The 110,891-nt window shown below is 57.0% G+C and carries 115 protein-coding genes, 2 other RNA genes and 3 pseudogenes (1 of these 120 running past the window's edge); 47 read left to right on the top strand and 73 right to left on the bottom strand.

The window, feature by feature from the left end; genetic code table 11:
- Window positions 1-410, bottom strand: partial view of an MFS transporter gene (locus AAEZ03_RS00595; RefSeq protein WP_350574975.1) — the beginning only. Its footprint begins 922 nt before the window's first position; 410 of the gene's 1,332 nt are visible here — the first part of the coding sequence; the start codon lies at window positions 408-410; its stop codon lies off the left edge, out of view.
- 548 nt (window positions 411-958) lie between these two features.
- Here AAEZ03_RS00595 and AAEZ03_RS00590 point away from each other — a divergent pair.
- The gene (locus AAEZ03_RS00590) at window positions 959-2,170 is read left to right on the top strand and encodes an MFS transporter (protein WP_123748946.1); all 1,212 of its coding nucleotides are present in this window, start codon (window positions 959-961) and stop codon (window positions 2,168-2,170) included.
- 7 nt (window positions 2,171-2,177) lie between these two features.
- Here the strand turns inward: AAEZ03_RS00590 and nikR are convergent, their stop codons facing one another.
- Window positions 2,178-2,594: a nickel-responsive transcriptional regulator NikR gene (gene nikR, locus AAEZ03_RS00585; RefSeq protein ID WP_048370204.1), complete on the bottom strand. Its 417-nt coding sequence runs from the start codon at window positions 2,592-2,594 to the stop codon at window positions 2,178-2,180.
- 91 nt (window positions 2,595-2,685) lie between these two features.
- On the opposite strand from nikR, the gene nikA reads away from it, so the two are divergent.
- From nikA to AAEZ03_RS00555, 6 genes are all read left to right on the top strand, one after another.
- On the top strand, window positions 2,686-4,260 hold the full coding sequence (gene nikA / locus AAEZ03_RS00580) for a nickel ABC transporter substrate-binding protein (protein WP_350574970.1): 1,575 nt from the start codon (window positions 2,686-2,688) through the stop codon (window positions 4,258-4,260).
- 3 nt (window positions 4,261-4,263) lie between these two features.
- Complete coding sequence (gene nikB, locus AAEZ03_RS00575) at window positions 4,264-5,205, top strand: nickel ABC transporter permease subunit NikB (protein WP_350574967.1); 942 nt, start codon at window positions 4,264-4,266, stop codon at window positions 5,203-5,205.
- Window positions 5,202-6,047: a nickel ABC transporter permease subunit NikC gene (nikC, locus tag AAEZ03_RS00570; protein WP_350574964.1), complete on the top strand. Its 846-nt coding sequence runs from the start codon at window positions 5,202-5,204 to the stop codon at window positions 6,045-6,047. Before nikB ends, nikC begins: the two co-directional genes overlap by 4 nt.
- The gene (locus tag AAEZ03_RS00565) at window positions 6,044-6,817 is read left to right on the top strand and encodes an ATP-binding cassette domain-containing protein (RefSeq protein ID WP_350574961.1); all 774 of its coding nucleotides are present in this window, start codon (window positions 6,044-6,046) and stop codon (window positions 6,815-6,817) included. The genes nikC and AAEZ03_RS00565 overlap by 4 nt, the downstream gene beginning before the upstream one ends.
- Complete coding sequence (gene nikE, locus AAEZ03_RS00560) at window positions 6,814-7,602, top strand: nickel import ATP-binding protein NikE (protein WP_350574958.1); 789 nt, start codon at window positions 6,814-6,816, stop codon at window positions 7,600-7,602. The genes AAEZ03_RS00565 and nikE overlap by 4 nt, the downstream gene beginning before the upstream one ends.
- Before the next feature lie 108 nt (window positions 7,603-7,710).
- Window positions 7,711-9,825 carry a TonB-dependent siderophore receptor gene (locus tag AAEZ03_RS00555; RefSeq protein ID WP_350574955.1) on the top strand — a complete coding sequence of 705 codons (2,115 nt, stop codon included), beginning with the start codon at window positions 7,711-7,713 and terminating at the stop codon, window positions 9,823-9,825.
- A 50-nt stretch (window positions 9,826-9,875) separates the two neighbouring features.
- Here the strand turns inward: AAEZ03_RS00555 and AAEZ03_RS00550 are convergent, their stop codons facing one another.
- Complete coding sequence (locus AAEZ03_RS00550; RefSeq protein WP_350574952.1) at window positions 9,876-10,748, bottom strand: alpha/beta fold hydrolase; 873 nt, start codon at window positions 10,746-10,748, stop codon at window positions 9,876-9,878.
- A gap of 173 nt (window positions 10,749-10,921) precedes the next feature.
- Here AAEZ03_RS00550 and AAEZ03_RS00545 point away from each other — a divergent pair, with 173 nt between their 5' ends.
- Window positions 10,922-11,512, top strand: a complete 591-nt coding sequence (locus AAEZ03_RS00545; protein ID WP_350574949.1) for a CGNR zinc finger domain-containing protein — start codon at window positions 10,922-10,924, stop codon at window positions 11,510-11,512.
- Window positions 11,513-11,546: 34 nt separating this feature from the next.
- Here the strand turns inward: AAEZ03_RS00545 and AAEZ03_RS00540 are convergent, their stop codons facing one another.
- Window positions 11,547-11,999, bottom strand: a complete 453-nt coding sequence (locus AAEZ03_RS00540) for a carboxymuconolactone decarboxylase family protein (protein ID WP_153330971.1) — start codon at window positions 11,997-11,999, stop codon at window positions 11,547-11,549.
- A gap of 122 nt (window positions 12,000-12,121) precedes the next feature.
- Between AAEZ03_RS00540 and pdxR the strand changes: the two genes are divergently transcribed.
- Complete coding sequence (pdxR, locus tag AAEZ03_RS00535; protein ID WP_350574945.1) at window positions 12,122-13,540, top strand: MocR-like pyridoxine biosynthesis transcription factor PdxR; 1,419 nt, start codon at window positions 12,122-12,124, stop codon at window positions 13,538-13,540.
- 25 nt (window positions 13,541-13,565) lie between these two features.
- Here pdxR and AAEZ03_RS00530 read toward each other — a convergent pair whose 3' ends face one another.
- The 47 genes from AAEZ03_RS00530 to AAEZ03_RS00300 form a co-directional block, all read right to left on the bottom strand.
- Window positions 13,566-14,255 carry an HAD-IA family hydrolase gene (locus tag AAEZ03_RS00530; RefSeq protein ID WP_350574943.1) on the bottom strand — a complete coding sequence of 230 codons (690 nt, stop codon included), beginning with the start codon at window positions 14,253-14,255 and terminating at the stop codon, window positions 13,566-13,568.
- A gap of 423 nt (window positions 14,256-14,678) precedes the next feature.
- Window positions 14,679-15,464, bottom strand: coding sequence for a hypothetical protein (locus AAEZ03_RS00525; RefSeq protein WP_350574940.1), 786 nt, complete (start codon window positions 15,462-15,464; stop codon window positions 14,679-14,681).
- On the bottom strand, window positions 15,461-17,350 hold the full coding sequence (locus AAEZ03_RS00520; protein WP_350574938.1) for a hypothetical protein: 1,890 nt from the start codon (window positions 17,348-17,350) through the stop codon (window positions 15,461-15,463). The genes AAEZ03_RS00525 and AAEZ03_RS00520 overlap by 4 nt, the downstream gene beginning before the upstream one ends.
- 83 nt (window positions 17,351-17,433) lie before the next feature.
- Window positions 17,434-18,201, bottom strand: coding sequence for a gp53-like domain-containing protein (locus AAEZ03_RS00515; protein WP_350574936.1), 768 nt, complete (start codon window positions 18,199-18,201; stop codon window positions 17,434-17,436).
- 1 nt (window position 18,202) lies between these two features.
- A complete protein-coding gene (locus AAEZ03_RS00510) occupies window positions 18,203-18,811 on the bottom strand; it encodes a putative phage tail protein (protein ID WP_350574934.1) in 609 nt (202 codons plus the stop codon).
- Window positions 18,804-19,874, bottom strand: a complete 1,071-nt coding sequence (locus AAEZ03_RS00505; RefSeq protein WP_350574931.1) for a baseplate J/gp47 family protein — start codon at window positions 19,872-19,874, stop codon at window positions 18,804-18,806. Before AAEZ03_RS00505 ends, AAEZ03_RS00510 begins: the two co-directional genes overlap by 8 nt.
- Window positions 19,874-20,152, bottom strand: coding sequence for a phage GP46 family protein (locus AAEZ03_RS00500; RefSeq protein WP_323369713.1), 279 nt, complete (start codon window positions 20,150-20,152; stop codon window positions 19,874-19,876). The genes AAEZ03_RS00505 and AAEZ03_RS00500 overlap by 1 nt, the downstream gene beginning before the upstream one ends.
- A 141-nt stretch (window positions 20,153-20,293) precedes the next feature.
- Entirely contained in the window at window positions 20,294-20,854 is a 561-nt protein-coding gene (locus AAEZ03_RS00495; protein WP_153350673.1) for a phage baseplate assembly protein domain-containing protein, read from the bottom strand.
- The gene (locus AAEZ03_RS00490; RefSeq protein ID WP_350574927.1) at window positions 20,851-21,966 is read right to left on the bottom strand and encodes a phage baseplate assembly protein; all 1,116 of its coding nucleotides are present in this window, start codon (window positions 21,964-21,966) and stop codon (window positions 20,851-20,853) included. The genes AAEZ03_RS00495 and AAEZ03_RS00490 overlap by 4 nt, the downstream gene beginning before the upstream one ends.
- Window positions 21,956-23,281, bottom strand: a complete 1,326-nt coding sequence (locus AAEZ03_RS00485) for a DNA circularization protein (RefSeq protein ID WP_350574924.1) — start codon at window positions 23,279-23,281, stop codon at window positions 21,956-21,958. The genes AAEZ03_RS00490 and AAEZ03_RS00485 overlap by 11 nt, the downstream gene beginning before the upstream one ends.
- The gene (locus AAEZ03_RS00480) at window positions 23,278-25,515 is read right to left on the bottom strand and encodes a phage tail tape measure protein (RefSeq protein WP_153426078.1); all 2,238 of its coding nucleotides are present in this window, start codon (window positions 25,513-25,515) and stop codon (window positions 23,278-23,280) included. Before AAEZ03_RS00480 ends, AAEZ03_RS00485 begins: the two co-directional genes overlap by 4 nt.
- 177 nt (window positions 25,516-25,692) lie before the next feature.
- Window positions 25,693-26,076 (bottom strand): hypothetical protein, encoded by a 384-nt coding sequence (locus tag AAEZ03_RS00475; protein WP_153426079.1) that lies wholly within the window; start codon window positions 26,074-26,076, stop codon window positions 25,693-25,695.
- Window positions 26,077-26,080: 4 nt separating this feature from the next.
- Entirely contained in the window at window positions 26,081-26,452 is a 372-nt protein-coding gene (locus AAEZ03_RS00470; protein ID WP_019407766.1) for a hypothetical protein, read from the bottom strand.
- 13 nt (window positions 26,453-26,465) lie between these two features.
- Window positions 26,466-27,563: a phage tail sheath C-terminal domain-containing protein gene (locus AAEZ03_RS00465; protein ID WP_153350678.1), complete on the bottom strand. Its 1,098-nt coding sequence runs from the start codon at window positions 27,561-27,563 to the stop codon at window positions 26,466-26,468.
- The gene (locus AAEZ03_RS00460; RefSeq protein ID WP_153350679.1) at window positions 27,560-27,751 is read right to left on the bottom strand and encodes a DUF2635 domain-containing protein; all 192 of its coding nucleotides are present in this window, start codon (window positions 27,749-27,751) and stop codon (window positions 27,560-27,562) included. Before AAEZ03_RS00460 ends, AAEZ03_RS00465 begins: the two co-directional genes overlap by 4 nt.
- Window positions 27,751-28,314, bottom strand: coding sequence for a phage protein Gp37 (locus tag AAEZ03_RS00455; protein WP_153350680.1), 564 nt, complete (start codon window positions 28,312-28,314; stop codon window positions 27,751-27,753). Before AAEZ03_RS00455 ends, AAEZ03_RS00460 begins: the two co-directional genes overlap by 1 nt.
- Window positions 28,314-28,805, bottom strand: coding sequence for a phage protein Gp36 family protein (locus AAEZ03_RS00450; protein WP_323369712.1), 492 nt, complete (start codon window positions 28,803-28,805; stop codon window positions 28,314-28,316). Before AAEZ03_RS00450 ends, AAEZ03_RS00455 begins: the two co-directional genes overlap by 1 nt.
- The gene (locus AAEZ03_RS00445; RefSeq protein WP_350574917.1) at window positions 28,802-29,407 is read right to left on the bottom strand and encodes an HI1506-related protein; all 606 of its coding nucleotides are present in this window, start codon (window positions 29,405-29,407) and stop codon (window positions 28,802-28,804) included. The genes AAEZ03_RS00450 and AAEZ03_RS00445 overlap by 4 nt, the downstream gene beginning before the upstream one ends.
- Window positions 29,408-29,417: 10 nt before the next feature.
- Window positions 29,418-30,311 carry a Mu-like prophage major head subunit gpT family protein gene (locus AAEZ03_RS00440; protein WP_019407772.1) on the bottom strand — a complete coding sequence of 298 codons (894 nt, stop codon included), beginning with the start codon at window positions 30,309-30,311 and terminating at the stop codon, window positions 29,418-29,420.
- Window positions 30,312-30,337: 26 nt separating this feature from the next.
- Window positions 30,338-31,306: a phage protease gene (locus AAEZ03_RS00435; protein WP_350574914.1), complete on the bottom strand. Its 969-nt coding sequence runs from the start codon at window positions 31,304-31,306 to the stop codon at window positions 30,338-30,340.
- Window positions 31,307-31,523: 217 nt separating this feature from the next.
- Window positions 31,524-32,087 carry a phage virion morphogenesis protein gene (locus AAEZ03_RS00430; RefSeq protein WP_019407774.1) on the bottom strand — a complete coding sequence of 188 codons (564 nt, stop codon included), beginning with the start codon at window positions 32,085-32,087 and terminating at the stop codon, window positions 31,524-31,526.
- A 10-nt stretch (window positions 32,088-32,097) separates the two neighbouring features.
- Window positions 32,098-33,366: a PBECR2 nuclease fold domain-containing protein gene (locus AAEZ03_RS00425; protein WP_350574911.1), complete on the bottom strand. Its 1,269-nt coding sequence runs from the start codon at window positions 33,364-33,366 to the stop codon at window positions 32,098-32,100.
- Entirely contained in the window at window positions 33,366-34,922 is a 1,557-nt protein-coding gene (locus AAEZ03_RS00420) for a DUF935 domain-containing protein (protein ID WP_019407776.1), read from the bottom strand. The genes AAEZ03_RS00425 and AAEZ03_RS00420 overlap by 1 nt, the downstream gene beginning before the upstream one ends.
- Window positions 34,922-36,475: a hypothetical protein gene (locus AAEZ03_RS00415; protein WP_153355339.1), complete on the bottom strand. Its 1,554-nt coding sequence runs from the start codon at window positions 36,473-36,475 to the stop codon at window positions 34,922-34,924. Before AAEZ03_RS00415 ends, AAEZ03_RS00420 begins: the two co-directional genes overlap by 1 nt.
- 142 nt (window positions 36,476-36,617) lie before the next feature.
- On the bottom strand, window positions 36,618-37,130 hold the full coding sequence (locus tag AAEZ03_RS00410; protein WP_153426124.1) for a DUF3486 family protein: 513 nt from the start codon (window positions 37,128-37,130) through the stop codon (window positions 36,618-36,620).
- Between the two features lie 6 nt (window positions 37,131-37,136).
- A complete protein-coding gene (locus AAEZ03_RS00405; RefSeq protein ID WP_019407779.1) occupies window positions 37,137-37,445 on the bottom strand; it encodes a hypothetical protein in 309 nt (102 codons plus the stop codon).
- On the bottom strand, window positions 37,442-37,774 hold the full coding sequence (locus tag AAEZ03_RS00400; protein WP_153355343.1) for a hypothetical protein: 333 nt from the start codon (window positions 37,772-37,774) through the stop codon (window positions 37,442-37,444). Before AAEZ03_RS00400 ends, AAEZ03_RS00405 begins: the two co-directional genes overlap by 4 nt.
- Window positions 37,765-37,992, bottom strand: a complete 228-nt coding sequence (locus tag AAEZ03_RS00395) for a TraR/DksA C4-type zinc finger protein (protein ID WP_026013911.1) — start codon at window positions 37,990-37,992, stop codon at window positions 37,765-37,767. Before AAEZ03_RS00395 ends, AAEZ03_RS00400 begins: the two co-directional genes overlap by 10 nt.
- On the bottom strand, window positions 37,979-38,623 hold the full coding sequence (locus AAEZ03_RS00390) for a DNA-packaging protein (protein WP_153355347.1): 645 nt from the start codon (window positions 38,621-38,623) through the stop codon (window positions 37,979-37,981). The genes AAEZ03_RS00395 and AAEZ03_RS00390 overlap by 14 nt, the downstream gene beginning before the upstream one ends.
- A complete protein-coding gene (locus AAEZ03_RS00385) occupies window positions 38,620-39,216 on the bottom strand; it encodes a transglycosylase SLT domain-containing protein (protein ID WP_153350686.1) in 597 nt (198 codons plus the stop codon). The genes AAEZ03_RS00390 and AAEZ03_RS00385 overlap by 4 nt, the downstream gene beginning before the upstream one ends.
- A gap of 38 nt (window positions 39,217-39,254) precedes the next feature.
- Window positions 39,255-39,506, bottom strand: coding sequence for a putative holin (locus tag AAEZ03_RS00380; RefSeq protein WP_228390150.1), 252 nt, complete (start codon window positions 39,504-39,506; stop codon window positions 39,255-39,257).
- A gap of 498 nt (window positions 39,507-40,004) precedes the next feature.
- Window positions 40,005-40,475 (bottom strand): hypothetical protein, encoded by a 471-nt coding sequence (locus tag AAEZ03_RS00375; protein ID WP_153367420.1) that lies wholly within the window; start codon window positions 40,473-40,475, stop codon window positions 40,005-40,007.
- Complete coding sequence (locus AAEZ03_RS00370; protein WP_153367419.1) at window positions 40,475-40,912, bottom strand: Mor transcription activator family protein; 438 nt, start codon at window positions 40,910-40,912, stop codon at window positions 40,475-40,477. The genes AAEZ03_RS00375 and AAEZ03_RS00370 overlap by 1 nt, the downstream gene beginning before the upstream one ends.
- Window positions 40,909-41,325, bottom strand: a complete 417-nt coding sequence (locus AAEZ03_RS00365) for a phage protein GemA/Gp16 family protein (RefSeq protein ID WP_323369710.1) — start codon at window positions 41,323-41,325, stop codon at window positions 40,909-40,911. Before AAEZ03_RS00365 ends, AAEZ03_RS00370 begins: the two co-directional genes overlap by 4 nt.
- A complete protein-coding gene (locus AAEZ03_RS00360) occupies window positions 41,322-41,600 on the bottom strand; it encodes a hypothetical protein (RefSeq protein ID WP_019407788.1) in 279 nt (92 codons plus the stop codon). The genes AAEZ03_RS00365 and AAEZ03_RS00360 overlap by 4 nt, the downstream gene beginning before the upstream one ends.
- Window position 41,601: 1 nt before the next feature.
- Window positions 41,602-41,672, bottom strand: an RNA gene (locus AAEZ03_RS00355) — hammerhead ribozyme type II.
- The gene (locus AAEZ03_RS00350; RefSeq protein WP_350574901.1) at window positions 41,671-42,342 is read right to left on the bottom strand and encodes a DUF2786 domain-containing protein; all 672 of its coding nucleotides are present in this window, start codon (window positions 42,340-42,342) and stop codon (window positions 41,671-41,673) included. Before AAEZ03_RS00350 ends, AAEZ03_RS00355 begins: the two co-directional genes overlap by 2 nt.
- A gap of 4 nt (window positions 42,343-42,346) precedes the next feature.
- Window positions 42,347-42,763 (bottom strand): hypothetical protein, encoded by a 417-nt coding sequence (locus AAEZ03_RS00345; RefSeq protein ID WP_019407790.1) that lies wholly within the window; start codon window positions 42,761-42,763, stop codon window positions 42,347-42,349.
- 5 nt (window positions 42,764-42,768) lie between these two features.
- Window positions 42,769-42,839: hammerhead ribozyme type II (locus tag AAEZ03_RS00340), an RNA gene on the bottom strand.
- A gap of 496 nt (window positions 42,840-43,335) precedes the next feature.
- Window positions 43,336-43,956, bottom strand: a complete 621-nt coding sequence (locus AAEZ03_RS00335; RefSeq protein WP_019407792.1) for a DUF3164 family protein — start codon at window positions 43,954-43,956, stop codon at window positions 43,336-43,338.
- Window positions 43,957-43,967: 11 nt separating this feature from the next.
- Window positions 43,968-44,291: a hypothetical protein gene (locus tag AAEZ03_RS00330; protein WP_019407793.1), complete on the bottom strand. Its 324-nt coding sequence runs from the start codon at window positions 44,289-44,291 to the stop codon at window positions 43,968-43,970.
- Window positions 44,275-44,655, bottom strand: a complete 381-nt coding sequence (locus AAEZ03_RS00325; protein ID WP_350574897.1) for a hypothetical protein — start codon at window positions 44,653-44,655, stop codon at window positions 44,275-44,277. Before AAEZ03_RS00325 ends, AAEZ03_RS00330 begins: the two co-directional genes overlap by 17 nt.
- Window positions 44,652-45,266, bottom strand: coding sequence for a MarR family transcriptional regulator (locus AAEZ03_RS00320; protein ID WP_228394067.1), 615 nt, complete (start codon window positions 45,264-45,266; stop codon window positions 44,652-44,654). Before AAEZ03_RS00320 ends, AAEZ03_RS00325 begins: the two co-directional genes overlap by 4 nt.
- Before the next feature lie 3 nt (window positions 45,267-45,269).
- Window positions 45,270-45,989: an AAA family ATPase gene (locus AAEZ03_RS00315; protein ID WP_019407796.1), complete on the bottom strand. Its 720-nt coding sequence runs from the start codon at window positions 45,987-45,989 to the stop codon at window positions 45,270-45,272.
- A gap of 22 nt (window positions 45,990-46,011) precedes the next feature.
- Window positions 46,012-48,063: a Mu transposase C-terminal domain-containing protein gene (locus tag AAEZ03_RS00310; RefSeq protein WP_350574894.1), complete on the bottom strand. Its 2,052-nt coding sequence runs from the start codon at window positions 48,061-48,063 to the stop codon at window positions 46,012-46,014.
- A complete protein-coding gene (locus tag AAEZ03_RS00305) occupies window positions 48,056-48,496 on the bottom strand; it encodes a hypothetical protein (protein ID WP_019407798.1) in 441 nt (146 codons plus the stop codon). The genes AAEZ03_RS00310 and AAEZ03_RS00305 overlap by 8 nt, the downstream gene beginning before the upstream one ends.
- Before the next feature lie 2 nt (window positions 48,497-48,498).
- Complete coding sequence (locus tag AAEZ03_RS00300) at window positions 48,499-48,819, bottom strand: helix-turn-helix domain-containing protein (RefSeq protein WP_228394066.1); 321 nt, start codon at window positions 48,817-48,819, stop codon at window positions 48,499-48,501.
- A 195-nt stretch (window positions 48,820-49,014) separates the two neighbouring features.
- On the opposite strand from AAEZ03_RS00300, the gene AAEZ03_RS00295 reads away from it, so the two are divergent.
- From AAEZ03_RS00295 to AAEZ03_RS00255, 9 genes are all read left to right on the top strand, one after another.
- Window positions 49,015-49,734, top strand: coding sequence for a LexA family transcriptional regulator (locus tag AAEZ03_RS00295; protein WP_019407799.1), 720 nt, complete (start codon window positions 49,015-49,017; stop codon window positions 49,732-49,734).
- Window positions 49,735-50,426: 692 nt separating this feature from the next.
- Window positions 50,427-50,966, top strand: coding sequence for a sigma-70 family RNA polymerase sigma factor (locus AAEZ03_RS00290; protein ID WP_350574890.1), 540 nt, complete (start codon window positions 50,427-50,429; stop codon window positions 50,964-50,966).
- Window positions 50,959-51,918, top strand: a complete 960-nt coding sequence (locus AAEZ03_RS00285) for a FecR family protein (protein ID WP_350574887.1) — start codon at window positions 50,959-50,961, stop codon at window positions 51,916-51,918. Before AAEZ03_RS00290 ends, AAEZ03_RS00285 begins: the two co-directional genes overlap by 8 nt.
- A gap of 102 nt (window positions 51,919-52,020) precedes the next feature.
- Window positions 52,021-54,951 (top strand): TonB-dependent receptor, encoded by a 2,931-nt coding sequence (locus tag AAEZ03_RS00280; RefSeq protein WP_350574884.1) that lies wholly within the window; start codon window positions 52,021-52,023, stop codon window positions 54,949-54,951.
- Window positions 54,952-55,020: 69 nt separating this feature from the next.
- Window positions 55,021-55,797: an energy transducer TonB gene (locus tag AAEZ03_RS00275; RefSeq protein WP_350574881.1), complete on the top strand. Its 777-nt coding sequence runs from the start codon at window positions 55,021-55,023 to the stop codon at window positions 55,795-55,797.
- Window positions 55,798-55,986: 189 nt separating this feature from the next.
- A complete protein-coding gene (locus AAEZ03_RS00270; RefSeq protein ID WP_350574878.1) occupies window positions 55,987-56,517 on the top strand; it encodes an RNA polymerase sigma factor in 531 nt (176 codons plus the stop codon).
- Window positions 56,510-57,472 carry a FecR family protein gene (locus tag AAEZ03_RS00265; protein WP_350574876.1) on the top strand — a complete coding sequence of 321 codons (963 nt, stop codon included), beginning with the start codon at window positions 56,510-56,512 and terminating at the stop codon, window positions 57,470-57,472. The genes AAEZ03_RS00270 and AAEZ03_RS00265 overlap by 8 nt, the downstream gene beginning before the upstream one ends.
- A gap of 69 nt (window positions 57,473-57,541) precedes the next feature.
- Entirely contained in the window at window positions 57,542-59,920 is a 2,379-nt protein-coding gene (locus AAEZ03_RS00260) for a TonB-dependent siderophore receptor (RefSeq protein ID WP_350574873.1), read from the top strand.
- Window positions 59,921-59,927: 7 nt separating this feature from the next.
- Window positions 59,928-61,544: an alpha/beta hydrolase gene (locus AAEZ03_RS00255; RefSeq protein WP_350574870.1), complete on the top strand. Its 1,617-nt coding sequence runs from the start codon at window positions 59,928-59,930 to the stop codon at window positions 61,542-61,544.
- 58 nt (window positions 61,545-61,602) lie between these two features.
- On the opposite strand, the gene hemB is transcribed toward AAEZ03_RS00255, so the two are convergent.
- Entirely contained in the window at window positions 61,603-62,577 is a 975-nt protein-coding gene (gene hemB / locus AAEZ03_RS00250) for a porphobilinogen synthase (protein WP_153372681.1), read from the bottom strand.
- A 183-nt stretch (window positions 62,578-62,760) separates the two neighbouring features.
- Here hemB and AAEZ03_RS00245 point away from each other — a divergent pair, with 183 nt between their 5' ends.
- The 3 genes from AAEZ03_RS00245 to AAEZ03_RS00235 all read left to right on the top strand — a co-directional run bounded on the left by AAEZ03_RS00245 (window position 62,761) and on the right by AAEZ03_RS00235 (window position 64,685).
- Entirely contained in the window at window positions 62,761-63,057 is a 297-nt protein-coding gene (locus AAEZ03_RS00245) for an ArsR/SmtB family transcription factor (RefSeq protein WP_048387864.1), read from the top strand.
- A 54-nt stretch (window positions 63,058-63,111) separates the two neighbouring features.
- Complete coding sequence (locus AAEZ03_RS00240) at window positions 63,112-64,122, top strand: zinc-dependent alcohol dehydrogenase family protein (RefSeq protein ID WP_048387862.1); 1,011 nt, start codon at window positions 63,112-63,114, stop codon at window positions 64,120-64,122.
- A gap of 80 nt (window positions 64,123-64,202) precedes the next feature.
- On the top strand, window positions 64,203-64,685 hold the full coding sequence (locus AAEZ03_RS00235; RefSeq protein WP_048370150.1) for a YbaK/EbsC family protein: 483 nt from the start codon (window positions 64,203-64,205) through the stop codon (window positions 64,683-64,685).
- 73 nt (window positions 64,686-64,758) lie between these two features.
- Here AAEZ03_RS00235 and pgm read toward each other — a convergent pair whose 3' ends face one another.
- A complete protein-coding gene (pgm, locus tag AAEZ03_RS00230; RefSeq protein ID WP_350574865.1) occupies window positions 64,759-66,399 on the bottom strand; it encodes a phosphoglucomutase (alpha-D-glucose-1,6-bisphosphate-dependent) in 1,641 nt (546 codons plus the stop codon).
- A 235-nt stretch (window positions 66,400-66,634) separates the two neighbouring features.
- On the opposite strand from pgm, the gene eco reads away from it, so the two are divergent.
- Window positions 66,635-67,117, top strand: a complete 483-nt coding sequence (gene eco, locus AAEZ03_RS00225) for a serine protease inhibitor ecotin (RefSeq protein WP_350574862.1) — start codon at window positions 66,635-66,637, stop codon at window positions 67,115-67,117.
- 55 nt (window positions 67,118-67,172) lie between these two features.
- On the opposite strand, the gene AAEZ03_RS00220 is transcribed toward eco, so the two are convergent.
- The 6 genes and pseudogenes from AAEZ03_RS00220 to AAEZ03_RS00195 all read right to left on the bottom strand — a co-directional run bounded on the left by AAEZ03_RS00220 (window position 67,173) and on the right by AAEZ03_RS00195 (window position 70,496).
- The gene (locus AAEZ03_RS00220) at window positions 67,173-68,321 is read right to left on the bottom strand and encodes a PQQ-dependent sugar dehydrogenase (RefSeq protein ID WP_350574859.1); all 1,149 of its coding nucleotides are present in this window, start codon (window positions 68,319-68,321) and stop codon (window positions 67,173-67,175) included.
- 18 nt (window positions 68,322-68,339) lie between these two features.
- Window positions 68,340-68,714 carry a hypothetical protein gene (locus AAEZ03_RS00215; RefSeq protein ID WP_350574856.1) on the bottom strand — a complete coding sequence of 125 codons (375 nt, stop codon included), beginning with the start codon at window positions 68,712-68,714 and terminating at the stop codon, window positions 68,340-68,342.
- A 134-nt stretch (window positions 68,715-68,848) separates the two neighbouring features.
- Window positions 68,849-69,307, bottom strand: a complete 459-nt coding sequence (locus AAEZ03_RS00210; protein WP_227024732.1) for a hypothetical protein — start codon at window positions 69,305-69,307, stop codon at window positions 68,849-68,851.
- A gap of 248 nt (window positions 69,308-69,555) precedes the next feature.
- Window positions 69,556-69,870, bottom strand: a complete 315-nt coding sequence (gene hdeA, locus AAEZ03_RS00205; RefSeq protein ID WP_048370138.1) for an acid-activated periplasmic chaperone HdeA — start codon at window positions 69,868-69,870, stop codon at window positions 69,556-69,558.
- 291 nt (window positions 69,871-70,161) lie between these two features.
- Window positions 70,162-70,377, bottom strand: a pseudogene (locus AAEZ03_RS00200) (alcohol dehydrogenase); the annotation flags it as partial.
- A complete protein-coding gene (locus AAEZ03_RS00195; protein WP_185059559.1) occupies window positions 70,326-70,496 on the bottom strand; it encodes a hypothetical protein in 171 nt (56 codons plus the stop codon). The gene AAEZ03_RS00195 and the pseudogene AAEZ03_RS00200, both read right to left, overlap by 52 nt.
- Before the next feature lie 330 nt (window positions 70,497-70,826).
- On the opposite strand from AAEZ03_RS00195, the gene AAEZ03_RS00190 reads away from it, so the two are divergent.
- Window positions 70,827-75,149: a dermonecrotic toxin domain-containing protein gene (locus tag AAEZ03_RS00190; RefSeq protein ID WP_350574852.1), complete on the top strand. Its 4,323-nt coding sequence runs from the start codon at window positions 70,827-70,829 to the stop codon at window positions 75,147-75,149.
- 139 nt (window positions 75,150-75,288) lie between these two features.
- On the opposite strand, the gene AAEZ03_RS00185 is transcribed toward AAEZ03_RS00190, so the two are convergent.
- Window positions 75,289-75,666 carry a hypothetical protein gene (locus tag AAEZ03_RS00185; RefSeq protein ID WP_350574849.1) on the bottom strand — a complete coding sequence of 126 codons (378 nt, stop codon included), beginning with the start codon at window positions 75,664-75,666 and terminating at the stop codon, window positions 75,289-75,291.
- A gap of 25 nt (window positions 75,667-75,691) precedes the next feature.
- Window positions 75,692-76,249 (bottom strand): TetR/AcrR family transcriptional regulator, encoded by a 558-nt coding sequence (locus AAEZ03_RS00180; protein WP_350574846.1) that lies wholly within the window; start codon window positions 76,247-76,249, stop codon window positions 75,692-75,694.
- A 105-nt stretch (window positions 76,250-76,354) separates the two neighbouring features.
- Here AAEZ03_RS00180 and AAEZ03_RS00175 point away from each other — a divergent pair, with 105 nt between their 5' ends.
- Complete coding sequence (locus tag AAEZ03_RS00175) at window positions 76,355-76,855, top strand: HPP family protein (RefSeq protein ID WP_350574843.1); 501 nt, start codon at window positions 76,355-76,357, stop codon at window positions 76,853-76,855.
- 12 nt (window positions 76,856-76,867) lie between these two features.
- On the opposite strand, the gene AAEZ03_RS00170 is transcribed toward AAEZ03_RS00175, so the two are convergent.
- Entirely contained in the window at window positions 76,868-77,143 is a 276-nt protein-coding gene (locus AAEZ03_RS00170; RefSeq protein ID WP_153329891.1) for a DUF2798 domain-containing protein, read from the bottom strand.
- Between the two features lie 130 nt (window positions 77,144-77,273).
- Here AAEZ03_RS00170 and AAEZ03_RS00165 point away from each other — a divergent pair, with 130 nt between their 5' ends.
- Both AAEZ03_RS00165 and AAEZ03_RS00160 read left to right on the top strand, forming a co-directional pair.
- Window positions 77,274-78,215, top strand: coding sequence for a LysR family transcriptional regulator (locus tag AAEZ03_RS00165; protein WP_153329893.1), 942 nt, complete (start codon window positions 77,274-77,276; stop codon window positions 78,213-78,215).
- A 751-nt stretch (window positions 78,216-78,966) separates the two neighbouring features.
- A complete protein-coding gene (locus AAEZ03_RS00160; RefSeq protein ID WP_048370123.1) occupies window positions 78,967-79,713 on the top strand; it encodes an outer membrane beta-barrel protein in 747 nt (248 codons plus the stop codon).
- Between the two features lie 52 nt (window positions 79,714-79,765).
- Here AAEZ03_RS00160 and AAEZ03_RS00155 read toward each other — a convergent pair whose 3' ends face one another.
- Window positions 79,766-80,302, bottom strand: a complete 537-nt coding sequence (locus tag AAEZ03_RS00155; protein ID WP_048370122.1) for a hypothetical protein — start codon at window positions 80,300-80,302, stop codon at window positions 79,766-79,768.
- A 172-nt stretch (window positions 80,303-80,474) separates the two neighbouring features.
- Between AAEZ03_RS00155 and AAEZ03_RS00150 the strand changes: the two are divergent.
- Together AAEZ03_RS00150 and AAEZ03_RS00145 are read left to right on the top strand one after the other, a co-directional pair.
- A pseudogene (locus tag AAEZ03_RS00150) lies at window positions 80,475-80,687 on the top strand (site-specific integrase); the annotation flags it as partial.
- Between the two features lie 20 nt (window positions 80,688-80,707).
- The gene (locus AAEZ03_RS00145) at window positions 80,708-82,294 is read left to right on the top strand and encodes an ABC-F family ATPase (protein WP_082158156.1); all 1,587 of its coding nucleotides are present in this window, start codon (window positions 80,708-80,710) and stop codon (window positions 82,292-82,294) included.
- 58 nt (window positions 82,295-82,352) lie between these two features.
- Here AAEZ03_RS00145 and AAEZ03_RS00140 read toward each other — a convergent pair whose 3' ends face one another.
- Window positions 82,353-83,330: a LysR substrate-binding domain-containing protein gene (locus AAEZ03_RS00140; protein ID WP_350574837.1), complete on the bottom strand. Its 978-nt coding sequence runs from the start codon at window positions 83,328-83,330 to the stop codon at window positions 82,353-82,355.
- Between the two features lie 168 nt (window positions 83,331-83,498).
- Between AAEZ03_RS00140 and AAEZ03_RS00135 the strand changes: the two genes are divergently transcribed.
- From AAEZ03_RS00135 to AAEZ03_RS00100, 8 genes are all read left to right on the top strand, one after another.
- Complete coding sequence (locus tag AAEZ03_RS00135; protein WP_350574834.1) at window positions 83,499-85,040, top strand: HAL/PAL/TAL family ammonia-lyase; 1,542 nt, start codon at window positions 83,499-83,501, stop codon at window positions 85,038-85,040.
- Between the two features lie 356 nt (window positions 85,041-85,396).
- Window positions 85,397-85,582, top strand: coding sequence for a hypothetical protein (locus AAEZ03_RS00130; protein ID WP_273223563.1), 186 nt, complete (start codon window positions 85,397-85,399; stop codon window positions 85,580-85,582).
- 19 nt (window positions 85,583-85,601) lie between these two features.
- Window positions 85,602-86,459 (top strand): transporter substrate-binding domain-containing protein, encoded by an 858-nt coding sequence (locus tag AAEZ03_RS00125; protein WP_350574831.1) that lies wholly within the window; start codon window positions 85,602-85,604, stop codon window positions 86,457-86,459.
- 65 nt (window positions 86,460-86,524) lie between these two features.
- Entirely contained in the window at window positions 86,525-87,241 is a 717-nt protein-coding gene (locus AAEZ03_RS00120; protein ID WP_350574828.1) for an ABC transporter permease, read from the top strand.
- A gap of 21 nt (window positions 87,242-87,262) precedes the next feature.
- Window positions 87,263-88,000: an ABC transporter permease gene (locus AAEZ03_RS00115; protein WP_350574825.1), complete on the top strand. Its 738-nt coding sequence runs from the start codon at window positions 87,263-87,265 to the stop codon at window positions 87,998-88,000.
- A gap of 18 nt (window positions 88,001-88,018) precedes the next feature.
- The gene (locus AAEZ03_RS00110) at window positions 88,019-88,810 is read left to right on the top strand and encodes an ABC transporter ATP-binding protein (protein WP_123748913.1); all 792 of its coding nucleotides are present in this window, start codon (window positions 88,019-88,021) and stop codon (window positions 88,808-88,810) included.
- 342 nt (window positions 88,811-89,152) lie between these two features.
- Window positions 89,153-89,539 carry a tail fiber domain-containing protein gene (locus AAEZ03_RS00105; RefSeq protein WP_350574822.1) on the top strand — a complete coding sequence of 129 codons (387 nt, stop codon included), beginning with the start codon at window positions 89,153-89,155 and terminating at the stop codon, window positions 89,537-89,539.
- 142 nt (window positions 89,540-89,681) lie between these two features.
- Window positions 89,682-90,866: an MFS transporter gene (locus AAEZ03_RS00100; protein ID WP_350574820.1), complete on the top strand. Its 1,185-nt coding sequence runs from the start codon at window positions 89,682-89,684 to the stop codon at window positions 90,864-90,866.
- On the opposite strand, the gene AAEZ03_RS00095 is transcribed toward AAEZ03_RS00100, so the two are convergent.
- Both AAEZ03_RS00095 and AAEZ03_RS00090 read right to left on the bottom strand, forming a co-directional pair.
- Entirely contained in the window at window positions 90,863-91,894 is a 1,032-nt protein-coding gene (locus AAEZ03_RS00095; protein ID WP_350574817.1) for an alpha/beta hydrolase family protein, read from the bottom strand. The genes AAEZ03_RS00100 and AAEZ03_RS00095 overlap by 4 nt on opposite strands.
- A 169-nt stretch (window positions 91,895-92,063) precedes the next feature.
- On the bottom strand, window positions 92,064-92,675 hold the full coding sequence (locus tag AAEZ03_RS00090) for an FMN-dependent NADH-azoreductase (protein ID WP_278937741.1): 612 nt from the start codon (window positions 92,673-92,675) through the stop codon (window positions 92,064-92,066).
- A 125-nt stretch (window positions 92,676-92,800) separates the two neighbouring features.
- On the opposite strand from AAEZ03_RS00090, the gene AAEZ03_RS00085 reads away from it, so the two are divergent.
- Window positions 92,801-93,709 (top strand): LysR substrate-binding domain-containing protein, encoded by a 909-nt coding sequence (locus AAEZ03_RS00085; protein WP_262125719.1) that lies wholly within the window; start codon window positions 92,801-92,803, stop codon window positions 93,707-93,709.
- A 26-nt stretch (window positions 93,710-93,735) separates the two neighbouring features.
- Entirely contained in the window at window positions 93,736-94,080 is a 345-nt protein-coding gene (locus AAEZ03_RS00080) for an MmcQ/YjbR family DNA-binding protein (protein ID WP_048390862.1), read from the top strand.
- Window positions 94,081-94,096: 16 nt separating this feature from the next.
- Here the strand turns inward: AAEZ03_RS00080 and AAEZ03_RS00075 are convergent, their stop codons facing one another.
- On the bottom strand, window positions 94,097-94,471 hold the full coding sequence (locus AAEZ03_RS00075) for a DUF1294 domain-containing protein (protein WP_153329912.1): 375 nt from the start codon (window positions 94,469-94,471) through the stop codon (window positions 94,097-94,099).
- A gap of 59 nt (window positions 94,472-94,530) precedes the next feature.
- Window positions 94,531-95,358: an undecaprenyl-diphosphate phosphatase gene (locus tag AAEZ03_RS00070; RefSeq protein ID WP_123748908.1), complete on the bottom strand. Its 828-nt coding sequence runs from the start codon at window positions 95,356-95,358 to the stop codon at window positions 94,531-94,533.
- A 241-nt stretch (window positions 95,359-95,599) separates the two neighbouring features.
- Between AAEZ03_RS00070 and AAEZ03_RS29210 the strand changes: the two are divergent.
- The 7 genes and pseudogenes from AAEZ03_RS29210 to AAEZ03_RS00040 all read left to right on the top strand — a co-directional run.
- Window positions 95,600-96,376: pseudogene (locus AAEZ03_RS29210) on the top strand (cache domain-containing protein); the annotation flags it as partial.
- A gap of 123 nt (window positions 96,377-96,499) precedes the next feature.
- Window positions 96,500-97,234: a methyl-accepting chemotaxis protein gene (locus AAEZ03_RS29205; RefSeq protein WP_502947878.1), complete on the top strand. Its 735-nt coding sequence runs from the start codon at window positions 96,500-96,502 to the stop codon at window positions 97,232-97,234.
- Window positions 97,235-97,485: 251 nt separating this feature from the next.
- A complete protein-coding gene (locus tag AAEZ03_RS00060; RefSeq protein ID WP_350574809.1) occupies window positions 97,486-98,517 on the top strand; it encodes a LacI family DNA-binding transcriptional regulator in 1,032 nt (343 codons plus the stop codon).
- Window positions 98,518-98,593: 76 nt separating this feature from the next.
- Window positions 98,594-99,376 carry a sugar phosphate isomerase/epimerase family protein gene (locus AAEZ03_RS00055; protein WP_350574807.1) on the top strand — a complete coding sequence of 261 codons (783 nt, stop codon included), beginning with the start codon at window positions 98,594-98,596 and terminating at the stop codon, window positions 99,374-99,376.
- A complete protein-coding gene (locus AAEZ03_RS00050; RefSeq protein ID WP_350574804.1) occupies window positions 99,369-100,313 on the top strand; it encodes a sugar kinase in 945 nt (314 codons plus the stop codon). The genes AAEZ03_RS00055 and AAEZ03_RS00050 overlap by 8 nt, the downstream gene beginning before the upstream one ends.
- 57 nt (window positions 100,314-100,370) lie before the next feature.
- Window positions 100,371-101,666, top strand: a complete 1,296-nt coding sequence (locus tag AAEZ03_RS00045; protein ID WP_262125713.1) for an MFS transporter — start codon at window positions 100,371-100,373, stop codon at window positions 101,664-101,666.
- 5 nt (window positions 101,667-101,671) lie between these two features.
- A complete protein-coding gene (locus tag AAEZ03_RS00040; RefSeq protein WP_185059504.1) occupies window positions 101,672-102,646 on the top strand; it encodes a 2-hydroxyacid dehydrogenase in 975 nt (324 codons plus the stop codon).
- 118 nt (window positions 102,647-102,764) lie between these two features.
- On the opposite strand, the gene AAEZ03_RS00035 is transcribed toward AAEZ03_RS00040, so the two are convergent.
- From AAEZ03_RS00035 to AAEZ03_RS00020, 4 genes are all read right to left on the bottom strand, one after another.
- Window positions 102,765-103,847, bottom strand: coding sequence for a polyamine ABC transporter substrate-binding protein (locus AAEZ03_RS00035; protein WP_502947869.1), 1,083 nt, complete (start codon window positions 103,845-103,847; stop codon window positions 102,765-102,767).
- Between the two features lie 63 nt (window positions 103,848-103,910).
- Window positions 103,911-104,252: a cupin domain-containing protein gene (locus tag AAEZ03_RS00030; protein ID WP_048370089.1), complete on the bottom strand. Its 342-nt coding sequence runs from the start codon at window positions 104,250-104,252 to the stop codon at window positions 103,911-103,913.
- A gap of 29 nt (window positions 104,253-104,281) precedes the next feature.
- Window positions 104,282-105,688 (bottom strand): NAD(P)/FAD-dependent oxidoreductase, encoded by a 1,407-nt coding sequence (locus AAEZ03_RS00025; RefSeq protein WP_123748902.1) that lies wholly within the window; start codon window positions 105,686-105,688, stop codon window positions 104,282-104,284.
- 49 nt (window positions 105,689-105,737) lie between these two features.
- Complete coding sequence (locus AAEZ03_RS00020) at window positions 105,738-106,556, bottom strand: helix-turn-helix domain-containing protein (RefSeq protein WP_350574801.1); 819 nt, start codon at window positions 106,554-106,556, stop codon at window positions 105,738-105,740.
- Between the two features lie 246 nt (window positions 106,557-106,802).
- Between AAEZ03_RS00020 and AAEZ03_RS00015 the strand changes: the two genes are divergently transcribed.
- Window positions 106,803-107,075: a DUF1652 domain-containing protein gene (locus tag AAEZ03_RS00015; RefSeq protein WP_123748900.1), complete on the top strand. Its 273-nt coding sequence runs from the start codon at window positions 106,803-106,805 to the stop codon at window positions 107,073-107,075.
- 90 nt (window positions 107,076-107,165) lie between these two features.
- Here the strand turns inward: AAEZ03_RS00015 and AAEZ03_RS00010 are convergent, their stop codons facing one another.
- Window positions 107,166-109,643: a UvrD-helicase domain-containing protein gene (locus tag AAEZ03_RS00010; protein WP_350574799.1), complete on the bottom strand. Its 2,478-nt coding sequence runs from the start codon at window positions 109,641-109,643 to the stop codon at window positions 107,166-107,168.
- Between the two features lie 269 nt (window positions 109,644-109,912).
- On the opposite strand from AAEZ03_RS00010, the gene AAEZ03_RS00005 reads away from it, so the two are divergent.
- Complete coding sequence (locus AAEZ03_RS00005) at window positions 109,913-110,608, top strand: pirin family protein (RefSeq protein WP_350574796.1); 696 nt, start codon at window positions 109,913-109,915, stop codon at window positions 110,606-110,608.
- Window positions 110,609-110,891 lie beyond the last annotated feature (283 nt).

Genomic DNA, 110,891 nt, shown 5'->3' with positions numbered 1-110,891 from the left:
GCGTACTCACTGGCAATCACGTTACTGCTGGCCAGAATGCCGCCGATACCCAGCCCGGTCAGGCCGCGCAGCAGCGCCAATTGAGTGGGCGACTGGCTCATCGAAGACAGCAGCATGCCAACGCCGGAAACCACCAGGCACAGCAGGATCAATGGACGCCGACCGATGCGATCCGCCCAGGGAGCGATAAACAAAGAACCGGCGGCCATGCCGAACAAACCGGCGCTGAGCAGCATGCCGATTTGCGCCCCGCTCAACGCCCACTCGGCCGATACCGAGGCGGCGGTGAAGGCCATCACCAGCACATCGAAACCGTCGATCATGTTGAGCACAATGCAAATTCCGATGGCGAGCCATTGGAAAGAACTCATCGGGCCAGTGTCGACAGTGGTTTTCAGATCGATAGCCATGCGCGTGCCTCCTGCCCGGACATCACCGAAGCAAAAGAGCCGCATAACACGGCGTGACTCACAGACATAAAGCATGCAGAACCCAGGCGGTTCTTTGCCCTTGCGAAGGCTTTCATGACGAGACCCTTTTTGTAGTTTTTATGGGTAACGGTCAGGGGCGAGACCCCGGACATCACCTGGCCGCTAGTCAACCCGTTAATGGATCCATAGACAAGATGAGGGCCGGGGCGGGACAGGGCAAAACGTCTCTATTAAACTTCTAAAAATACTAATATTTTCTTATTTATCAGACAGTTAAGCTCTCATTACATGACTGATATTACTGTGCGATTATCGATCACCATCCGTTCTCTGTAGGAGCGAGCTTGCCTCGCGATCTTTTAAAAGATCAAAAGATCGCGAGCAAGCTCGCTCCTACAGTCGTTAATTGTGCCCATTGTTTAGAACATCCCGACCTCAGGATCCGAAGGTTTGGATCCTGTGTGGCCGGGCAAGTCTGGTATTAAGCACTTCACAATAACAATCGCCGTCCAAGGACTCCCTCCCCCATGTCATCTTCTGCACCTGCCACCCGCACTTCCAACGGCGTGTTCGGCCTGTTTTGTCTGGGCAGTTACTTGTTGTCCGTGTCGTACGGCACAACGTTTTTGTTGGCCATGATGCTCAGCGCCCACGGTGGCAGTGAGTCCGATGCAGGCACGATTATTTCGGCGGCCATGGTCAGCACGTTTGCTGCGGTGATTTTCTCCGGGCACCTGACCGATCTGTTCGGCGCGCCCAAATCCATTGCGGCAGGCGCCGTGCTGCTGGCCGCCGCGTGCCTGGGCTTCGCCAATGTGCAGACGTTCGGCGTCGCGGCTCTGTTGTTCGGGTTGCTGCTGGGCCTGGGTTGGGGGGTGTTTTACACCTTGGGCCCGATCATCGTGGCAATGATTATCGAACCCGCGCGCCGGGTTAAATATTTTGCCCTGCTGTCGGGCAGCATGATGACCGGCATCGGCACCGGCCCTTTGCTCGGTCGAGCCAGTGAAGCGCTGGGCTACCCGGTCGAAACCGCGTTTATCGCGGCCACCGTCGCCAGTTTGCTCGGCGGCCTGGCGTTTGTCCTGATCGGCCCGAAAATCAAGGAGCAAAGCGCAATTGTCGGCCCGGTCAGCGTGTGCAAAATCACACCGCGTGCAGCTGTAACGGTGCTGCGCTCAAAAGCGCTGTTCGCGATTGTCATGGTCGGTTTGGGCGGTGCGATTTTCGGCGGATTGTCGAGTTTTCAAACCTCTTACGCGACGCTCAATCAGCTGGATTATTCGCTGTTCTTTCTGGGCTTCATGAGCGCCGCGATTTCCTGCCGACTGTTCATCGCGGGCTTTATCGTCAAGCGCGACCCGTACTGGATGGCCTGTGCATTGACCGCCATGATCGTGCTCTCGGTACTGATGTTCATGTTCAGTGTCACTTCCAGCGCGACCTATGTGCTGGCTGCGGTGACGCTTGGGGTGGGTTACGGGCTGACCTATTCAGTGATCAACGGGCTGGCCGCCAACGAAGCACCCGCCGGGCACACGTCGCAATCACTGGTGCTGTTCAGCCTGGCGTATTTTGTCGGGGTGTTTGGTTTCCCATGGTTGGCCGGGCACATCATCGTCAGTTACGGCATCCCGACCCTGCTGTCGATCATTCTGCTGATCGCGCTGTGCAACTGGTCAATCACTGCGGGCCGTCTGTTGTGGCGCACACGGACCGCCACGTGCGCCAATGCCTGAACTCCGGTCACTGTTCAGCGACGAGCGCCTCCAGCGGAATGATCTGCGCGCTGCCATGGCGCACGCCACGCTCGGCCATGACCTGACGCGCCAGCGCTGAAACCTCCCCTACTGCGCCTTTGAGCACCGAGACCTCCATGCATTTGCCCTCGTCGAGGTGCACATGCAGGGTCGACAGGGTCAGGTCGTGGTGTTCATGAAACGCATTGTTCAGGCGCTTGGACAGCTCCCGCGTGGCGTGATCGTAAACATAACTCAAGGTCGCCACACAGGGTGCCTCGGGGTCGTCTGCCGCCTGTTCCAGCAAGCCTGCACGCAACAAATCCCGGATGGCTTCGGAGCGACCTTGATAGCCGTGCGCCGCTACCCGCTCGTCAATGACGGTCAGCAAGGCATCGTCCAGCGAAATTGTGACCCTTTGCATTAAATTTGCCTCGCAGTTATGAGCTTTTTACATAGACTTCACACCCAACGCGTGAATAGGCTACTGGCCATCAATCATTGGGAGACGCAGTGTGAAGCAGTCAAGTGTGAAAAAACAGCTTGCCCTCTGGATCATGGGCGCCTGCCTGAGCACCGGCACAATCCCGGCCTACAGCGCCACTGCCGCCCCGACCCTGACCTATTCATGGCCCACCAATGCCGGGCCGCTTGACCCCAGGGGCTACTCGCCAAACCAGATGTACGCCCAGGCCATGGTGTATGAGCCCTTGGTGCGTTACACCGCCGAGGGCACGCTCGAACCGTGGCTCGCCACACACTGGAGCGTCTCGCCTGACGGCAAAACCTACACCTTCACCCTGCGTGAGCATGTGCAGTTCAGCGATGGCAGCCCGTTTAATGCGGCCGCAGCCAAGGCCAACCTGGATGCGGTTTTGGCCAATGCCAAACGCCATCAGTGGATGGAGCTGGTCTCGACCCTGGACCGCGTTGAAGCCCCCGACGAGCACACCTTGGTGTTGCACCTCAAGCACCCGTACTACCCGACCCTGATGGAGCTGGCGCAAGTGCGCCCGCTGCGTTTTGCCGCGCCCGACGCCAAACCCGGCACACCGGTCGGCACCGGGCCGTGGGTGTTGGCGCAAACCCGGCGCGGCGAGTACGACCGTTTCGAGCGCAACGAACATTACTGGGGGGCCAAACCAGCCTATGGCGCAGTGCTGGTCAAGGTGATTTCAGACCCGGACAGCCGCGCCATTGCCCTGCAAACCGGCGAACTGGACCTGATCCATGGTGCCGAAGGCGAAATCTCCCCCGGGACCTTTGTACGGCTGCGTGACGCCGGTTTCAACACCGCCATTTCCGCGCCACTGGCCACCCGCACGGTGGCGATGAACACCGGGCAGGCGCCGACCAACGAGTTGGTGGTGCGTCAGGCCATCAATCAGGCGGTAGACAAAGACACCATCATCGCCAAGGTGCTGCACGGGCTTGAGCCGCGTGCCGACGCGCTGTTTTCCAGCAACATGCCCTACGCCAACATCGGCCTTAAAGCCTTGCCTTATGACCCCGATCACGCCCGCCAAGCCCTGGACGCTGCGGGCTGGAAAGTGCCCGCCGGTAAAACCGTCAGGGAAAAGGACGGTCAGCCGTTGAGCACCGAACTGGTGTTTCTGGGCACCAGCGCGCTGCAAAAAAGCCTGGCTGAAATCATTCAGGGTGAGTTGGCCAAGGTCGGCATCGAGGTCAAGTTACGCGCCGAAGAAGAAGGCTCATTGGTGCAGCGCCAACGCGAGGGCCGCTTCGGCATGATCTTCGCGGATACCTGGGGCGCGCCGTATGATCCGCACTCGTTTGTGAGCTCCATGCGCTACCCAGGGCATGCCGATTACATGGCCCAGCGCGGGCTGCCGATGAAAGATGCGATTGACCACGAAATAGCCGAGGTTCTGGGGCAAACCGACGAAGGCAAACGTGCCGAAGGTTACCGCGAGATCCTCACCACGCTGCATGACCAGGCGGTGTACCTGCCGGTGTCGTACCTCACGGCCATCAGTGTCAGCGCCAAAGGGGTCGATAACGTGCAGTTCGGCAGCACGCTGTTTGACGTGCCGTTTGAAGCCATGCGCCCTGCCACCGGGAAGCCCTGAGCCATGCTGCGTTATATCGTTTTGCGGCTTTTGCTGCTGGTTCCGGTGTTGCTGGGGGTGTCGTTGATCGTCTTTGTCCTGCTGCACCTGGGCAATGGCGACCCGGCGCTGGATTACCTGCGCCTGTCACAGATCCCGCCCACCGACGCGGCGCTGGCCGAGGCGCGGCATGCCCTGCGCCTCGACCGGCCTTTGGTTGAGCAGTACGTCAGTTGGCTATGGAACGCTGTGCACCTGGATTTCGGCACGTCGTATATCACCGGGCGCCCGGTGCTGGATGACGTGCTGTATTACCTGCCCGCCACCTTGCAACTGGGCGGTCTGGCGTTGCTCGTGACCTTGCTGATGAGTATTCCGCTGGGCCTGGCAGCGGCCCGCTGGAAAGGTCGCTGGCCGGATCAAGTGGTGCGTTTCATTACCTTTATCGGGGTGTCGATGCCGAATTTCTGGCTGGCTTTTTTGCTCATCGCCCTGCTCTCGCTGTGGCTCGGCTGGCTGCCACCCATGGGCCGTGGCGGCCCGCAACACTTGGTCATGCCGGTGCTGGCGATTGCCCTGATGTCGATGTCTATCAATGCCCGCCTGCTGCGCGCCAGCCTGCTCGATGTGCGCCAGCAGCGGCATGTGTTCTATGCCCGGGCCCGTGGCCTGAACGAGCGCCGGGTTTGGCGCGACCATATTCTGCGCAACGCCTGGATGCCATTGGTCACCGCCACCGGCATGCACGTTGGCGAGTTGCTGGGCGGTGCATTGGTGATCGAAACCATTTTCGCCTGGCCCGGTATCGGCCGTTTTGCGGTGAGCGCGGTGCTTAATCGCGACTTCCCGGTGATGCAATGTTTCACCTTGCTGCTTACCACGCTGCTGGTGCTGTGCAACCTGGTGGTCGACATCTGCTACGCGTGGCTCGACCCGCGCACGCGTCTGTCGGGAGTGATGGCATGAGTACCGTGAACACTGCGCTGGCAGGTAAAAAAGGCGATCTGCGTGTCGGTTATGTACTGGTTGCGCTGCTGCTGATATTCGCTTTGTTCGGGGCCTGGATCGCGCCCTACGACGCCACCCTGGTCAACCTTGACGACCGTTTGCTGTCCGCCAGTACCAGCCATTGGCTGGGCACCGACCATCTGGGCCGTGATGTGCTGTCGCGGTTGATCGTCGGCACGCAATGGTCACTGGGCAGCGTGGTGCTGGTGTTGGGGCTGGTGCTGATCATGGGCGTGACGATTGGCGGCATCGCCGGGATTGTTGGCGGCAAGGTCGACATGTTTCTGATGCGCCTGTGCGATATGTTCCTGACCTTCCCGACCCTGGTGCTGGCGTTCTTCCTGATTGCCCTGCTGGGCACCGGGCTGACCAACGTGATTATCGCCATCGCCCTGTCACACTGGGCCTGGTATGCGCGCATGGTGCGCGGCATGGTGCTGGCTCAGCGTAACCGCGACTACGTGCTGGCTTCGCGGCTGTCCGGGGCTTCGCGCCTGACCCGCCTGCGCCAGCATGTGATGCCCAACGTGGTCGGGCAGTTGCTGGTGCTGGCGTCGATGGACATCGGCCACATGATGCTGCACGTTTCGGGGCTGTCCTTCCTCGGCCTCGGGGTCAGCCCGCCGACGCCCGAGTGGGGCGTGATGATCAACGACTCCAAAGAATTTATCTGGACCCATCCGCAACTGCTGCTGTGGCCGGGGCTGATGATTTTTATCTCGGTGATGGCCTTCAACCTGCTCGGTGACGCCTTGCGCGACCGGCTAGACCCCAGCGTACTGGCGGAGATCAAGGAATGACCCGAACCCTGAATATTGAAGGCCTGTGCCTCACACATCAGCAACGCACATTGGTGGAACAACTCGACCTCACGCTCAAGGCTGGCGAGGTGCACGCGCTGGTCGGCGCCAGCGGTTCGGGCAAGTCCCTGAGCTGCCTGGGCATTCTCGACCTGCTGCCTCCCGGCGTGCACAGCCAGGGCGGCACGCTGCGTCTGGACGGCCACGTGGTGCAACCCGCACAGTTGCGCGGGCGCGAGGCCGCGCTGGTGCTGCAAAACCCGCGCAGCGCTTTCAACCCGGTGCGCTCATTGCGTCAGCATGCCCTGGAGACCCTGCGCAGCCGAGGATTGCGCGGGGTGCACGCCGATCAATTAATTCTCGACACCCTTAACGAAGTCGGCCTCAACGATGGGCCGAGGGTGCTCGATTCTTTTGCTTTTCAGCTCAGCGGCGGCATGTTGCAACGCTTCATGATTGCCCTGGCGCTGCTCGCAGACAGCCACTTTTTGTTGGCCGACGAACCCACCAGCGATCTGGATGTTGTCGCCCAGGCACGCTTTCTCGACTTGCTGGAACGCTTGGTCGCAGAGCGAAACCTCGGAGTACTGCTGATTACCCACGACATGGGCGTGGTTGCGCGCTGTGCCGATCAGGTGTCGGTCATGGCCCATGGGCGCATCGTCGAACAGGCCGATGTCCACACCCTGTTCAACACCCCGCAAAGCGAAGAAGCGCGCACGCTGCTGGCCGCGCACCATGCATTGACTCTGGAGACCTGCACGCCATGACGCTTATTCAGGTATGCGATCTGAACCACGGTTACACCGCTGGCGGAATGTTCAGCAAACGCCACCGCGTGCAGGTGCTCAAAGGCTTGAACCTGGACCTACTCGCGGGCCAGAGCCTTGGCCTGCTGGGCGCAAGCGGCAGCGGTAAAAGCACCCTCGCCCGCTTGCTGATGGGCCTGGAAACACCCGTTCAAGGCAGTGTCCTGTTCGAGGGCCAGACGTTACAGGAACTGGACCCGCAGCACTTTCTGCGGCGGGTGCAAATGGTCTTTCAAGACGCCATCAGTGCCTTCAACCCCCAGCGCAGCATTGGCTGGAGCATTGCCGAGCCATTGCGCCACCTTTCGGACATGAGCGCCGAAGCCATCCAGGCCCGCGTGGAGCGCCTGTTGCTGCAAGTCAAACTGTCGGCCAGCGACAGCGACAAGTTGCCAGCGCAACTCAGCGGCGGCCAGTTGCAACGCGCCGGCATCGCCAGGGCGCTGGCGATCGACCCGCAGATGATCATTCTCGACGAGGCCCTGTCCAACCTTGACCGGGTGTTGCAGGTGCAAATACTCGACCTGCTGGCTGACGTGCGCCGTGAATCCGGCACCGGTTTTTTACTGATTACCCATGACCTGAGCCTGGTCCGGCGGTTTTGCCAGCGGGTGGTGGTGCTGGCCGATGGCAAGCTGGTTGAAGATCGCGAGGTCATCCCCGGCATGCGCTTCGAACACCCGGCGGCACGCACCCTGCAAGAGGCGGTATTGCCGGCCATGCCGTCCAAAGTCCGCACCACCTGAATACAAATGGTAAAGATTTGTAAATAGAAATGATTTGCATCCGTATAGATGTAAAACTTTGTAACCGATTTCGGCTACGCAGTTCCACATCCGGAGTACTCGCAGATCATGCACAAACTGTTCACCCTGCCGACGTCAGCACTGACGTTGGTTGCTTTAGGTATGTTCAATCACGCTTTCGCCGCTCAAGGCGCTGTCGACCTGCCCGCCACCACGGTCAATGCTGCTGACACCGAAGAGGACTCGCCTGAGGGCTATCAGGGCAAACCCAGCGCCACCACGACCCGCCTCAACCTGACCGCGCAAGAAACCCCGCAAGGCGTCACCAGCATCAAGCGCGAGCAACTGGATGACTTCAAGCTCAACAGCATTCGCGATGTGCTGGACAGCACGCCGGGGGTGAATGTGCAGAAGGTCGAAACCGACCGCACCTACTTCACCGCGCGCGGTTTTGACATTACCAACTTCCAGTACGACGGCATGGGCATGCCGCTGAACGGAGGATTGCTGGTGGGCGATATCGACATGGCGCCCTACGAGCAAGTGGACATTCTGCACGGCGCCAACGGGTTGATGAGCGGCACCGGCAACCCGTCAGCCACGGTCAACTTTGTGCGCAAACGGCCGACGGCTGACACCCAGGCCACCGTCAGCGTCAGTGCTGGCTCGTGGGACAAGCGCCGGGTTGACCTGGACGTTTCCGGGCCGTTGACTGACTCAGGCAATGTGCGCGGCCGTTTTATCTACGCCAACGACACGGGCAACTCCTACCTCGACCGCTACTCCCGGGAAAAGAATATTCTCAGTGGCCTGCTGGCTTTTGACCTGACTGACAGCGACACCCTGACCGTCGGCATCGAAGACCAGAAGTCCAACTCCAATGGCGCCAGTTGGGGTGCGCTGCCACTGGCCGATGCCAACGGCAACCCGATCCACTATCACAGCACCCGTTCGAATATTTCCCAACCGTGGGTGTATTGGGACGTGCACACCACCCGCGCCTTCGCCGAGTGGGAACACCGCTTCGAGAATGACTGGAAGTCGACGCTGACTTTGACGGCGATGGAACACCGTGAAGACACCAACATGTTCTACGTCTACAGCAACAGCGCGTCGGCCACCGGCTATACCGGCCTGGCTTCCAAGTACAAGGACGATACCCGCGAGCTGGATGGCGATCTGTCTTTCAGCGGCCCTTTCAGCCTTGGCGGGCGTGAGCATCAGTTGACCTTCGGCGCCAACATCGCGCGCTCGCACACCCAGGAAACCTCGTTGTACGGCACTTCGTCGTACTACACCTCGGTGTCGCTGCAAGACGCCCTGAACGGCGATATCCCCAAGCCGACGTACAACATTGCCACAGACGCCGCGACCTCCAACTACACCGATCGGCAAAAGAGCCTCTATGCCGGGGCGCGCTTTAATCTCACCGATGACCTGCACCTGATCACCGGCGCACGCATGCTCAGCGCTGACAGCGATGGCGAAAACTACGACACCGCCCGCGATGTGAGCATTCACGGCAAGGTCACGCCTTACGCCGGGGTGATCTACGACCTGACTGAGCAATACTCGGTGTATGCCAGCTACACCAAAATCTTTAACCCGCAGTACAGCCTGAACACCCAGGGCAAGGTTATCGACCCGCTGGAAGGCAAGAGTTATGAGGCCGGGATCAAAGGTCGTTTGCTCGACAATAAACTGAATGTCACGGCAGCGGTGTTCCACACCCAACAAGACAACGTGGCGACGTATGCCGGTTACAACCCCGCACTGGGCGGCTATGTGTACGATGGCGAGTCGTACAAGAGCAGCGGGATTGAACTGGAGGCGTCGGGCGAACTGGCCCCCGGCCTGCAAGTCAGCGGCGGCTACACCTATGTGTACATCACCAACGCTGATGATCAGCGCGGCAACAAGTTTATCCCGCGCAATGCGCTGACCTCCTCCATGACCTACCAGTTGCCGATGGCGCCCAAGGTCAAGGTCGGTGGCAGCCTGAAATGGCAAAGCAAGGTCGAGAACGACACCACCCCGGCCGCCAGCCAGGATGCCTACGCGCTGGTGGGCCTGATGGCCAGTTACCAGATCGACCCGCACTGGAGCACCCAACTGAACCTCGACAACCTGACCAACCAGAAGTACCTGGACAGCGTGCGCTACGCCCAAAGCAACTTTGGCGACCCGCGCAATGTCACGGCATCCGTGAGCTGGAAGTTCTAAAAGCACCCGGCAGGCTTGCCCTTGCTGGCAAGCCTGCCGGGCTTCAAGGTTCAACCCCGTGGCAGCACCGCCAAAATCCGCTGGGCGATGTGCTCGGCGTGGGTTTCCAGAGCAAAGTGGCCGGTGTCCAGCAACTCCACCACCGCGTTGGGGTTATCGGTTTTATAGGCGTGAGCCCCCGGCGGGATGAAAAACGGATCGTGCTTGCCCCAAATCACCAGCGTCGGCACCTGGGCAGCCTTGAAAAACGCCTGAAACTGCGGGTACAGGGTCAGGTTGTTGCGGTAGTCGAGAAACAGGTCCAGCTGGCTTTCGTCATTGCCCGGCCGCTGCATCAACAGCAGGTCCAGCATCCATGACTCCGGGGCCACCTGTTCTGGCCTTTCAACGCCGTGCAGATACTGATAACGCGTGCCTTCCAGGCTCAGTACCGCGTTGCGGATAACCTCACGATTAGCCGCAGTCGGCTCGGCCCAATACGCACGAATCGGTGCCCAGGCATCGCCCAACCCTTCCAGATACGCATTGCCGTTTTGCGAGACCAGCGCACTGACCCTTTTGGGGTGCGCAATGGCCAGACGAAAACCCACCGGCGCGCCGTAATCAAACACATACAGCGCATACCGCGTGAGTTTCAACGCATCGACAAAATGCCCCAGGGTAATTGCCAGGTTATCGAAACTGTAGCGATAGCCCCGCGCCTCAGGCACTTCAGTAAAACCGAAGCCCGGCAAATCCGGCGCAATAACCCGGTAGTGAGCCGCCAGCAGCGGGATCAGGTCGCGGAACATATGCGATGAGCTGGGAAAACCATGCAGCAACAACATCACCGGCGCCGACGGATCGCCGGCCTCGCGATAGAACACACGAACACCATCGGCCTCAATGTGTTTATAACGCACCACGGGGTTTGAATTGGGCATACAGACGCTCCTTGAGTAACCATAAAAATTAAATGCTCGGGTTAGCTTTTAAAAAGCTGCACCCAAATAAGTAACCTGTCAAATTAATTATTATGGTTACAAGATCTAGTTTGGTAACTACCCAGATCAGTCATTAACGGTTACGATGGCCCAGCTTTTTTCGAGGACCGACCATGAGCGCCACCCCCGTTACTCCGCCGCTTGAGCCGTATGTGCTGGCTGACCATCCCGTGCTGGACATGCTAAATACCCGAGCCAATGTCGAAGCTGTACCGGTCGACTTTTGGCAAGGCGATGCCGATGTGAAGCGCTGGCTCGTGCGTCTTGAATGGTTTGCTCAGGAAGAAATACCCGAGTTTGAGGAAGGCGCCCTGCTGACAGCCGCAAGGCATTTGCGAGAAGTGATCCGTGATCTGTTGGAGCAACGCAAGGCGGGGCAGCAAGGGGATCCCGCTGCGCTGAACAGCTTTTTGCGCAAGGCGGTGAGTTACCCGCAACTGGCCTGGAATGAAGCGGGCGAACTCAGCCTGCAACGCCTGCACAAACAGCAAACGGCGGAACAGTTTCTGGCGCCGATCGCTGAAGCCGCCGCTGACTTGCTGGTGAATGCCGATGCCGAGTTGATTCGCACCTGCGAACACCCGGACTGTGTGCTGTGGTTTTATGACCGCACCAAGGCCCACAAACGCCGTTGGTGCAGCATGGCGCTGTGTGGCAACCGCCATAAAGTGGCTGAATTTCGTAAACGCAAACTGCAGCAATAGCGAGTACGCCAAGGGCGTACTCGCCAATTTCATCTCAAACTTTGGCTGCCGTCGGCACCATACGGAACGCCACGCCCAGTCGGTTGTAAGCATTCATCAGGCTGATGGCATAGGTCAGTTCAGCCAGCTCTTTGTCGTTGAACTCAGCCGTTACTGCATCATAGTCAGCCTGCGGCACGCCGGTCTGCTCAACCCGGGTGACGCTTTCAGCCCATGCCAGCGCTGCTTGCTCACGGGCGGTAAACAGCGACTGGGCTTCGTGCCACACCGGCACCAACAGCAGCTTGTCGACAGTCATGCCCAGTTTGAGCAAGTCTCGCGAGTGCAAGTCGATGCAGTAAGCGCAGCCATTGATTTGCGACACCCGGAGGAACACCAGGTCGATAAGCATTTTGGAGAGATCGCCGTTTTGCAGTGCAACATGCACACCGCCGAAGGCTTTGAAGGCTTCAGGGGATGCTTTGGAATAGTCGATACGCGTGCTCATGGTCTGCCCTTGCATTGATAAGTGGAGTGGCGCCATAGTGCGGTTTCATGGCCCTGTCACAAAGGGCCATGATTCAGCTCCATGGCTGGACCATGATTGTGCTCACCCGTGCAGGCCTCCCCATGCAAATCTCAGTTCCCAGTTTATCGGCGCTTGACCCCGCCTCCAGCGAGCCGATTTACCGTCAGCTTTATTGGCGCTTTCGCGAAGCCATCAACGCGGGCCTGCTCAAGCCGGGTGACCGTGTGCCCGCAGCCCGCGCATTGGCCAAAGAATTGGGGCTGGCCCGTGGCACCATCGACAACGCCTATTCCCTGCTCACTTCAGAAGGCTATCTGATGGCATGTGGTCAGGCCGGTACGCGAGTGGCTGACGGCATTAGCGGCACAAGCTCTTCACCACCCGCCTCTGCCATCGCACAGGCCGCGCCCCATCAGGCGATCCGCCAGCAGTCGGCTGTGCTGCCATTTCAAATGGGGGTGCCGGCACTGGATACCTTCCCCAGAAAAATATGGGCGCAAATCGGCGCCCGTTGCGTGCGCGGCACACAGCCCCAAGACATGGCCAACCCCTCGGTCTATGGCCTGCAGGCGCTGCGTGCAGCAATTGCCACGTACTTGCAGGTGGCGCGCGGCATCGCCTGCTCACCGGCTCAAGTTTTTGTCACCGCAGGTTATCGGGAGACGCTGTCGCTGATCACCCACACCTTGCTCAAACCTGCCGACCGCGTGTTAGTCGAAGACCCTGGTTATCCGCCGACCCGGCGCCTGCTGCAAAGCCTGCACATCACGCCGGTGGCGGTGCCCGTTGATCAAGACGGCCTGCGGGTTTCAACGGTTCTTGAAATCGGCCATAACGCCCGCGCCGCCGTGGTTACCCCTGCGCATCAAAGCCCTTTGTGCGTGTCACTTTCATTGTCACGGCGGTTGGCGTTGCTGGAGTGGGCGAGTCAGCAAAACGCCTGGATCGTCGAGGACGATTACGACGGCGAATACCGCTACGTCAGCCGCCCGCTCCCCGCCCTCAAGAGCCTGGACCGTGAGGGCCGCGTGCTCTATAGCGGCACCTTCAGCAAGGTGTTGTTTCCGGGCATGCGCCTGGCCTACGTGGTCGTGCCTGCGGCGCTGGTTGAGCGTTTTGAGGAAAGCTGCAAAACCTTCCAGGGCGGTTGCCCGGAATTAAACCAGGCCATCGTTGCAACCTTTATGGCCGAAGGGCATTTCGGGCGCCATATCCAGCGCATGCGCAAGCTCTACAGCGAGCGTCGGGCGATGGCGGTGAACGGGCTTAAGAGCGCGCTTGGCGAGCGGATCCAAATTGATGCCAACCCCGGCGGGATGCACCTCATTTTGCGGCTCAACGCGTCCTGCGCAGACAGCCTGATGGTGCAGCGCATGCGCGAAGCCGGGCTGTTTGCCGAAGCCTTGAGCGAATGGCACCAAAGCACGGACAAGCCTTCAGGGTTGCTGCTGGGTTTCGCCAATATCGACTCGCTGGCCAGCGCTCAAGCGCTGGGCCAACGTATCCTGGCGTTGATGTAACCGCCGTGTCGATCCAGCTCGCCTATCAGCGCAACGACGGCAGACCGTAGGCGGCCAGATCGAACTCTGGCAACTGGCGAATAATCAGGTCCGCGTGGTGGTACTTGCTGTCTGGCATGGCGGCATCGGGTACGGCGATGGCAGTCATGCTGGCGGCCTTGGCGGCCGTTACGCCAAACGGCGAGTCTTCAAATACCAGACAATCTTGTGGTGCAACGCCGAGGCGGCGGGCAGCGGTCAAAAAGATGTCGGGCGAGGGTTTGGCGGCGCCCACCTCGAGGTCATCGGCCGTCACGATGGTGTCGAAGAGCGCAAACCACTCGCGATGCAACGTGGTTTTGTGGCCAAAGCCGCTGCTGGTTGAACTGGTGCCCACGGCAATCGGGATGTTGTGCGCCTTCAAATGCCGCACCAGCGCTTCAGCCCCCGGCATGGCGAGGGCCTTGGAAAAGTACCCGGCCATCAGTGGCTCGCGCGCCTTCAAAAACTCTTGCCCGGTAATCGGCAGATCCAGCGCTTTGACAATGTACTCAGCCAGATCCTGGGCACCGCGCCCGATGATGTGCTGCTTGATGCTCCAGTCATACGTGCGGCCATAACGTTCGACGACGATCTGCGTGACTTCGGAGTAAATGCCTTCGGTATCCAGCAACAAACCGTCCATATCAAAAATCACGGCCTTGATCGGGCCGACAACAGTACGCGGTGTATTCATCACAACAGATCCTTGGTAGAAGGCGAAAGGATTGCAGCACCTTAACTGGCGGGCTTGCCTGAATGCCAGCGCACACCCGTATTTCATTCACCTTGCCTCGCGATCGCAGCCTTCGGCAGCGACTACAGGTTAAGAAGATCAAAAGATCGCGAGCAAGCTCGCTCCTACCGGTTTGTGGAGTATTTCTACGCCTTGAGCAAACCTGACTGTAAGCGCGCAGGATTTTTGGCACTGCTTAGCGCAACCTTTGGCACCGCATCGTTCAAGATGTATTAGTGGAATTTGCGGGATGTTCGGCATTGCATCGCCGGATGAATGAAATCTACCTGCGCCCGTCTATGAGTATTGTGGATCCGCAGCAACTACGATGTCGTTAGTGAGACTGCCCTATGAAAGCTAAAACATGGCCTTAGTCTCCAAAACTCAAGAATACAGACCTTTTGCAGATGAATAATCAGCTGCCGCAGCTGCGGCAGCGCTTCGTTTTGCCGTGCTCAAGTCTTCAAAAAAGACGCGATAAAGCGTCGTGCTCTGCCGGGCAGTGAGCGCCTGCAGGTTATATGCTGACAGATCGAGCAGATCGGTATTTACGTTGGTAGTGGTTGAAACTACCTGCCCGTCCAAGATTACATCGACGAAACCCGGCCGCCACGCAACCCCAATCTGATGCACAACGTCAAGCGTGAAGCCAGGTACGACTTTAAAGACGGGCACGTTGTTATGGCTATTAGCGTTTACCCGCGGGCTTTTTCCGTCAGCCCCTGTATCCATTGCAAATAGTGCGTTTTGATTGTTCATCCCAATCAGGGAAAAAACTGTCTGGTATGAAGATGCCACAGCATTACTTGGGCATTTAACCCAAGCCAGTGCGATAAAACTGGGAGATGCTTCATGCAAGCTGTAGGTATTACCAAAGACAATAGTCTGCCCATTGGCACCTGAGGCTGGTGCCCTGATCCCACCCGAAGTGCTCCGGCCATTTACTAGCGCTGCGGCGTTAGCTCCTCCAATAACAGCCCCTGGCGCACCGTCAACCAAGTTCACAAATTTAGCGCCGAATGGAATTGTGCCGTCTGGGTTCGGATTGCTATAGCTGTTTGAGAAGTCGAACAGAAGTCGAGTACCTGCGGATATGGCTTTATCTCGAACTAGCTTATCCATCGCGCTATCGCTGAATTTGTTCTGTAGATGCGTGATTAGGCTTGTCATACGGCCAACTCCGGAATTAATGCCACTGCGCGGGCGCCTAATGTTTTATAGGCAGCTTGAAACAAGTGGTTGCGATCACTGCCTCCGACGCCCATGTACCAGCTGTTCGCTAAAATCTCGTCGGCGTCGGTTATGAGAGTCAGATCGATAAACGAGGCGCGCTGACGATTCTGGGCGAAAGAGAACGCCGCCTTGCGGTAACCGATCAGCTTGGGCGCGTCCGGGTTGGACACTGGGTGAGACGGCATGACCATAAAGAACAATTCTTCTTGATCCCATCCCGCTTTCTGCCACACATCACTGATCCGTTTAGCGATGGCTTCCAAGTTGTCCAGGTAGGCCGTCGAAGATTTTGCATCGATGCTTTCCCGCCAGCCGAAGCTTGGGGTAAGCGTCTCGTTCTGGTCGTTCAGTGCGCTATTGATGTACACCACCACCATCGGCTTTTGTCCGGCCAACAGTTGCAGGCGCCGGGTTTCACCAAACCAATTAATTAAGACCTGCATAGGAGCGGTCAGCAGGTAGTTCGCCATATCGTATAAGCTTTGCCCTCCTGCTCCGTAGAAGGTACTAACCGACACGCCTGAGTGCTTGGCTGGATTTTCTAGGCGAAACCAAGCCGGAGCAAAAGGACCGACCAGTGCCGCCCCACCTGGAACGTACCATTTGCATTCAAACCCCTTAGTACGAATGCCCGCCGGAATATCAAGCGTCTGCCGATGCAGAGAATTTTCCCCTGTATTTGTCGGGGTCGATGGCCCCGAAGCAATTACAGTGAATGGTGAGCCGTCAATGCGGCACTTGACCTGGAACACGCCAGCACCCGATGTCAGGCTTACCCATGCGTAGTGCGCACGCAGCAGGTTGGACACACCAATGGCGTGATCAACGGCCACACCAACGCCACCAGCACTGGCACCGGAGGTGATCATCAGTCCGTCAGCCAGATAAGCAGGCCCCATCCCTGCAAGCGAGCCTTCTGGCAATTCGAAAGAATAACCCGGCGATACTGCAGCCACTTCAGCAGGCAGCACATGAGTAGCACCACCGCCCACACCGTAGTTGCTTTCACCAGTCAACGTATAGCCCGAAAACGAAATGGGAGTCTGTGCACCTACCGCCGTTGCATAGCAACCGAACCGATCATGCAGAGCGCGCATCAACCCGCCACCCCATCCGTAACCGTCCTTCTTTTGGTTGCTGTCGCCGATCATCACAAAGTCAACTCGACGCCGTGAGGCCTGTGCCAAGGCACCAAGCGCTGTAGTCGGCCAAATGGCATCAACCGTAGCCGTTCCAGCAACGGCTGCATCAATCCGATCTTGAACGACCTCCAGCACAGGCTCAGGCAGAACCAACCGGGGAATCTCCACGCTCCTATCTTCCAGCGTGACAATCGAAGGGCTGCCAGACGAGTCGACCTCGGCACTAAAGACCTTCTTGCCGTTGTAATAGCGATCAGTGCTTCGATCAGCGATTACTTTCAAGTCATCCTCAATTGTGGTGACGGCACTTGCACTAGAGTACGTTCCATCTGGAACAGCTACACCGTTACGGTTTACATAGGCGTAGCGATAAACTTTTGGATCCAAGCTACGCACAGTAAATGCGCCGCCATTGGGCGTGGCTCCCAGTCCTTCTTCGATGCTGTCATAAGGCGCAGCAGTAGCCAGTTGCGCCGAGACATCCTTTAGCACCTCAGTAACTTTGTTTTGGGTCAGCACTACTTGCTTGGCTATCGAAGGAACTGGGCCAGATTCTGTAAGCACATCCTTTGAAGCGTCACCATTGACGTATTCGTGCTGCTTACTTGCTGACGCTTGAGCCGATGCAGCAGCCTCAGCAATTTGCCCGGCATAGGCCTGCAGCGATTCAATATCAGACATTCATGTTTCTCCAGGCGAAGAAATACCGCAGCGCTGGCCAGGTAATCGTTGGGGGTGGTTGCTGTTTAATGACTCGTAACGGACTAATATCCGGGCGCCTTGCCAATCGCACGCCAGTGAATCGTGGCGCTATATTTGTCGGTGTCGTTGAAGAGTTGGTATTGCGTGGCACTGATGGCTCGCGCACCTGCTGCGTTGCCGTCACCATCCTCAGCATTAGGCGTCACCTTGTTACCAAAGCAGTTGTAGACCTCTGCGAAGGGCGTCGGAAAATCGATGGCTGCACTCACGCTATCTGCGCCACATGCGCCGCTTCCCCATTGCTCTAGAAAGCCCGTGGCCTTATCAAGGTGCCAACCCGTGGCCGCCATAAGCGCAGTATTTTTGTCTTGCTTGGTTGTCCCCAAGTCGTCTATCGCGGCTTGCTTAGCCTCCAACGAGGCGTTTATGGCTGCCAAGAAGTCATTAATCGCTAACTTGGTGTAAGCATCTCCAATGCCATAACCAGCCAGCGTAATCGCGTTGTTGGCCTTCTTCGAAAGCCACCAGTCCACTTCAGGCTGTGAGTAAGTTTCTGGCTTTGTGTAAGCGTCGAGAATGCCGTACCCAGCCAGCGTGGTAGCTTTGATGGGGTAGTGCTCACCAAATGCCCGAATAGCCTTGAGAAGCTGGGTGTTATCGTTGGCATCAAGCTCAGGCAGATAAGCCAGAATGAAGTTAGCAAACTCTTCCTGAATCATGTTCAGCCACTCAGCCTTAACGGGCGTGGGAGGGACGCCACCGGCAGCGGTGCCGTGGCGGAACAATCCCAAGACCGTGACTAGATCGGTCCAGCTGGAAATTCTTTGCATGCTATAGGTCCTCGATGCCGATCACGGCGGCGGGCACCACGTAATGGATGGCGTTAAACAGTTGGTCCACTTTGTCGGCAATGCCGTCGACGACTTCTTTGCCGTATCCGAAGACCACGTCTGTATTTCCCGGTCGGCGGTCGGTGATTCGAGACTCCATGGCCACGGCGGTGAATGCCGAAAGCGGCGCATTCATGCGCCAGGTGAAGGGCCAGTCGCCTGAGTAGATTGGGTCACCTGCATTCAACTGGCCGACGACAGGCTCTCTGAAACTCTCAATGGTGGCTGGAACACCGAACAAGGCAGCCAAGCGGATGAAGTACAGAATGGACTGGCCGCCCAGGTCAGCCATGGCAGCCTCAACGGCCCGCACGCGATCTTCCTGAGATGCACCGGCAGCCGGAGTCAGGTTGTAGGTCCGCTCCCAGTCGGTAATGTAGTCACCTGCCGTGCTGGGGAAAATAGCGCTCTCTATGGCTTCAAGGCCTTCCAGGGCATCACCTAAAACAGTGCCTTCGGCAGTGAGTTGGGCCACTAGCACTTTGCCTTCGGGGTCATAAGAGACCGGAGGTAGCAGCGTTTGAAGCTGCTCGATCAGGACATCACTCATCAAGGGCCTCCAAGGCAACGGTGCCGAGGCGAATCCAACTCACCACTGCGGGGTCGCTAGAGGAAGAGACATTGGTTGCAGGCGTGACCAGGTCGAAATCCACGACCCCGGCCAGGCTGCTAATTGCAGCTGTCAGGCGAATGCGATAAAGAGTCTCTAGCGGTATCAACGGGTCGATGACGCCAGCAACCGCAGACTCAATAGGCCCTTGCAGGTCATCCAGCGCGTACCCTGTCGCCGGTGCCAAACGTAGCGCCAAATTGACGTCCAGGATGGCGGGAGTGAACACCCATATGTCCGCACCGGCCGGTGCCACGCTGTCGATAAAGGTTTGGCATGCAGCGATAACATCAGCTGACGATGGGCCTCCAGCAGAAGTAATCACAACGTCAATTGCGTTGCCACCACGGCGCTTGGGAATGACCAGGACAGTGGAGACACCGTCCACGGACAATGCCCAACGTCGATAGTCGGCCAGGTTTCCACCGCTCGGCGGGTTGCGCAACACGTCCAAGTAACGGGCTAAAAGGCTCTCTTGTTTTTCATCGTCTGTGCCGCCCTTGAGTGCCTCCAAGGTACAGGCGCTGTCCACGCCCAGAGGTGGACTGATAAGGGTCGCGGCACCTGACAGGCCGTTAAGCGCGGCTCCCGTGTCGATGGTCGCTACGGGAGCGACTGCGGTTCCGTCCGGGGCAAAGGTTACTGCCGCCGTCGTTGTAAGCACTGTGCCAGTGGCGGTATGACGAGCTTGCGATCCGACTGGAAGGGGCATCTCAGCAGCACCCGTGAGCGCGAGAGTGCTACCCGCTACAGTTGCTGATTTTGGATAGACATCACGTGTGGCCGCATGCCTTTTGAGTTCGTCGAAGTCGGCGCTATCGGGGAAGATCTGCCTGGCAGTCCATGCACCTTGCTGGTGAATGCCTTCGGCGACCGCAGAAACCGAACTGGCGCGCACATAGTGGTCGCTGTCACTGGTGATGTCGGCATCAGGCACTAACGAACGAATTTCGCGCAGGGCGCGGGTCCGAATGGTTTCGAATGGGGGAGCGATGTAGGGCATCAGATCACTCTCACTGATTGTTCAAAGGTCTGGCGACCGGTCGGTGCTTCGACTTCGATCAGCAGCCGTAGCCAGCCGTCATGCTTCTGCTCTGCCGACACATCGACAGAGGTTGCTCGGCCATCATCAATAAGCCCTTGCAGCGCCTGCTGGGCGTACTGCACGGCCAGCGTGCCGACACGAGCTTTGTCTTTCTCCCGGCGCAGTTCATGAAGTCGCGAACCCAACAAGGGGTCGGCCCAGTAGCTACCGAGAGGGGTTATAAGGCGCAGGTACACGGCGTTTGCCAGCGTTGAGATTCGCTGACCTGTTAAATCGCCTGTAGTTGGGTCTATGCCTGCGTCCATGGGAAAGCAGAATGCCCCGCACGCGGGCGGGGCGGAATTTCGCCGGGACGTAAGAATTTCGCCCCGTAAGGATTACTGCTGCTGGGTTGGCGCCGGGCTATTACCGTGCTGATGTTCGTTGTAAATGTCGCGGTCGGCTTGCATGCTGCGGACCTGGTCGATCACTTCGGCATCAGATTGGATGTCGCTTTCTGCATGAATCTTTCCAGTGCTTTCAATCAGCGGTGTTTCAAAACGGACCTTTGTACCGGCTTTGACCAGGAGCGTTTCGGTCTCGACCTCGATCACACGCCCTCGCTTAAGATGAACGTGGTCGCCTTCGTCTGAATAGATGGCCACCTCGCCATCCTTGAGCGTGATCCGATACCGGGCGTCTTCACTCGCAACAACAACTGCATGATTACTGTTGCCGCCAACCGGAATGACAATGTATTCAGCCCCAGGCAAAGGTGCAGAGGTGTATCCGTAATGCTGGAACAACTCTCCAGCGACAGACTCTGCTGCCAAACCTTGAGCCTCGATACCAATCAGTTTGCCGTGAGCATTTCGAGCCGCCACAGCACGAAATGCCTGACGAAAATTGGCACGCTCAGTTTTGGCTTGCTCGCGAATAGAGCGTCCCAGACTTCTCATTGAATGCTCCTGATCATTTCAATAAAGGCCGCGTCCTTGTTCGACTTACTTTTGTGCTTTTTCAGTGGATTCCCGTCAAGAACCCACATCTTGTCTTCCCTGAACCGTAACTCCGTCATCGACCCTTGCCGGGTTAATCGCAACGTTCTAGACATGAGAAAGTACACGGCATCAAGGCTATGAGGCTCACTGCGGATAATGACGCGCTGACCTGGTGTCCACACACTCCCATTGCCTGCTCGATGACCTTGGACGACGGCGCGAATCTCAAACCCTTCCAACTTGCTATCAGCCAAAACCTTGCGTGCTCTCGTGGTGGCCATGCTTTGGTTTTCACTCGAACTGTCGATCACCACCTTGGGCCTGAAGATTCCGCGACGGGCCAAGGTGTCGTCTTGGACAACCGACTTCAAGTGCGAACGCGTAGTGTCGAGCCCGTCGTTGTCGTACTGCCCATGCTGCCCCAACACAGTCACCTGACTGAATCGATTGGCGATAGATCGACGTACAGATAGTCGCTCGACGTTGTTTCCTACACCGTCCAGTCGCAGGATTAGGGTCGCAACGGGAGCCGAGGTGTAGTCAGGCCCGCCGACAACAAGCAAACCGTCCGGCTCGACCCAAGGCCACAACCCATTCGCCTCAGCTACCTGAAGAAGAGCCTCCCACGCTGACTGACCAGGTTCGATCTGGATGCGGCGTCTGATTTTTGCATTGGCCGCACGGATCTCGACGCGTGTGACACCCAGTGGGGTTACGACCTGCTTGATGATTTCAGCCAGAGAGGCTTCGCGCATCGCCACAAATGGAGCGGAACAGTCCACCAGCGCGGCAGCCTTATCCCGGCCAGTGACCCGGATCGCAATACCCCGACGTGAAATGTCGTGCTCAATCTCGTCTATCTGACCGGTCAAGACACGGTCTCGACCAAGCGTTAGTTCGCAACTCGCGCCCTCAACCAGGACTTTAGGGAGTTGTATCGTGTCACGAGTAAACAACTCCAACTCAAATGCATCAGCAGGCGTCAGCAGGTCAGACTCAACTGACCAGCCGTCCCAAGTCTCGTGAGTCAAGCCCCCGATAGACAGGCGAATAGTTTCGTCAGTTTGCATAAGCCCTCAGCACCGTTCCCGTCGCGACACCGTAGGACGTGCGCAGTGTTGGATTAAGTCGCAGCAGCTCTTCGGCACGGGTGTTGTCACCGTACCAACGATGCGCCAGCAGTCGCAGGCTTGCAGTGCTTTCGACACGGCGTGTGATCAGCGGTGGGCGTTGTAGAATCACTTGACGTGCTCTTATCTGGATCAGAGCCGCAATGGTCCTAAGCCCCTCAATCACAGGCAAAGCAGTCTCAATCTCGTAAACGCGACGGTGCAGCAAAATTGCGGACTGGATCAAACTCCGCACCAGGTTAACCAAACGCTCCAGTTCCTCCGGGCTTAACGACAACTGATCCGTCTCGGCCTCGATCACAACACCCACAGCCTCGGCATAGCTCAAGGCAAACTCAGTGATGACCAAGACGACCAAGGCAAAAGCCACGGCTTCAATAGGATCGTCTGGCATAGCGTCAGGCAATGTGTCCTCATCAGGTTCCTCTCCCTGACGCCCTTTCGCTAATAAACCCGAACCAGTACGCGCCACTTCGGCGGGCAGAGCATCTGCTCCTGGCATAGTGGACGGTATGCCTGACCTGGTTAACAGTTCAGTTGACGTACTGGGAGTACTCCCCTGAATGGCAGAGCGTATTTCGGTTGGCGTGCGTGCCAAGTCAGTCAACGGATCAAATGCGGTTGAAGTACTTTTAGCCATCGATGCAGCGCCGGAAACAACCCCGAGTATTTGTGACCGTAATTGCTGGAGGCGCAATGTATGCCCTGGCAGGCCAAGCACTTTTTCCATCAACCCTGTCCAGCCGCCACCGATCCATGACTGTATTTCGGAGACCAGGGAGTCAAGTCGACCGAACAAATCCAACACACCATCTTGCCACTTAGCCTCATCAGCCATGTCCAAAGTGCTGGTGTCGACAAACTCGAACTGCTGCGCAAAGAAAGGCTGGCCCGGCTTGCTCTCTAAGAACTGAACCGCGACTTCCGCATAGTCTCGGCGCTCTGCACGGTGGATCACCTGGTAAGTTGCATTGGTGACATTCACACTCCCGTAAATGGGGTGGATAAGTTCAGCTGTACCGCCGGTGTCTAATGCTCGGAGTAGGTTCTGCAACTCCAGCATGTAGTTTTCGCCAAAGATCACCACTTGCAATGCAAACTGGCGAGCACCCCGGCCCAAATCTTCTACATCATCACCATCCACATACGGCACACCATGCTGGCTAAGCGCTCGTTGTGCGGATAGGTCTTCACCGACCACATTGATAGGGACGCCACGATAAGAGGCGTCCAGAAGGTTATCTGCCCAAGTCATTGGCCGCGTCTCAACTGGATGTCCAGGCGACGCTCGACCTCAGCAAAGATGTGATCAGAGTCGGTTCGTAATTCAATTACCAGAGGCTTGCCAAGCAATTCGTTCAGCCTTTTGGCTGCCGCAATGGTGGCCATTCCAGAATCGACAGCGCGGTTGGCCACACCAGCCGCCCAACTGTTGGCTCCCTCGACTGAAGACCCGGCAGCAGTAAGGCCTGTTTCATTCTGTGCCAGACGCCGAGCCTGCTCTGAAGCCCAACTGGATGATTGGTTGGGATTTTGATCGAGCAAGGAAATACGATTGCGGTAATAAGAGGTTTGATAAGTGCGCTGGCCATCATTAAGAAGCTTGTCGCGGGCAACCATTGCCAAACGATCTTGGTCAGTATTGAGGCCTGTAGAGTTCTCAAGCTGGGTGTATGCATAGATCAACGACAAACCAGCACCCATACGGCCTGCCATAGCCCATGGAATCCTTCCTATCCCTCGGCCCTTCCTTCCCCCAACATTAATATCTGGAGAGTTGACCCCACCCATGCCTGTTGGCCAGTTGGTAACGAACACCGACGTAGTGCCCGTTGCTTCTTCTAATACCTTGCCCACGGCAATATTTTTCAAGGTATCTGCACCGCCAAGAAACTTGTTAAACAATGCCCCCGCGCCAGCTTTGGCACCGCGCCCCGCATAGTAGCCGCCAAGGCCCAGTGCCGCTCCACCAGCCAGCATCTGCTCGCCCGACAAGTTCAAGTCATCCAGGAGGTAGCTACCAATGTCAGCAAACCCTTTGTTCAAGGGTGTAGCCATGCGGTCAATCGCTTGGCCGAGTGTGGCTTTCATCCTCGAGCCAACTGCTGTTGAACTGTTGAGGTTATCGGCCAGATCTTTTTCGATAACACCTTTGGCGTTATCAATATCCCCTGTGCTAGATGCGAATTGCTCCAGCCTATTACCAGTTAAAAAGGCATTTACGCCTTTCTGGGTATCTTGGTCCATCTTCCCAAAGACAACGCCCATGAACCTAGCACGATCACGGTCAGTTTTAAGCGTTCCATACTTTTTCTTTAGATCAAGGAAAACATCCTGAGTATTTCGGGTATTACCTTTCTTATCAAAAAAATCGACACCGGTTGTGCGGGTAACTTCGTTTCTATAAGTATTGTTAGTAAAAGCTCGTAGCGTTGACTGCGCCAATGTGCCCAACCTGTCCGGTTCAAGCTCTATCAGAGAAAGGGTTTCAACAAACGAGAGAGATTGAGCCATTGTCATACCGGCTTTCTTTGAGTCTGCACCCACCTTGGGAAAGATATCCGAAAGGTTCTCTAGCTCAGCATTGCCCAAACGACCAGCGACAATCATTTTTTGAAGTAAGTCTAAGGCAGCTGTTGGTTGCGAAAGATCAATGTCGAAAGCGCTGGAACCGGTAATCAATGCCTTAGCTAATATGCCTGAGTCCGCACCTGTTACAGCAGTTGACTGAGCGATTGCCTCAGCGCTGGCTTTTGCTTTGTCATAGGACAGACCACTTGCAATCAAGGTATCAAAGCCAGTTTGAACTTGCTCTCGTTCAATGCCATATGTTTTTGCTAATCGCCATTGCTCCCCACGCCATTCCTCTCGCTGATCATTAGTCATCCCTGCCGTTTGTTGCGTCCTAATCAACTGACGATCAAGTCGCGCACTACCTGTTAATCCCGAAGCCAAGCCCAGTCCAACACCGAGCCCCGCCAATTGCCCCTGAGCTGTTGAACCAAGGCCTTTGACTCGGTCGAATTCTCGCCGGACACCTGCCGCCACAGTCTTCAGCATGCGCAGGTTACGGCCTCCGTTTTGCGCAAGACGCCGAAAACTTTCATCTGTTCGCTCGACACTGCGACGAAGTGGTTCTGTGCCTTCCTTAGAGGTGCGCGCCAACTCAGCCTTGGTCTCGCGCGCGACCTGGCGGCCCACTTGGCCCATTTCTTTCAGATCAGCCTGAGTCTGTATTACGCCTTGGCGAAAAACGTTCGAGCCTTGCGCAGAGGTATCACGCATGGCTTGGCGAATGATCTTGTAACTGGCAGCACCGACCTGACCGGTTTTGCTCAACGCGCCGCTGGCTTTGTTGCTGTCATCTGCCAGAGCTTTGGCACCGTCTTTACCAGCCTTGCGCAGATCACGCTCAAGTGCCTGAACTTCTCGTCGACTGTTGCCAGAACTGGCCTCAATACGAAGCGCAACGCGCAGATCTGAACTCATCGAAGTTACTCCAGGTAGAATTGCGGGCGGACTTAAGGCCCTTGAGCGGGCCTTATTTACTGCGTGCTTGGTCTTTCTTCTGTTGCCGCTTGCTGACGTAACGCGGGCCTTTGCGCTTGCCTATGAGCAGTTCAATCCGCGCATCAACTTCGGCCTTGGGCATGCGCCTGATTTCTTCTAGGCGGTAACCATGTCGGACGAAGACGTGCTCGATGCGTCGCCAGTCAGCGAGGCCGCGCTCGGCGGCTTGAGCTTTTTTTCCAGCTCTTCATCCGCCGCAGCAATCAGCGCCAGATCTGATTCGGTCAGCGACTCGCGCAACAACTCGGTTGTCAGGACTTCTGCAGGAATATCACCGACAGCCAAAAGCTGATTGCGGTAAACCTCAAGCGTCACCAACTGAAACGGACCATTGGGATGACGCTCCTGGGCTTTGATCAGGTCGCCAGCCATACCGACACGCAAAGTGAACGTCTTGTGGAATGTGCCCGCATAGAAGACACCAACACCCAAATCCTTGGTGATGATCAGGCCTTCCCATTTCTTTTCGATTCGGTTCATTGCCTTACTCCTCGTAGTAGTTCAAAGCACTGACAGTCAGGTCGCGAGTGGCTTCACCCTCAACCTGGTACTTGCTACCCATCTCGATCAGAGAGCAACCCGTCCAGGTCTCACGCTTGCCACCACCTTCCTGTGGATAGATGGTGATTTTGGCGTCTACCAGGGCGCGCCAGTTGGGCTCGCCGTTTTTAGGGATGGCCACTGCAATACGCAGTTCATGCTCTTCCATCCCCTTGGCTGTTCCGAGCGGGCGACCCGTGCGGTTCATCGTTTTGACGATGGTTCGACCGGTCTTGAGCGATGGCTCCAGGCTGGTCACTTCATAGTCCGTGCCGTTCAGCTCAAGCACGATCTGCCCTACATAGTTATCGGACATCTAAACTCACCTCTTACAAGAGCAGGTCGATACGACCGGCGAATACATGCAGGCCGTTTACGACATCAATGGGAATGCTGGCATTGAGCCGGTTCACGTCTTGATCCGAACGCTCGACGACCAGGCCAGCCGCGTTGGCGTCGACTTCCTCGACAATCTCCAGCTCCTGCATCTTTTTAAGGACGTCCAGCAGCTCGCCGCGTACAGCTGCAGGCGTCTTGCTGGACAGTTTGGAGCGAGGAAATCGAAGGCGGATGCGCGTGCGGCACGCGTTGCGCACGTAATACAAAGTCCGCATGGTGGTCAGATCCAGCAGGGATACATCGTCAGCACCTGCTGCTGACTTTGTGTACGTACTGACCGCACGAACGATCTGCACGATATCGCCGGGGCCGACCTCAAGCGGCGTTACACCGTTGGCCAACGCTGTTTCTTGCTCTGTGCGACCCAGGCGGCTGCTGATGGCTGGAGCGCTGATGCCTGCCAAAGCCAGTGTATTAAGCGGGCGGGCAGGATCTTCTTCAGACGCAATCATTGCCGCGTACGCCGCTGCCACCTGACGAGCGCTGGAAGTGGTGCCCGGCAAAAGGGCCACGCTGATTGCTCCCGCATTGAGTGCGGTGGCCAATGTGGTGGACGCTGACAGTGACGACACAACCGCACCAATACCCAAGATGCCTTGCTGCTCAATAGAGTTGGTGTAAGTAGCGATGTGAGTTCGCAGCGCGGTCATGGCTGTTGCGCTAAACCAAGCCGGAACCAAAAGGGTGAAACCGCCCAACGCAGTAGAGTCCAACGCCGGAGCGATATCCGGTTCAGCCTCGCCCTGGACGACAACCCCGACCAAAGAAATGGCGACGTAACGATATGCCTTGATGGCGGCATCCACCATCTCGGCGGCAACAGCACCGGCCAGGGCCTTGGCTTCTTCAGCGCTATAAACCTGAGTAGGAACGTTGGCCGCCAGCGTTGCACCTGCTCCCAGTGGAACAATCAGGCAAATGCTTTGCGCATTGGTTGGAAGCGTACGCACGGCCAGGCTGGTGTTGAACTCAAAATATGAGCCAGGCTTACGAATAGACGGCGGGATAGTGTCAAAGGCAATGCTCATTCAGCAGGCTCCTGTGTGGTTCTTTTGGCACCGCTGCGGCCTTTCTTGACCAGTAACTCGCCTGCAGCAATACGTCGACGGTAGTAAGAGGTATTCAGCACCTCGACAGGCTCTTGACCTGCCTCGATGTGCTGACGTGGATACCCCTCCATGGGGACCCGATGGCCAGGTGCGGCGGTGACGAGCATTACAGCCCCTCCAGTTTAATGAGGTCGCTGGCCACGGGATCTGGCTCACCGACTTGTTGGTACACCATGTCAATGCCTTCCAGATCCGGCAGTTGTTGTTCCGGCTTGGTCCAGTCCAGCTCAATTGAAAAGGACTGCCCCAGCACGGACATGTAGTCAGTCTGGAACTTGCCAGTGACCAGGTTAGAAAGTTCAGTCGGCTCAATCCGGGCACGATCAGGCCAAGGCTGCCAATCAACCAACTGATGCATGCAGGCCTGCCACAGGTCGTAACTGCCAATGTCTTTGGCTGTTGAGCCGCGCCGGGTCTCCCGCTCACCGCGTGGGTGGCGGGTAACAATCACCAGGCGAAACGTAATGGGCATGCTGTAGCGGTTCTGGCTGCGCTTACGGAATCCTGCCTTTGGCACCATCAGCAATACAGCCGGGCAACGTTTCAGCAGGTCCGCAATCAAGTCAGGATCGCTGAGTTCACCGCCGTAACTCTCCACAACCAGGCGGTGCACCTTCGGGATCAGTTCCCTTAACCGCGCCTCAATCAGATCCTCCAGTTCGCCCAGCATCAGAGGCGCCCCAGCGAGCGACGGCTCATCAGCCTGGGCTGACCGGTCATTTGCATGCCTGAGCGTCCAGCCTCAGCCGCGCCGCGCTCTTTGTCCTCTGCTGCCAAGGTTTCCAGCCGCTTGAGCACATCCTTGTAAAGTACCCGGACAGTGGACTCTTCCTTTCCTGCGTCGTCGTAGAGGTGATAGCGGGCGATCTCGGCTAGATCGTCAGTCACCCAGGCCGGAGCATCTTCATCGACCGGACGAAAGCGTAAATAGAACGAAACCTCACTTCGCGCCCTGGTGACGGCATCGGCGATCCGTGCCAATGCCGCCACCGCAATAGCCACATCCTCTGTGGGCCATTCATCCAGTGACGCACCTGACGCTGCCGCCACCAACAACTCGGGCTCAATGGAGCGCTTGTTATCAGGGACAGCTACTTCAGTGATATCACGGGCGCCGAAGCGCACCATGAGCTGACTGGCTGACGGCAGCGAAAGATTCACTTGGCCGCGCTCCCAGGCTTAACAGGTTTTTTCTGGGACTTAGGCTCAGCCTTTACCGAACCAGTGGCACGCTGAGCCTCTTCGGCCAGGGCCTCTTCCCAAAGAGCATTGATCTCAACCGCCTGCTTGTCGGCAGTGCGCTGTAGATCTTCCAGCAGTGCTGCGGCCCAAAGGGTTTCGATTTCCGTCGACAGAATGAAGGCATCACGTTGTGAGTTTTCAAGCAGGGCTTCCTCCCAAAGACCTTCAATGTCACTACGCGACAGGCCACCTGCTAGCGATGGATGATCCTGCCCAAGGATGGCAACGTCCTGGTGCTTAGACGCTGTGTCACCCATAGCCGCAATGTCTGCCTTACCCAAGACCGACACGGTAATTTCACTGGACAGGCCCGCTTTCTGAATCGGCGAAGTGCCATTGAGCAGCTCCTGTTGATCGTCCAGGCCTGCATCAACGTAAGACACAACCAGTTGCGGATCTTTGCCCAGTGCCTGGAGCTGGGCAGCCGTGAAATGATCGTCCCGGTACAGGGTTGGCTCAGAGGAGTGAGCGATACCACAGCGACGAAAGCCATGCCGTTTGGCTGCAATGATGATGGCCATGTTTGTCCCCTTAACCTAACCAGGCTGGTGAAAGGATTTCAGCTGTACCGGCCCACGGGTTGCCGCTGTTCGCATCTTTAACCAAGATGGTTCGTGCGGCGCCTTCCAACTGCGATGGCACAACGAGCAGGCCAGGGTTGATGCCCAGAGGGCGACCGCCGTCAGCCTGGAAGTTCTTCATTGCAGCGCGTGCCAGACCGTAGTTTTCGGCGGTCAAAGGAGCGCGGGAGCAATACGCAAATTGCCAGAAGCCGAAGCCAACGTTCACACGAGCGTCCACACCGAAGCGGTACTCGTCACGCATGAAGACCTGTTCATCGTCCATGCTGGTCATTGCCTTGAGAGCATAGGGACGACGGTTCTGGAAGATGATCGGTTTAATTGCACGGCTGACATCGAGCAAGTACCAGGCAGGGCCTGTGCCTTCTTGGTAGTTGCTCACGGACACTGCGTCACCAGTACCGTCTGTCGACGGATAAACAGGATGATCGGTATCGAAGAAGAACTGTCCGTCGTAACACAGCGTGGTCAGCCCTGCTTTCAGCAGAGCGAACACCAACTCGTCAGGATGTGCCGTGGATGCACGGCCCATTTCAGCGAACAACGGCTTGTATACGCCGATCTCGTCGTCTTCGATGGCATCGCGAGGAACGCCAACCGACGACTCGTACTTCTTGTTGGTGATCGAGTAACCGTGTGCCGCCATGTTCTTGAGCACACGCTCGCCAATCCACTCACGGAAAGTCGGGAACTGCCCCAGCCAACCATAGGTGTTACTGGCCGACGATGACGGCACAAGCGTTGCGATACGTGCCCAGTCGGTTGGCGTTGCGGCTTGAGCATTTTGGAACTCGGCCTTGAACGCCGTGAAGAGCGCGGACAATGTGCCTGAAGTAATGATCATGAATCGCTTCCTTTATATAGAGGGTGTTACGCCTTGCCCTTGATGAAGTCCGCTTCGCTCATACCCATCAGCTTGGCGACCTGTTGTTCTTCAGCATTGAGTGCCGTTTTGAGGTGCTCAGGTTGACGCTCCCCCAGATCCGAGGCCGCTGCCACCACCGGCGCTGCAGTCACAAATTCTTTGAAACGAGCCAGGCCCGCTTCGTCCTGGCACATGGCACGGTGATAATCCACCGTTGCCGGGGTAATCTTTCCGGCCTGAGTGGCAGCAGCAATCACTGCATCAACTTCCTTGTTGTGCTCAGTCTTTTTCTGAGTGGCCAAGGCTTGCTCGGCGTTGACAGCGCGCACGCCCAGGGCGTCGTAGTCGGCACGAGGGACGAACTGCGTAAGGTTTGGCTTTTCGGCGTTTGCCGCTTGAGCCGTGGCCTTGAGCTGCGTGGTAGCCGCAATGGCTTGTTCTTCGGTGGCTGTCTCCGGCAAGTCGAGTGCAGCCAAAAGCGCAGGTGAAAGCTTCACAGGCGTGTTCTCCATGGTTTCTTGATTGAGTGCTGTCAGCAGAAAGTTGGGTTTGTTGGTCAGCCCGGCGCTGACCAGGCGCGCAATGCGGGTCGTGTCCGGATCGAAGTCGAAGACAGGGGAAAGGAAGCGGTACTCGCGGTTGATGACTTGCTCGGACGCACGGGGTGTCCAGTCAACCAACCCCCACAGCGCCCCGTCACGCAGCTCCAACTGCTTGATCCAACCAGCAGCAGGAGCTGACTCGCCCTTTGTCGCGCGATGCTGGGTTGCGTGCTCCCAATCAATAGGCAAGTCGATAGCTCGGCCCAGAAAGCTGGACTGAACCAACATCCCGGCTTGCTCATCGAACAGCCATTGCCGACCGTCGCGGCCAGTGACGTTGGGGCCTGCCGGGATTAGTTCGACCCACTCCGGGGCCTTGCCGTCTGAGACGGTGGCGGAAAGGTCGGTGTTAAGAGCGAGTTGAGTTTTCATGCCGCCAGTGTCGGTGGTCTATCAAAGGCGGGGAGTTTCGTCAGGACGTAAGATCTTTGGGGCCCTGAGACAATAACCGTGGCGAGAGACACCACGCGGGCGCGTACAGGATACCGCTTAAAGCAAATCTAACGCGGGTCTAACGCTTGTATAACACTTGCATGGCAACGGATGTACCCAAAACCTCTGTGCGCGCCGCCTACGCGATTACAGGCAGTTAACCTGAAAACCCTTCCTTCAAGTAATCACCCACGATGGCCAGGATTTCGGTTTCGTCTTCAGATGACAGTCCGAGATAAGGCCTTGCTGGCATTTCCGTGGTGCTGGCACCACGGGTCACCCATTGGGCAAAGTTGGATTTGCTCTTCTTTACGAACCGGTTACCAACTGTTCCGTCTTTGCCTTGTCGGAAGTATGCCTGCTGAGACCGGGGGGCTTGCTCGATCTTGCCGCCGAACTGGTGGATGGCCCCATAAGGACGATCAGTGCCGAAGGCCAGTTCATTGTTGCTGACGTTGTGACGCATCGTGTCCTGGAGCGTTCCCTTTTCACGCAGGATACGAGTGCTTTTCTTGCGGGCCAGGGTTGATGCTGCCAACGGCGCCCAAGGTGATCCATCTGGGGCAATCTGCTGCCTGAACCGGTCGTCGGTCGATTGATGCAAGTACTCGGCGATATCGTTAAGAGGGGTCGTTAGATTGCCTAACCGCTCAATCAGCTCATCAAAGGCTTTGCCTACAGCACTTTCATCAATGGAGACTTCAAGCATTGCCCCGGCCATTTGTGACTCCTTACTTGGTTCGGCGGTAAAGCAGAACGCCTTGGCGCAATGCTTCCAGATACTGCTCGCTATCATCCACAAAGTCGGTGACACCAGCCCAGTCTTCAGCACCTTGATCGAAGACTGCCACAGCGGGTTCGGCTTTCCCCTTTACTTGGAAGTGCGCCAGGTAGCGACGGCGTAGCACAGCCTTGCCCTGGTCGGGAAGCCACTCCAGTCGTGCCCAAATCTCGTCAGGCGCTTTGATAGCCTCTGCCAGCAACGGTAGCTCTGGGGCATTAAGCGCTTGAGCCACAGTCTTTGCACCGGTTTTGGCATCACCAAACATTCCCCGCCCGATGACAAGCGGGTCTCCCGTTACGTCACGAAATACCGCTGGAGCGGTATCCGTTGCGCCAAACTCGCCCAAGAACTGGGTGATCGCCTTCTGCTGGGTGACTCTTACTGGGAGTAAAACCTTTGCAGGCATCTGACGCGGCTCTGGCAACGGGCCTGTCGGTTTTCGATTGGGTAAGCCAGCAGCCGCTACAGTGGCAGAGCCTACTGACGGTGCAGACAATGGATGTTTAACGCTTAACTGGGGCACGTAGTTTGTCAGCCGTGATTGACCTGGTGCGTATTCGAAGCCTGGATCGATGCCCTTTGGCACCCGGACTGTACGGGGACCATTCGGGCTATTTTTGCCAATGACTCTATCCTCCCATTCAATCGGCGGTGCATTGCCAACCGTGAGCCCCATACGGTCCAAGTCACGCTGGCTTGCCATGAACTTCTTACATTTGCAGCCCCAACCGTTCTGCGGGTTATGGGTTGACCACCATGGGTCATCGAGCGGCAACGTGACACCGTTCCAAGCCAAGTGTTGTGGCCGTGGGTGGACACTATCGCCGTGGCGGTACACGCCATAGGGTCGGCGCTTACGCAGCTCAGGGTCAGCCATTTGCGCATCGCGGCCAGCGTTATAGGACTGACGCAGGTTGGTTTCCCAAATGACATTGGTACGCCAACCCCGCTCACCGTTGTACTGCCAGCCATGTTGGCCAACGACCTTGTCAAAGTCCTTGCGAAACTGCTCCAAAGTGGTGCCGCTGGCGATGGACTTCTCGACAGCACCTCGCAGATCGGCCAGCAGGTCGCGCTTTACAGCACCGGCCACAACAAATGCATGGTCATGCTGGGCGTTATAGATGTCCGTCCAGGAACGGGTTGGTAGATCGACCTTGCCACGGAAGTAGTCGATCTGCTCCTGAAATGGAAGTGAGCCGTGAGAGACCGCCACTACAATCCCCTCAAAATATCATCACGTCCGGCCAGGCTGGCGGCAGTCAGCCCGTCAGCAATGGCGTCCGCCAACTGACTGGTGGTCATGGTCGGGTACGTTTCGATCAGTCGATCCCGGAACTCTTCAAGACTGGATACTGTGTCGAGTAGCTCTTTGATCTGATCAACCATGTCATCCAGTTGGGCGCCCACCACCGTCTCTAATGTGCGGACCTGATTGTCCACTACGTCGGGTAGCACTGCTGGTTTTTTCGGTACTTGCTCTTGGTTGATCGCCTGACCAAGCGATGGAGGTACTGCTACGACTGGAGGTCCTAGCAGATCAGCCCCCTTGGCCGGTTCAGGAATGCTGAGTTTGTCCCGGACAACCGACTGCTCAACTTTCAGTCCTAGTGGCACCAGCTTTTCCAAAGCTGTGACCAACAGCGTTGTGTCCTCTGGCTGTGGCACGTCTATGATCAGCTTGGGATATTTGCGACCTGGTGCAAAGTTCAGGTCACACCAAGGCCGCACAAAGAACCGATTCAAAGTGTTGGATTCGGCCTTGGCATCAGCCTGCAGCAGATCGAGGCGAACCTCATTATGAACTTTGGCTTGTGCTTGGCTGGAACCATCGTCGGTAGACATGGTTTGGCCGACCACTGCTTTACTGACCTGTTTGTCCCACCACTCAGCCAGTCCCTTGAAGAAGTCACCGGCGCCTGCAACGTTGGACGCATTCTGAAAATCGATGCGCATACTGTCCGGGATAACTGCAGCGGCATCGCTGCCAAGGTTCGCCACGGCAGACATCAGCGTATTGATGTCCTCTTTACTTGCACCTGGCCCATAACGACCGACACGCATAGGCATGCCAAAGATGTCGGCAAACCCCATCCAGTCTTTCCATGTCCAGGCTTTGCACATGTAACCCACGGCAGCGAGACGAGCCAATCCACCCCGAATGGGCAAGCCTGAACGGATTCGCGGGTAGTGAACGATGAATTTATAGGGCGCCAAGGCGACACCGTTAACCGGGTCAGCCTCATCAAGCAGGCGCAGTTCCCGACCGGTGTCACGGTCGAATTGGAAAAAGCGTTGGTCGCGAGGCTCGAACCGGGACGGCATCCACGTTTTACCACTGCGGTCCCACATGATTTCAGAGACTGCATAGCCCTTGCCGAGGGCGTCGGTCAGGTCTGCTTGCAATTCCCCAAACTCAGGTGAACCCACCAGTTCACTCAGGGCATCGGCCCGACGCACGTCTTCTGGATCATCGCTGGCAGCTTCGACACGGATGTTGAGTCCTGAGATAGCCAGCTTGCGAGTGCCCAAAACGGAGGCGTAATGCAGATCACGCTCCTCCATTTCCTCGGCAAGGGTCAAGTAATCGTGAGCAGATCCCTCGGCAGCAGCCTGCAGGATGTTGGCAAGTCGACCAGGTGTAAGACCGCTGGCCACCGACGAGTGCCATATCTGACGTATGCCGGTGGTGCGCGCAGCGGCCAGCTCTTCAGTGAGCTGGTCGTATTGGATTGGCCGACCGTACTGGTCAACTATTTTGGATTGGGCCATTACCAAATGCCTTTCTTGGAGCGCCAACCAGCACCCGTCTGGATCTCTCGATCACTGTCGGCAGCAGGCTGGACACGGTGATATTCGAATATTTCGGTTTCTTGCCGAGAGGCGTAGTCGGCAAGCACTGCGGCAATACCGGCGTCACCGTGACGCTTGGGGCCGGACTTCTCGCCTTTTTCATTGGTGCGCTTTTCAGGGATGCGGGCCACACCTTTGACCATTCGGAAGGCGCGCACATCGCTGACCACGTCCTTATCAGCCGGGATGTCGTAGAAGGTGTCGTCTTCAAGAGCGGCCTTGAACGGCGGCATGTTGTCGCGATACCAGCCCTCGCTGAGCATCACCCGTTCTACACGGTTGAAGCCAAACTCGATGGCAGTGTCTTCAGACAGCTGCGAGCCATTGCCCCTGGCATCGTCAGCGCCTTTAAGAAAGTTTGGCAAGCGACGGAGGATGTAGAACTTGATCTGGCTCTGCTGTTTAAAGGGAACGTTACGCAGCTCGACCACAAAGGGCGTGCGTTTGCGTAGGTTCTGCTCTTTGACCAAAGGCCATATCACAGACAAGTCGCCGCTACGCCCAAAGTCCATGCCGTAATAGCTTTGAACATCCAAGGGGATTGCAGTCAGCAACGGCTTGAGATGTTCCTCGCACCATTCAAGCGACTCGGCCAAGCGCATGTGTTCGGGCAATGTCTCGTAGCCTTGCGGGTAGGCCAGGCGCAGTACCGGCACGTCGCGGTTACTGCGCTGCTCGACCAATGCCAGGCTCAAGAAGGCACCACCGCCTTGGGACGGCACGCAGTCGAGTTCCTCCTCGGCAGCATCGCCATAGAAGTCGTAAACATCCTGAACCCAGGCCGCTTCTTCTTCAGGCTTGTACTCGATGCCCTTGCGCAGGCAGACCCTCTGATAAAGCCCGTCTTCAACCGCCTCACGAAAAGGGCAGCGGAAAAGCGCTCCCTTACGTTTACCGGCACGGATGTCGTTGATCAACTCGTTGAATGGGTTTTCGGTGCCGTCGTGAGTGCTGATGACATGCACTTCGCCGCCCCAGATCAGCAGCGCCAAGGCGGCTTTGAGCAGCTCGGCCAAGTCCTGGTGGAATGCGGCCTCGTCGATCACGACCACACCTTGACGACCACGCAGGTTGGAGGGGCGACTGGTCAGCGCGACTATTCGATGCCCACTGGGGAACACTATGGTGTAGGTCTTGATGTGCTTTTCGGGATCACTGTCCGGCCAGATACCTTCTTCTATTTCCCCGGCGGCATAGTTGAAAGCCCGCGCCCACATTGCGCAGGCCTGGATGTACTCGACCGTCATGTCCTGGTTGTAGCCGAGGTAATAGACGGTCTGTCCACCGGCTGGTTTTTCAGCGGCGGCGACCAGGACATTATCCGCAGCCTCTGCCCAGGTGAGACCAATCCGGCGTGACTTCTCACCAACCTTGAGAGGGGCTCGAATACCGATCCACTCTTTCTGATAGTCGAGCAATACCGCTGGCGCTACCTGGTTGGCAGTACTGTCTAGAACAGTGGGTACGTTCATGCTTTCTTCCTTCGCCCTAGATACCAGGCGAGGGTTAAAAATATCGCAACATTGATGTCACATGAGAGAAGTTGGGCTGCATTGCTTTCATTTGCACCAAGAGCAGTCAAACCTGCACACATTGCAAAAGACATGAAGTAATTCATGAGGCCATCCCCAGAATTTCGCGACGGATCTCATCAACCGTCGCTTGGTTCAAGCCGCCTTTCTTGGCGATTTTCTCGACACGCGATGCTGCAGCTTCCGCTTTCTCACGATATTCGGTTTGCCATTTCTTTTGGGCAATAGAGGCTTTACCCAACTCTGCTACTGCTTTCGCAACTTTCGGCAGATCGAACGATTGACCGTCGGCCATCAGGATCTTGAATAGGTGTTCTTGAACCAAGCGCATCAAGGCTTCGTTGACGGCACCTTCCTCATCCGGCGCCGCAGCTACTACGGCGCGAGCCTGTTCACTCGCCATCTTGAGCGCTGAGAGTTTGGACTCAAAGTCCTGGCCATAACGATGCAGTGCTGACTTGCTGATTGAAAAGCCCTGGGCTGAAAGTTCAGCCGCTAAGGTTTCATATTCACTAAAACCGTTTTCAGCCAAGGCTTTGTCGAGCCATGCCTTAACTGTCTTAGGTAGGCTGGCAACTTTGCTACGTGGCGGCATAGTCGATCACCAGTACTTTTCAGGACGGGCAATACCTGGATTGCAATCAATAGTGTACTCGGCGATATCTACGCCATAGTGCGTAAGCCCGCAAATCCAGACACCCACTGGCTGCTTCTTCAAAGTTACCAAACTACGATCAGCCAAGTAGTCCAGTTCGCGACGAAGTTCCATTGAAGTGGCGTCCGGGAAGATGCCTTGAATGGTCGAGAGTACTACCGCTTCATGAGGATCGACCGGGCGCGAAGTATTTAGAGTCAACAAGATGTACCAGCGCAAGGACTCTCGGCGCACTTTGGCAGGATCAATGTTCATGAGCGTACTCCTTTAAGTTGAACGTTTTCTAACTTGAGAGCCAAAGCATCGAGCTTCGCCTCGATCACAGTTTGGTTTCGGACGTAGTCTTCACGCCGTACATAATGCAAAGGCATATCTGCACGCAGCCGTTCAAAGCTAAGTTCCAAGTTACGCAAGCGTTCGCCGTCTTTGGCGACCGCGTTGAAGCGGTCATCCATGACTGCAAAACGCTGATCTAACCGGCGCTCAGTCTGAAGCAGCAACAGCTTTACAAGCCCTGCAAAACCGCTGAGCACTCCGACCGCGATACCGATTAGCTGATACAGCGGCATTTCAATCATCGACATCGCTTACTCCGTTTCTCGCGGCGTGTTTGGCATTGAGTGCAATGCTGCACACCTGGTATCGCTAATCGCCGTTTTTCCGGTATCGGTGACTGGCAATCCTCGACCACACAAAACTCTGCCGAGGGGCCAGTCAGAACTTCCCGTTGTGCCAAATGTGTCGCTAAAGCGCTCTCGTTGTGGATGGCTTCAAGCTTGCTGGCAAAATCACTTGCTTCCATTAAGTGTCCAGTCGATCAGGCGGTTGAGTTGGGATCTGCAAGAGCCATGCAGTTCGCCATTGCGTATCTGATTGGTAAGTACAAGAGACTGGGTGACGCCTGAGTCGAGGCTGTCAGCGGCTCCGGGTTCATTGGGCGACGTAGTAGTTCTGCCGGTGGCTGAACCGTTGGATTGGGCAGGCATTGAGGTGTCGATACCGTTGGCGGTGTTCCACATGCGGACAAAGCCAGCAGTGAACACACCAGGAGGCAATGGCTCAGGCGGCGAGTCGAGGGTGCGGCGGTAGAGAGTCGTGACACGGGTAACCTCTCGTGTGAGGGTGTCTGTGGTTTTGCGCAAGTTTTCCTTGGCATCAGCCAGCTGGGTTGCTAACTGATTACCTCTGGCTTGTTCATTACGCAGCAGAGCATTTGCTTGAATGGCGGCAGCCGTTTGCGCATCCGCCGCAGCCAATTTTTCAACGGCATACTTTTCACGAAGCTCAGCAGTGGCCTTGTCACCTGCTGCTTTGGCAGAGGCATAGCCCGCGTCGTATCGGCTCTGACCGAAGTCATCGAGCGCTACCAGCACACCACCCAAAATTACGAGCATGACTATGGCTGGCAGGGTTTTGATTAGAAGGTCTTTCATAGGCAGATACCTTTGCCCCAGCCCGCGTTTTCATAGAGCGGCTCCCAGCGCAAAAGGATCAAGCGCGGATAGTCACGGTTCTCTTTGAAATTGGCAGCCGAGCGGCCAGCGTTGAACCGCTCGACAGATTCGAACCAAGTCAGCGGATCGGCACCCTTAGCCGATGCCAACTTACGGTCACGAATCACCCAGCCCAAACCGCCGTTGTAAGCTGAAAGCATCATTGCACCTTGGTCGCAAGGCGTATGTGCCCGGACGCGGCTTGCAAGCCAGCGGTCATAACTGACCAGGGCTTGCATGGACCATGAGGGGTTATAGGGTTCGACCTTTCCAAGGGTCTTAGGAAACAGCTCAGAGAGCCATGTGGCGGTCGAGGGCATCACCTGGCCCAAGCCTTGCGCACCAACAGGTGACTTTGCGTTGAACTTCCAGCGGCTCTCCTGATGAATCTGTGCAGCAAAGGTAGCCACCGGCGCATCCAGCCCCCACTCAGCTTGAGCGATGCGTGTCAGATCGCGACGGTAACGATCTGCATCAGCTGGAATTTCTGCGTGCGCCCGCGTTGCCAATGCAAGGCCGATAAGTGAGGCCATGCTAACGGCCCCTATATATAGAAGGATTCTGCGCATACTCAGAGCCCCAGGGTCAGGCCAAGCACGCATGCAAGCACGACCAAGGCGCGACGAATGCCTGCCATTGGCTGCGCTGTACGCATCACACGGTTCGGTCGGGCATAAGGAAACAGTGCCCGATCAATCCAGTAACCGAGGACGCCACCGAGCGTGACCAGACCGGCTTTGTAGAGCACCACCGGCAATTTGGTCGGCGCAACAACCGACAAGCCAATCAGAAGAATCAGCGTGATAACGGTCCAGTTGGTCATTCGTGGCGCGTGAGGTCTGCGTTTTAAAAAGTGAGGTCTCATTGATGTGCTCGTGGCGAGTTGAGGGAACTGCGCAGTGCGCTTAGGTGTTGCGCCGCAACGACGGGATTACCTTGAATGTGTACCGGCTTGCGGTATTCACCGATGGCGGGACCAGCAGGCGCAGCGGCAGGGCGGAATCGCTCTCGCTCCCGTACGTGCTTTTCAGCAAGCGCTTCACCCTGGAGAACATAAGAGCGCACCATTTCCACCCATTCGGCTGGGACCTTTTCCCACAAGGTTTTACGGGAAAGATCATCCCCAGCAGCGAGAATCAGGCGCGCATGCTGACGCGGCCACTTGGGCCGTGTAACTTTTTGGGGAGCGGGATCTGAGCGCATGGTGCGAACCTGCCGTTATGGGGTACGGAGGTAAGCTTCGCGTGAAGAGCTGGATGCTGGCGTTTCGTCGCCGCGTAAGAAAAAGCCCGCTCAATGGCGGGCTTGCTGAGAAAAGTTTTTACTTTGGGTCAAGTAGTCCGTTATCTCTACCCGCCTGAATAGTCTTGTATGCTGCGATATGAGTCAGCCCCGAAGTACCATCGTGAGGTGTTCTGAGGACTAGATACATTGCCAGCACCGCAGCGCAGTTCCAGTCCTTTTTTCCGTCAGCAAGAGCGCTATAGACCACATCAAGTAATTCGTAGTGAGTTATAGGGACTTCGGCAGCGTCCAGCTTTTGGCGTGTGAATATCACCATATTAGCTACGTTCTCCGCCTCATTACCCTCAGTCAAATTATTGTGGCACTGCTGAGCTGCTCTCTGGGTCATTTCGAGCAACTGCTCTTCTCTCTGGCTTGTAGAATTAATCCCTCGAACTTTATCTTTCTCTGCAAAAAGCTCTGCTATGGACTCAACCGAATAGCTTTGAGCCCATACATCTGAACCAAAAGTAAGACCTAGCACTAAAGCACAAACAGTCCATTTCATCAGTGAATCGTCCCTTCATCAAAACCAAACAGGTCGGGTTCGCTCTTCCGGTGAAGCACGCGTTGTCGAGCAAGGATGTCATAGATAGTCTGGCTGATAAGGCGATACTTTCGAGCCAGGTCAATCGGGTGCATGTTGTTTTCTCGCCAGTCATGGAAGATCGCAGCATCACGCATGGCCCTTTTCAATGAGTCGCCTCGGGGTAGATAAACGACACTGCCACCCAACGTATCGCAGATCGCAAAGACCACATGACGAGCTAGCTCAGGTGGAGTCGCTCCGTCTTTTAACTCTGTCTTCAACTTAGCCTCGGCGATCTCGACCATTTCTTTCAGCGTACCCTCCCAGCGGGTGATCACGGCAGGATCTTGCATATGCGCAAGCACCTTGGCCGGATCGAGCTTGTCGCTGTCGTCAGGGAAAAGTTGTTCAGTCATGACTCTGGTCTCCCATGGCGTCGCGCATCATAAGTCAGCGCGGCAACCATTTTTCGTAATTGGTCTGGGTCCAGCCATTCGACCCGTTCTACCTTGAACATACGATACGCCATGCCATCAGCATACGCCCAGGATCGTTTTGCCTCTGCAAGAAAAGCCTCAATTTTACCCACCAGTTTTGCACGATCTGGTGCAGCCACAGGAGCTTTTCGACCATGTTTTTTGGATGGCCCCGAGGTCCAGCCCAAGCGGGTGAACTCGGCCAGGACAGCACCAATCTGGCGGGGATTCAGATCTTTCGCCGAACGAACACCTGCCACACGGGCCAGTAAGGAGCGATACGTTTCATCGTCCAGGCCCAAATCTTTTTTAGCTATGTGGATTTTGCTGAGTTGCAGATTTCGTGTGCTCACGGTCTTGCTCCATTCATAAGTGCCCTGAATGCAACTGGGTCGCTTCGGGACAGTCTCGCAGCGCCATGGATGACCATGGTGAGCGCGTGTTCTGTTTCGTCGAGTTCCCCGGCGATACGGATTTGTTCCAGCTCACTTTGGGTTCCACGGTAGAGTTCTATCTTGAGTTTTTTGGCACCCATAGCCACGCGCTTATCCTTCTCGCGCTTGCGCTGAGCGCGTTTTCGCTCGCGTGCCAGACGGGTCTTTCGTTGCTTAGGGGTTTCGTCTGTCATTGGTTGGCTGCTCATCAGTACCGGACAACCACGTCCGGCAGACAGCCCCGGCGTACCAGGGCGGTTTCGCTTAGTTGAGTGAGAGCTGATCCTGGCCGTTAACACCGTGATTCAGACGCACATCGCCCGCAGCGATAATTCCGTACAAGGCATCGGTCGTGGATCGCATTCCATTGCTCTTGTTAGCGTTTCGGTCTCGACAATCAAGCTTTTCCGTATCCGCGTGATTCTTCAGCATGTATGCCACCATTGCCTGGGACGATTCATCCTTTCCAGCAAAAGCCATGACCTGCTTACGTACAGCCGACACCCAGGCCGAGCAGAACACATCGGCGCGCTTGGTCTTGGTTGCGGGCTTGCAGCGCTTCAACTGAGTGCTAATAAAGTCTCGGCGCGACTGGCGAACCTGACGGAGCAAAAGAGTCATGGTGTAGCTGGCCAGCTCCGCCAGTTCGCCGATGAAGCGCCACTCACCAATACCTGACATGAAAAGAACTTTGCAGGCATAGGCTTGGCTCACGGCCCCCACAAGGTTGGCTTCCCACTGTGGCGGGGTGATCTTGGAGCCACTACGAGCCGCGCACTCGTACACGTCGGAAAGGTGAACATCAGATTCTTCCAAGCGGTACTTTTCCATCAGAGCACGGGCTTGGCGCATCGCGGCAGCGGCTTCGTGGGGGTTGTCGCTTGCTGCCAGGCGCAGCAGTTTCTTGATTTTTTCCAAAGCCTTGTTGTGGTTCATGTCGTCACATCTCGTTGATACGGGTGATGCTGGTGTTATTGGCCAGCAGATGTTTTTTCAGTGAGTTGAAGCTTTTCCAAGACCAGTCATAGGTGATGAATTTGACTGCCTGAGCTTCGGCGGCTTTGCGTTTTCCGTAGACCTTTTGATAGAACTCAATTTCTTTTTTGGTATGAAGGGCACGAGTCACCTTGCGGTAAAAGCGGCGAGCCTCCTCATGTTCGGGCTCCCCGGTTCTGTGGTTGCAGGCCAACCAGGCCCCCTTCAAATATCCATCCACATAGACCAGCGTTGACCAGCTTTTTTTGGTGCTGTCAGTCTGCTGTGATAGGTGGATCTCAAAGCCATCACACTTGAGCTTCATGAAGCCCCAAGGGCTTGCCATCTGCTCTTTCAATGCATCCCAATCGGATTGCTCCATCGTTTCCTCGGCTGCTCATCAGTACCAGGCAACCACGCCTGGCAGACCGCCTCGGAAGACCGGGGCGGTTTCGCATCAGTGAATGGTTGGTTTAGATGTTGCTTGTGCACGGTCTGCTTGGCATTGCTCGCAGCTACAGGCAGTAGGTTTCAGGAGGCTTGGAGCTATGGTTGCCAAACTAAGAGCAAGCCGTGCCGCAGGACCTAGCCTGTCCGTCAGCTTGGATGAGCCCGAGAGATTTATGGTGACGCCCAAATCATCGTCGTCATTAATGGTGATCGTGTACTGAGCCATGGGTACTCCTGGAGATACTTGATAGGTTCTTGGCATTTCTGCCGGGTTAGATGTCGTCAGCGTTTTTGAAGTGGTAGTGGTAAAGAGCCAACATTGCTGGACCGCCTTCCTGAGTTTCCTCTACGCACTCAACTTCTGCGTCAGGACACAGTTTCTGGATCAACCGATCAGCCGCTTTTCTGGCTGACTCCGCTGAAGAAGCTGTGGTTTTGTAACCTGGTGCTTTGGCCTGGTATGCGCCCGTGCTGTAAAAGCACCTGATGGTGATTGTTCTCATTTCAAACCCCCGCGATATCGAGGCTGATGGGTTCGTATTGATCGGTATCGCCGACACGTTGATAGACGCGGATATAGGATTTAGAACCAACTACCTGGCAGGCATCGCCGATGGCCTGCATGGCACGCTGCCAACGCTCATCACTGATCTCCATCCGACGCAGCGCCAATACACGCGCTGTTCGGATATCGCCTTTTTGGTCAGTACGAAAAGCATCGTTAACCAAGGTGACGACTTCAGGGCGAGCGCCTGTTGTCCAATCGCGCAGGCATTCGTCGATCAGGGCACGAGCCGCCTGTAAGCGCTCGTCAAAGGCAATACTTTCCTGCACAGCGCGCATGATCTTGTAACGCCCATCGAAGCTGATCAGGCTGACGTTTCCTTTCTTGCCGCCGATCTGTGCGCCGTATTGCTCCGCACTAAGCTCGACAAAGGCTTCAATGTCGCCGAAGGCACAAGCCTTGAACTTGGCCAAAACTTCACTGGCTGCACGTGCTTTTTCAACCAGACCGAGCACCAAAGCATCTCTTTCAAGGTCGATGGGCTTGATCATGCTTTCGGGGATCAACCGCTTCTGAGCATCAATGCGGTAGCCTTCTGGAATGGTCTGTTGTGTATTCATTGTTGAATTCCTTAATGCAGAGTTGGGCGCGACCATTCGGAAGGTCGGGAGGCGCTGATGGATTCACGCCATTTCAAGGTCACGCCTTGAAAAAGCACGCTGAAGTGGGTGCTGCCAGCAGTCTTATGCCGCGTATAACCCGTGGAGTGGCCCTGCTTAACCAAGCCTTGGCCTGACTCGGGACTGATGACGAGGATGTTTTCGGCTGGATAGAAACCCTGGATGCGAATGCCTTGAGCCTGCAGGGCACGGGCTGCGGTGTTGAATACGCGCAGACGGTCAGCCAAGCTTTGATTCAGCACTTTCAGTTGGATGCGACTATTGGAGGCGAGCATGGACGATCTCCTTGTTGATGCAGTCGGGGTTGATTGAACAGTGCTGACAAGCGCGCCAACGCTGCATGGCCTGCGGGTTGTGGGTTGGCGCTGGTTTTTCGCGATAGCTTTGGCACTGGTCAGAAGTGACAGTCGCTTCCAGAGCTACGCACTCGATGCGCCCCAGGGTCTCCATTACGCGGCGCTCGACACCTGATGTGCTGGGCGAGCTGTAGCGATTTGCCAAAACCAGACTGACAGCGGTTCGGCTCATGCCGATGCGTTCGCCGGTCTTGGTTTTATTGCTCGCTGCAACTTCAGCTGCGAGCAATCGCACAAATAAAGGGACCTCGTCACCCCAAGCCGAAAGGTTGACCTGACTCATTTGCGCACCACCTGGTCAGCTTGACGCCAAACCACTTGATCTAGGTTAGGGTCATAGACCTGCTTGAAGTCACGCTGATAGATCGGGTGCTTCGGACCGGTATAGCGCGAAGGAACCAAGCGAAATCGGGTCTTATCACCCGCTGTGCCACCGCTACGAGTCAGATATCCAGCCTTGGCAAGACCGCTCAAATAAACATGCGCCCCGAACTCACTGATGGTGACGCCATTGACACTGGCAGCTGTTGCAGCCTCGGCGGCGCTGAACTCACCAAGAATGCGCAGCGCACGCCAAATGTTCTCGGCACCGGCTGCATATTTGGAAATCTTTCCATCTTTGGTGACACGGGGAGCTTCGACGCCTTCATCTTTAATAAGAGTCCATTCAGCATCAAAGCGGTCCACGTTACGGACCTTGGTTACAATTCCTGCTTTCTCCATGTCACGGAAGTAGGCACGTACTGCTTGATCATCCAGCCCTGACTTACGTGCAACCGCATAGGTTGTCAGGGCTTTAGGACCTGCATTAACTGAGCGAATCGCTTCCCAGATATGTTGTCGCGGGGATTTACCACCGACCATAATCAAGTGCGCGGGTCTGTTTTTAGCCATCACTCAAGCCCTCCGCGATGGCGCTTCGCCGGTGAACCAACCACGTGCGCCCCAGCCAGCAAGATCAATACTGTCGACGCACAAGGCTTGGGTCTCGCTGTAGACCTTGTACAAGTTGACGGCAACACGGCGCAGGCAGCCGTTAACTTTCTTGCGCAGGTCATCAAGCAAGTCATCAGCAAAGTGCAGTTTCGGGTAGCTTGATTCGGCCAAAGCCCGAAGATCATCAAGAGTGGCGCGTTGGGCAGGCACCCACTCCAGAACCCGGTTGTGCAGACGTTCAAGCTTGGCAAGACTGCTGGGGACGCGCTCTTCTCCAATCAAGACAATGGTGCCTTCGCTTGCGTTGTAGAGGTCCGTCAATACGTTGGCGACTGCCTTCTCCAGCAGGTATTGCACGTCGTCAATCAGCAGAGGGCGTCCACTGCGAGACAATTGTTCGGCGACCTGGTCAACCATCAACGAAAGGGTTGCAGCAGGAGCAATACCCATCTCACGCAAAATGGCCTGCAGAAAAGCCTTCTTGCTCCAGGTATCACGGCACTCTACGTAGTAGGCGCGGTGCTGATTCGCTGCGAAGGCAGCGCCTACGCTTTTACCCAAACCGCTCGCGCCGTACATCACCACCAGCCCAGGCAAGCCCGCAGGGCGTGCATGAGTGCGCGCGATAGCGGCAGACAAAAGGCCAACGTTAGTCAGGGGCACAATCTTGGTGATACTCATAATTTGACTCCTAAAGGTCTTTTTAAGCGCTGGCTTGTTTGGCGAACTCGAACATCTGACGGATCGACATGAAGTCCGGGTGCTGCGGATAACGGGAGTGCCACTGTGTCTCTTCGGGATTCAGCGATTCGCCGCTAGTTAAGCGGGCATCGAGTTGGTTCCAAAGGCGATAGCGGGCAGTTGGGTCGGTGGGAAGCTCAAAGGTCGGTGCTTGCGGTGCTGACAGTTGGGCAAAGCGCTGAGCTTCGGCCAGTTGCTCAAGCGGCAAGTCATAGGGGGAAGATGCAGATCCAATGACATGCATTTCAACGTCCTGGCCTGTGATGGTTTTTGCCTTTTTGACCAGCCGTGACAGTTGCCCGCGCTCGCGTTTTTCGCTGGCTTTTTCCAACATTGTTTTCGGCATTGCAGGGCTAGCGTTTCCGTCAAGCAGAGCTTCTCCAAGCAGGTCTCCATCCTGGGAGTGGATCCATACACGGCTGGCATCGCGGAAGTCATAGGCGACACGGACCTGTTCACCGTGGAAGCCGTCCAGATCCTTGAGGAAATAGGTGCCGGTGTTCCATTGCACCTGACAACGGTGCACGGTGCGCTCAACCTGTGGGCGGGTCAGGCTTTCAACGATGCGGGGGTCAGCCAGCAATGGCTCCCAACCCTCAACCTCGGCGGACTTCCACGCTTCCATAGGACTCTGGTGGCGTTTGCGCATGGTTTGGAGGTCACGAAACTTGGGCAGTCCACGGTGCGGGCGGCGGTTGTACTCATCGAGTGCCTGCTGCAAGTCTGAAAAAAAGACCGCGAACTCAGGGACGACTGTTGGGGCAATACCCAAAGCAAGCTGCTTGCGTGAAAGCTTATGCGTTTTAGTGGCGGCCTCTTTATCCATATCGGCGCCAATGTAGCTGTCGAAGGATTTGGCGAGCCTGACAAGGATTGTTTTGTGGGGGCGCTCAATCACGCCTCGGGCCTGTGAGTTGTAAGGCAGCGAGTGGGTGATGGTGCCGCCTAGACGGTCATTGACTTCGTAGACGGTGGCGTTATCAAAGCCGCTACCGTTGTCGACGTAGAAGATTTTATACATGCCACAGCGGCTTACGCCGTCACGCAAGGTATCCAGCGTGGCCAGAGTTGATTCGGCCAGGTTGACCGAAAAGCCCACGATTCGGCGCGTGGCCCAGTCAATGACCATGGTTATTTCTGGCCGAAAAATCTGCCCGGTCAGCGGGTTAATAACCTCAGCATCAAAAGTATGGCCGTCAGCCACCCAGACATCATTCGGCCAAAGCACGTCGGCTTGGCGGCGGTTGTAGGCTTTTAGAGCATTCAGCTCATGTGGCCCCATACGGCCGCGCTCACGAACCGATGGACTGAGCTTTTTCAGCCAGCGGCGTACGGCGTGAATGCTTGGGCAAACACTGGCTTGGATGTCCTGGTGCAACTGCTTGAACTGCTCGTACGCCGCTTCAACGCTCGGCTTCTGCGGGCGCTGGTAGTGTTTGAGGAATTCTGCTGCCCAAGCCGGGACGCTCATGTCTTTTTGGCGGCGGGCTGGAGCCAGGCCTGTTTCGCCGTGGGCGCGGTAATCCGCAAGCCAGCGCTTAAGCGTGCGCTCGGACAGGGTTCGGTCTTCAGTCTTGCGGTCGTTGGCGCGTATGACGCGGTCATTCAAGTAGGGGCTGAGGTCGCCAGTTTTTGCCAATGCGACCAGAGTCAGGATGGCGCGGTTTTGGCTGACTACCTTGCTCATACGTTCAATTTCGCGTACGAACGCGAGTCGCGCAGTCATCACGGATGATTGAGCATCACTCAACCGTGACGCATTTTCTACGTCACGCCCTGAGATAAGTACATGAGTGTCGGCAAGGATCTCCGGGGTGCTGTTAGCTACTGCCGCAGCGATAAGTGCCGCTTGTGTTTCCTTGGGTAAAACTGCGAATGCATACTCTATGGCTTTACTTCCAAGGCGGCGCTGACCCTCCCAGCACTCGCGCTGGGCAACTTTGCGGATACCTTGGACAGTGCCCGGCATGCTGGGCAAACCAGCAAGCTCCTGGGGCGTGTACCAGCTACGCATTATGATCACCCAACATTTTCTTCAACTCGCGAGCTTGTCGAGTGGCATTAGCAGCAACCCGCTCCAGTCTGCCCAGCTCGGTATCCAGGGCTTCACGGCCATAAGCCACGCGGCCACCACGCAAATGCACTTGCCAATTTGTCAGAACATGGCTGGCACAAACTTCTTCTAATAGCGCTGCTCTATATAGAGGAAGGTTGTGATCTGTTCGGGCAGGACTCGACCAAGCGTCTAACATGTTCTTGCTAACGTCGTCGCCTGACAGGCGAGACATGCGAGCAGCAATCTCATAACGGTCCAGTTCAGATCCTTTGAGGATCTCGCTCACCAACTCGCTGACTTGCGATGCGTAGTTGCCAAGTCCAGGGACTGAAAGTACTGGTTGTGGGACTGAGAAAATGTCTAACGTTTTGTCATCTTTTGGGTGACGCATGTTCAGGCACTCCTTGCCGCTTTACAGTGTCCAACCGGATAGAGTCCGGTATCCTTGCTGTAGGGGGCGTTTACTTCCGCCCGCGTAGGGCGCTGTCGGTGAGGTGTGCCGTCAGAGTTCCAACGCTCGGGCCAGATGTCGGCGGGGGCTAGACTTAGAGCGTCAGCCAAGGAGCGTTCGATACGCGGGTAAGGAGTGCTTTTGGCATTGCGGATAGCGCGGTCGGTGACTTTCAACACGCGTGCAAGTTCGGCCATAGAGGTGCCACGAACACGGAGTTGGTATTTGATCCACTCCCATCGGTTATCTGGGTCAGTGGGCATGTCGATATCGCTCATAGTTTTGAACCATCTTCACGGGTGGCTTTTTGGACGTCAGACGTCCTTTTTTTGGGATGTCTAACGTCCTGTTGCGGATAAACATATCTCGAAAACAGGATTCAGTAAACCGTTTTCGGGAGTTTCTATTCCCTTTTTCGGGCGCGTCGCCCGTAAAGTAGATTTAGAGCATAGAAATCAATGGCTTATGGCGAAAAGAAACAAAAGAAACAGGCTGGAGAAGATGTTTCTTTTTCATATTCGGGATTAGAAACCCGAATAGCGGCTGTTGCAGACCTTTATGAGTCTCGAAAACAGGCTGCTTTAACGGCTGGTGCAGCGCTATCGTCACTCCAGCGCTGGATAGCTGGCGACGGAATGCCAGCGTTTGATTCCGTAGCCTTGCTGGCTGCGGCAAAGAAGGTTTCCCTCGACTGGATAGCCACGGGAAATGGTGAAATGTTTTTGAGCGGCGGCGCTAAGGTGCGCGAGGTAAACGTTGAAGATGTCTATTCGTATGTACCGCTATACGATGCTCACTGTAGCGCTGGCCATGGATCATGGACCGAGGGCGCACAGGTATTGACTCAGCTCGCCTTCACGACCTACTCACTACGTAAGCAAGGGCTTGACCCATCAAAGCTTTCAGCAATTCGCGTAGATGGCGATTCGATGGAAAGCATACTGAGCCATGGGGATACGGTCGTGATTGACCATGGTCGAAACTCGCTTGAGGGGGAGGCGATCTATGTCATCCGCCTCGATGACCACTTATATGCTAAGCGCTTGCAGCGACAATTCGACGGAGCCGTCAGTATCATTAGCCAGAACAAGGAGTACCAGACGATGACCGTCCCAAAGGAGCGCTTAGGTGATCTAGAGATTATCGGTCGGGTGGTCTGGGCTGGTGGTTGGATTTAGACAGTTACCGACCTATGCCAAAGAGCTCGCTAGATTCGGGCTCTTCGCTCTAACGTGACTGTTTATTGTTTTGCCGCTCTTTGGCACCGTTTCCAACTCCCAGATCAATCATCACTTCTTCCAATCCCCCCGGCCTACTCAGGCTGCCCAGCTTTGCCCCGTTAAATCTCAGTTCTTCCCACCGGCTTCCTCACTGGTGTCAAAGCTGTCACTAACTCACACTGACCCGGTCACTGTAGGAGCGAGCTTGCTCGCGATCTTTTGATCTTGATCTACCCGCCCCTTCGGGAGGCCGAGTGGAGGTTTCGCGCAGTGGGTGTCCCGGCATGGATGCCGGGAGAGCCGCGATGGGCCATGGATGGCCCGTGGCGGCGTGCCCACGGAGCGGGACCGGAGCGAGGGAACCTGAGCGCAGCGAAGGCCGTACGCCGGGGCAAGGCCTTTTTGGGTACTTTTGTGGCTGTTTGACAAAAGTGCCTCGCTGTAAGAGCGAAACCCGTAAAAATCCGTTGCGCAGCCAATGGATATGTACGCCGACGCAAGGCCTTTCAAGATCAAAAGATCGCGAGACAAGCTCGCTCCTGCCGTTGGATGGTGGTTGGGGTATTCCCACACAAACAACGGTATTGATAATTAATCTCAATTAAATTAACGTCGCCGCGCTTTCAGGCTCATCACTTTTGAGTTCACCCTTGAACGACTCCAACGCCAGGCTGCAACTCTATCTCGAGCATCGCATCGCTTTGATCAACTACGCCAAGGTGGTCGTGGGTGATCACGCGCGCGCTGAAGATGTGGTGCAGGATGCCTTTTTGCGCTTTTGCGCCAGTACTGAAGAGGTCGTCGAGCAACCCGTGGCGTATCTGTATCGCATCGTCCGTAATCTAGCCCTGGACACCGTTCGCCGCCAGGCCGCAGAGAAACGTCAGCAGCAGTCGCCGCCACAATGGATGCGCCCCGGGCACGAGTTGTCACCCGAGCAACGGGTGGTGCACAGTGATGACGCCAGCCGTATTGCTGCTACGCTGGCCAGCCTGCCCGAGCAAATGCGCATCGCTGTAGAGATGCATCGCCTGGGCGGTTTCACATTGCAGCAAACCGCCGATCATCTCAAAATCTCGCTTTCCAGCGCTCATCGCCTGGTCAAGGATGCCATCGTTCACCTGGCTTCAAGCGTCGCCACCCACGACTCTGGCCACAGCGCGCACAGTAAGGAACGCCCGTATGCATAACGCCCCCCTGCCCCGGACTGTCTCGGCGCAAAGCCTGGAAGACGCCGGCCAGTGGCTGCTGGACCTGCAACAGCAACCCGAGCGTTTCGAGGAGTTCGATCGCTGGCTGCACAGCCACGAGGAGCACTTTGAGGCCTGGGCGCAGGTCAATCGTGCGTGGGAAGCCCTCGGCTCGCACTCCCCAAGCACCGAGCAACAATGGCCACAGGCGCCTTCGAACGTCACAACGCTCACACCGCGCGCGCGCCTGCCGCTGCTGGCCGCAGCCTGCATTAGCGCTTTGGCGGTGTGCGCAGCGCTGGTGCTGAGCCCGAACTGGCGGACGGATTACAGCACCGGGACCGCGCAGACCCGTGAGGTCACCCTGAGTGACGGCAGCCGCCTGACCCTGGCGCCGCAAAGCGCGATTAACGTGAGCTTCGACAATCACCAGCGTCAGGTCACGCTGGTGCAGGGCGAAGTGTTTTTCGACGTGGTGCATGACGCCAGCAAACCGTTTGAAGTGCGCAGCGAAGAAGCCGTGATCAGGGTCTTGGGCACCGCCTTCGACGTGGCACAGCGCCAAGCTGGCCTGAGTGTCGAGGTGCGCGACGGCACTGTCGGCGTCAACAAACAGTACCGGCTAGGCGCAGGCCAGCGTTTGTGGATCGACCGCAACACCGGCAACGCCACGCAATCTCTGGTCATGCCTGATGAAGTCGCAGGCTGGATCAAAGGCGCGCAGTTTTTTGAAAACGCCAGCGTTGCCCAAGTGGTGGAACAACTCGACCGCTACCAGCGCGGCTGGATCGTGATTAATGATCCGGCCCTGGCCAACAAACGCGTGACCGGCCTTTACGACATGCGCGATACCCGGCGCGCACTGCAAGCCCTGGTCGCGCCGATTGGCGGTGAAGTGCGTCAGTACTCGCCTCTGCTGACGGTGATTGGCACTGCCAAAAAAGCTAAATGAAAAATATTTTCGTTATCACTGAAAAAAATCCTGAAGGTGTTCGTCTTTGTAGCTCCTTGTATTGCGAATGACTCGTAATACCAAAACAAAAGGCGATGAAGCATGGGTAACCGATCACACGTTGCGCACTCCAAAGTACCGGTGGCGCTGGCCGTACTGTGTGTGGCAATCAACAGCGCGATTTTCCATCCGCAGTCGGCGGTGGCGGCAGAACCCAGCGCGCAGCCGAGTGATCAGGCTACCCGTTTCTTCGATATCCCGGCTCAGCCGCTGACCAACGCCCTCAGCGCTTTTGCGCGTCAGGCCAATCTGCAACTGGGTCTGGCGGCCGGGCTGGTAGATGGTCTGCAAGCCCCTGCCGTGCGCGGCAATTTCAGCAACGAACAGGCCTTGCGCCAGTTGCTCGGCGATGCGCCGGTCAGCTGGAAAATCGACGGCCAGCGCAGCCTGATCCTCAGCCCGCGCAGCGAGGCCAGTACCGGCCTGGACGGTGATCTGGACGAATCTGAACTGCTCGGCGCCGTGACCATCAAAGGTGGCCAGAGCAGCCGCTTGACCGGCCCGGCCGCGCAGGTTTACACCCAGGCAGGCTCAAGCGTGTATATCTCCGGCGAGACCATCAATCGCTTTCGCGGCTCCTCCCCGGCCGACATTCTCAAGGGCGTGCCTGGCGTGCAAACCGGTGACACCCGCAACGGCGGCGCGCTGGATGTGAACATCCGTGGCATTCAGGGCCAGAGCCGCGTACCGGTGACCATCGACGGCAGCCAGCAAGCGATTGACGCCTATCGCGGATACGGCGGCATGCAGCAACGCAGCTACATCGACCCCGACCTGATCAGCGACATCACCGTCGATAAAGGCCCAAGCCTGGGCGCCGATGCCGCGGGCGCCATCGGTGGCATGGTGAAGATGAAAACCCTGCAACCCAAAGACATTCTCAAAGACGGCGAAACCACCGGTTTCCGTCTCAAGGGCGATATCTCCAGCAACAGCGTCGACCGCCCGCACGAGTACAACGCCACCCCGCGCAAAGGCAGCAACAGCATTTTCGACCCGCAGGCGCATTCGGGCAGCGCGGCGTTTGCCAGCACCAGTGACACCATCGATTTTGTCGCGGCCTATACCCAGCGCGAAAGCGGCAACTACTACGCCGGTAAAAAGGGCTTCAAGGATTACCAGGTGTTCAAACAAGTGCGTCGCTGGGACCCGGCGACCAAGCAGTACGTCTATAGAACCGAAGAGGCCAACGGCCCGGCCAAAGTGTTCAAGGCCGGCAACGAAGTGCTCAACACCTCCACCGACTCCAAAGCGGTATTGCTCAAGACCATCATCAAGCCGTCACCGGATCAGGCCCTTGAGCTGGCCTATCGCTGGACCGATGGCGAATACGGCGAAGTGATGCCCTCGCGCATCATCCGCAACACCACCGGCACTGTGCCGCAGTGGCAGCCCGGCACCATGCGGATCAACGCCTACACCGCACGCTACACCTTCAAGCCTGAAGACAACCCGCTGATCGACTTGAGCGCCAACGCCTGGGTGACCAAGGCCCAGAGCAAGGCCTACAACGGCTTGAGTACCGTGACCCCGTTGTTTGGCTATGAAGGCGAGCCGGATCAACTGAGCGAAGACGGCTATCAGGACGCCCTGCTTAACCGCAGCAAGGATTTGCGCTGGGGCACGGACGTGAGCAACACCTCACGCTTCGACACCCAGGTCGGCAAATTCGCCTGGAACTATGGCGCCTCTTACCAGAACGAAAAACTGCGCCCTGACGACAACTCGCCCGTGCTGCAATCTGACCTCGAACAAAACCGCTTTATCCGCAGCGGCGACCGCCAGGAAGGCAGCCTGGTCAGCTCGCTGCAATGGGCACCGATCAAGCCGTTGACCTTTACCGTGGGCGGACGCTATAGCGAGTTCCACAGCAAAGACCACAACCAGTTGGCCAGCCCCGCAACCTTTGCCAATCGCCCGGTTCGCTGGACATGGCTGTACAAAGGCAATGACCGCTTCGGTTATGTGTACTGGCGCCCGGACCAGCAAGGCAACTTCACCAAGGACTCGCTCAACGCCACGCCGTACGAAAAAGGCACGGTGGGTGACACCGGCTACGATAACTTCGAAGCCAATGACACCGAGATGAAGAAATTCGCCACCAGCTACAGCTATGCCAAGCCGATTGAACGTCGCGACCATGCCTTTACGCCTTCATTCGGCGTGAAGTACGACATCAACGACAGCAGCTTCGTGTACCTCAACTACAGCGAAGGCGTGCGCATGCCAAGCCTGTTCGAGTCCACCCTGGGCTTGTTCACGGCGGCCGTGCCCGGTGCCAACCTGAAACCTGAGCGCAGCAAGAACTGGGAAGTGGGCGCCAGCACCCTGAAGAACGACGTGTTCCTCGACGGCGACAGCGCCGCTGCCAAGCTGGCGTACTTCGACAACAAGATCGAAAACTACATCACCCGTGACTATCAGGACATCTTCGCCGGCAACCTGCAAAACGTTGACAGCTTCAGGGTCAAGGGCGTCGAGTTGCAGACCAGCTACGACATGGGCCGCGTGTTCACTGATGTATCCGCCACCTACTACCTGAACGCCAAAACCTGTGCCCCGGACCTCGCACAAAAACTGCGCGACGACGGCACCCCGACGCCTAACTGCGTGGACGGCGGTTTCCCGGGTTCTTACACCAACACCCAAAACCCGCCCAAGTACTCGGTCAACACCACGGTCGGAACACGCTGGTTTGACAACCATCTGGTCCTCGGTGGGCGCATGGTCTACAACAGCGCACCGACCGCCAAACTGAACAAGCCGTGGAACGATGGCATTACCACCAACCAGATCTACTACCGCCAATCGGCGATTTTCGACCTGTTTGCCAGCTACGAAATCTACAAGGGCACGCAAATCGACTTCGGCGTGCAAAACCTGACCAACGTGTATTACCTCGACCCGCTGGCACAAAGCTTTATGCCTGCACCGGGGCGCACGATGCGCACAGGTCTGACAGTCAAGTTCTGACCTGATTGCGGTTAAAACACGGGATGCCCACGGGTATCCCGTTTTACGTTGATTACTATTGATGAGCTCATGACCTACCTGAACCAATCGCGCAAGGCGCTCTGGAGCGTGGCCACGCTGATCACCCTGAGCGTGTACACGGGCATCACCGTCTGGCTGTTGCACACCTCACCGATGCCCTCGGCCGAGGCAGCACCGGCGGCGATGATGATCGAGCTGGCCGCCGTGCCCGTGGCACAAGTGGTCGAACAAGACCTGCAAGTAGCGCCTGACAAACTGATGCAAAAACAGATCAGCACGCCATCGGCCAAACCGCCCAAAGAGGTGGTAAAAAAAGTCACGCCCACCCCGCAACCGTCACCGGCCAAACAGGCCAAATCGCCCTTCAAGGACACCGCCCACGGGACCTATCAAAGCGCACCGCAGCAGGGAGCGGAGATTCAGGCACCGCCGAAAAAGCAGGAAGAACAGCCAGCGTCGTCGACCACCACCGCCCCGCCCAAACTTGACGCGCAAAAGGCGGCGACCACTGCGGCGGCAGAGTCCTCGCGCGGCGCTGCTGATCCGGCGTTGAAAGTGCAATGGGAAGCGCAGTTGCTGGCACACCTGGAGCGCTTCAAGCGTTACCCGCAAAACGCCCGCGATCGGGGTGACCGGGGCGTGGCCTACTTGCGGTTTGAGATCGACAGCAATGGCAAGGTGCTAAGCGCCACGGTGGTGCGTTCAGCAGGTTTTAGCGAACTGGATAACGCCACCCTCGACATGATTAACCGCGCCTCGCCCGTACCGCGACCGCCAGAAGGCAGCAAGCTGCGGTTTACAGTGCCGGTGGTGTTTTCGAAATAGAGCTTTTGTGGGATCCGGGCCTGCCCGCGATGGGTTCGACACGGCGTCAACAGGCGCACCGGGTTGTATGTATCGCGAGCAAGCCCGCTCCCACCGGGCTTTGGGGCACGATTACACGCTGGCACAAAGAGTTACACATATGTGAGAATGATACGAATTCCTATTAGCATCTCTCTCCAGCGGCTCTGCATGTCATTCCTTACCCCGTCTTGCACATCCTCTTTGAACGCAGTGGTCGACGATCTGTTGGCCAACTACACCGAGCTGCGCCGCTATTTGTGCGGGCGTTTGCGCAACCCTGACGATGCGGCGGATATTGCCCAGTCCAGTTTCGCCCAGGCCTATGCCCATACGTTGAACAGCCCGGTGGCCAATCCTCGGGCGCTGTTGTTCAAGGCGGCGCGCAATCTGTGCATCGATCAATATCGCCGCCACAGCAGCGAGGTTGCAGCGCTGGATGACTGGATGAGCCGGCTCGATGTGCTGAGCCCCACCGTTGAAGAAATCGTCATTGCCCGCGAGCAATTGCAGCATTTGATCGAGCGCATCGAGCGCATGCCGCGCCTGCGCCGTGAGGTGTTTGTGCGGGTGCGGCTGGAGGGCTGTAGCCATCGCCAGGTGTGCGAGGAGCTTGGGCTGTCGGCCAAGTCAGTTGAGTTGCACATCGCCCGGGCCGTGTTTGATCTGTCTGAACTGAGCCTGGCTTGCCGCCATGTCTGAGCCGCTCTCTGCGCGCAAGGTGCAACAGGCACTGACGTATCTGGCCAAGCTCAATAGCGATGACCCTGTGCGGGTGGAGCAGGCCCACAAGCAACTGGCGCTCTGGCGCAGCCAAAGCAGTGAACACGAGCATGCCTGGCTTGAGGCCGAGCGGCGCTGGCAAATGATCCATCGTTTAACGCCACAGTTGCGCGGCACGGTGCAGTCGCAGCCGGTCAACCTGAGCCGTCGCCGCCTGCTGCGCCAGGGCACCGGGCTGCTGGCGGTAATCGGCGCATCGGGCTGGTTGAGCTGGCTGTGGCGCGAAACCAGACCTTTCACCCAGTCGCTGCTCACTGAACACGCCGAGCCGTCGCGTCCAGTCACCTTGCCCGATGGCAGCGAGCTGCTGCTGGCCGCTGAATCCAACGTGCGCGTTGAGTTCAGCCACGCTCAACGCCAGATAATGCTGCTGCACGGCAACGTATATTTCGACGTGGCCCACGAAACCTTGCGCAGTTTTGTCATTAATACCCGACTGGGCCAGATCAAGGTCCTGGGCACGGCGTTCAGTGTCAGCGACCGTGGCGGCTGTATTCAGGTGGCGGTGGCCCGCGGCCGGGTGCATGTGCAAGGGCTCAAGGGGGAAGCGAAAATCCTCACCGCCGGGCAGCACGTCAGCCTCAATGCCCAAGGCGAGATGATCGCGCTCAATCCGCACCGCCAGGCCGGGCCGGATATTGAAAACTGGCGCAAGGGCTGGTGGTCATACACCGATGCGCCGCTGTCCGAAGTGCTCGCTGAGTACAACGCTTATGCAGCCCGCCCTGTGCGGGTCAGCACCGACGCCGCACATTTGCGCCTGACCGGCAGTTTCCCCAGCGATAAACCGCAAATGCTGCTGCAAACGCTGCCGCGAATTCTGCCGGTACAACTGGTCAACAAGGCCGGTGAGTTCTATGTGCAATTGCGTTGAATTATTTTTGAGGGGTAAACGCGCCGAGGTCCGTCTTCACCCATAACTACACTCGAGTCAGGACTGACCATGTCGCATTACGCCTCCCCTTACCGCGGCCCACTGAGCCGCCTGGCACTGGCGTGCTCTCTGCTGTTCGGCGCCGGGACCGCTCTGGCGGGCAGCAACACGCCGCTCAACTTGAACCTGCCCGCACAGCCGCTGGAGGCTGCGGTTCATACCCTGGCCCGTGAAGCGGGCGTCGCCATTGCCGCCGACAGCCAATTGCTCGCCGGGCGCAGTGCGCAACCACTGAATGGTCAGTACACCCTGCATGAAGCCTTGCAGCACTTGTTGGCCAATACCGGGCTGGTCGCCAGCGAAGAAAACGGTGTGATCGTACTGCGCCAGGCGCAGATTGACGGCGCCCTGAACCTGGGTGAAACCCGGGTCAACGGTGCCGGCCTGGGCGCCAGTGATTTGCCTGAAGCCTACAGCGGCGGCCAGGTGGCCACCGGTGCTCGCTTGGGGCTGCTGGGAGATACCCAGATCATGGACACGCCGTTCAACATCACCTCCTACACCGCGCAAACCATCGAAAACCAGCAAAGCGGCACCGTGGGTGCAGTCCTGCGCAACGACCCGTCGATCCGCTTCAGCACCGGCGAAGGTCACGCGTATGAGAACTTCATGATCCGTGGTTTTTCCCTCGACTCGGCAGAGCTGGCACTCAATGGCTTGTACGGCATGGCCCCGGACGGCCACGTGCCGACCGAATTTCTGGACCGCGTAGAAGTGCTCAAAGGCCCGGGCGCCCTGCTGTCCGGCATGGCACCCAGCGGTGGCGTGGGCGGTGTGATTAACCTGGTGCCCAAACGCGCCGGGGAAAAACCGCTGACCCGCCTGACCACCAGCTATGTGTCTGACGGCTATTTTGCCGAGCACCTGGATTTCAGCCGTCGCCTGGGCGACGAACAGCGCTTTGGCATTCGCTTTAACGGCGTGTACGGCGACGGCGACACCGGCGTCGACAAACAGTCCAAGGAACGCACGCTCACGTCGCTGGCCATGGATTATCGTGGCGACGGCTGGAAGCTCGCACTGGACGCTTATGAAACCCACGAGCGGGCCATCAACGGCAGTCCGATGATGGTCGGCTTCAGCGACATTGGCCATGTGCTCAAGGCACCGAAGGCTGACACCAACATCCTCAAAGGCATCAGTGCCAAGCAAATCAGCAAGGCCGTGATTGTGCGCGGCGAATATGAACTCAACGACGACTGGACAACCTTCGCCAGCGCCGGGCGCTCGAAAAGCCGCTATCAGGGCTTTCTCAACGGCACCCGCCTGCGGGTCAACAATGACAAGGGCGACGCCACCGGCGAAACCTACAACCAGGCCGGCTATACCGCCAGTACCGCTTACGAGGCCGGTATTCGCGGGCATGTGACCACAGGCCCCATCGACCACAAGCTGGTGTTCACCGCCAGCCTGTTGCACCAGAACATTGGCCGGGCGCCCACCGTGACCGGCGCGCGCTACCCGAGCAACATCTACCACCCTGGCAAGCCAATTATTGCCGGGCACACGGGCTCCAACTCGAAAACCGGTGACAACACCCTCTCCAGCTTTGCCGTTGCCGACACCCTGGCCTTCGCTGATGACAAAGTGCTGCTAACGTTGGGAGCTCGTTCACAACGGGTGCGCCAGCAGATGAGCAAGCCAAAAACCTACGACGAACAAGCCATCACCCCGGCCGTGGGCCTGGTGATCAAACCCTGGGATGTGCCCGTGTCGTTGTATGCCAACTACATCGAAGGCTTGACCCAGGGCAACACCGTCGGCGACGTGACGGCGGCCAACTACGGCGATCAGTTCGAACCGTATAAGGCCAAGCAAGTGGAAGCCGGTGTGAAATGGGACCTGGGCACGTTTACCCATACCTTGAGTGCGTTCCAGATCGAGAAACCCAGCCTGATCCTCAACAAGGCCAGCAACCTTTACAGCGACGACGGCAAGCAACGTAACCGTGGTGTGGAATGGAACATGTTCGGTTCGATCATTCCTTCGGTGCGACTGCTGGGCGGTGTCACTTACACCCACGCCGAGCTGACCCGCACGGCCAACGGCGCGCTGGACGGCAACACCGCACGTGGCGTACCGAAGTGGTCGGCCAACCTGGGTGCCGAGTGGGACACGCCGTGGGTCGAAGGCCTGACCCTGAACACGCTGGTCATTCACAGCAGCTCGCAGTACCTGAATGACGCCAACACCCTGAAAATCCCGCAATGGACCCGTTATGACCTGGGTGCGCGTTACAGCACGCGCATCCTGAGCAAAGACGTAGTGTTCCGCGCCAGCCTGGAGAACGTCGAAAACCGTTCCTACTGGGCAGGCGTGTTCAACGATGGCTTCGCCACGGTCAGTGAACCGCGCACGCTGAAGCTCTCTACCAGCATCGACTTCTGAGGTGAGCATGAGTCCATTCAATCGCTGGAGCCTTGGTTGCCTGTTTAGCGCCATGGCCTGCGCGTCAGCCCTGGCGGTCGAACCGCTCAGCCAGGGCCAAAGCGTGCGCGCAAGTGTTGCCAAAACCCTGCAGCCCAGCTGGAGCCTGGCTCTCAAGGCCGGTGATCTGGTCCAGGGCAAGGTGGCAGGCGATGTCAACCTGCGCCTGCTTGACGCGCGGGGTAACCCGCTGCGCCTGCTGGTGGACGGCGCGGACCTGTCGCGGGACTTTATGTTCGTCGCCCGCGAAGATGGCCAGTACCTGCTGCGCGCTGAACAGTTGTCGACACGGCCACAGGCCGAGTTCACCCTCACCTTGAGCCAGGTGCTGGCGCTGAGCGAACAACAGCGCGCCCCGACCGCCCTGCTCAGCCCGGCCTTGGGCCAATTGGCAGAGCAACTGAAACAAGGCGCCACCACCCAAGCGTTCTGGAAAGACCGCGAGCAACAAGGCACGCCACTGGTTGAAGCGCTGGCTGACAGCCCCAACGAGCGACTGGTCACGTTTTTGTGGCGCGGGGCCCGGCAAAATGTGCGGCTGTTCGGCTCGCCTTCCGGCGGCCACGATGCCTTACAGCGCTTGGGCGACAGCGACGTCTGGTACGCCACGTACCGGGTGCCGTCCAGCGCCCGCTTGAGCTATCAATTGGCTCCGGACGTGCCAGAGGCCGGCGATCGCCGCACCCTCTTGGCCACGGCTCAGCGCGATCCGCTCAACCCGCACAGCTTCGGCAAGCAAAAATATGAGCCGAGCCTGACCCGCTCGGTCATGGAATTGCCAGATGCCCCGCCCCAGCCCTGGCTGAACAAACGCGCGCACGTGGCCCCCGGCAGCGTTGAGCGCGAATCCCTGAAAAGCGAGATTTTGGGCAACACCCGGGATGTTTACGTCTATCGCCCGGCGGGCTGGAATAACATCGACCAGCAGCCGGGCTTGCTGGTGCTGTTCGATGCTCACGCGTACACGCGTCAAGTGCCCACGCCGACGATTCTCGACAATTTGATTGCCGACGGCCTGATCCCGCCCACCGCAGCGTTGATCATTGCCAACCCGAGCGATGAAACCCGCCCTGTGGAGCTGCCGCCCAACGCGGATTTCGCCCGGTTTATGGCACAAGAGCTGATGCCGTGGGCCAAGCAACAAGGCCTGGCCACTGACGCCAGACACACAGTGGTCGCGGGCTCCAGCTATGGCGGGCTGGCCTCGGCCTGGCTTGGGCTGCAACACCCGGAACTGTTTGGTAATGTGCTGAGTTTGTCCGGCTCGTACTGGTGGAGCCCGCCAAACACTGAAGATCAATGGCTCGCCCGCCAATACGCGGCCAGCCCGCGGCTACCGTTACGCTTTTATTTGCAGGCGGGTTTGTTTGAGGACAAATCAGGTTCGCCTGGTGCCGGGATACTCGACAGCAACCGCCAACTGCGCAATGTCTTGCAGGCCAAGGGCTACCCGGTTGAACACGTTGAATACGCCAGCGGCCACGATTACCTGCAATGGCGGGGTTCACTGGCGTGCGGCTTGATCAGCTTGATAGGCAAGAGCCCCGAGACACCCGAGGCGTGTGTTCCGGTTGCGTTGAGGTAATAACGGCCTGCGATCTTTTGATGATCAAAAGATCGCAGGCCGTCTTCTCTCAGCTCAATCAAATGCCTTGCAGGGCAAGGTCCATCGCAAAGTAGGTGAGGATCATGTCGGCGCCGGCACGTTTGATCGAGCCGAGGGTTTCACGTACCACGCGGGCTTCATCAATGGCACCGGCCTGGGCGCCGAACTTGATCATCGCGTACTCACCGCTGACCTGATAGGCCGCCAACGGCAGGCGCGAGGCTTCGCGCACATCACGAATGATGTCCAGATACGCGCCGGCCGGTTTCACCATCAGCACATCAGCGCCTTCCTGTTCGTCGAGCAACGACTCGCGGATGGCCTCGCGGCGGTTCATCGGGTTCATCTGGTAAGACTTGCGATCACCTTTCAAGGCACTGCCGCCCGCTTCACGGAACGGGCCGTAGAGTGCCGAGGCAAACTTGGTGGAATAGGCCATGATCGAGGTGTCGATAAAGCCGGCCGCGTCCAGCGCTGAGCGAATCGCTTGAACCTGACCGTCCATGGCGGCCGAAGGCGAAATGAAGTCGGCGCCAGCAGCAGCGGCAGCAACGGCTTGCTTGCCCAGGTTGATCAGGGTCGCATCGTTGTCCACGCCGTGGTCGTGCATCACACCGCAGTGGCCGTGAGAGGTGTACTCGCAAAAGCAGGTATCGCTCATCACGATCATTTCCGGGGCGGCGTCCTTGCAGATCCGCGCCATACGCGAAACCAGGCCATCCTCACGCCAGGAATCGCTGCCCGTCGCGTCCAGGTGGTGCGACACACCGAACGCCATCACCGACTTGATACCCGCGCGAGCATACCGCTCAATCTCGCCTGCCAGTTTCGACTCAGGAATACGCATCACGCCCGGCATGCTGGTGATGGGCACAAAGTCGTCGATTTCTTCTTCGACGAAAATCGGCAGCACCAGGTCGTTCAAGCTGAATTCGGTTTCCTGGAACAGGTCGCGCAAGGTTTGGTTACGGCGCAGACGACGGGGACGAACAGAGGGGAACTGGTTAGGCATCATGGTTCCTGAAGGGCAGGTTCATAAAACGAACGGCAAAACAGTAGAGCCTTGACCCAGGCTCAATGGCGCAACAAATACAGGAATGAACCTGCAATTGCAAAACTTGCGGCCTGCCTGCGTCCCGTTGTCGCGGGCCATGACCGGTTGATCATTTCGTTAAAAAGCGTAATATCGCTTCCCATGATTCTCGAACAGCTTAAAGCCTTGGGCAATGACACCCGCATGCAAATGATGCAGTGGCTCAAAGCCCCTCTCACGCATTTCCCGCCCCAGGACCATGGTGATCCTGCGATTGGTGTCTGCGTGACACATTTGCAGCACAAGGCCAGGTTGTCCCCTTCTACAGCGTCTGCCCATTTGGCGATTTTGCAACGTGCAGGCTTTGTGCTGACCACGCGCATCGGCAAGTGGACCTACTATCGACGCAATGAACAAGCGATTGCTGACTTTGCAGCTAGGCTGAAAATCGAGTTGTAATTTTTAACCAATCATTTCGTTATTTCGCGGAATGTAAAAACATGAGGAAGCCCCATGAGCAACAAAACCATTTTCGTCCAACCTGGCGGCGGCTATCAAAATGTAGTGGTCGGCAGCAGCGACGTGCGCGCGCCGGCGAATGACGAAATCACCGTGCGCCTGCACGCCAACTCACTGAACTACCATGACTTCGCGGTCGTGAGTGGCATGTGGGGCCCGACTGAACAACGCATCCCGATGGCCGACGGCGCGGGCGAAGTGGTTGCTGTTGGCGCTGGTGTCAGCGAGTTCAAGGTTGGCGACTCCGTGGTCAGCACCTTCTTCCCTGAATGGATTGACGGCACGCCGCTGGTTGAAGGTTTCGTCACTGTGCCGGGTGACGGTATTGACGGTTATGCCCGTGAGAAAGTAACCGCCAAGGCCACCGCTTTCACCCTCGCCCCTGTCGGCTACAGCCACGCAGAGGCTGCAACACTGACCACGGCCGGGCTGACCGCCTGGCGCGCACTGATGGCCGATGATTCGCTCAAACCGGGCGATACGGTATTGGTACAAGGCACGGGTGGCGTGTCTATTTTCGCCTTGCAGTTCGCCAAAATGGCCGGTGCCACCGTGATAGCCACCTCCTCCAGCGACGCAAAGCTTGAGCGCCTTAAAGCGCTGGGCGCGGACCATGTGATCAACTACCGCAAAGACACAAACTGGGGCGAAACGGCGCGCGCATTGACCGGCGGCCGTGGTGTCGACCACGTGATTGAAGTTGGCGGCCCATCAACGCTTGAACAGTCGATGATTGCCGTGCGCGTGGCCGGTCATATCTCGGTGATCGGTATCTTGAGCGGCGTCTCGGGCGCCATGAACTTCGTGCCTGCGCTGGTCAAGCAAGTACGCCTGCAAGGCGTACTGGTCGGCAGCCGCACTCAGCAACAAGACATGGTCCGTGCCATCAATGCCGCTGGCATGCGCCCGATTATTGATCGCCACTTCCCGCTGAGCGAGATTGTTGACGCGTTCAAATACCAGGAAACCAATCAGCATTTCGGCAAGATCGTCCTGGACATCTGACCCGCCTCTACCGGATGGCGCATTGACAGTGCGCCTCCGGCTTTACTAGATTCGAGGTTTTGCCCAGCGAGCAGAACCTTATGAGCCTTGAATCCGTACGCGCTTTCTTCACTGCCAACGCCCCTGACTTGCACATCATCGAATTGGCCACCAGCACCGCGACCGTTGCCTTGGCGGCTGAAGCCCATGGCGTTGAACCGGGGCAAATTGCCAAGACCCTGGCCTTTCGCGTGGGTGAGCAGAATGTATTGTTGGTGGCCCGTGGCGATGCGCGTATTGATAACAAGAAGATCAAGAACGCACTGGGCAGCAAGGCCAAGATGCTTGATGCCGAGACAGTGGTTGCGCTGACCAGCCACCCGGTGGGCGGTGTCTGCCCGTTCGGCCTGGCAACTGATCTGCCGGTGTATTGCGATATTTCTCTGCAGGCGTTCAGCGAAGTCATGCCCGCCGCTGGCACCACGAATTCCGCCGTGCGCATCAGCCCGACCCGTATGGCACAACTGGTGAATGCCCAGTGGGTGGATGTGTGCCAAGAACTTGAGGCACCGTGCGCGGTGTAGCACGAGTCTGTTCTAAGAGCCGTAAAAAAGGCTGGACCCTTGCGGGGCCAGCCTTTTTTACAGGTAATGATTTTTACGCGATGGCGTTATCAACCAGCACTTGAGCTTCTGCGACCAGACGGCCGAGGTGCTCGTCGCTGACAAAGCTTTCAGCGTAGATCTTGTAGATGTCTTCGGTGCCCGACGGGCGTGCAGCAAACCATCCGTTCTCGGTCATCACCTTGAGCCCACCGATTGGCTGGTTATTGCCCGGTGCATGGCTGAGGATCTGGGTAATCGCTTCGCCCGCCAGAGTCGTCGACTTGACTTGCTCCGGCGACAACTTGCCCAGCAGGGCTTTCTGTTGCGGGGTGGCCTTGGCGTCGACCCGGGTCGAGAACGGCAAACCGAGGTCTTCAGTCATTTTCTGATACAGCTGCGAAGGATCGCGGCCTGTACGAGCGGTCATCTCGCCGGCCAGCAGCGCAGGGATCAAGCCGTCCTTGTCCGTCGACCATACGCTGCCGTCCAGGCGCAAGAACGATGCCCCGGCGCTTTCTTCGCCACCAAAGCCCAGCGAGCCGTCAAACAGGCCATCGGCAAACCACTTAAAGCCGACCGGCACTTCGTACAGGCGACGCCCCAGACGCGCTGCCACACGGTCAATCAAACCGCTGCTGACCACGGTTTTACCCACCGCCGCATCGGCACGCCAGTGCGGACGGTTCTGGAACAGGTAGTCAATGGCCACCGCCAGGTAGTTGTTAGGCGCCAACAGGCCGCCAGACGGGGTCACGATGCCGTGACGATCGTGGTCAGGGTCACAGGCGAAAGCCACGTCAAAACGTTCTTTAAGGCCGATCAGCCCTTGCATTGCGTGGCTGGAGGACGGGTCCATGCGGATGCGGCCATCCCAGTCCACGCACATAAAGCGGAACGTTGGATCGACCGCGGTGTTGACCACTTCGAGGTTCAACCCGTAGTGCTCGCCGATTGCCGACCAGTAACGCACACCGGCACCGCCCAACGGGTCTACGCCCAGGCGCAGGTTGGCACCGCGCAGGGTGTCCATGTCGATGACGTTTTTGAGGTCTGCGACATAGCTGTTCAGGTAGTCGTGGCGGTGCGTGTTGCTGGCTTTGAGCGCCTGCTCGTAGCTGATGCGTTTGACACCGGCGAGCTTGGCGGCCAGCAGTTCGTTGGCCTTGGCTTCGATCCACTTGGTGACATCAGTGTCTGCCGGGCCACCGTTAGGCGGGTTGTACTTGAAACCGCCGCTTTCCGGCGGGTTGTGCGAAGGCGTAATCACCACGCCATCAGCCAGCCCGGTAGTGCGGCCACGGTTGTAGCAAATAATGGCGTGGGAAATGGCGGGCGTCGGGGTGTACTCATCGTTCGCAGCGATCATGGTGTCGACACCATTGGCAGCGAAAACTTCCAGCGCGCTGGCACCCGCAGGGGTGGACAAGGCGTGGGTGTCGATGCCGACGAACAGCGGACCATTGATCCCTTTGAACTGGCGGTACAGGCAAATGGCCTGACTGATTGCCAGAACATGCCACTCATTGAAGCTCAGCTCAAACGAGCTGCCGCGGTGCCCGGATGTTCCAAAAGCGACTCGCTGGGTGGCAATCGCTGCATCGGGTTGACCGGTGTAGTAACCGGTCACCAGTCGCGGAATATCGACCAGCAATTGAGCTGGAGCCGGTTTGCCCGCAAGAGGACTGAGTGTCATGCAAAACCTCAAAAAGAAATGATTCGGAGGAAAAACCGCAGTTTACTGGCACTTCGACATTGGCGCGAAGCAATTGTCCTGACACAACGTATCAATTATGTCTTGTCAGCAAATTCTGCTTTATAAGACGGCACAATTTGCATCCTGTTCCCGCTCATGGCAAAAATTGCCTCATCCCGGTGCGTCTGCAATGTGTTTACGGATGCGTATGTTTAAGTTCGAAAAAGGAAGCAGCATGAAACCACTCGTTATCAGCGCGGCCCTGACCCTCTCGTTGAGTACGCTGTGCAGCGTGGCCAACGCCGCCAAACTGGAAGATGTAGCCCCCTACCCTAAAGCCGATGCGGGTTTCACTCGTCAGGTCATTCGCCTGCCGTCGCAAAAGAACGAAGAAGATTACAAGGTCCAGATCATTGCCGGTAAGACGCTTCAGGTTGACTGCAACCAGCAGCGCCTGACCGGCAAGTTGCAAGAAAAAAACCTTAAGGGCTGGGGCTATCCAATGTATCGCCTGGATAAGGTCAGCGGCCCGTTGAGCACCATGATGGCCTGCCCTGACGGCAAGCCGCACCCCGACTTTGTTCCGGTGGTGGGCGATGGCTTCATGCTGCGTTACAACAGCAAATTGCCGATTGTGCTCTACGTCCCTAAGGGCGTTGAAGTGCGCTACCGGATCTGGTCCGCGTCCAAACAGATCAAGCAAGCGACCGCTGAATAATCCCTACACAAGCCTTCGGGCGAGCAGGCATACGTCTGCTCGCCCGACCCTTCGGTTACTCCAGGCCGACGCGATACACCGCGCCTTTGTCCTCTTCGGTCAGTACGTACACGTAACCGTCCGGCCCTTGGCGAACATCACGAATTCGCGCCTTCAAGCCACCCAGCAAACGTTCCTCGTGCACTACTTTGTCCCCGTCCAGCTGTAGACGGATCACGTCTTTATCCGCCAGGGCACCGATAAACAGGTTGTGCTGCCAAGGCTTGAAACGCTCACCGTCATAAAATGTCATCCCGCTGATCCCGGGCGACTTCTCCCACACGTGATAAGGCGCAACCGTCCCTTCGACCACTTTGCCCTTGGCCTCAGGAATCGGCTTCGATGAGTAATCAATGCCGTGAGTCGCCAGTGGCCAGCCGTAGTTTTGACCGCGTTCGATCAGGTTGATTTCGTCGCCGCCCTTTGGCCCGTGCTCATGGGTCCAGAGTGTGCCCGTCCAGGGGTTCAGGGCTGCGCCCTGCTGGTTACGGTGGCCATAAGACCAAATCTCGGGCCTGGCGCCTTTTTGCCCGACAAACGGGTTGTCCTCGGGGATGCGCCCGTCCGGGTAGATGCGCACCACTTTGCCCTGCAACTTGTCGAGGTCTTGTGAAGTGGAACGCTGGTTGTTTTCGCCCAGCGCGATAAACAGGTAACCGTCGCGATCAAAGACCAGCCGTGAGCCAAAATGATTGCCGGTTGAGAGCTTGGGCTCCTGACGGAAAATCACCTTGAAGTCGCTCAGCGAACTCATGTCATCGGACAAACGCCCGCGCCCGACCGCCGTGCATGCGTTGCCGTCCTGGCCCTCTTCAGCGAATGACAGGTAAACCAGTCGATCGTTGGCAAAGTCCGGGGACAAGACCACATCCAGCAAACCGCCCTGCCCTTTGGCCCAGACCTTGGGCACGCCCGCCAACGGTGCCGACAACTTGCCCTCAGGGCTCACCCAACGCAGGTGGCCGGGGCGTTCGGTGACCAGCATGCCTTTTTTATCGGGCAAAAACGCCAGTGCCCAGGGATGGTCTAGCCCCTGCACCACAGGTGTGGCGGTGACGGGGCCCAACTCTGACTTGAATGTCTGCGCCTGCCCAGTCTGGGCATTCGCCGTCAACGCAAACATCGAGGTGACGACAAAGGTCGCCAATGCGGTTTTTTTCAACATCCGATAGTCCTTTTTCGATTAACGCGCATCCCTGGGCTGTACCGAGGGTGCCGTTGGCTGCAAGGTTTGAGGTACGGGTGGATTTCGCGGGTAACCGTTGCCGATCTGGCCATTTTCAATCGACGGCCTTTGCCCTTGAGGCACAGGTTGACCGGGGCGAATCAGACCGGGATCAGGGCCTGTGCCTTGTCGACTGTTAGGGTTGATGCGCCGGATGGCATTGTTGTTGGAAGGCGCCACACCGGGAGTGAGCGTGTTCTGCGCCAACAACACGGTGGCCGGTCGTTGGGCATGACCACCGTTGGCTATGTCGGGTTGAGCGTGGGCTGACGCGTGGGCGGCCATTGCGGCCAGCAGCAAGAGCCCAAAAGCACTGTGTCGCGCACTGATCATGGTTTGCTCCAATTCAGGTAAGCCTGAGCGTTGGAGTGCAGTTTGCCGATCCGGTTCGCGATTAATCCAGCGAACGCTTCATGCGCGCCCGCTCAAATGTCACATCTTGTTGCCAGCGCGCTGAGTCCGCGTCATTAGTCGTCCGTTTCAGGGCCGATAACAATAACCGTCGATTGCCGGGCTTCCTCCAGCAACGCTTGACGGCAGACTTCATAGCAATCGTCGATATGCCCGTTACCCACCATCTTCATGACCCCAAAACTGATGCCCGCTGCCACCGCCTGACCGACAAACGGAACAAAGCGCACCACTGACTTGGTCGCCACCTTGGTGCCCATCTTCTTGAGCATCGACATAACCAGGGTACGGCTGATGAATTTGCCGATGGCTTCGCTGCCAATGCTGCTGACCGCCACGATCACCAGGCGCTTGGAGCGCGAGTCCATCTGTTCGATTTGCTGCGGGGTGAGCCCGAATTTACTGTTGATCGCCGGGAGCATCTCAACCAGCAGCGCCACGTCGGTGCCAAGGTCCAGCCCCGGAACGGGAATGGCGGCAGCTCCCGCAGACACAGCGGAGCGCTTGGTAACCATGGACTTGCACTCGTCACGAATGCGGTCAAGCTCGGCTAATGACCTGATTAACATAAGATTCCCCAACAAAAAGAGATAACACGCAGGCAGTCTACTACGTCCCCCCTGCACACCAGGCAGCAGGTCTTTATATAGAGGGCGTGTCGCTCAGGAAATTCAGGTGGGATGTGGGAGTTTTTGCAGGTGAAGGGCTCACGCTAACAGGCGGGTGCAGCCTGTACTTGGGGAAAGTACAGGCTGAAAAGACGTTAAACGTCTTTTTTGACCTTGCTCCAGGCATCTTTGATTTTGTGCACGAAGGTGGCTTTTTTGTCTTGCTGGCAAGCAGTGATGACTTCAGGAGTCACTTTTGCCACACCATCAACATCGAGCACAGCGTCTTCTACCTTGCCACTTTTGTTAACGGCTTCACCCAGGCCGACAGCGACAGGCTGGAAGCTTTCATTGACGGCCAGAAAATCTTCGCAAGTCCACTGCGCCAATGGCTTCTTGGCGTCTGCCTGAGCCAGTGTCGACATCGCCAGCAGGCTTGCTGCGCCAATCATCAGAATGTGCTTCTTCATATGAATATTTCCCTATTATCAATGAGACAGTTACGTTGGTTCTGCCGCCAAAGACCATAGTTGTGGATATGGGTTCTGTCAAACCACACCCCCCGGCTTTTTGTGATCGTTAAAAGACAACTTCGCACGGCAGACAAGTGATAAAAAAACTATAAATAACAGACGGATATCAAACATCGACTGAACGTCAGTTATATAAAATTACAGGTTGTCACCCGAGGGCTAGAAGCAACTGACTCAAGTCAACGCCGCCAATATAAAGCCGGTTATATTGACGGCGCTCCGCCTTGATTACTGAGTCAAGATGACCTTCATGGCTTTTTCCTGGGCAGCATTACCGAACACTTCATAGGCTTTGAGAATGTCATTCAACGCAAAGCGGTGGGTGATCAGTTGCGCGGTATCGATCTTGCCCGACTGCAGTGTTTTCAACAGCATCGGGGTGGTGTTGGTATTCACCAGGCCGGTTGAGATATTAACGTTCTGGATCCACAGTTTTTCCAGGTGGTGCCACAAATGGTGGTGTGCAAAATCTGGATGATGGCGTCGGTGGGTTTATCGACGACAGGCGTGGGGATTTCCGACCATTGTTTTTTGCCGGGCCCCTGGTAGGTAAGCGCTTTCATGACAGCCTTCCTTTAGCAGTTCAAGAATCAGCAGCCCTGCCAATCGGTACTCCGTGATCAGCAGACCGAAAATTACTCGGTGCAGTTAAGCAGTCTTTGGCAGATATGCCTTAGCTCCCAGTAAAAAACGCCCTGTTCCCGACCGGGAGCAGAGCGTTAATCATAGACTTGTACAAAATGGCATGGACTCGACGGCGCAAAGCCACCAGGCCATGCTGCCTGTATTTACAACAAAAATATTTATATAGGCCCACGACGCTTTGAACTTGCGATTACCTGATGCATCCGCGCGCAACACTGCCCATTTGCGGATCAACAGGAAGATTCAACATGACGGACCATTTAGCCAAACTAAAACAGGCTGCACAGCAACTAAGCGTACTGATTGACGCACAACCGGATTTTCGTGAAGTGTTGAATCACCGCTTGAAGAGCACGCATTCGCGCCTGCCTGAAGGCAGTTGCACCGATGACCTCTACGTCAACCATGAGGCTCCAGCCACAGTTGGACAAACGCCCGCACTCATCAGCCATTCGATCACCAAGCTCATTGAGTTCAGTTTTTCCAGCCGGCAATTCCCCACGTATACACAGGGCTCAACCCGGGTTTACAACCGTCCCTATACCGTGGCCGATGAAGACGTGGCCCCGGTTATCGACATCGTTCACGTCGAAGAATTTGTTCATGATATTTGCCACCACCTTCAACAGCACGTAAAGACCGCACTTGAGCATTTTTGGCAGTCGCCATTAAGTTATCTGCAAGATCAAAGTCCCAAAGACTGGCTCTACACGTTCTTGCGTAACGTATTCGTCGCAGAAAGCAAACTTCGGTTGGCTGATAACACCCTGAGTGCACAGGGCCATGCCGCAATCGCTCAACTGCAAGCGTTTCCGACCGCCAGGCAGCGCCTGGACAGCCAGGAGCCCTCGCCACGAGCGGTGTATGAGATCGCTTTTAAAAGGCCACCCTTGCCGAATATCCCTTTGCAAGGCTTGCTGGCCATCGTCGACAACAGTGCAGCCGAATCGGGGGACACGTCGCCCAAGGTCGTGCTCTACGTACCCGGCAGCGGCCTCGAGGAATTCGAGTCTCTGCACACTTTGAGTCAAGAGCTGCTGGCCAGGCTCGCTGATCCTTACCAACGTAGTGCACTGCTAAGTTATGTCGCTGTCAAAGACCGCGCAGCCGCATTGGACCTGACAGAGCTCAGTTACCATGAAATCAAGGGCGACGTGTTTACCCATTTCGTCGATGGGTTAATCCAGCAACAAGCGCTCAACCTCCGTGAGGTGTGGAAAACCATTCGTGCCGAACAGGTTGAGTACGACCTCGATGCGCTGAGCGAACACCTTGAAAAAGCCCTCGATGCCAGTTTCTACCTTGATCCGGCCGGCATTCTCAAAGCGCGCTACACCCGACTGTTTGAAAACCAGTTACCCGAGTGGCTCAAACAGGCGCCCGAGGCGCGGAAACTGGCGTGGCGCATAGCCGTCCAACAGCTCTATCAAGCGCAACTCGCCGCTCAAACTCGCGACCCCCAGGGCTTTTTTGCCAGCGGCAGCAAAAACAGCCTGCTGGCTTACGCCAGAGCCCGTCTCAGGCAACAGATACAAAAGGATCACAACGCAGACATTGACCCCGACAGCGTGATCATCGCGACCACCGAGGCCTTTAACACAAGCCCGGGGTTTTATCCTTTCAGCACCTCGGGCTATGCAGCCGGGAACTCTGTTAGCCGCACCGGCCCAACGTTCACCTACCAAACAACACGACGCACCCTGAGCGACCTGGCCCTGGACAATGTCGGAAAACTCGATGTCACTTTTGCCCTGACAGCACAAATTGAAGATGACAAACGTAAGCGCCACCCCTTTCTGACCAGCGCCTACCTCAAAGCTCTGGTAAGAACGCTGGATATAGGTGCCACCTATAAAAAAACCATCGAGGATGCACTGCTTTACGAGCCCGAGCTTAACTTCAAGTCAGCCCAGGCCCAATGGCGTCAAGAACGTTATGTCGCGCTCAACGATGCGCAATTGAACCTGGACCTCCTTGAAGCTCAACTCACCGACAACACTGAAAACATACTGACGCCCGAAGAAGTGTCGTGGGTTGAAGCGCTGCGTAACTACCCCAATGAAAAAGACCGCCCCCTGGTGGCAGGCCATCGCATCAAGGTGAATGAGCTGATGCTCAGAGGCTATACGTTGCCGGGGGTCTGGGTCATAACGGCAACCCCTTCAACACGCCTGCTGTGCTACACGCCCAACGCTCCGGATAAAGTCTGGTTTCGCAGAGTCGACTCCTTTAATGAGCTGGGCCGCGTGCTGTCTTCTGATGCGCTGAGCAGTTATGTATTAAACCGCGTGACACCCGCCAGGCAGCCCTATATCAAGCCATTGCTGGTAGATGATTTGCTGGCGGCAAAGATTGAACTTCAGTCCATCAGTAAACATTTTCAAAAAACGGCTTACGCCATAGAAGCGCAATTTGCAGTACGCAATGCTGATGAACAGTCAACATCGACCTATGAAACCAATGTGCAAACCGCCAAAGACCTTGCACTCACTGTGATTGACATCATCAGCTTTGTCCTGCCTACCAAAATCCTGCTGCCGCTGGTGTTGGTGAGGTTTATCTACAGTGTGGCAGACGGGATGGATGCGCTAGACCGTGATGAAAAGCATGAAGCGATGATGCACTTTCTAGACTCGCTGGCTCACCTCACCGATGCCGCTTCAGACTTTGCCGGCTCGATGGTCTTTGGCCGATCCCTGCGCAACCGGACAACACCCCGCAGCTCAAGTCTTAACCCTGAAGCGGCCAGTACACTAACCCCCGATGACATGACGTTACGCACAGGCGGGCACTTTGGCTCAGGTGTCTATGAACACATCGACCCCTCGAACAAACAGGTCAGTCACTACTTAAAGGACAACGCAGGCAAGCTGCATCATGGTCAATACGACAACCTTAGCGAAAGTTGGTACGCGCTGGATAAACGCCAGCCTGATGCGTTGTACCGCACTCGCGCACTTGAGATTGCTTATGGGCGCTGGGACTCTGCTCCCACAATAGGCTCTGCCAAGCAACAGCTGACAGTCCATCAATTATTAAACAAGTATGAGGTCATAGCGCTTGATGTTCATGGGACCCGCCCTAGTCGCGAAGGTATCTACACCGTCACAAGAGCGGTAGACACACCCGACAGTCAAGGTATTTATGCGCAGACTACCCACCATTTTATTCGCCAGGACGGCCGTATCTTTGAAGTCAAAAAAGGGTGGTTGGGAAGGCATTGGTATTTGGCCTCAGGGGATAACCGCTCCACGTACAAAGTACGGCGCCATACGAGCAGCAATGTTTGGGAAGTCAAAAACCGTCAAGCAGATAAAACCAAGCTGTGGGAACCCTTAAAACTGCACACGCCAGAGGTTTTGCCGGATACACCCGTGATTCGGTACAGCGAATACGCTGCAAGCCCCGAGTTCACTGACACATTGGACAGGCTGACAACCCATAACGATATTGACTTTACTAACTACTGCTACAGTGTTGACTCTCTAGAGAGTGCACGATCTCATGCACATCATCTGCAATTAAAAATGTACAAGGATGCAAAAGCGTTCTTCAAAGACTTGCCTGCAAAACAACGTTTACCCTCGCCCGGCTTCGCACCGGATACCGGTGTGCCTGAGATACTCACAACCCTTCACAAGAAATACAACGGGGTCATTATCGGAGAAGCCCACTCAGCCGTTTCAAGTAAAAAGGTGATCATTGATCATTTTGAGCTGTTTAAAAAAAACGACGTAAAAACGTTGTATCTGGAGCATTTACAGGCAGATCTCCACCAACTGCATTTGGATGCTTTCTCGAAGACAGGCCAAGTTTCACCCAGACTTAACACCTTCCTTCGCGATCTGGACAACGGCTACGGCATTGACGCGAGCAGCCCTTATTCATTCAGCAACCTGGTCTACAACGCTCAAAAGCATGGCCTGAGGATAATCGCCATCGACTGTGTTGCCAGCTATTACATCAAAGGTATCGCAGGTTCGGCCGATATCGCGCGCTCGACATTATTTAGCTACGGTGCCAGCCAAATCATCCGCAACCATCAGGCACAAACGGGTAACCATAAGTGGATCGCCCTGGTCGGCAATAGCCACGCCAACGCCCACCAGGGCGTGCCCGGGCTCGCAGAACTGGAGGGCGCAATTTCACTGCGTGTGGCAGACGTTAAGCCAGGGTCACAACGTGGCATAACAGTAGACCGCGGGGACGTTGGAAAAACCGACTTCATTGGCTCGAATGTCGCTTTTATGAAAAACGACTTTTTGCTTGAAGTAGAAATACCGGGCAAACACCCTAAAACGCATTCCTTAACCGAGTCTCAACTTGAGCAAACACTTCCCGAAACCGGCCAGTTCCTGTTCGATAAAGATCACCAGCGCTGGCCCGAATTGATTCATCGTTCAAGCAGCCGGGAAATACTGCGTACACCCTTGCAAACCGATGCAGAAGGCAAGCTCTATATCGAACGTCCCAACTGGGAACACATTCACCAAAAGCGCTACAACAAACTGGATAATCTGATCAATGACCTGAAAGCGTATGGCATGAGAATGGTGCCTAACAGTCTTTGATGGCCTCCCGGAGCATTTCGATCACATTGATGTCCGGCTGAGCATGAGCGCAACACACTCATGTAAAACCGGACTCTTCTTTCCAAGCCCCGACTGAGACAGTACGCCCGCCATGAACGCGGAACTTTTGTGCGGCTACTTAGCGTTGCTGCGAAACCGAGAAGTCAGTCTCACCTTTGTCATCTGCCCGCATCACCACCTTGTAAGCCTCGGTGGTCCCGCAACCGGAAACCTGCCAGGTCTCCTCAGCTTTCTGGATCGCGCCGCTCGGCGACTTATCTATATGGGTAATACGGCTATCAACGGCGCTGATTGAATGACACTGGGTCATCGCTGAAAACAGACGCTCGACTGTTGCATACACATCCTTGCGCAGCAGCGGATCAGTGACGGATTGCCCCGAGAGCTGAGGGCTGCTGGCGCAGCCTGCCAATACCACCCCAACTAAGACGAGGCTAAAAAGGGCGCGGTGTTGCGTTGTCCTGGTCAACATAATCATTCCTTGAGACGGCGTCATGCCGTGTTGAGATCCCTTATCGTGGCTATTCACGGGGTGACGCGCCGCAGAGCACAGCCACCATTTCGTGTATTGCAGGGAGCATCGCTGGCGCTAGTCCACTGACCTGGGACGTGACGATAAGACCTTCGCCAATCACAAAGAGTTGCATCGCAACCGCCGACGGTTGCGTCAGGCCTGCCTGCGTGCAAATACCTTGCAGGTAATTCAGGACCTGCTGCTTGTGTTGACTGGCCAAGACATGCGCAGGAGCGCTCTGAGCGCTGTATTCCGCCGAAGCATTGATGAACGCGCAGCCATGGAAATCAGCCGACTGCGCCCACCGGATAATGAAGTCGATATACGCCTGGGGCCTGTTCGCTTCGTCAGCGCCCTCTACTGCCCTGGCCATTTGCCCCATGAACTCGGCGTGCCGCAGTTGCAGCGCAGCCTCGACCACATGTTCCTTGCTCGGAAAATGCCGGTACAGGGTTTTCTTGGTCACGCCAGCCCTCTGGCTGAGTTGCTCGACCCCCGAGGCATGAAAGCCCTGGCGATAGAACAGATCGAGGGCCGCCCGGGTGATCACATCTGCAGTACTCATCACGCATCCCTTTGAAGTGAATGCGGCCAGTGTATACCGATCGGTTGACTTGCAGGTAAACCGATCGGTATCCTTTTATCACTGTCCACTCTCCGAGTTATCGCCATGCCTCTTATTCGCCTGCCTAAATCAAGCGCTCCACCCGCCCCCGACCTGCGTTTCAGCCTGATGTCGTTCATCGGCGTGGTCATCGCCATCGGCGTCACTGGCTGGCTTAGCCTGATCAGCGGAACGCCTTGGCTGATGGCCTCGTTTGGCGCCAGTTGTGTGTTGGCCTTTGGCGTGCCCGACTCCCCCCTGGCCCAGCCGCGCAGCATCATTGGCGGGCACATGGTGTCGACATTGGTCGGGCTCGTGGTGCTTCACACCCTGGGCAATGAATGGTGGGCTTGCGCTTTGGCAGTCGGGCTGGCGCTGGTCGCCATGCAGCAGACACGCACGGTGCATGCGCCCGCAGGCGCCAACCCGTTGGTGGTCATCACCGCCGGTGCCCCGTGGAGCTTTTTGCTGACGCCCGTGTTGGTAGGCTCGCTGGTGGTGGTGATCACTGCCTTGTGCCTTAACAACGCGCGCAGCAAAGGCAGCTATCCCAAATACTGGCTGTAACAGCCGCCCCGATTAACGATGCGGATGAACCGTCATGGCCACCAGTTTGATCACGATGGGGCGCACCACAAGGATGCACAGGAAGGCAGCGGGCATGGCCAACTTATAAGCCTGCAAGGTGTTGTTCAGGTAATCCGCATCGATACCCGTATTCGCCGCAGTAATCACCAGCGACATCAAAAAAGCCATGATCGTGGACATGTACAACGCGAATACATAGGGCGTTGCACGCACCGAGAACTTTAGACGGCTTGAAACTAACGTGTTTGAAGTGCTTTTAGCGTTCATATGTGACCCTTTTGATCCTGACAGTAATGGATGGCGCACCTTAACAAGATCAAAAACACGCAACTAGACGGCCATTTCTAGTTTGTTTATAAAGCAGATCTTACGAATACGACTCGGACTGGAGCAAAACATGGATCTGTTTGCTGCGATTAACAGTTTTATCAAAGTAGTTGAAGCCGGATCCATTGCAGGCGCGGCGAAAAATCTCGGCCTCAGTGCCGCCGCCGTCAGCCAGACCATCAACCGTCTTGAGGCACATCTGGGCACACGTCTGCTACAGCGCACTACTCGAAGCATGGCGCTGACCGAGGATGGCGCCCTTTACTACGCCAAAGTGCAGCGCATTGTCACGGATGTGGAGTTGGCGCACCGGGCCATCAGCCACAGCGACAGCGAACTGCAAGGTCGATTGAGCATCGCCTCGACTGCCGCTTTCGGGCGCCATGTCGTTGCCCCGCTGGTCGCGGGTTTTGCCACGCGTTATCCGCGCCTGACGCTGGAACTGAACATCACTGACAACAAAATCAGCCACATCCACAGCGGTATTGACCTGAGCCTGAGAATCAAGCCGCAACTGGAAGACGGGATCATTGCCCGCAAAATCGTCTCGGTGCCTTTTATTGTCTGCGCCTCACCGGCTTACCTTGAGCGTGCGGGCTGGCCAGACTCCCCTGACGACCTGCAGCATCACGCCTGCCTGGGTTTTCGCTATCCCCTGGATGGCCGCTTTCTGCGCTGGGGTTTTATCAATAATGGCCAGCACACTTATGCCGCGCTCAATGTCACAGCCACCAGTGACGATATTGACGCACTTGCACAAATGGCCGTTCATGGCGCCGGCATTGCGCGGCTGGCAGAGTTTATCGCCGCGCCTTACATAGAATCCGGTCAGCTTGTCCCTCTGCTTCAACACAGCCATTCACCGACTGAGTCTTACACCAAACCCCTGGATATTTATGCCTGCGTTCAGGACCGTGCGGCCATGACGCCAAAAGTTAAAGCCTTTATCAGTTATCTGGGTGAATACCTAGAAAAACGCTGGCCAAAAGAGAACATTTTTACTGATGTTTGATCCCCGACACAGGGCACTATTGATCGACAAAATTTAACGTTTAACACTGGCCTGCTGTAACCCTAGACACTAGGCCCGGCCAAGCGAATCGCCCGCAAACCCGCAGACTGTCGCGATCAGCAGTGACGCCTTGGCGGTCTGATTGTGTCGGCCAGTAGGCCTCTGTAGCCGCAAAGCTCTTTGCCCCCCAATTAAACGGCCCTAGTTGCCTGAGTTGGCGTATTGACTCCCCTCTCGAGGGTAAGTAAAACAACAAAGGCGTTTAGGCTGATTAGTTCTCGACAAACCCCGACAACAAATAACAAAACACGCAACTTACGACTTTTAAATAAGCTCATTTGGCTTATCTGCGCATCAGCAAGTGTCATCTTTCGTCGCTAGCATCTAACAATAATAGATGCTCCTTGTGTGAGGCTAAGGCTATGGAGAATAAAAGCAAACGCGGCTGGTCATGGGCTTATAAAAAGATCCGGGGCTTGCACTGCTCAAAGTTTACATCGGCCTATCGGGCAACCCGTTATGCCCTGCTGGGCGACACCGGGACTTTTTACAGCAAGGTGAGCTGGCAGAAAATTCGCATTTATCGCTAACGCTCAATAACCTGCCTGCATGACGCCGATTGATTGATAACGGACTTCGCCGGTCTGTTACGAACAGTGCGTAACTCCCTCGCCATTATTTTTGAACTTTCTCTCTGACGCTTTATCGAAACGCTCGTTCGATATTTTTCAAGTCATGGAGACTCTTGCGAATGTTTACAAAAAAACTGCTACGTCACTCCTGCGCCCTGGCGCTTTTCAGCGCTCCGCTGGCAGTGATGGCCGCCCCAAGCACCGACCCGCTGTTCAACGTGGGCTTGCTGGGTTCCTACACTGACTTCAAATTCGAAGGCGGCAGCAGATCCGACAAGGAACACATGGGCCAAGGCGGTGTATTTGCCAACTATGGCAACAAAATGACCGCTGAATCGGGTTTCATCTACCAGTTAGGTGGCGAAGCCAAATACAGCAAGAAGGATGGCAACAAACTCAAGGAAGCCCAGGCTGACCTCGACCTTGGCTGGCGTGCCGCGCTGGATGCGCGCAACTTTGTCGACGTGATCGTGGGTGGCGGTTACACCTGGACCCGTTTCGAGCCAGAGATCAACGATATCGACACCAAACTGACCTACAAATCGCCGTTCGCCAAGGCCGCTCTGGGTTACAACCACCAGTTCGACACATCGACCCTGCGCGTTGAAGTGGGTGCCCGCCAGACCCTCGATGGCCGAGCCAAGGTCAAAGTTAAAAACTTCGGCAGCGACACCGTCGACATGAAAGACCGCACCAACCCTTACGCTGAAGTGTCGCTGCTGATGAACCAGCAAGGCGACCTGCCAATCCAGGCGGGCGTGTACTACACCCGTACCGAGTACAAGATCGACGAAGACTCGCCGGTCGCTGACAACACCAAACTCAAGCGTGACGAGTTCGGCGTGAAGGTCGGTATGGTCTTCTGATCCGCCCGGTCAGGCCCCGGCGTTGTCGGGGCTTGCACCGCGTAGATCAAGCTCACTGACTGGCGTTGGCGAGCTGCACATAGATACAAAAACTGGCCAGAAGCAGCCAGAAAATCACAAATAGCCAAGGTGTTCTCATTGAGAACATGAGCGACTTTCGATAGCCCTTCTGACTGGATTCTTTTTCGTTAAACAAGGGCGATTCATCGTAGGCTTTACCCATCACCGGCTCACTTCGCAACAAATGGCTTTGCTTGAAATGCCAGTGATCAATAATCACATACGAAGCCCGAAACCCGGGCCAAGCATGCAATGAGCTAAAGATGCCCAGAACGGCCATCAAGCTTGGCACCACCAATGTGAACAGCTCTCCCCACTCTGGATTGAGATTGGCCATTGACGATGCAAACGCAATGACCAGGAACGACTGCGCCGTTAAATAGGCGTTCGTTCTATTTGAGAGCAGGCTGGTTTCGTACTGAATTTCTCTGCGATAGAAGTCCAGACGATCTTTCGGTGTACCAAATAACAAGACGTCAGCCGTGCACTCCTGTTGAAGGCGGGTATCTTCAGTGATGATTTTGGCCACAATGTGCCTCCGATAGACTGAATCATCTTAGAAGGCCTTTGGTTAAAGGGGTTCATTCTCACGTATCAACTGCCGTCTACTCCCGCGCAGCCATGAGGACCTGTATCGCATCAATGGCCCATCGAAACAGGGCTATCGCGCAGCGTTCACTCTGCGCTCATTCGGTTTCAATGGTCGCCTGCCATACAACTGTCGTCACACCTATGCGACAATGCGCGCCATGTCTGGCATGAACCCCGCTTTTATTCCTCAGCAGCTTGGCCTTAGCGTCCAATTGTTGCTGTCGACTTATGCGCGTTGGGTCAACTCAAGCTCAGATCGGAGTGGGCTTGAAAAGCTCCAGGTTGGTACCAAACGGCTACCAGCTCAAATACGCGCTCTCTAAGTTATTGATAGGTAAAGTAATTGATCTCCACAGCTAACATCACGATGCAGTTCGGCGCAAAGCCGCTATTCGAGAACGTTTCAGTAAAATTCGGCGCAGGTAACCGCTACGGTTTGATCGGTGCCAACGGTTGCGGCAAATCCACCTTCATGAAAATCCTCGGCAGCGATCTCGACCCGTCGGGCGGCCAGGTCATGCTGGAACCGAACGTGCGTCTGGGTAAGCTGCGCCAGGATCAGTTCGCTTACGAAGAATTCACCGTGATCGATACCGTGATCATGGGCCACGAAGAACTGTGGAAGGTCAAGGCTGAGCGCGATCGCATCTACTCGCTGCCAGAAATGACCGAAGAAGACGGCATGGCCGTTGCCGAACTCGAAACCGAGTTCGCAGAAATGGACGGTTACACCGCTGAGTCCCGTGCCGGTGAATTGCTACTGGGCTTGGGTATCGGCATTGAACAGCACAACGGCCCGATGAGCGAAGTGTCGCCGGGCTGGAAGCTGCGTGTATTGCTGGCTCAAGCGCTGTTCTCTGATCCTGAAGTGCTGCTGCTCGACGAACCCACGAACCACCTGGATATCAACACGATCCGCTGGCTGGAAAACGTTCTGACTCAGCGCAACAGCCTGATGATCATCATCTCTCACGATAGACACTTCCTGAACAGCGTCTGCACCCACATGGCTGACCTGGACTACGGCGAGCTGCGCCTGTTCCCGGGTAACTATGACGAGTACATGACTGTCGCAACCCAGTCGCGTGAGCAACTGCTGTCTGAAAACGCCAAGAAGAAAGCTCAGATCAACGAGCTGCAAGCGTTCGTCAGCCGCTTCTCGGCCAACGCCTCGAAATCCAAACAGGCAAGCTCGCGCGCCAAAGCGATCGACAAGATCACCCTGGCCGAGGTCAAGCCTTCCAGCCGTGTCAGCCCGTTCATTCGTTTCGAGCAGACCAAAAAGCTGCACCGCCAGGCCGTCATTGTTGAAAACATGGCTAAAGGCTTTGATGGCAAGACGTTGTTCAAAGACTTCAGCTTCACCGTTGAAGCCGGTGAGCGCGTGGCAATCATTGGCCCGAACGGTATCGGTAAAACGACGCTGCTGCGCACCATGGTCAATGAGCTGACGCCGGATGCCGGTTCGATCAAATGGACTGAATCTGCTGAGTTGGGCTACTACGCGCAAGACCACGCGCACGACTTTGAAGACGATGTGAGCCTGTTCGACTGGATGGGCCAGTGGACTCAAGGCGAGCAAATGATTCGCGGCACCTTGGGCCGCATGCTGTTCTCCAACGACGAGATCCTCAAGTCGGTCAAAGTCATTTCCGGTGGTGAGCAAGGCCGTATGCTGTTCGGCAAACTGATCCTGCAAAAGCCGAACGTGCTGGTAATGGACGAACCGACCAACCACTTGGACATGGAATCCATCGAAGCGTTGAACCTGGCGCTGGAAAACTACCCTGGCACGCTGATTTTCGTCAGCCATGACCGCGAGTTCGTATCGTCGCTGGCCACTCGTATCATCGAGCTGAGTCCAAGTGGCGTGATCGACTTCAGCGGCACCTACGACGATTACCTGCGCAGCCAAGGCGTGGTGTTCTGATTTCAGACACCGGCAAAGCCCTGTAGGAGCGAGCGCGTCTCGCGATCTTTTGGCCTTTTTAAAGATCGCGAGGCAAGCTCGCTCCTACAGTTGCTTGTGCAGGCAGAGCCGTGGTCAAGCGCTCGGTCATGTCTTCCTGCGCTTTTCCCCGACCTATCAACCAGCGCTGAAACGCCCGGCATTGTGCTTTCTGTAGCGTGTTAGGGTGCCAGCTCAGGTAATACGGCGATGGCAGCGCCATGGCGCGCGGCCACGGGATGATCAAGCGCCCCTCAGCAATGTCACGGGCAATCATCGAGTACTGCGCCAGTACGATGCCCTGGTGATCAATGGCGGCCTGAATGGCCATGCTGGCTGAAGAAAAGCTTCGACGCACGGCAATCGTCTGCTCCACTACCCCGCCTTCCAGATCAAACCATTCAACCCACGACGGCGGCGAATCAAATTTCGGCCGTGAGTCAACGCGTATCAATGGGTACTGAAGCAAGTCACTGGCCTGCCCCACCGTGCCCGAATGGCCTAAAAGCGCCGGTGAACATGCTGGCACCACACAATCGTGAAACAGCACAACGCTGCGCTCGGCGTATTGGATCGGCTCGCCATAGCCAATCCGAAAATCGGCGTTTTCCTCCTCCGATGTATCCGCAAGCGTGCCATCCAGATAGATGTCGAGATCATCATGCTCGCGCTGCCATTCGTAGATCAGCGGCCCCAGCCACTTGTTCATCAATGAAGGCAGACCACTGACATACAAGTTGTTGGGGTTTTTCGAGCGTTCGACTTCAGCCACAGCGGCTCTCAACTCTTCAAAGGCTGTCGAACATCTGGCATGGAAACGCTGGCCAATGGCATTCAGGCGCAAACGCTGGCCGTCCTTGACCGTCAGGCTCATGCCCAGCGCCTCATCCAGCAGTTTCATCTGCTGGCTCACCGCCCCCACCGAGAGGTTCAAGCGTTTTGCCGCCTGGGAAATACCACCACAGTGGCCGACGGTTTCGAATATTTGCAGGGCGCGCAAAGGCGGTAAGCGACTCATGGCAAGGTGCAGCCTCACTGGCATTTAAAGTTTAGAAATACTAATAAAACTGACAGAAATCGCCATATTTTATTCACTCAAAAATCGCTTTAGCCTTCTCCCACGCTCAATCGAGCGACGGCTTGGCCGGTCCAGCCCCTTATTCATTTGGTTTCCCGGGAGTTCGCAATGAAAGCTCATCCTCAACAGATCACTCAGGTTGTTCTTGGCGATAGAGAGCCTTCCATCGAAGAGTTTGTGGCGGTCGCCCGTTATGCAGCCAAGGTGTCGTTTTCTGAGGCCTACCAGCAGCGCGTGAAAAAATCCCGTGGTCTGGTGGAGCGTTTTCTTGATGAGAATCGCTTGGTCTATGGCGTGACCACCGGTTTCGGCGACAACGTTCGCCATGTGATTTCTGCGAGCAATGCCAAGGAGCTTCAGGTCAATATCGTGCGCTCCCACGCGGTGGCCGTGGGCGAGCCGCTCAAGCGTGAGCAGGTGCGTGCGATCCAGTTGATGGTGCTGATCAGCCTTGGCAAAGGGTATTCGGGGGTGCGTCTTGAGTTGCTGGAACTGATTGCCGCCTTGCTCAATAACGATGTCGTACCGTTTTCACCCGGCGAAGGGTCGGTGGGTTACCTGGCGGTCGAGGGGCACTTGGCTCTGGTCCTGCTGGGCGAAGGCAAAGCACGGGTCAATGGCGGTGAATGGGTCGACGGCGCCACCGCGCTGAAACAGGTTGGCCTGCAACCGACCGATCTGCAGTGCAAAGAAGGCCTGGCCATGCTCAATGGCACCACCTCGGTGACCGCCATCGCCATTCTGGCCCTGTACAACGCCATGCAGGCCGCCTCATTGGCAGACGTCGCCGCGGCACTGTCCATGGAAGCGTTAAAAGGCACGATTCGGGCCTTCGACCCGCGCTATCACTCGATCAAGGCACACAAAGAGCAGGCGCAAACCGCCCGGGACATAAAAGCGATGCTGCATGACAGCCAACTGATCGCTGAAAACATCGACTACCGGCTACAGGACGCCTATAGCCTGCGCTCCATCCCTCAAGTGCACGGCGCGTCGAAACGCTTTATCGAGCACGCGCGGGAAAATATCGAAAACGAAATTCACTCTTCAGGCGACAACCCGGTGATCTACCCGATTGATGACGGCGACGGCATTGCCATCTCGGGAGCCAACTTTGATGGCACCTACATCGGCATCTCAGCCGACTCCTTGTGCGTGGCACTGGCCAACCTGGCGAAGATTGCCGAGCGCCGTATCGATCGCATGGTCAACTCGCACTTCAGTGAAATGCCCGCCTTTTTGGTGCGCAATCCGGGCCTGAACAGCGGCTACATGATCCTGCAGTACACGGCGGCAGGCCTGTATGCAGAAATGAAGTCGCTGTCGTTCCCCTCCTCTGTCGACAGCTTCTCGACCTGCGCCAACCAGGAAGACCTGGTCAGCCTGGCCTATAACGCCGTGATCAAGGCCTACAAGGTGTCCGAAAAACTGGAATCAGTGCTGGCCATCGAGCTGCTGGTGGGCTGCCAGGCCCTGGACTTCCATGACGTGGGCAAAGCCTCCAGCGTGACCAAAGCGGTGTATGACCTGGTGCGCAGCCGTGTACCGGTGGCTGAACATGACCGCGCTTTCTATACCGACATTGCCAGCGTGACCGAGCAAGTGCGCAGCGGCGAAGTACTCGCCACCGTGCAGCAAAACCTCAAGTAAACAGGCCGCGTTCCAACAGAGGGCCGCCCGATAAAGCGTGGCCCTCCCCACACAGACAGTCGTACCCGTTACCCCTCGCCGCGCACCACTTTAATCCACACTGTCACCGTTCGTACCACCGTGATGCACTTTCAGACCCAAACACCCGCTTTACCACTGCTGGATAAAACCCCCGCAACCAATAAAAATCTATAACCCGCTGTTTCTAAGGCATTTTCACTGAATTTCAAACGTTTTGAACGATGAGAAATCAAGTTGGCCGATTGATTGCATATGCTTGTATGTACAAGCAAATACATGTTCGCACGTAATCTCTATCCAGCGGGTTTGGTTTGATCGAGTCGAGTGACAGAAAAATGGACGTTCCAACGCTCAGCCACGGCAACAACACCCGTCAGTTGGCCCAGGACGTCGGCGTGGAAAATGCATTCGCCTTCACAGGCTTAGTACCGGTTTGCATCCGTTTGCAATCCCAGAAAAAACGGTGTGTACCGACCTTGGCGATTCGGCCTGAGCCGGATCAGTTCGCAACACTCAATTGATTAGACAGGAAGTACCAAGATGTCGAACAAATCAAGCTGGTTGGGTTCTGTAGCGCTCAGTGCAATGGTGTTGGCCTGTGCTCCGGCACTCCAGGCCAAAGAGTGGACATCGGTCAACATCGCCACAGAGGGCGCCTATGAACCCTGGAACCTGACACTGCCGGGTGGAAAAATCAGCGGCTTCGAGCCGGAACTGATGGACGTGATCTGTCAGCGCATGAAGCTCAAGTGCAACATCGTCGTGCAGAACTGGGACGGCATGATCGCCAGCCTCAATGCAGGCAAATTCGACGTGCTGATGGACGCCATTGTCATCAACGACGAACGCCAGAAGGTCATGGCCTTCTCTACGCCTTACGCCCAGACCCCGGCCAGTTTCGTCGCCCTCCAAGCCGACTTGCTGCCAGGCAAAACCGGTACTGACGCGGCCATCACTCTGGGCACCGACCCCAAGGAAATCCGTGCTGGCGTTGAGGACCTGCGCAAGGCGCTTAAAGGTAAAACCATCGGCATCGCCTCCGGCACCATTTACACCTCATTCATTGATCAAAACTTCAAAGATGTAGCGACGATCCGTGAATACGGCAGCTCGTCCGAGGCCATTCTCGACCTGCAATCCGGGCGGATCGATGTTGCGTTTGATGACGTGACCTTCTTCAACTCGCTCATGGACAAGCCGGAGAACAAGTCACTGGTGTACACCGGCCCGGTGATCAAAGGCCCGATCTGGGGTGAAGGCGAAGCACTGGGCTTTCGCCAGAACGACGTGGAGCTCAAAGCCAAGTTCGACGCCGCCCTCAAGGAGGCCATGGCTGATGGCACGATCAAAACCCTGAGCGAGAAGTGGTTCAAGCAGGACCTGACCCCCAAGCATTGATCTGAATGGCCCGGCAGCGTGAAGGGTGCCGGGCTGCTTAACCCTTTTTAGACGTGGGATCCTCTATGAACCTCTTGCAGCTACTCAGTTTTGGTGACTCAGGTTGGGGGATGGCGCTGCTCAAGGCCACCGGCATGACCGTGATATTGACCCTCGCAGCACTGCTGGTAGGGGCGATATTTGGCAGTCTGGTGGCGACGGCCAAACTCTCCCGCCGCCGCAGTTTGCGCGGGCTGGGAAATCTGTACTCGATACTGTTCAGGGGGATTCCCGAGTTGCTGGTGATCTACCTGTTCTACTTTGGCGGGGCCAGTGTGGTGACGGCGGTTGGCCATTGGTTCGGCGGCGAAGGCTATATCGACGTGCCGCCTTTTCTGGTCGGGGCGTTGGCGGTGGGGCTGATCTCTGGCTCTTATCAGGCGGAAGTCTACCGGGGCGCCTTTCTCGCCGTGTCGCGGGGCGAACTGGAGGCCGGGCTGGCCATCGGCATGAGCCGTGCCATGCGCTTCAAACGGATTCTGGTGCCGCAGATTTTGCGCTACGCGCTGCCGGGGCTGGGCAATGTCTGGCAAATGAGCCTGAAAGATTCCGCGCTGATTTCAGTCATCGGCCTGGTGGAATTGATGCGCGCCAGTCAGGTCGCAGCCGGGTCCACCCGCCACTATTTCACCTTTTACATCATCGGGGGCGCGCTGTACCTCATTCTCACCGGCCTTTCCGGCCGGCTGTTCCACATGGCTGAAGCTCGCGTGCGTCGTACGCGGCAGCGCAGCCCAGTCTAGTTCGCGTCGGGAGCGACACCTATGATTGATTTTCCGTTCCTCGCAGACACCATGCTCAAGCTGCTGGCCGCCCTGCCCACGACTTTGTCGATCTTTTTTTGCTCGTTGGTGCTCGGCCTTGCCCTGTCGGTCGGCATCGTCAGCCTGCGGGTCAGCCGCTGGTGGTTTTTCAGCTACCCGGCGCGGTTCTACATCATGCTGTTTCGCGGCACACCGCTGCTGATTCAAATGTTCTTGATTTACTACGGGCTGGGCCAGTTCCCGGCCATCCGCGACAGCTTTGCCTGGGTCGTGCTGCGCTCACCTTATGGCTGCGCAGTGGTGTCGCTGGCCTTGTGCACCGCTGGCTACACCGCAGAAATAATCCGTGGTGGCCTGCTCAGCGTGCCCCAAGGTCAGATCGAAGCTGGCAAAGCCATTGGCATGTCGCCCTGGGAGCTGCTGTACCGGATCATTGCCCCGGTGACCCTGCGCCAGGCCCTGCCGGCCTACTCCACCGAAGCCATTTTGCTGGTCAAGTCCACCGCCCTCGCCAGCCTGGTGACGGTCTGGGATGTCACGGGCGTGGCCCAGCAGATCATCCAGTGCACCTACCGCACCATGGAGGTGTTCATTTGCGCGGCCCTGATTTATCTGGTGCTCAACTACCTGGTGGTGCGTGCGATCGCCTGGCTTGAGTATCGCCTCTCGCCACACTTGCGCGAACGCCCAGCAGACGTCGTGAAAAAATCCAGCCCCACACTGCCTACCCATTCCTGATTTGATACGGAGCCTGCCATGAGCATTCAGTCCGCTTCAGCCTTGTCGGTCACTAACATCCAGAAGTCCTTCGGCAGCGCCCATGTCCTCAAGGGTATTGATCTGGACGCACACAAAGGCGACGTGATCTCGATCCTCGGCGCCAGCGGGTCCGGTAAAAGTACGTTCCTGCGCTGTATCAACCTGCTGGAAACCCCCGATCAAGGCATCATCCGCGTCAACGGTGAAGTGATCGAGATGAAACAGCATGTCGACGGCCGTCAAACGCCGAGCAACAACCGCCAGGTCGAGCGCATGCGCAGTAGCCTGGGCATGGTGTTTCAGAGCTTCAACCTGTGGTCGCACATGACGGTGCTGCAGAACGTGATTGAAGGCCCGATGCGCGTGCTCAAACGCCCTCGCGCCGAATGCATCGAAGAGGCCGAGGCCCTGTTGCACAAGGTCGGCCTGTACGAGCGTAAGGACTACTACCCGGCGCACCTGTCCGGCGGGCAGCAACAACGGGTCGCAATCGCCCGCGCACTGGCGATGAACCCACAAGTAATGCTGTTTGACGAGCCCACCTCGGCACTCGACCCAGAACTGGTTGGCGAGGTATTACGGGTGATGCGCTCACTGGCCGAAGAAGGCCGCACCATGCTGGTGGTCACCCACGAAATGGGCTTTGCCCGACACGTGTCAAACCGGGTGGTGTTCATGCACGGCGGCCTGATCGACGCTCAGGGCACCCCGACGGAACTGTTCGAAGGCTTGCCCACCGAACGTTTTCGCCAATTCGTCTCTAGCCATAACGATAGAAGTGCCGAGTAAAGTGGCCCCGAGATGCGCGCCTTGGCGCGCACTTTGGTTGACTATTCCTACGATCAGGATCGAATTACACCGCTTTTAAAAATTAGAAAAAATATATTTAAAAATCGTCACATGTTTAACAAACAACCCCAGCTTACTTCTAATAACGCCACAACTATCAGGCTAACCCACCACCCACCCAACACCCGCAATAAAACTTTCTAAAACAGCAACATAATGAATTATTTAAGGCAACTCGCCAGTGTTGTGAAAAAACAATCACACGCCAATATACGCATCGCCGGGCCTGTTTAATAAAACAAACCTACAACAACTACCTAAAGTTCTGAGCGAGCAATAAAGATGCGTTTACTGATGATGTCTGTGGCTGTCCCAACATTACTGCTTGCTTTTCAAGGCACAGCACACGCTGAATGGCCTTTCGACGGGTTCCCATGCTGTCCTTTCAGTGATGCAGCGCTGAAAACCAATGTACAACCGCTGACTGGCGCGACCCAGAAGCTACTCCAGATTCAGGGCGTTACCTTCAATTGGAAAGATGGTGGACGCGAGGATATTGGCGTTATTGCTCAAGAAGTGAAAAAGGTTTATCCGCAACTGGTGCGTGAAGACACACAACACATGCGTGTGGATTACGAAAAACTGGTTGCGCCGCTGATTGAGTCCATACGAGAAATGGACGCACGCATCAAGCAACTGGAAACAGCCCAACACACTAAAGCGCACTAAACGACATCCAAGCATGAACCGGTCAGCAAACACGTGCTGGCCGGTCATACTTGAACTTCGAGCAATATCGTTAGCCTGCTTTCATTTATCCGGCAGTCACGCCATCATAGCGGCGCCCAAACGCCAGCCGGAACCGCTGCTCATGTCTGCGCAACATCCTCCCCATCCGAGTTCTCTGTCGATTACGCTGCAAATCCTGTCGATTGTTTTTTACACCTTTATCGCCTTTATCTGCATTGGCTTGCCCATCGCGGTCTTGCCCGGCTATGTGCATGACCAATTGGGTTTCAGCGCTGTGGTTGCCGGCCTGACCATCGCCTCGCAATACCTCGCCACCCTGCTGACGCGTCCTTCGGCCGGACGCATCGTCGACAAACGCGGGACCAAGCCTGCGGTGGTGTACGGCCTGATCGGCATCGCCATCAGCGGTGTACTCACGTACGTCGCCATCATGCTGCAAAGCTTCCCGGGGCTGAGCCTTGGCATTTTGATCGTCGGGCGCATTTTTCTGGGCATTGCCCAAGGGCTTATCGGTGTCGGCACGATCAGTTGGGGCATCGCGCAAGTCGGCTCGGAACACACCGCCCGTACCATTGGCTGGAACGGTATCGCCTCTTATGGGGCGATTGCCCTGGGTGCCCCGTTGGGTGTTCTGATGATCGACACACTGGGGTTTTCCAGCCTGGGCATTGCGCTGCTGGGGTTGGCCTTGCTGGCACTGCTGACCATCCGCAACAAAACCTCGATGCCGGTGATCGCCGGGGTACGCCTGTCCTTTTGGTCGGTATTGGGGCTGATCGCGCCCTATGGCCTCAGCCTGATGCTGGCGTCTATTGGTTATGGCACCCTGACGACCTTTATCACGCTGTTCTATATCGACCAGGGCTGGACGGGCGCGGCCTACTGCCTGTCGGTGTTTGGCGTGTGTTTTATCCTGGCCCGGCTGATATTCACCAACAGCATTAACCGCTTGGGTGGCTACAGCGTCGCAATGACCTGTATGGCCATGGAAACCCTGGGGCTGGTGCTGTTGTGGCTCGCGCCGTCTACCGGCTATGCCTTGATCGGTGCCGGGTTGGCAGGGTTTGGCCTGTCACTGGTGTACCCGGCGCTGGGCGTTGAGGCGGTCAAGCAAGTCCCCAGTTCGAGCCGGGGTGCAGGCTTGGGCGCTTATGCGGTGTTTTTTGACCTGGCGCTGGCCATGGCCGGGCCGCTGATGGGCGCCATCGCCTTGAACCTGGGGTATCCCTGGATTTTCTTCAGCGCAGCACTGATGTGCATTGCGGGCCTACTGCTTACCCTAGGGCTCTCGCGCCGGGCCAGCTAGTGGTCTGCGGTACGTAACAGTGTGTGGGCGTTGTTATTCAGCGCCTTACTGAAAAAGCGCCCTGATTCGTAAATCAAATCGCGATGGATATCCTCACGATCAACCCCGTCAGCATCGGTGCAGGCCCAGGCCATGGTTGCGCGCTGTTCATCCGAGCAAGGCGCCAGAAACACAAAATGTCCGGCGCCGGGGATCAGATTGAACTCAGGGGGGATCGGTAATTTACGCGCCAGGGCTTCGGCATTTTTGTCCGGGAACACGGTTTGATCACCCTCGCCGCTGTACAACAAAACCGGCACATGCACTTGGGCCAGGGTGTCGCGGCCAAACATCAGGCTCAGCGGCGCCATTAACAGCAACGCACGCACACGCGGGTCCGCGACGGGCAACAAATCATCCCGATCAGCGATCAGTTCACCTTGGGTCGTGCAGGCATCGTGGTCATCGGGCCGCTCTTGGCAATAACGCCGCAGTCGGTTCAAGTCAGGCTCGGCTCCGGCCAGAATCAGCGCCGTTTCACCACCTGCCGAATAGCCGATCACTCCGACCTGATCCGCATCGACGTAAGCAGACAGGCTGTTTTCATCCAGCACGGCGCTAATCGCCGCCGATATTTGCATCGGCCGCCCGTATAGATTGCTCAGGGTGCCGGTACGGCTGTGGTCTTTGAAGTTGTCACCCGGATGCAGCACCGCCACAACAACAAAGCCTTTGCGCGCCAGTGCGGTGATCAGGTCGTGCAGTGCCAGCGGCGTGCCGACATTGCCATGGGACAGCACCAGCAACGGGTAATGGCCGATGGCAATTTTGGCATCTTCGCTGGCATCGATGTCGTAGACGCCAATGCGGCTGTGCGCCTCTTCATCAGTCGACGGGTAAAAAGCGATGGCGTTCATTGGCTGGCCGTCCACCGGATCCAGAAAGCTGAGGCGATGAAAGCCCACACTCCATTGGTTCAGAGGCTCGGCGTGCACCAGCACAGGGCAACTAGCCATTATGAGAAACACGACAGCGCATAGACGCATCATGGCGGCTTACCTTTAATAGCGCTCAGCTTGCAGCAGGCAATGAAAAAAGACGGTCAGCCTCTTCTTTGCATAACCCAAGCCATTAAAGCCAGATGCAAAAAACTCCGTACTCTGGCCAATGACGGTATCCAGAATACAGAGTTTTGTTATGCGGGCACTACAGGGCAGCTTACGCGGCGCTGAACAGACCCTGACTAATGTGCTGATGAGCATCGCTCAGGGCTTTGCTGCGCACTTCATCGCCATAACCCAGGCCCTGTGCACGAACAAACTCAACATCAGTGATGCCGAGAAAACCCAGCAGCACTTTCAAATACTCTTCGTGCGCCACGCCTGTCGCCTGGCCCGCGTGAATGCCGCCAGAGGTCGAGACCACGATCACTTTCTTGCCACCGCACAGGCCAACCGGGCCGGTTTCGGTGTAACGGAAAGTTTGACCGGCCACGGCAATGCGGTCGATCCAGGCCTTGAGTTGAGTTGGGATGGTGAAGTTGTACATCGGCGCGCCGATGACCACTGCATCCGCGGCCAGGAACTGCGCCAGGGTGTCTGCGCTCAATTGCGCTTCGTATTTTTGCGCCGCATCACGCAGCTCAGCCGGGGTGCCAGCCGCCACCAGGGTAGCCGCCGAGAAGTGCTGAATGCCTTCGCTGGCGAGGTCACGGTAGCTCACTTCAACACTCGGCTCAGCCGCTTGCCAAGCCTTGACTACTTCACCGCTCAACTGACGCGAAGCCGAGTTGTCGCCCAAGATGCTCGAATCGATATGCAAAAGTTTCATGCGGATCTCCAAATTAAGACCGCCTCAGGCGATCAAGTGAGGGTGATGCTACCGATGAAAGCAATCGACGATAAGTCAGCGAGCATGCGATAGTTCGTCCCACCTGTAGGACAGTGAGAAAGGCAATGCAGGACCTTAATGATCTCTACTACTTCGCCAAAGTGGTCGAAGCCGGGGGCTTTGCGGCGGCGGGCCGTCTGTTGGGCATCCCCAAGTCACGCCTGTCGCGGCGTGTGGCCGAACTTGAAGAGCGCCTGGGCGCACGTCTGTTACAGCGCACCACGCGCCAGCTAAAGCTCACCGCTGTTGGCGAGCGCTATTTGAGTCATTGCCAGGCCATGCTGTTGCAAGCCGAAATGGCCGACGAGGCCGTGGCCAGCATGTCCAGCGAACCCCGAGGGCGCCTGCGGGTCTCGTGCCCGGTGGGCCTGGCTCACCAGTTTATGCCCGATGTGGTCAGCTCTTTTCTGCGCGCCTACCCCCATGTGCAACTGGAAGTCAGCCTGCTCAACCGCCGCGTAGACTTGATCACCGAAGGCATTGACGTGGCCATGCGCGTCCGCGAACTGGGCGATGAAGACCCGCTGCTGGTGACGCGGCGTTTGCGCAAGGCGGTGACCGTTATGGTCGCCAGCCCGGCCTTCGCTGAACAGTGGGCAATCAAGACCCCGGACGATCTCAAAAATGCCCCGGTGCTGGGGGCGCTTGAGGCCGATCGCATGGTGCATTTGCGCATGCTCGATGAGCACGGCAAAGCTTCAGACATGGTGCTGGAAGCACGCTTGGGCATTGATGACTTTAACGTGCGTAAAGCCTGCGCCCTGCAAGGGCTGGGCTTCACCGTGCTGCCCTTGATGTATTGCGAGCAGGAGCTTGAAACCGGTGAACTGGTGCAGCTACTGCCTCAATGGTCACTGCCCGGCGGTTGGCTGCAAGCCGTGTATCCGCACCGACGCGGCGTCATGCCAGCGGTACGGGCCTGGATCGAACATCTGGCTGATACCTTCGAACGCTGCGGAGAAAAAACCCTATGACGCGCACGTCCAACACCCAAAAAATCATGTCCAAGGAACAGGTAGCCGAGTTCTGCCGCAGCCTGCCGGGGGTCAAGGAGGATGTGAAATGGGGCGGGGTTGAAGTGTTCTATATCGATCAGAGCAAAATGTTTGCCCTGTTCAACCTCAACAGCAACGGGTTGTCGTTCAAAGTCGAGAAAGAACTGTTTCTGGGCTATATCGATCGCCCGGGGATACGCCCTTCGCCGTATCTGGCGCGGGCCCACTGGATCAATATGCAGGCGCCCTACCCGATGGGCGCTGAAGAACTGCAAGACTTGCTGCGCCGTTCCCACCAGTTGGTGGTCGGTAAACTGCCGAAAAAGCGTCAGATCGGCTTATTGATCTGACGCTCATGGCAGCCGCTTACAGGTTCAGAAAGGTGATTTTCAAAAACAGCACATCAATCCAGATCGCTTGATGCACGGCCACGATCAACCAGAACCAGACCTGAAAAGACACCTTGCGGGTCTTGTGGCGAAACACTTGCTGAGCCACCAGCGCACCCGGCCAGCCGCCCAGCAACTCAACCCCGTGCAAGAGCTTTTCCGGGGTGCGCCAGCGGCCATGCCGGGCTTGCTGTTTGTCATAGCCATAAAGGATGAACGCCACGACACTGGCCACGCCATAAACGAGCAGAGGCACCCGCGTGATGCCGGTGAGCAACAGGCTCAGCGAGCCTCCCAGCGGCATCGCGCACAGCAGCAGTAACGCCAGCAGCTTGAGCTTCACGCCACGCATCGGCCCAGCTGGCTGCTCAGGCACCCCAGCCGAGCCGCGACGGTCGTTGGCCGAGGTCTTCAACCTGCTGCAGCCCAGTCAATCCAGCCGAATTTCCAGGTCGCCAGAATCAGCATGCCGAAGGCAATGCGGTACCAGGCAAACGCGGCATAGCTGTGGTTGGAAATAAACTTGAGCAGCGCACGGACGGCGATCATGGCGAAGATGAACGCCGTCACAAAACCGATGGCGAACACTGGCAAGTCGTCAGGCTGGAACAGTTCACGGTACTTGTAACCCGAGTACACCGCCGCACCGACCATGGTGGGCATCGCCAGGAAGAACGAAAACTCGGTGGCCGCTTTACGCGACAGGCCGAACAACAGGCCGCCAATGATGGTCGAGCCCGAACGCGAAGTCCCCGGAATCATCGCCAGGCATTGCGCAAAACCGATCTTGACCGCGTCTTTCCAGGTCATGTCGTCTACGGTTTCAGCACGAATGACGTGGGTGCGACGCTCAGCCCAGAGCATGATCACACCGCCGATAACCAGGGCAGAGGCCACGGTAATCGGGTTGAACAGGTACTCGTGGATCATGTCAGCGAAGATCACCCCCAACACCACCGCCGGCAGGACCGCGATGATCAGGTTGACGGTAAAACGGCGCGCGCTGGGTTGCGTCGGCAAACCCACGACAACGTCGAGGATCTTGCGGCGAAACTCCCAGACAACCGCCAAAATGGCGCCCAGCTGGATAATGATGTTGAACGCCATGGCGCGTTCGCCGCCGAAGTTCAGCAAGTCGGCCACAATAATCTGGTGGCCAGTGCTTGAGACCGGCAAGAATTCCGTAAGGCCCTCAACGACACCGAGTATCAACGCCTGTGCGGCAGTCCAAAGATCCATCATTCCCCCATTAAAGCGCGGCGTCATGCCGCGCTGATTAGCCAAAAAATAAGTGTGTGCAACCGGTGCCGAGCCGTGGTTGCGGGTGTTGCATGTTCACTGACGTGATGTGAAATAACTGTCAGAAAACAATAAAGATTCAGCTTTCTGAATTTCGGCCGAGATCCTATCAGACACGTTCCACTTTCGCTGCTCTGAGTGCGAGCGTTGACAACAAGAACAACAAAGGAGTGACCGCTGTATGAATACCCTGCGCACGTTGTCCATCAGCCAGCGTCTGTGGCTGATCTTGATCGTGGCAATGACCATGCTGCTGGCGTTGGGTTTGCTGATGCTAAAGCAGATACATGACGATTTGAATGAAGGCAAAGCGCAGAAAACCCGGCACGTGGTACAAGCCGCCAGTGGCGTTCTGGACTACTACCATGGCCTCGAAACTGCCGGATCGTTAAGCCGTGATGCTGCGCAACAACAAGCGCTGCAGGTCATCAGCAAGATGCGCTATGACCAGGGCGATTACTTCTGGATCAATGACCTGCGCCCTTTTATGGTCATGCACCCGACCAACCCCAAACTCGACGGCAAAGACCTGTCTGCCATCAAGGACCCGGACGGTGTTGCGATCTTCAATGAAATGGTCGCACTGGCCAAGACCCAGGGTTCAGGCAACCTGGCTTACCGCTGGCCGAAACCTGGCGCTGACGAGCCGGTGGCAAAAACCTCTTATGTGCAACTGTTCGAGCCATGGGGCTGGGTGATTGGCTCCGGGGTGTACATCGACGACATGCAGGCCGAATTTCAGGCGCAAGTCTGGAAAGCCAGTGTCGCTGGCCTGACGATTGCGCTGATCATGGTCGTGCTGGTCAGATTGATCGCCCGCAGCATTGCTCGCCCGTTAAAAGAGGCGGTGCAGGCCATGGCCAATATTGCCAGCGGCGAAAGTGACCTGACCCGCAGCCTCGACACCCACGGGCGCGATGAGGTCACCGAACTTGCCCGGCACTTCAACACCTTCACCACCAAGCTGCGTACGGTCATCCGCCACTTGCAGTCCACCGCCACAGCGCTGGAACAGTCTTCGACGCAGATCGGCAACGACGCGACGCAAGCCCAGCAACGTTGCCAGCAGCAAGCCTCGCAGATGGATCAAGTGGCTACAGCGATCAACGAAGTCACCTACGCCGTACAAGAGGTAGCCAAAAACGCCGAACACGCCGCCGGTGAAATGCGTGGTGCGCAGACCCAAGCCGAGCTGGGCCAGCAGAACATCGACAGCAGCCTGAAGCAGATCGACCAACTGTCGATCACTATTGACCAGGCGGTCGAGGTGATCCGCACACTGGCCACGCAAAGCAGCGGCATCGGCAGCGTGCTTGAAGTGATCCGCTCGATTGCCGAACAGACCAACCTGCTGGCCCTGAACGCGGCCATTGAAGCGGCGCGTGCCGGTGAACAGGGTCGCGGCTTTGCCGTGGTCGCCGATGAAGTGCGCTTGCTGGCCCAGCGCACGCAAAAATCCACGGCTGAAATCCAGACCATGATTGAAGCGTTGCAGCAGCACTCCGACGCAGCCGTGAATGTCATTGCCAGCAGCAGCCAGGCGTCGCAAGCGACCATCGAACAAGCCACCCAGGCCGGCAACAGCCTCACCACCATCGGCCAGGCGCTCAGCAACCTAAACGAGCTCAATGCATCGATTGCCAGCGCCACGTTGCAGCAGGCGCACGTTGTGGAAGACATCAACCAAAACGTCACCCAGGCCGCCGACCTCTCGCAAAACACCGCCAAGGCTGCCGAGCAATCGAGTGCCGACAGCGCTCACCTCAAGGAACTGAGCGTGCAACTCAACGGATTATTGGGCCAGTTCAAGGTGTAACCCCTGCAAAACTTGTAGTCGCTGACGAAGCATGAGGCTGCGATGGGTTGCGAAGCGACCCTAATTGGCGATCCTGCGGCTCGCATCGCAGCCTCGTGCCTCGTCAGCGACTACAAGGTCATTCAGCGGTTTATTGAAATCGAGTGCACGCAAAACTTGACGACACCGGGTGATTTGAGTTTTCCTGAAACCGGTTTCATCGCCCCTTGATCGAAACCGCCTGCGATAACACCAATAAAAGGTTTCAGGCCGTGAACAGTTTTTCTGCAGCCCAGCGCACCCGCGTGACCATGCTTGATGTTGCCCGGCGCGCTGGCGTCTCCAAGGCCAGCGTGTCGCGCTTTATCGGTGAAGACCGGGCCTTGTTGTCCGCGGCCATCGCTGAACGTATCGAGCAGGCCATCAACGAGCTCGGCTATCGCCCCAATCAAATGGCCCGCGGCCTTAAGCGCGGCCGTACCCGGCTGATCGGCATGCTGGTGGCCGATATTCGCAACCCCTATTCGATTGCGGTGATGCATGGCGTTGAAACCGCCTGCCGCCAGCACGGCTACAACCTGGTGGTGTGCAACACCGACCGCAACGATGAGCAAGAGCATCAGCACCTCGCGGCGTTACGTTCTTACAACATCGAAGGCCTGATTCTGAACACTCTTGGCCATCATCCTGACGCGCTGCAAGCGCTGCACCAAGAGATGCCCATCGTCCTGATCGACCGAAAAGTCGAGCAACTGCACAGCGACATGGTCGGCCTCGACAACGCCGGTGCCGTGCGCATGGCCCTTGAGCACCTGCAAGAGCAGGGTTATCGGGATCTGTTGCTGGTCAGCGAGCCGATTGACGGCACCAGCTCACGCAGCGAGCGTATCGAGAGCTTCAATCAGTATTTGCGCATGCACCCGTCGCTCAGCGGCGCAGCGGTGCAAACCGGCCCGCAACTCAACACCGATATCCAGGCATTTCTGCAAGCGGCTGGCCCCGGTCCCAAGGCCATCTTTTGTTCCAACGGCGTGGCCGCCTTGGCGTGCACCCAGGTTTTGCGCGAGTTGAATTGCCGCTTGTTCGAAGACGTTGGCCTGATCGCCCTGGATGACCTGGACTGGTTCGCGTTGGTGGGCAGCGGTATCACCGCCCTCGCCCAGCCGACGCAACAAATCGGCGCCAGCGCGTTCGACTGTCTGCTCAAGCGCCTCAAGGGTGATACCGCCCCTGCGCGCAATCTGGACTTTACCGCGCGCCTGATCGTTCGCGGCTCAACACAACACGCTACCCCTGACGCTTGAGGGGCTGACAACCGTTATCCGGTCGTCAGCCCTTAACGCTGTACAAAAATGAAACCGGTTTCAGAGAGCAATAACAATGAACACATTTCCCGTTTCCATCAGCCTGTCGAGCTACGGCGCCGACCTTGTTCGCGAACGTGGGCAAGCGAGTTTTATCGAGCTGCTGGCCAAAGCCGGCGCCACACGTATCGAGCTGCGCGAAGAGTTGCTCACCGGCGAAGACCCGACCAGCTTTAGCCAGGCAGTTGAACAGCACGATCTGGAATGCCTGTATTCATCGCCGATGGAACTGTGGGACGCCGGCCAGTCACGCCCCAACCCACAACTGCTGCCAACCCTGCAACGGGCCCAGGCCTTCGGCGCCAAGTGGCTGAAGGTCTCACTGGGGTACTTCACCGAGCATTGCGACATGCGCCAGTTGGCCGCCTGCCTTGAGCAGCAGTCCGTATGCTTGCTGGTGGAAAACGATCAAACCTCCCAAGGCGGACGCATCGAGCCCATGCAGCGCTTTTTCGACAGCGTCGAGCAGTTGCAAGCGCCCGTCAGCATGACCTTCGACATTGGTAACTGGCAGTGGCAAGACCAGTCGGCCAGCACCGCCGCCCGCCTGCTGGGCCGCCACGTGACCTATGTGCATTGCAAAGGCGTGGCGAGACGTCCGGATGGCAAGTTGATTGCCACCCCGCCGACGGCCACCGACCTGCAAACCTGGCAACAGCTCATGGGCCACATGCCGCACGGCCTGCCTCGCGCCGTCGAATATCCGCTGCAAGGCAACGACCTGACCTGGCTGACCCGCCAACACGTGCAGGTACTCTCCAGACTCAGTCACACGCAACAGGAGCCAAGCTATGTCTAACGTCGATGTGTTGTCATTTGGCGAAACCATGGCCATGTGGGTGGCCGAGCAAACCGGCGACCTGGCCCAGGTCGAGACGTTTCACAAGCGTATCGCCGGGGCGGACAGCAACGTGGCCATTGGCCTGGCCCGCTTGGGGTTCAATGTGAACTGGTTAAGCCGCGTAGGGGCTGACTCCCTCGGGCGCTTTGTGATCAACACTTTGCAAGGCGAAGGGCTGGACTGCCAGCATGTGGCGATTGACCCGCAGCACCCCACCGGTTTTCAGCTTAAATCGCGCGTCGATGACGGCAGCGACCCGCACGTGGAGTACTTTCGCCGGGGCTCCGCCGCCAGCCACCTGAACCGCTCGGTGATCAGCGAGGCGTTGCTCAGCGCACGACACTTGCATGCCACCGGCATCCCGCCTGCGCTTTCCACCAGTTGCAATGAGTTGTCTTTTGAACTGATGCGGGCGATGCGCGCCGCAGGCAAAAGCGTGTCATTCGACCCGAACCTGCGCCCGTCGTTATGGGCCAGCGAACAGCAGATGATTCGCGACATCAACGCTCTCGCTGCCCACGCGCACTGGGTGCTGCCAGGACTTGCAGAGGGCCGCCTGCTCACCGGGTACGACGCCCCTGCGGACATTGCCGCGTTTTATCTGGACCAAGGCGCCGAGGCGGTGATCATCAAACTCGGCGCTAAAGGCGCGTTCTTGCGCACTGCCACCACCGAGCACTTTGTGCCCGCCGTGCCTGTCGCCAACGTGATCGACACCGTGGGCGCGGGCGATGGCTTTGCCGTGGGGGTGATCAGCGCCCTGCTGGAAAACCTCAGCCTTGCCCAAGCGGTGCAACGCGGCAACTGGATCGGCAGTCGCGCCGTGCAAAGCCGTGGCGACATGGAGGGCCTGCCGACCCGCGCTGAACTCAACCAGTTCTCAACCGCCGCCTGATTTTTTGCTCGACCCGTTACCTGCTGCGACAAAAACAACAAGCTCAGGAGCATCACCATGCACTCACTGAAACTCGCCACCCGCCGGTGGTGGTACATCATGCCGATCGTCTTCATCACCTATAGCCTGGCCTATCTGGACCGCGCCAACTATGGCTTTGCCGCCGCTTCGGGCATGGCCGCCGACCTCAACATCACCCCCGGCCTGTCGTCGTTGCTGGGAGCGCTGTTCTTTCTGGGGTACTTCTTTTTCCAGGTCCCCGGAGCGGTCTACGCGCAACGCAACAGCGTTAAAAAGCTGATTTTTGTCAGCCTGATTCTCTGGGGAGGGCTCGCCACCTTGACCGGCGTGGTGTCCAACGCCTACAGCCTGATCGCCATCCGCTTCATGCTCGGCGTGGTTGAAGCCGCGGTAATGCCCGCCATGCTGGTGTATTTGTGTCACTGGTTTACCCGTGCCGAACGCTCGCGCGCCAATACCTTCCTGATCCTTGGCAACCCGGTAACCATGCTCTGGATGTCGGTGGTGTCGGGCTATCTGGTGGAGCATTACAGCTGGCGCTGGATGTTTATTGTTGAAGGCTTGCCTGCCGTGTTCTGGGCGTTTATCTGGTGGCGCCTGGCGGATGACCGCCCAAGCGATGCCAAATGGCTCAGCCAGCAAGAGAAGCAAGACTTGCAAAGCGCGCTGGATGCCGAGCAAGTGGGCATGACCCCGGTGAAAAACTACGCGGCGGCCTTCCGCTCGCCAAAAGTCATCCTGCTGGCCTTGCAGTTCTTTTGCTGGAGCATCGGCGTGTACGGCTTTGTGCTGTGGCTGCCGTCGATCCTTAAACAGGGCGCACACATGGACATGATCGAAGCCGGCTGGCTCTCAGCCCTGCCCTATCTGGCGGCCGTGATCGGCATGCTCGCGGTGTCGTGGGGCTCGGACAAACTGCAAAAGCGCAAACGCTTTGTCTGGCCACCGTTGCTGATTGCCTCTATCGCCTTCTACGGTTCCTACGCATTGGGCGCCGAGCACTTCTGGTGGTCCTACACATTGCTGGTGATTGCCGGGGCCTGCATGTATGCGCCTTATGGCCCCTTTTTCGCCATCATCCCGGAAATCCTCCCGGCCAACGTGGCAGGCGGCGCCATGGCATTGATCAACAGCATGGGTGCCCTGGGCTCATTTGGCGGCTCTTATCTGGTGGGTTACCTGAACAGCGAAACCGGTTCGCCGGGCGCATCGTACCTGCTGATGAGCGGCGCTCTGCTGATTTCGGTGCTGTTGACCTTGATGCTCACCCCAACGCACAAAGATCCGGTTGCCCCTAAACGCCGCGCCCCGCAGCGCCTGGCCCACTCTTGATTTGAATGTCGGTGAACCCCTTGAAAAAACACGTCGTGCTGTACAAAGAACTGTCTGAACCGCTGATGCAGCGACTGCAAGCCGAAACAGACGTCACGCTGATCAAGCGCCTCGACGCCCAAGGGCTGGAGCAACTGCGCGCCGCCCTGCCCCACGCCCACGGTTTGCTCGGCGCCAGCCTTAAACTCGACGCGCAATTGCTCGACCTTGCCCCCAAGCTTGAAGCCGTGGCCAGCGTGTCTGTGGGCGTTGATAACTACGATATTGACTACCTGACCCGGCGCAACATCGTGCTCACCAATACCCCGGATGTCTTGACCGAGACGACGGCGGACACCGGTTTTGCGTTGATATTGGCCAGCGCCCGGCGCGTGGTGGAACTGGCAATTAAGGTGCGCAATGGCCAGTGGCAGAAAAACATCGGGCCCGAATCTTTTGGCACCGACGTGCATGGCAAAACCCTGGGCATTATCGGCATGGGCCGCATTGGTGAAGCCCTCGCCCAGCGCGGTCACTTTGGTTTCGGCATGCCGGTGATCTACCACAGCAATTCGCCAAAGCCTGCGGTTGAGGCGCGCTTCAATGCGCGCTACCGCAGCCTCAACGAGCTGCTGCAAGAAGCCGACTTTGTATGCCTGACCTTGCCGCTGACGGCGCAAACCGAGGGTTTGATCGGTGCTGAACAGTTCGCCCTGATGCGCCCAGAGAGCATCTTTATCAATATCTCGCGGGGCAAAGTAGTGGATGAAGCGGCGCTGATTAAGGCCTTGCAGCAGGGCCAGATCCGCGCCGCCGGGCTGGATGTGTTTGTACGCGAGCCGCTGGAAGTGGACTCGCCGTTGCTGCAACTGGATAACGTGGTGGCCACACCGCATATTGGCTCGGCTACCGTTGAAACCCGAGAAGCGATGGCACGCTGCGCCGTCGATAACCTGCTGGCCGCCCTGGCCGGCGAACGCCCTGCCAATCGGGTGAATTGAGCTGAAACCTAACCCGTAGGAGCTGCCGCAGGCTGCGATCTCTTGATGTTGAGGATCAAAAGATCGCAGCCTGCGGCAGCTCCTACAAGGGACGTGCGATGTTTATGTGTCGTAAGGGTTACTCACCCGCCTTGATTTTGGTCCACACGCGGGTGCGGACCCGGTCAATTTTCAGCGGCATGGCTTCGAGTGCGAACAACTTGCCCATCATTTCTGGCGTCGGGTAAACCTTGGTGTCGGCCTTGATCTCGGGACTGACCAACGCGTCCGCCTGCTGGTTGCCGTTGGCGTAATGCACATAGTTGCTGATGCCCGCCATCACATCCGGGCGCAGCAAGTAGTTCATAAAGCTGTACGCAGCTTTTTCGTCTGGCGCATCGGCGGGCATGGCAACCATGTCAAACCAGATTGCCGCCCCTTCCTTGGGAATCGAGTAACCAATCTCGATGCCGTTTTTCGCTTCTTTGGCCCGGGTCTCGGCCTGCAAAATGTCGCCCGAGAAGCCTACCGCCACGCAGATATTGCCGTTGGCCAGGTCGCTGGTGTATTTCGAAGAATGGAAGTAACTGATGTAAGGCCGGACTTTCATCAGCAAATCTTCGGCTTTTTTGTAGTCATCCGGGTTTTTGCTGTGGGGTGGCAAGCCCAGATAATTGAGGGCAGCCGGGAGGATTTCCGGGCCGTTATCGAGAATCGCAACGCCGCACTTGCTGAGCTTGGCCATGTTCTCTGGCTTGAAGATCAAGTCCCAGGAATCAACCGGCGCGTTATCACCCAAAACCGCTTTGACCTTGGCCACGTTGTAGCCAATCCCGGTGCTGCCCCACAAGTAAGGGAAGCCATGCTCATTGCCCGGATCGTTGACTTCCAGCGCCTTGAGCAGCACCGGGTTGAGGTTTTTCCAGTTGGGCAATAGGCTCTTGTCGAGCTTCTTCAACGCCCCGCCTTCAATCTGCCGGGCCATGAAGTGGTTGGACGGGAACACCACGTCATACCCGGAGTTGCCGGTCATCAACTTGCCGTCCAGCGTCTCGTTGCTGTCGAACAGGTCATAGGTAAAACCGATGCCGGTGTCGCGTTGAAAATTCTTCATCGTGTCGGGCGCAATGTAATCCGACCAGTTGTAGACCTTCACCGTCTCGGCGGCCTGACACAACGTACCAACCAGCATTAGGGGCAACAGGGTAGTCATACGCTTCATGATTCGATTCCTAGCATGTTTTGGGCAGCTTTTTTATAGGCAGGTATCGGCAGTGTTCAGCGATCAAAAGATCAATACATAGGTCTTGCGCACGGTTTCCTGGATGTCCCAGATACCAGTGCTGTTGGCAGGCAACATCAGTGCATCGCCCGCTTCTATAGTCAGGGGTTCACCGCCATCGGGGGTGAAGGTGCAGCGGCCTTGAATAAAGTGGCAAAACTCCTGCTGGACGATTTGCCGGCGCCAGCGCCCAGGCGTGCACTCCCAGATTCCGGTTTCGACGCCATCGGTGCGCTCAACACAGGTGACCGAGGTGACCGATACCGGCGTTCCCAGCGGCACAGCCACCGGGAAGGACTCTTGCAGCACAGCATGGGCGGTGTTTTTAAAGTGCGTGATGCTCATGAAAAACTTCCTGATCAAGACAACAAGGGTTACTGCATGAAACCTTCCATAAAATCCGCCATACGGCTGGCAAATTGCCTACGCCACGGCGGGCTATCGAGATTCGCCAGGGTTTTGTCTTCGTACACAAAGCTGCGAATGATCGCGTTGTAACCCAACCAGCGGCACGGTTCGGGCTCCCAGGCCTTGAGCGCTTTTAACCCGCCTTCGGTTAACACCCAAGGCTGTTTAACCTCTGCCGTGTCCCGTTGCAGAATCAGGTCGGCCAAAGTTCGGCCGCCTAAATGACTGGCACCCACGCCTTCGCCACCGTAGCCCCCGGCCAGCGCAACGCCCTGCTGGCGGTCACAGAGCATGTGCGGCTGAAAGCGCCGCGACATGCCCAGATTTCCGCCCCAGGCATGGCTGATCTCGACGTTTTTTAATTGCGGGAATAGTTCACCAAACAGGTAGCGGCGCAGCTCGATTTCGCTGGCGGTGAGGTCGAAGTTTTCGCGCAGGCGCCCGCCAAACTGGTAGCCCCCGCGCGCGCCGAACACCAGGCGGTTATCCGCCGTGCGCTGGCCGTAGGTCACTTGGCGGCTGCTCTCGCTAAAGGCTTGCCCCTGCGACAGGCCGATGCTGTCCCACAGCGCCCCGGACAACGGCTCGGTGGCGACAATCAAGCTTTGCACCGGCAACTGATAACGCCCCAGAGGCGCCAGGGTGTTGGCATAGCCTTCCACCGCCGGCACCACCCAGCGGCTGCGAACCTGCGCCTTGGCCGTGCGGGCCTTGCCGGGCTGCCAATCGGTCACAGGGCTTTGCTCAAAAATCTGTACGCCCATACGCTCGACAGCGCGGGCCAGCCCACGCACCAGTTTGGCCGGTTGAATGGTTGCCACGTGGGGTGTAAAGATACCGCCGTAGGGTTTGGCGACACAGATCTGCTGTGCCAATTCATTAGGGCTTAGCCAGCGGTAGTCGGCGTCGTTCAAGCCTTGGGCATGCAGTTTGCCCAAGTACCGGCGCATGCTGGCTTCTTGCTCCGGGTAGCGCGCGGCACAGTACAAGGCGCCGCCTTTGCGGTAGTCACAGTCAATGCCCTCGCGATCAATCACGCTTTTGACTTCGTCCGGGATGCCGTGCAGCAAATCGAATGAGGCGCGCCGTTGCTCGGCCGACAGCCTGGCAAGCAAGCGGTCTTCGCCCAGCAGGTTACCCATCAGCCAGCCGCCATTGCGGCCCGACGCACCAAAACCTGCGGTCTGCGCCTCGACAATGGCGACGCTCAATTCGGGCGCATGGCGTTTGAGGTAGTACGCGGTCCACAACCCGGTGTAGCCAGCGCCAATGATCAGCACGTCGACCTCCAGGTCGTGCTCAAGCGAGGGCCGAGGCGTCAGGGTTTCCTCAAGCTGGTCCATCCATAAACTGATCGCGCGCCATGCTGGCATTACCGACTCCACCTTGGGTTCAAGAATGGGTCGATCCTAGCGTCAGTGCTCAGCCAGCGTCTTGCGTGCGTGCACGCAAAGAAATTTGCTTGGCGTAGGCCTTGGGTGACTGGCCGGTGTGCTGGCGAAAACAGGTGTAAAAGGCCGATATCGAGTTGAAGCCCGCCGAAAACGCCACCTCATCCACCTTGATTGGTGCAACCGCCCTATCCATCGCCGCTAACACATGCTGTAACCGCGCCTGATTCACATAGCGATAAAAGCTTTGGCCCAGCACCTTGTTCAACAAATACGACATCTGGTTGCGCGTATAGCCGCAGGCCTTGGCCACCTGTTGCAGGTCCAGTTCGGGGTCGAGATAGGGCTGCTGACGTTCGAAGTAGGTTTGCAGGTCTTGGGCCATAAAGCTCAATTGCCGGGCCGAGAGCCCGAGGCGACTGACCGCCGGGCGCAGCGGCGGTTGTTGTGCGGTGTCAGGAGCGGTTTCGTGCACCAGCGAGGCGTATTCATTGACGCGCCAGATCAGGCCGTCGCGGACGGTAATCGCTTCACTGGCGCGAAACGACACCAGTCCCTGACTGCCGCGCAAGGTCATGCGGTATTGAATGAACGCAGTGTTGCCGTCCAGGCGAATCCGGTCACTGTGCTCCAGCGCCTCATCCGCCTCCCTGGGCATGGACTTTTGCACGTACTCGCGCAACTCAGCGAGGACCATGACGCGGTTCTGGAAGAAGTCGTGATAGCGCACGTCAGGATGATAAAGCGCCATCACGCCGTCCAGATCGCGGTACTTCCAGCACAGGTGGTAGCGCATGACCGTTTCGCCAGTCGCCTGGGTCTGTTCAGGGCCGTCGTCGGGGAGTGACATAGAACGCTCAACTGGCAAAAAACACAGAATGCCGAGTTTACCCACACGCTTCAATAACAGCTGGACGGAGCCAAATCAGCCGCAGCGCATGACACACATCAAAACTGGCGCCATAAAACCGACGAAATGCAAAAAAAGGCTTATCGCCATCACTGATGAGTGCTAGGTTAAACACGAAAGTCTCGCAAATACTCGAGGAGAGGTTAGCGCCTCGCCATCACGTCAGAGCAAAAGGAATCGCTCTTCATGAAATCCGTCAGCTCCATCGATAAATTCAGCTTCCCCAACGCCTGCCAACTCATGCGCTGGCACTTTCACCCCATTGGCTTCGAGGCGACCATGGACGCGCCCAAGAGCATGGTTGCCCGGTTGTTTGACCGCGCCACCGGAGAAACCATGATTGCCATTGCCGGCATCCCCTGCGCCACCAGCATGAGCACCGGGGAAGTGGCGCGCATCATCCAGGCCGTAGAGGACGAGCTCGAAAGCTTCGTTCCCCCTTTGGCGTGGCAGGCTTAAGCCATCCCCAAAATCCTTGTAGGAGCGAGCTTGCTCGCGATCTTTTGATCTTTAAAAGATCGCGAGCAAGCGCGCTCCTACACGTTCACGTTAACCAGCTGTCACCTTTGAACCGCGTAGGTCCTCAAAAAACGCCTTGCCCTTGGGTATCCGGTCCGAGGCCTTGGGCATGTTCGGCCCTTGGGCGTCCTGGCTTTCCAGGTACCAATAGCAATGCGCCACTGCCCGGGTAATGCCGACATAGGCCAGTCGCAGGATTTCGTCCTTCTGCGCCGCATCGTAAGGGTCCGGCTCGCCGTCCTTGCCCAGGCCCGCCATGCGGTAGACCTGATTTTTGTACGGTGACGAGGTCAGATGCTGGCAATCGCCCAGCAGGAAAACAGCGTCAGCCTGCAGGCCCTTGGAGCTGTGATAGGTCAGTTGTTTAAGCCTGCGATCTTCTGGAGCCAACCTCGAATCCACATTAACTACAGACTGTATATCCTTTTCAATCAACAGCTTATCGCTGCTTTTTCGATACAACATTAAGATTCGATCGCCCGCGTTGTAGTGTTCGATCAATCGGGCCGCCAAATCCTGGTCGTCCCGATTGAGGACATTCACCGGCACGGGCTGCTTGGGCTCGCCGCTGGCCTTGGCGCGTTTACCGGCAATCGACGGCGCCGCCCGCACGATGTGTTCAGCCGCGTCGATGATGTGCTGATGGCTGCGGAAGTTATCGCTGAGCATCACGCGCGTGGTCGCGGGCGACGGGAATTCTTTGTTGAATTCCATAAAGTACTTGGGCGAACTGCCGCGCCAGCCATAGATCGACTGCCAGTCATCGCCTACGCACAGCAGCGAGGAACGCTGGGCGCCCCGCCCGACGTGCATGGCAGGCCCACGGCTGCGGATCTCCCGCAAGCTGGCGCGCAGCCACGAGACGATCTGCGGTGACACGTCCTGGAACTCATCGATCATCAAATGCGACAACGGCCGCAGTTGCTCGTGGCTGAGCAGCTTGAAGTTCTGCGGCGTGTTCTCACCAAACAACGAGAACATGCGGTTGTACGTCATCACCGGTGGCGTTTGCGCCAGTAGATGGTCTTCCAGCGCCCGCCAGTAAAGGCTCAAGGCCTCAAAGAAGAAACGGTCCGGGTCATCCTTGGCAAAGCGCATCTCACCCACCGCCGCCGCTACGTCGAGCCCCAGGTTCTCGATAAAGCTGGCGGCCGCAACAAAACAGTCGAGCAACGGTGCTGAAGTCAGCTCGCCCTTGAGCTTGTAATCAAAGCCCGGTCCGGCACTGGCATCCCCTGCCAGCGAAGCAATGACTCGCTTGGCATCTGCATAACTTTCTAACCAAATCAGCGGCTTACTGCAAAAAGCTCGAAACAGTGTGCGCTTGACTGCCCATTCTGCGCGAACCGTCAGTTTGGCCCCGGGGCGAGAGATTTGCGGGTTTTCACGCGGATCAAAGCCCAGCACGATCCAGGCATCCAATTGCGGGATATACCCGTGGCAATGGAACTGCGAACCGTTGATCTCCAGGGTTTCCCGGTTCGGCTCGATCCCTTTGATCGGCCAGGCCCCGGCGGCAAACCACAAATCTTCAAGAGTGTCGCACAACTCTTCATCGCGCTTGGCTGCCAGTTCGGTGACCGCCATACGTTTTTGCACATCCGGGTGATCACGCTCCAGCTCCTTGAGCTGCAAGGCATGCCGACACAACGGCGCCAGTGTTTCGCGAAAACGCGCATCGCGGGTGTACAGCCCGTGGTAACAGGCATTGAGCTGCTGACGCTGAGCGTCGTTGATGCGTAGATCAAACGGGTTGCTGTCGGCGTCGTCTTCACTCAGCAGGCTGCGCGAGTTCAGGGTTTCGAAGGCCTGCAACTGACCATAGCCGGGCAAGCTGCGCACCATCGGCAAGATCCGTGAGTGGAAGGTCCGTACCACATCGCGGGCCTCTTTAAGGCTCAGGGTGCGGCCCCACAAGGTGAAAATCTCTTGCAGCTTGCTGATGAAGTCTTTGCGCGACTCGCGGGTGAAGGTCACCACCGTCATGGAGTCAAGTTCAAAGCCCAGGTAGTGGGTCAATAACAGGATGCGCAGCACCAGCGACGTCGACTTGCCCGCCCCGGCACCAGCAACCACGGAGGTCGACGGGGTGTCACTGAAGATCATCTTCCACTGCGCTGCGCTGGGCTGTGCGTGCTCGGGCAGTAATGCCGCGACATCGGCCTTGATCTGCTTTTTCAGCTCAGGGCTCAAGGGCAGGCGCCAATCGTCGAACAGATTGTCATCAATCCCCGGGGCACGCAGTACCTGCGGGCGGGTGTCGCTGATAAACAGCACTTGCCGACCTTCCTCCAGCCCTTCGGTGTGCCCTTCCTTGAAGCCGTAATCGAAGCCTGAAGTGTGCCCGCTGCGAAATCCGTCAGCCTGGCCTTGTAACCACGACGCCGCATGCTGGGCGCGCAAACGGCTTAAACCGTTGCCAAACAAGCGAGCAGCGAGGCGTTTTAACCAGGGCAGTTGGGCTTGGGGGACAAGTTGTTCAGGCACATCGGGGGTGTTTTGCGTCACGCTGACTCCGTGGGGTGAGGCTGTCTGGGCACAAAGGCTATGGTCGCCGCATTACGAGCAGATTTCTAGCTAATTGCTTGAGCATCAGTTGCTTAGGGTTTGTTGTGCTGGTAAACCCCACAAGGCAGACCACCTAAAACATCAAATTACCTGATAGCTTTTAAGCATTTTTTGCGCTTTTTATCGATATGTTCATGCAGGAGAATCAGTTCCATCATTAATCGGGTAACCGTTTACACCCTTCCGGCGACCTGAACAGGAGAAGAATCATGCTTGAACTCAGACCCTTCAACACCCTGGGCGGTGCACACCACGGTTGGCTGGATGCCCATCACCATTTTTCGTTCGCCAGTTACCACGACCCAAAACGGATGAACTGGGGCAACCTGCGCGTCTGGAACGACGACATCATCGCCCCCGGCACCGGCTTCCCGCAGCACCCGCACCGCGACATGGAGATCATTACCTACGTGCGTGAAGGTGCAATCAGCCATGAAGACAACCTGGGCAACAAAGGCCGCACCGAAGCCGGTGACGTGCAAGTCATGAGCGCTGGCACCGGGATTGCCCACAGCGAGTACAACCTGGAGTCGACGCCGACCAAGATCTTTCAGATCTGGATCATTCCTGACCAAGCCGGCCAGGCACCGTCATGGGGCGCCAAACCGTTCCCGAAAGGCCAGCAAGAAGGCTTTGTGACATTGGCCAGCGGCAAACAGGGCGACCACGAAAGCCTGAGCATCCGCGCAGACGCCCGCGTAGTGGCCGCCAACCTCAAGGCCGGGGAAAGCGCCGAATACCGCCTGGACAGCGGCCGCCGTGCTTATTTGGTACCGGCGACCGGCGTGATTGAAGTCAATGGCCTGCGCGCGCAAGCCCGCGATGGCGTGGCCATCGTCGACGAAAGCGTAGTGCGGGTGACAGCGATAGAAGACAGCGAAATCGTGCTGGTGGATGTCGCCTGATATCACCGACTCACATTTGCCTCGCGATCTTTTCGAAAATCAAAAGATCGCGAGGCAAGCTCGCTTGTGTCTTCGTTGGAGTTAAGGTGTTAGGTGAGAGGGGTGGACGGCAAGCTGCTAGCTCGCGGTGCCATGAGCACGGGTAGGAGCCGAGCTGCCGTCCACTCTTCTCGCTCTGGCTCAAGCTCGAACAGTTGACTGAGTCCGACCTCGAACAACAAGCGTGAGCCAGGCCAGAGCGACCTCTCATCTCCAAGACTAGAGGCTTTACTCATGTCTGCCT

Origin of the sequence: Pseudomonas sp. HY2-MNA-CIBAN-0224 (genome assembly GCF_040310285.1) — a bacterium.
Taxonomy (GTDB): Bacteria; Pseudomonadota; Gammaproteobacteria; order Pseudomonadales; family Pseudomonadaceae; genus Aquipseudomonas; species Aquipseudomonas helleri.
Note: the sequence above shows the minus strand (reverse complement) of the source record. Positions and strands in the feature narration are given on the sequence as shown.

Excerpts from the sequence above, each read along its gene's own strand:
- AAEZ03_RS00215 (WP_350574856.1), bottom strand. The coding sequence starts at position 68,714 with ATGATCAGTGCGCGACACAGTGCTTTTGGGCTCTTGCTGCTGGCCGCA.
- AAEZ03_RS00095 (WP_350574817.1), bottom strand. The coding sequence starts at position 91,894 with ATGATGCGTCTATGCGCTGTCGTGTTTCTCATAATGGCTAGTTGCCCT.
- AAEZ03_RS00075 (WP_153329912.1), bottom strand. The coding sequence starts at position 94,471 with ATGCGTGGCGTGAAGCTCAAGCTGCTGGCGTTACTGCTGCTGTGCGCG.
- AAEZ03_RS00550 (WP_350574952.1), bottom strand. The coding sequence starts at position 10,748 with ATGCCCAATTCAAACCCCGTGGTGCGTTATAAACACATTGAGGCCGAT.
- AAEZ03_RS00070 (WP_123748908.1), bottom strand. The coding sequence starts at position 95,358 with ATGGATCTTTGGACTGCCGCACAGGCGTTGATACTCGGTGTCGTTGAG.
- AAEZ03_RS00435 (WP_350574914.1), bottom strand. The coding sequence starts at position 31,306 with ATGAAAACTCAACTCGCTCTTAACACCGACCTTTCCGCCACCGTCTCA.
- AAEZ03_RS00125 (WP_350574831.1), top strand. The coding sequence starts at position 85,602 with ATGTCGAACAAATCAAGCTGGTTGGGTTCTGTAGCGCTCAGTGCAATG.
- AAEZ03_RS00555 (WP_350574955.1), top strand. The coding sequence starts at position 7,711 with ATGCACAAACTGTTCACCCTGCCGACGTCAGCACTGACGTTGGTTGCT.
- AAEZ03_RS00185 (WP_350574849.1), bottom strand. The coding sequence starts at position 75,666 with ATGACGCCGTCTCAAGGAATGATTATGTTGACCAGGACAACGCAACAC.
- AAEZ03_RS00420 (WP_019407776.1), bottom strand. The coding sequence starts at position 34,922 with ATGGCCCAATCCAAAATAGTTGACCAGTACGGTCGGCCAATCCAATAC.
- nikE (WP_350574958.1), top strand. The coding sequence starts at position 6,814 with ATGACGCTTATTCAGGTATGCGATCTGAACCACGGTTACACCGCTGGC.
- AAEZ03_RS00260 (WP_350574873.1), top strand. The coding sequence starts at position 57,542 with ATGTCGCATTACGCCTCCCCTTACCGCGGCCCACTGAGCCGCCTGGCA.
- AAEZ03_RS00275 (WP_350574881.1), top strand. The coding sequence starts at position 55,021 with ATGACCTACCTGAACCAATCGCGCAAGGCGCTCTGGAGCGTGGCCACG.
- AAEZ03_RS00130 (WP_273223563.1), top strand. The coding sequence starts at position 85,397 with ATGGACGTTCCAACGCTCAGCCACGGCAACAACACCCGTCAGTTGGCC.
- AAEZ03_RS00160 (WP_048370123.1), top strand. The coding sequence starts at position 78,967 with ATGTTTACAAAAAAACTGCTACGTCACTCCTGCGCCCTGGCGCTTTTC.
- AAEZ03_RS00400 (WP_153355343.1), bottom strand. The coding sequence starts at position 37,774 with ATGTCGATGATTGAAATGCCGCTGTATCAGCTAATCGGTATCGCGGTC.
- AAEZ03_RS00470 (WP_019407766.1), bottom strand. The coding sequence starts at position 26,452 with ATGTCCGATAACTATGTAGGGCAGATCGTGCTTGAGCTGAACGGCACG.
- AAEZ03_RS00465 (WP_153350678.1), bottom strand. The coding sequence starts at position 27,563 with ATGAGCATTGCCTTTGACACTATCCCGCCGTCTATTCGTAAGCCTGGC.
- AAEZ03_RS00080 (WP_048390862.1), top strand. The coding sequence starts at position 93,736 with ATGTCCAAGGAACAGGTAGCCGAGTTCTGCCGCAGCCTGCCGGGGGTC.
- AAEZ03_RS00245 (WP_048387864.1), top strand. The coding sequence starts at position 62,761 with ATGATTCTCGAACAGCTTAAAGCCTTGGGCAATGACACCCGCATGCAA.
- AAEZ03_RS00210 (WP_227024732.1), bottom strand. The coding sequence starts at position 69,307 with ATGGTTACCAAGCGCTCCGCTGTGTCTGCGGGAGCTGCCGCCATTCCC.
- AAEZ03_RS00190 (WP_350574852.1), top strand. The coding sequence starts at position 70,827 with ATGACGGACCATTTAGCCAAACTAAAACAGGCTGCACAGCAACTAAGC.
- AAEZ03_RS00330 (WP_019407793.1), bottom strand. The coding sequence starts at position 44,291 with ATGCTCGCCTCCAATAGTCGCATCCAACTGAAAGTGCTGAATCAAAGC.
- AAEZ03_RS00430 (WP_019407774.1), bottom strand. The coding sequence starts at position 32,087 with ATGGCCGGGGCAATGCTTGAAGTCTCCATTGATGAAAGTGCTGTAGGC.
- AAEZ03_RS00370 (WP_153367419.1), bottom strand. The coding sequence starts at position 40,912 with ATGACTGAACAACTTTTCCCTGACGACAGCGACAAGCTCGATCCGGCC.
- AAEZ03_RS00105 (WP_350574822.1), top strand. The coding sequence starts at position 89,153 with ATGCGTTTACTGATGATGTCTGTGGCTGTCCCAACATTACTGCTTGCT.
- AAEZ03_RS00240 (WP_048387862.1), top strand. The coding sequence starts at position 63,112 with ATGAGCAACAAAACCATTTTCGTCCAACCTGGCGGCGGCTATCAAAAT.
- AAEZ03_RS00325 (WP_350574897.1), bottom strand. The coding sequence starts at position 44,655 with ATGAGTCAGGTCAACCTTTCGGCTTGGGGTGACGAGGTCCCTTTATTT.
- AAEZ03_RS00525 (WP_350574940.1), bottom strand. The coding sequence starts at position 15,464 with ATGACAAGCCTAATCACGCATCTACAGAACAAATTCAGCGATAGCGCG.
- AAEZ03_RS00485 (WP_350574924.1), bottom strand. The coding sequence starts at position 23,281 with ATGACTTGGGCAGATAACCTTCTGGACGCCTCTTATCGTGGCGTCCCT.
- hemB (WP_153372681.1), bottom strand. The coding sequence starts at position 62,577 with ATGCCTAACCAGTTCCCCTCTGTTCGTCCCCGTCGTCTGCGCCGTAAC.
- AAEZ03_RS00045 (WP_262125713.1), top strand. The coding sequence starts at position 100,371 with ATGCACTCACTGAAACTCGCCACCCGCCGGTGGTGGTACATCATGCCG.
- AAEZ03_RS00375 (WP_153367420.1), bottom strand. The coding sequence starts at position 40,475 with ATGAAATGGACTGTTTGTGCTTTAGTGCTAGGTCTTACTTTTGGTTCA.
- AAEZ03_RS00165 (WP_153329893.1), top strand. The coding sequence starts at position 77,274 with ATGGATCTGTTTGCTGCGATTAACAGTTTTATCAAAGTAGTTGAAGCC.
- AAEZ03_RS00380 (WP_228390150.1), bottom strand. The coding sequence starts at position 39,506 with ATGACCAACTGGACCGTTATCACGCTGATTCTTCTGATTGGCTTGTCG.
- AAEZ03_RS00360 (WP_019407788.1), bottom strand. The coding sequence starts at position 41,600 with ATGACAGACGAAACCCCTAAGCAACGAAAGACCCGTCTGGCACGCGAG.
- AAEZ03_RS00005 (WP_350574796.1), top strand. The coding sequence starts at position 109,913 with ATGCTTGAACTCAGACCCTTCAACACCCTGGGCGGTGCACACCACGGT.
- AAEZ03_RS00295 (WP_019407799.1), top strand. The coding sequence starts at position 49,015 with ATGGCTTATGGCGAAAAGAAACAAAAGAAACAGGCTGGAGAAGATGTT.
- AAEZ03_RS00410 (WP_153426124.1), bottom strand. The coding sequence starts at position 37,130 with ATGCCGCCACGTAGCAAAGTTGCCAGCCTACCTAAGACAGTTAAGGCA.
- AAEZ03_RS00300 (WP_228394066.1), bottom strand. The coding sequence starts at position 48,819 with ATGCCCACTGACCCAGATAACCGATGGGAGTGGATCAAATACCAACTC.
- AAEZ03_RS00455 (WP_153350680.1), bottom strand. The coding sequence starts at position 28,314 with ATGCTGGGCGAACTGGAGGATCTGATTGAGGCGCGGTTAAGGGAACTG.
- AAEZ03_RS00390 (WP_153355347.1), bottom strand. The coding sequence starts at position 38,623 with ATGAAAGACCTTCTAATCAAAACCCTGCCAGCCATAGTCATGCTCGTA.
- AAEZ03_RS00520 (WP_350574938.1), bottom strand. The coding sequence starts at position 17,350 with ATGTCTGATATTGAATCGCTGCAGGCCTATGCCGGGCAAATTGCTGAG.
- nikR (WP_048370204.1), bottom strand. The coding sequence starts at position 2,594 with ATGCAAAGGGTCACAATTTCGCTGGACGATGCCTTGCTGACCGTCATT.
- nikC (WP_350574964.1), top strand. The coding sequence starts at position 5,202 with ATGAGTACCGTGAACACTGCGCTGGCAGGTAAAAAAGGCGATCTGCGT.
- AAEZ03_RS00025 (WP_123748902.1), bottom strand. The coding sequence starts at position 105,688 with ATGCCAGCATGGCGCGCGATCAGTTTATGGATGGACCAGCTTGAGGAA.
- AAEZ03_RS00315 (WP_019407796.1), bottom strand. The coding sequence starts at position 45,989 with ATGAGTATCACCAAGATTGTGCCCCTGACTAACGTTGGCCTTTTGTCT.
- AAEZ03_RS00020 (WP_350574801.1), bottom strand. The coding sequence starts at position 106,556 with ATGTCACTCCCCGACGACGGCCCTGAACAGACCCAGGCGACTGGCGAA.
- pdxR (WP_350574945.1), top strand. The coding sequence starts at position 12,122 with ATGCAAATCTCAGTTCCCAGTTTATCGGCGCTTGACCCCGCCTCCAGC.
- AAEZ03_RS00140 (WP_350574837.1), bottom strand. The coding sequence starts at position 83,330 with ATGAGTCGCTTACCGCCTTTGCGCGCCCTGCAAATATTCGAAACCGTC.
- AAEZ03_RS00530 (WP_350574943.1), bottom strand. The coding sequence starts at position 14,255 with ATGAATACACCGCGTACTGTTGTCGGCCCGATCAAGGCCGTGATTTTT.
- AAEZ03_RS00515 (WP_350574936.1), bottom strand. The coding sequence starts at position 18,201 with ATGCAAAGAATTTCCAGCTGGACCGATCTAGTCACGGTCTTGGGATTG.
- hdeA (WP_048370138.1), bottom strand. The coding sequence starts at position 69,870 with ATGAAGAAGCACATTCTGATGATTGGCGCAGCAAGCCTGCTGGCGATG.
- AAEZ03_RS00495 (WP_153350673.1), bottom strand. The coding sequence starts at position 20,854 with ATGAGAAGTCTGGGACGCTCTATTCGCGAGCAAGCCAAAACTGAGCGT.
- AAEZ03_RS00090 (WP_278937741.1), bottom strand. The coding sequence starts at position 92,675 with ATGAAACTTTTGCATATCGATTCGAGCATCTTGGGCGACAACTCGGCT.
- AAEZ03_RS00270 (WP_350574878.1), top strand. The coding sequence starts at position 55,987 with ATGTCATTCCTTACCCCGTCTTGCACATCCTCTTTGAACGCAGTGGTC.
- AAEZ03_RS00030 (WP_048370089.1), bottom strand. The coding sequence starts at position 104,252 with ATGAGCATCACGCACTTTAAAAACACCGCCCATGCTGTGCTGCAAGAG.
- AAEZ03_RS00445 (WP_350574917.1), bottom strand. The coding sequence starts at position 29,407 with ATGGCCATCATCATTGCAGCCAAACGGCATGGCTTTCGTCGCTGTGGT.
- AAEZ03_RS00235 (WP_048370150.1), top strand. The coding sequence starts at position 64,203 with ATGAGCCTTGAATCCGTACGCGCTTTCTTCACTGCCAACGCCCCTGAC.
- AAEZ03_RS00280 (WP_350574884.1), top strand. The coding sequence starts at position 52,021 with ATGGGTAACCGATCACACGTTGCGCACTCCAAAGTACCGGTGGCGCTG.
- AAEZ03_RS00385 (WP_153350686.1), bottom strand. The coding sequence starts at position 39,216 with ATGGCCTCACTTATCGGCCTTGCATTGGCAACGCGGGCGCACGCAGAA.
- AAEZ03_RS00405 (WP_019407779.1), bottom strand. The coding sequence starts at position 37,445 with ATGAACATTGATCCTGCCAAAGTGCGCCGAGAGTCCTTGCGCTGGTAC.
- AAEZ03_RS00590 (WP_123748946.1), top strand. The coding sequence starts at position 959 with ATGTCATCTTCTGCACCTGCCACCCGCACTTCCAACGGCGTGTTCGGC.
- AAEZ03_RS00490 (WP_350574927.1), bottom strand. The coding sequence starts at position 21,966 with ATGCAAACTGACGAAACTATTCGCCTGTCTATCGGGGGCTTGACTCAC.
- AAEZ03_RS00050 (WP_350574804.1), top strand. The coding sequence starts at position 99,369 with ATGTCTAACGTCGATGTGTTGTCATTTGGCGAAACCATGGCCATGTGG.
- AAEZ03_RS00175 (WP_350574843.1), top strand. The coding sequence starts at position 76,355 with ATGCCTCTTATTCGCCTGCCTAAATCAAGCGCTCCACCCGCCCCCGAC.
- AAEZ03_RS00100 (WP_350574820.1), top strand. The coding sequence starts at position 89,682 with ATGTCTGCGCAACATCCTCCCCATCCGAGTTCTCTGTCGATTACGCTG.
- AAEZ03_RS00310 (WP_350574894.1), bottom strand. The coding sequence starts at position 48,063 with ATGCGTAGCTGGTACACGCCCCAGGAGCTTGCTGGTTTGCCCAGCATG.
- AAEZ03_RS00120 (WP_350574828.1), top strand. The coding sequence starts at position 86,525 with ATGAACCTCTTGCAGCTACTCAGTTTTGGTGACTCAGGTTGGGGGATG.
- AAEZ03_RS00305 (WP_019407798.1), bottom strand. The coding sequence starts at position 48,496 with ATGCGTCACCCAAAAGATGACAAAACGTTAGACATTTTCTCAGTCCCA.
- AAEZ03_RS00475 (WP_153426079.1), bottom strand. The coding sequence starts at position 26,076 with ATGAACCGAATCGAAAAGAAATGGGAAGGCCTGATCATCACCAAGGAT.
- pgm (WP_350574865.1), bottom strand. The coding sequence starts at position 66,399 with ATGACACTCAGTCCTCTTGCGGGCAAACCGGCTCCAGCTCAATTGCTG.
- AAEZ03_RS00285 (WP_350574887.1), top strand. The coding sequence starts at position 50,959 with ATGCATAACGCCCCCCTGCCCCGGACTGTCTCGGCGCAAAGCCTGGAA.
- AAEZ03_RS00085 (WP_262125719.1), top strand. The coding sequence starts at position 92,801 with ATGCAGGACCTTAATGATCTCTACTACTTCGCCAAAGTGGTCGAAGCC.
- AAEZ03_RS00015 (WP_123748900.1), top strand. The coding sequence starts at position 106,803 with ATGAAATCCGTCAGCTCCATCGATAAATTCAGCTTCCCCAACGCCTGC.
- AAEZ03_RS00440 (WP_019407772.1), bottom strand. The coding sequence starts at position 30,311 with ATGATCATTACTTCAGGCACATTGTCCGCGCTCTTCACGGCGTTCAAG.
- AAEZ03_RS00480 (WP_153426078.1), bottom strand. The coding sequence starts at position 25,515 with ATGAGTTCAGATCTGCGCGTTGCGCTTCGTATTGAGGCCAGTTCTGGC.
- AAEZ03_RS00040 (WP_185059504.1), top strand. The coding sequence starts at position 101,672 with ATGTCGGTGAACCCCTTGAAAAAACACGTCGTGCTGTACAAAGAACTG.
- AAEZ03_RS00195 (WP_185059559.1), bottom strand. The coding sequence starts at position 70,496 with ATGAAAGCGCTTACCTACCAGGGGCCCGGCAAAAAACAATGGTCGGAA.
- AAEZ03_RS00345 (WP_019407790.1), bottom strand. The coding sequence starts at position 42,763 with ATGGAGCAATCCGATTGGGATGCATTGAAAGAGCAGATGGCAAGCCCT.
- AAEZ03_RS29205 (WP_502947878.1), top strand. The coding sequence starts at position 96,500 with ATGGATCAAGTGGCTACAGCGATCAACGAAGTCACCTACGCCGTACAA.
- AAEZ03_RS00135 (WP_350574834.1), top strand. The coding sequence starts at position 83,499 with ATGAAAGCTCATCCTCAACAGATCACTCAGGTTGTTCTTGGCGATAGA.
- AAEZ03_RS00265 (WP_350574876.1), top strand. The coding sequence starts at position 56,510 with ATGTCTGAGCCGCTCTCTGCGCGCAAGGTGCAACAGGCACTGACGTAT.
- AAEZ03_RS00110 (WP_123748913.1), top strand. The coding sequence starts at position 88,019 with ATGAGCATTCAGTCCGCTTCAGCCTTGTCGGTCACTAACATCCAGAAG.
- AAEZ03_RS00115 (WP_350574825.1), top strand. The coding sequence starts at position 87,263 with ATGATTGATTTTCCGTTCCTCGCAGACACCATGCTCAAGCTGCTGGCC.
- AAEZ03_RS00320 (WP_228394067.1), bottom strand. The coding sequence starts at position 45,266 with ATGGCTAAAAACAGACCCGCGCACTTGATTATGGTCGGTGGTAAATCC.
- AAEZ03_RS00255 (WP_350574870.1), top strand. The coding sequence starts at position 59,928 with ATGAGTCCATTCAATCGCTGGAGCCTTGGTTGCCTGTTTAGCGCCATG.
- AAEZ03_RS00055 (WP_350574807.1), top strand. The coding sequence starts at position 98,594 with ATGAACACATTTCCCGTTTCCATCAGCCTGTCGAGCTACGGCGCCGAC.
- AAEZ03_RS00350 (WP_350574901.1), bottom strand. The coding sequence starts at position 42,342 with ATGAACCACAACAAGGCTTTGGAAAAAATCAAGAAACTGCTGCGCCTG.
- AAEZ03_RS00415 (WP_153355339.1), bottom strand. The coding sequence starts at position 36,475 with ATGAACGTACCCACTGTTCTAGACAGTACTGCCAACCAGGTAGCGCCA.
- nikB (WP_350574967.1), top strand. The coding sequence starts at position 4,264 with ATGCTGCGTTATATCGTTTTGCGGCTTTTGCTGCTGGTTCCGGTGTTG.
- AAEZ03_RS00545 (WP_350574949.1), top strand. The coding sequence starts at position 10,922 with ATGAGCGCCACCCCCGTTACTCCGCCGCTTGAGCCGTATGTGCTGGCT.
- AAEZ03_RS00180 (WP_350574846.1), bottom strand. The coding sequence starts at position 76,249 with ATGAGTACTGCAGATGTGATCACCCGGGCGGCCCTCGATCTGTTCTAT.
- eco (WP_350574862.1), top strand. The coding sequence starts at position 66,635 with ATGAAACCACTCGTTATCAGCGCGGCCCTGACCCTCTCGTTGAGTACG.
- AAEZ03_RS00335 (WP_019407792.1), bottom strand. The coding sequence starts at position 43,956 with ATGAATACACAACAGACCATTCCAGAAGGCTACCGCATTGATGCTCAG.
- AAEZ03_RS00460 (WP_153350679.1), bottom strand. The coding sequence starts at position 27,751 with ATGCTCGTCACCGCCGCACCTGGCCATCGGGTCCCCATGGAGGGGTAT.
- AAEZ03_RS00540 (WP_153330971.1), bottom strand. The coding sequence starts at position 11,999 with ATGAGCACGCGTATCGACTATTCCAAAGCATCCCCTGAAGCCTTCAAA.
- AAEZ03_RS00565 (WP_350574961.1), top strand. The coding sequence starts at position 6,044 with ATGACCCGAACCCTGAATATTGAAGGCCTGTGCCTCACACATCAGCAA.
- AAEZ03_RS00035 (WP_502947869.1), bottom strand. The coding sequence starts at position 103,847 with ATGAAGCGTATGACTACCCTGTTGCCCCTAATGCTGGTTGGTACGTTG.
- AAEZ03_RS00170 (WP_153329891.1), bottom strand. The coding sequence starts at position 77,143 with ATGAACGCTAAAAGCACTTCAAACACGTTAGTTTCAAGCCGTCTAAAG.
- AAEZ03_RS00505 (WP_350574931.1), bottom strand. The coding sequence starts at position 19,874 with ATGCCCTACATCGCTCCCCCATTCGAAACCATTCGGACCCGCGCCCTG.
- AAEZ03_RS00220 (WP_350574859.1), bottom strand. The coding sequence starts at position 68,321 with ATGTTGAAAAAAACCGCATTGGCGACCTTTGTCGTCACCTCGATGTTT.
- AAEZ03_RS00395 (WP_026013911.1), bottom strand. The coding sequence starts at position 37,992 with ATGGAAGCAAGTGATTTTGCCAGCAAGCTTGAAGCCATCCACAACGAG.
- AAEZ03_RS00510 (WP_350574934.1), bottom strand. The coding sequence starts at position 18,811 with ATGAGTGATGTCCTGATCGAGCAGCTTCAAACGCTGCTACCTCCGGTC.